Annotated in this window: 98 protein-coding genes and 2 pseudogenes (1 of these 100 running past the window's edge); 63 read left to right on the top strand and 37 right to left on the bottom strand. The window is 61.8% G+C overall.

What is annotated here, in order from left to right; all coding sequences use genetic code 11:
• The 4 genes in view from ACP15R_RS11080 to ACP15R_RS11065 are tightly spaced (at most 10 nt apart) and all read right to left on the bottom strand, a layout consistent with a single transcriptional unit that may run on beyond the window.
• Positions 1–566, bottom strand: partial view of a peptidase gene (locus tag ACP15R_RS11080; protein WP_424986467.1) — the 5' portion only. Its footprint begins 166 nt before the window's first position; only the first 566 of its 732 coding nucleotides appear in the window; its start codon is at positions 564–566; the stop codon falls past the left edge of the window.
• 10 nt (positions 567–576) lie between these two features.
• On the bottom strand, positions 577–1,377 hold the full coding sequence (locus ACP15R_RS11075; RefSeq protein WP_424986466.1) for a transglutaminase family protein: 801 nt from the start codon (positions 1,375–1,377) through the stop codon (positions 577–579).
• A gap of 3 nt (positions 1,378–1,380) precedes the next feature.
• Positions 1,381–2,322, bottom strand: a complete 942-nt coding sequence (locus ACP15R_RS11070) for an alpha-E domain-containing protein (RefSeq protein ID WP_424986465.1) — start codon at positions 2,320–2,322, stop codon at positions 1,381–1,383.
• Entirely contained in the window at positions 2,322–3,746 is a 1,425-nt protein-coding gene (locus ACP15R_RS11065; RefSeq protein WP_424986464.1) for a circularly permuted type 2 ATP-grasp protein, read from the bottom strand. The genes ACP15R_RS11070 and ACP15R_RS11065 overlap by 1 nt, the downstream gene beginning before the upstream one ends.
• Positions 3,747–3,983: 237 nt before the next feature.
• Here ACP15R_RS11065 and dctP point away from each other — a divergent pair, with 237 nt between their 5' ends.
• The 7 genes from dctP (at position 3,984) to choV (ending at position 10,318) form a co-directional block, all read left to right on the top strand.
• Positions 3,984–4,976, top strand: a complete 993-nt coding sequence (gene dctP / locus ACP15R_RS11060; RefSeq protein ID WP_424986463.1) for a TRAP transporter substrate-binding protein DctP — start codon at positions 3,984–3,986, stop codon at positions 4,974–4,976.
• 56 nt (positions 4,977–5,032) lie between these two features.
• On the top strand, positions 5,033–5,530 hold the full coding sequence (locus ACP15R_RS11055) for a TRAP transporter small permease (protein ID WP_424986462.1): 498 nt from the start codon (positions 5,033–5,035) through the stop codon (positions 5,528–5,530).
• Positions 5,527–6,801, top strand: coding sequence for a TRAP transporter large permease (locus ACP15R_RS11050; protein WP_424986461.1), 1,275 nt, complete (start codon positions 5,527–5,529; stop codon positions 6,799–6,801). The genes ACP15R_RS11055 and ACP15R_RS11050 overlap by 4 nt, the downstream gene beginning before the upstream one ends.
• Before the next feature lie 237 nt (positions 6,802–7,038).
• Positions 7,039–7,965 (top strand): choline ABC transporter substrate-binding protein, encoded by a 927-nt coding sequence (choX, locus tag ACP15R_RS11045; RefSeq protein ID WP_424986460.1) that lies wholly within the window; start codon positions 7,039–7,041, stop codon positions 7,963–7,965.
• Positions 7,966–8,002: 37 nt separating this feature from the next.
• Positions 8,003–8,833 carry a choline ABC transporter permease subunit gene (gene choW, locus ACP15R_RS11040; protein WP_424986459.1) on the top strand — a complete coding sequence of 277 codons (831 nt, stop codon included), beginning with the start codon at positions 8,003–8,005 and terminating at the stop codon, positions 8,831–8,833.
• 16 nt (positions 8,834–8,849) lie between these two features.
• Entirely contained in the window at positions 8,850–9,281 is a 432-nt protein-coding gene (locus ACP15R_RS11035; protein ID WP_424986458.1) for an HIRAN domain-containing protein, read from the top strand.
• A complete protein-coding gene (gene choV / locus ACP15R_RS11030) occupies positions 9,281–10,318 on the top strand; it encodes a choline ABC transporter ATP-binding protein (protein WP_424986457.1) in 1,038 nt (345 codons plus the stop codon). Before ACP15R_RS11035 ends, choV begins: the two co-directional genes overlap by 1 nt.
• A 30-nt stretch (positions 10,319–10,348) precedes the next feature.
• Here choV and arsJ read toward each other — a convergent pair whose 3' ends face one another.
• From arsJ to ACP15R_RS11010, 4 genes and pseudogenes are all read right to left on the bottom strand, one after another.
• Positions 10,349–11,617 carry an organoarsenical effux MFS transporter ArsJ gene (arsJ, locus tag ACP15R_RS11025; protein WP_424986456.1) on the bottom strand — a complete coding sequence of 423 codons (1,269 nt, stop codon included), beginning with the start codon at positions 11,615–11,617 and terminating at the stop codon, positions 10,349–10,351.
• Positions 11,614–12,612: an ArsJ-associated glyceraldehyde-3-phosphate dehydrogenase gene (locus ACP15R_RS11020; RefSeq protein WP_424986455.1), complete on the bottom strand. Its 999-nt coding sequence runs from the start codon at positions 12,610–12,612 to the stop codon at positions 11,614–11,616. Before ACP15R_RS11020 ends, arsJ begins: the two co-directional genes overlap by 4 nt.
• Complete coding sequence (locus ACP15R_RS11015) at positions 12,609–13,100, bottom strand: arsenate reductase ArsC (RefSeq protein WP_424986874.1); 492 nt, start codon at positions 13,098–13,100, stop codon at positions 12,609–12,611. The genes ACP15R_RS11020 and ACP15R_RS11015 overlap by 4 nt, the downstream gene beginning before the upstream one ends.
• A gap of 159 nt (positions 13,101–13,259) precedes the next feature.
• Positions 13,260–13,439: pseudogene (locus ACP15R_RS11010) on the bottom strand (ArsR/SmtB family transcription factor); the annotation flags it as partial.
• Positions 13,440–13,632: 193 nt separating this feature from the next.
• On the opposite strand from ACP15R_RS11010, the gene ACP15R_RS11005 reads away from it, so the two are divergent.
• From ACP15R_RS11005 to ACP15R_RS10965, 9 genes are all read left to right on the top strand, one after another.
• Complete coding sequence (locus tag ACP15R_RS11005) at positions 13,633–14,217, top strand: ANTAR domain-containing response regulator (protein ID WP_424986454.1); 585 nt, start codon at positions 13,633–13,635, stop codon at positions 14,215–14,217.
• Entirely contained in the window at positions 14,214–15,386 is a 1,173-nt protein-coding gene (locus ACP15R_RS11000; RefSeq protein ID WP_424986453.1) for an ABC transporter substrate-binding protein, read from the top strand. Before ACP15R_RS11005 ends, ACP15R_RS11000 begins: the two co-directional genes overlap by 4 nt.
• Before the next feature lie 268 nt (positions 15,387–15,654).
• A complete protein-coding gene (locus ACP15R_RS10995) occupies positions 15,655–17,016 on the top strand; it encodes a CmpA/NrtA family ABC transporter substrate-binding protein (protein WP_424986452.1) in 1,362 nt (453 codons plus the stop codon).
• A 176-nt stretch (positions 17,017–17,192) separates the two neighbouring features.
• A complete protein-coding gene (locus ACP15R_RS10990; protein ID WP_424986873.1) occupies positions 17,193–18,203 on the top strand; it encodes an ABC transporter permease in 1,011 nt (336 codons plus the stop codon).
• Between the two features lie 5 nt (positions 18,204–18,208).
• On the top strand, positions 18,209–19,903 hold the full coding sequence (locus tag ACP15R_RS10985; protein ID WP_424986451.1) for an ABC transporter ATP-binding protein: 1,695 nt from the start codon (positions 18,209–18,211) through the stop codon (positions 19,901–19,903).
• Positions 19,903–20,835 (top strand): GAF domain-containing protein, encoded by a 933-nt coding sequence (locus ACP15R_RS10980; RefSeq protein WP_424986450.1) that lies wholly within the window; start codon positions 19,903–19,905, stop codon positions 20,833–20,835. Before ACP15R_RS10985 ends, ACP15R_RS10980 begins: the two co-directional genes overlap by 1 nt.
• 10 nt (positions 20,836–20,845) lie before the next feature.
• A complete protein-coding gene (gene nirB, locus ACP15R_RS10975) occupies positions 20,846–23,278 on the top strand; it encodes a nitrite reductase large subunit NirB (protein ID WP_424986449.1) in 2,433 nt (810 codons plus the stop codon).
• Positions 23,275–23,610: a nitrite reductase small subunit NirD gene (gene nirD / locus ACP15R_RS10970; RefSeq protein WP_424986448.1), complete on the top strand. Its 336-nt coding sequence runs from the start codon at positions 23,275–23,277 to the stop codon at positions 23,608–23,610. Before nirB ends, nirD begins: the two co-directional genes overlap by 4 nt.
• Entirely contained in the window at positions 23,610–26,240 is a 2,631-nt protein-coding gene (locus tag ACP15R_RS10965; RefSeq protein ID WP_424986447.1) for a molybdopterin-dependent oxidoreductase, read from the top strand. The genes nirD and ACP15R_RS10965 overlap by 1 nt, the downstream gene beginning before the upstream one ends.
• A 10-nt stretch (positions 26,241–26,250) precedes the next feature.
• Here the strand turns inward: ACP15R_RS10965 and ACP15R_RS10960 are convergent, their stop codons facing one another.
• The 5 genes from ACP15R_RS10960 to ACP15R_RS10940 form a co-directional block, all read right to left on the bottom strand.
• Positions 26,251–27,534, bottom strand: coding sequence for a flavin-dependent oxidoreductase (locus tag ACP15R_RS10960; protein WP_424986446.1), 1,284 nt, complete (start codon positions 27,532–27,534; stop codon positions 26,251–26,253).
• 30 nt (positions 27,535–27,564) lie between these two features.
• Positions 27,565–29,235, bottom strand: a complete 1,671-nt coding sequence (locus tag ACP15R_RS10955) for an amidohydrolase (RefSeq protein WP_424986445.1) — start codon at positions 29,233–29,235, stop codon at positions 27,565–27,567.
• Positions 29,236–29,262: 27 nt separating this feature from the next.
• Complete coding sequence (locus ACP15R_RS10950) at positions 29,263–30,711, bottom strand: amidase (protein ID WP_424986444.1); 1,449 nt, start codon at positions 30,709–30,711, stop codon at positions 29,263–29,265.
• A 226-nt stretch (positions 30,712–30,937) separates the two neighbouring features.
• The gene (pqqA, locus tag ACP15R_RS10945; RefSeq protein ID WP_424986443.1) at positions 30,938–31,045 is read right to left on the bottom strand and encodes a pyrroloquinoline quinone precursor peptide PqqA; all 108 of its coding nucleotides are present in this window, start codon (positions 31,043–31,045) and stop codon (positions 30,938–30,940) included.
• A gap of 112 nt (positions 31,046–31,157) precedes the next feature.
• Positions 31,158–31,682, bottom strand: a complete 525-nt coding sequence (locus ACP15R_RS10940; protein WP_424986442.1) for a CoxG family protein — start codon at positions 31,680–31,682, stop codon at positions 31,158–31,160.
• Between the two features lie 260 nt (positions 31,683–31,942).
• On the opposite strand from ACP15R_RS10940, the gene ACP15R_RS10935 reads away from it, so the two are divergent.
• From ACP15R_RS10935 to ACP15R_RS10925, 3 genes are read left to right on the top strand one after another with little or no spacing between them, the layout of a single operon-like run.
• On the top strand, positions 31,943–32,632 hold the full coding sequence (locus ACP15R_RS10935) for a response regulator (protein WP_424986441.1): 690 nt from the start codon (positions 31,943–31,945) through the stop codon (positions 32,630–32,632).
• Positions 32,633–32,671: 39 nt separating this feature from the next.
• Positions 32,672–33,853: an FIST N-terminal domain-containing protein gene (locus tag ACP15R_RS10930; protein WP_424986440.1), complete on the top strand. Its 1,182-nt coding sequence runs from the start codon at positions 32,672–32,674 to the stop codon at positions 33,851–33,853.
• Positions 33,846–36,050 carry a PAS-domain containing protein gene (locus tag ACP15R_RS10925; protein WP_424986439.1) on the top strand — a complete coding sequence of 735 codons (2,205 nt, stop codon included), beginning with the start codon at positions 33,846–33,848 and terminating at the stop codon, positions 36,048–36,050. Before ACP15R_RS10930 ends, ACP15R_RS10925 begins: the two co-directional genes overlap by 8 nt.
• Positions 36,051–36,056: 6 nt before the next feature.
• Here ACP15R_RS10925 and ACP15R_RS10920 read toward each other — a convergent pair whose 3' ends face one another.
• The 3 genes from ACP15R_RS10920 to ACP15R_RS10910 form a co-directional block, all read right to left on the bottom strand.
• Positions 36,057–37,457 carry a TRAP transporter large permease gene (locus ACP15R_RS10920; RefSeq protein WP_424986438.1) on the bottom strand — a complete coding sequence of 467 codons (1,401 nt, stop codon included), beginning with the start codon at positions 37,455–37,457 and terminating at the stop codon, positions 36,057–36,059.
• The gene (locus ACP15R_RS10915; RefSeq protein ID WP_424986437.1) at positions 37,457–38,086 is read right to left on the bottom strand and encodes a TRAP transporter small permease subunit; all 630 of its coding nucleotides are present in this window, start codon (positions 38,084–38,086) and stop codon (positions 37,457–37,459) included. Before ACP15R_RS10915 ends, ACP15R_RS10920 begins: the two co-directional genes overlap by 1 nt.
• 70 nt (positions 38,087–38,156) lie before the next feature.
• Positions 38,157–39,173, bottom strand: a complete 1,017-nt coding sequence (locus ACP15R_RS10910) for a C4-dicarboxylate TRAP transporter substrate-binding protein (protein WP_424986436.1) — start codon at positions 39,171–39,173, stop codon at positions 38,157–38,159.
• A gap of 505 nt (positions 39,174–39,678) precedes the next feature.
• On the opposite strand from ACP15R_RS10910, the gene acs reads away from it, so the two are divergent.
• From acs to ACP15R_RS10875, 7 genes are all read left to right on the top strand, one after another.
• Positions 39,679–41,649 (top strand): acetate--CoA ligase, encoded by a 1,971-nt coding sequence (gene acs / locus ACP15R_RS10905; protein ID WP_424986435.1) that lies wholly within the window; start codon positions 39,679–39,681, stop codon positions 41,647–41,649.
• Positions 41,650–41,670: 21 nt separating this feature from the next.
• Positions 41,671–42,339: an adenylate kinase gene (locus tag ACP15R_RS10900; protein WP_424986434.1), complete on the top strand. Its 669-nt coding sequence runs from the start codon at positions 41,671–41,673 to the stop codon at positions 42,337–42,339.
• 66 nt (positions 42,340–42,405) lie between these two features.
• Positions 42,406–42,690, top strand: a complete 285-nt coding sequence (locus tag ACP15R_RS10895; RefSeq protein ID WP_424986433.1) for a DUF4212 domain-containing protein — start codon at positions 42,406–42,408, stop codon at positions 42,688–42,690.
• A gap of 12 nt (positions 42,691–42,702) precedes the next feature.
• Positions 42,703–44,490 (top strand): sodium:solute symporter family protein, encoded by a 1,788-nt coding sequence (locus ACP15R_RS10890; RefSeq protein ID WP_424986432.1) that lies wholly within the window; start codon positions 42,703–42,705, stop codon positions 44,488–44,490.
• Positions 44,491–44,595: 105 nt separating this feature from the next.
• A complete protein-coding gene (locus ACP15R_RS10885; RefSeq protein WP_424986431.1) occupies positions 44,596–46,419 on the top strand; it encodes a DUF294 nucleotidyltransferase-like domain-containing protein in 1,824 nt (607 codons plus the stop codon).
• A gap of 70 nt (positions 46,420–46,489) precedes the next feature.
• Positions 46,490–47,011: a hypothetical protein gene (locus tag ACP15R_RS10880; RefSeq protein ID WP_424986430.1), complete on the top strand. Its 522-nt coding sequence runs from the start codon at positions 46,490–46,492 to the stop codon at positions 47,009–47,011.
• Complete coding sequence (locus ACP15R_RS10875) at positions 47,011–48,423, top strand: 3'-5' exonuclease (protein WP_424986429.1); 1,413 nt, start codon at positions 47,011–47,013, stop codon at positions 48,421–48,423. Before ACP15R_RS10880 ends, ACP15R_RS10875 begins: the two co-directional genes overlap by 1 nt.
• A gap of 9 nt (positions 48,424–48,432) precedes the next feature.
• Here ACP15R_RS10875 and ACP15R_RS10870 read toward each other — a convergent pair whose 3' ends face one another.
• The 5 genes from ACP15R_RS10870 to cyoA are packed head-to-tail and all read right to left on the bottom strand — an operon-like array spanning position 48,433 to position 53,297.
• Positions 48,433–49,149, bottom strand: a complete 717-nt coding sequence (locus tag ACP15R_RS10870) for an SURF1 family protein (protein ID WP_424986428.1) — start codon at positions 49,147–49,149, stop codon at positions 48,433–48,435.
• Positions 49,146–49,502: a cytochrome o ubiquinol oxidase subunit IV gene (gene cyoD, locus ACP15R_RS10865; RefSeq protein ID WP_424986427.1), complete on the bottom strand. Its 357-nt coding sequence runs from the start codon at positions 49,500–49,502 to the stop codon at positions 49,146–49,148. The genes ACP15R_RS10870 and cyoD overlap by 4 nt, the downstream gene beginning before the upstream one ends.
• The gene (gene cyoC / locus ACP15R_RS10860) at positions 49,499–50,161 is read right to left on the bottom strand and encodes a cytochrome o ubiquinol oxidase subunit III (RefSeq protein WP_424986426.1); all 663 of its coding nucleotides are present in this window, start codon (positions 50,159–50,161) and stop codon (positions 49,499–49,501) included. The genes cyoD and cyoC overlap by 4 nt, the downstream gene beginning before the upstream one ends.
• Positions 50,161–52,194, bottom strand: coding sequence for a cytochrome o ubiquinol oxidase subunit I (gene cyoB, locus ACP15R_RS10855; RefSeq protein WP_424986425.1), 2,034 nt, complete (start codon positions 52,192–52,194; stop codon positions 50,161–50,163). Before cyoB ends, cyoC begins: the two co-directional genes overlap by 1 nt.
• Before the next feature lie 32 nt (positions 52,195–52,226).
• Positions 52,227–53,297 (bottom strand): ubiquinol oxidase subunit II, encoded by a 1,071-nt coding sequence (gene cyoA, locus ACP15R_RS10850; protein ID WP_424986424.1) that lies wholly within the window; start codon positions 53,295–53,297, stop codon positions 52,227–52,229.
• A 205-nt stretch (positions 53,298–53,502) separates the two neighbouring features.
• Here cyoA and ACP15R_RS10845 point away from each other — a divergent pair, with 205 nt between their 5' ends.
• Positions 53,503–54,762, top strand: coding sequence for an MFS transporter (locus ACP15R_RS10845; protein ID WP_424986423.1), 1,260 nt, complete (start codon positions 53,503–53,505; stop codon positions 54,760–54,762).
• Positions 54,763–54,789: 27 nt separating this feature from the next.
• On the opposite strand, the gene ACP15R_RS10840 is transcribed toward ACP15R_RS10845, so the two are convergent.
• The 4 genes from ACP15R_RS10840 to ACP15R_RS10825 all read right to left on the bottom strand — a co-directional run bounded on the left by ACP15R_RS10840 (position 54,790) and on the right by ACP15R_RS10825 (position 60,203).
• Complete coding sequence (locus ACP15R_RS10840; RefSeq protein ID WP_424986422.1) at positions 54,790–55,356, bottom strand: sarcosine oxidase subunit gamma; 567 nt, start codon at positions 55,354–55,356, stop codon at positions 54,790–54,792.
• On the bottom strand, positions 55,349–58,360 hold the full coding sequence (locus ACP15R_RS10835) for a sarcosine oxidase subunit alpha family protein (protein ID WP_424986421.1): 3,012 nt from the start codon (positions 58,358–58,360) through the stop codon (positions 55,349–55,351). Before ACP15R_RS10835 ends, ACP15R_RS10840 begins: the two co-directional genes overlap by 8 nt.
• A 43-nt stretch (positions 58,361–58,403) precedes the next feature.
• Positions 58,404–58,733: a sarcosine oxidase subunit delta gene (locus ACP15R_RS10830; RefSeq protein WP_424986420.1), complete on the bottom strand. Its 330-nt coding sequence runs from the start codon at positions 58,731–58,733 to the stop codon at positions 58,404–58,406.
• 225 nt (positions 58,734–58,958) lie between these two features.
• Positions 58,959–60,203, bottom strand: a complete 1,245-nt coding sequence (locus tag ACP15R_RS10825) for a sarcosine oxidase subunit beta family protein (RefSeq protein ID WP_424986419.1) — start codon at positions 60,201–60,203, stop codon at positions 58,959–58,961.
• 221 nt (positions 60,204–60,424) lie between these two features.
• Here ACP15R_RS10825 and ccmI point away from each other — a divergent pair, with 221 nt between their 5' ends.
• The 3 genes from ccmI to ACP15R_RS10810 are packed head-to-tail and all read left to right on the top strand — an operon-like array spanning position 60,425 to position 62,348.
• On the top strand, positions 60,425–61,642 hold the full coding sequence (gene ccmI / locus ACP15R_RS10820; protein WP_424986418.1) for a c-type cytochrome biogenesis protein CcmI: 1,218 nt from the start codon (positions 60,425–60,427) through the stop codon (positions 61,640–61,642).
• Positions 61,639–62,121: a Holliday junction resolvase RuvX gene (gene ruvX, locus ACP15R_RS10815; protein ID WP_424986417.1), complete on the top strand. Its 483-nt coding sequence runs from the start codon at positions 61,639–61,641 to the stop codon at positions 62,119–62,121. Before ccmI ends, ruvX begins: the two co-directional genes overlap by 4 nt.
• A complete protein-coding gene (locus ACP15R_RS10810) occupies positions 62,118–62,348 on the top strand; it encodes a DUF1289 domain-containing protein (RefSeq protein ID WP_424986416.1) in 231 nt (76 codons plus the stop codon). The genes ruvX and ACP15R_RS10810 overlap by 4 nt, the downstream gene beginning before the upstream one ends.
• On the opposite strand, the gene ACP15R_RS10805 is transcribed toward ACP15R_RS10810, so the two are convergent.
• Together ACP15R_RS10805 and dusA are read right to left on the bottom strand one after the other, a co-directional pair.
• The gene (locus ACP15R_RS10805; protein ID WP_424986415.1) at positions 62,339–63,148 is read right to left on the bottom strand and encodes a hypothetical protein; all 810 of its coding nucleotides are present in this window, start codon (positions 63,146–63,148) and stop codon (positions 62,339–62,341) included. The two genes, ACP15R_RS10810 and ACP15R_RS10805, sit on opposite strands and share 10 nt — an antisense overlap.
• A 3-nt stretch (positions 63,149–63,151) precedes the next feature.
• The gene (gene dusA, locus ACP15R_RS10800) at positions 63,152–64,150 is read right to left on the bottom strand and encodes a tRNA dihydrouridine(20/20a) synthase DusA (RefSeq protein ID WP_424986414.1); all 999 of its coding nucleotides are present in this window, start codon (positions 64,148–64,150) and stop codon (positions 63,152–63,154) included.
• A gap of 113 nt (positions 64,151–64,263) precedes the next feature.
• Between dusA and ACP15R_RS10795 the strand changes: the two genes are divergently transcribed.
• A complete protein-coding gene (locus ACP15R_RS10795; protein ID WP_424986413.1) occupies positions 64,264–65,352 on the top strand; it encodes a site-specific integrase in 1,089 nt (362 codons plus the stop codon).
• 89 nt (positions 65,353–65,441) lie between these two features.
• Positions 65,442–66,632: a DUF932 domain-containing protein gene (locus tag ACP15R_RS10790; RefSeq protein WP_424986412.1), complete on the top strand. Its 1,191-nt coding sequence runs from the start codon at positions 65,442–65,444 to the stop codon at positions 66,630–66,632.
• Positions 66,633–66,706: 74 nt separating this feature from the next.
• On the opposite strand, the gene ACP15R_RS10785 is transcribed toward ACP15R_RS10790, so the two are convergent.
• Positions 66,707–67,396, bottom strand: a complete 690-nt coding sequence (locus ACP15R_RS10785; RefSeq protein WP_424986411.1) for an RES family NAD+ phosphorylase — start codon at positions 67,394–67,396, stop codon at positions 66,707–66,709.
• Positions 67,393–67,782 (bottom strand): antitoxin Xre-like helix-turn-helix domain-containing protein, encoded by a 390-nt coding sequence (locus ACP15R_RS10780; RefSeq protein ID WP_424986410.1) that lies wholly within the window; start codon positions 67,780–67,782, stop codon positions 67,393–67,395. The genes ACP15R_RS10785 and ACP15R_RS10780 overlap by 4 nt, the downstream gene beginning before the upstream one ends.
• Before the next feature lie 170 nt (positions 67,783–67,952).
• Between ACP15R_RS10780 and ACP15R_RS10775 the strand changes: the two genes are divergently transcribed.
• The 6 genes from ACP15R_RS10775 (at position 67,953) to ACP15R_RS10750 (ending at position 74,719) form a co-directional block, all read left to right on the top strand.
• The gene (locus ACP15R_RS10775; protein ID WP_424986409.1) at positions 67,953–70,082 is read left to right on the top strand and encodes a ParB/RepB/Spo0J family partition protein; all 2,130 of its coding nucleotides are present in this window, start codon (positions 67,953–67,955) and stop codon (positions 70,080–70,082) included.
• 100 nt (positions 70,083–70,182) lie between these two features.
• Complete coding sequence (locus tag ACP15R_RS10770) at positions 70,183–71,223, top strand: DUF7146 domain-containing protein (protein ID WP_424986408.1); 1,041 nt, start codon at positions 70,183–70,185, stop codon at positions 71,221–71,223.
• Between the two features lie 251 nt (positions 71,224–71,474).
• On the top strand, positions 71,475–72,401 hold the full coding sequence (locus ACP15R_RS10765; protein WP_424986407.1) for a DUF2493 domain-containing protein: 927 nt from the start codon (positions 71,475–71,477) through the stop codon (positions 72,399–72,401).
• 118 nt (positions 72,402–72,519) lie between these two features.
• Positions 72,520–72,942, top strand: a complete 423-nt coding sequence (locus ACP15R_RS10760) for a hypothetical protein (RefSeq protein ID WP_424986406.1) — start codon at positions 72,520–72,522, stop codon at positions 72,940–72,942.
• 107 nt (positions 72,943–73,049) lie between these two features.
• Positions 73,050–73,907, top strand: coding sequence for a hypothetical protein (locus ACP15R_RS10755; protein WP_424986405.1), 858 nt, complete (start codon positions 73,050–73,052; stop codon positions 73,905–73,907).
• A gap of 473 nt (positions 73,908–74,380) precedes the next feature.
• On the top strand, positions 74,381–74,719 hold the full coding sequence (locus ACP15R_RS10750; RefSeq protein WP_021100681.1) for a DUF736 domain-containing protein: 339 nt from the start codon (positions 74,381–74,383) through the stop codon (positions 74,717–74,719).
• A gap of 171 nt (positions 74,720–74,890) precedes the next feature.
• Here ACP15R_RS10750 and ACP15R_RS10745 read toward each other — a convergent pair whose 3' ends face one another.
• The 3 genes from ACP15R_RS10745 to ACP15R_RS10735 are packed head-to-tail and all read right to left on the bottom strand — an operon-like array spanning position 74,891 to position 79,502.
• Positions 74,891–76,078: a patatin-like phospholipase family protein gene (locus tag ACP15R_RS10745; RefSeq protein WP_424986404.1), complete on the bottom strand. Its 1,188-nt coding sequence runs from the start codon at positions 76,076–76,078 to the stop codon at positions 74,891–74,893.
• Positions 76,078–78,375: a ThiF family adenylyltransferase gene (locus ACP15R_RS10740; protein WP_424986403.1), complete on the bottom strand. Its 2,298-nt coding sequence runs from the start codon at positions 78,373–78,375 to the stop codon at positions 76,078–76,080. The genes ACP15R_RS10745 and ACP15R_RS10740 overlap by 1 nt, the downstream gene beginning before the upstream one ends.
• On the bottom strand, positions 78,375–79,502 hold the full coding sequence (locus ACP15R_RS10735) for a hypothetical protein (RefSeq protein WP_424986402.1): 1,128 nt from the start codon (positions 79,500–79,502) through the stop codon (positions 78,375–78,377). Before ACP15R_RS10735 ends, ACP15R_RS10740 begins: the two co-directional genes overlap by 1 nt.
• A gap of 112 nt (positions 79,503–79,614) precedes the next feature.
• On the opposite strand from ACP15R_RS10735, the gene ACP15R_RS10730 reads away from it, so the two are divergent.
• Positions 79,615–80,493 (top strand): helix-turn-helix transcriptional regulator, encoded by an 879-nt coding sequence (locus ACP15R_RS10730; protein ID WP_424986401.1) that lies wholly within the window; start codon positions 79,615–79,617, stop codon positions 80,491–80,493.
• 178 nt (positions 80,494–80,671) lie between these two features.
• Here the strand turns inward: ACP15R_RS10730 and ACP15R_RS10725 are convergent, their stop codons facing one another.
• A complete protein-coding gene (locus tag ACP15R_RS10725) occupies positions 80,672–80,884 on the bottom strand; it encodes a helix-turn-helix domain-containing protein (protein ID WP_424986400.1) in 213 nt (70 codons plus the stop codon).
• Between the two features lie 140 nt (positions 80,885–81,024).
• Here ACP15R_RS10725 and ACP15R_RS10720 point away from each other — a divergent pair, with 140 nt between their 5' ends.
• The 18 genes from ACP15R_RS10720 (at position 81,025) to ACP15R_RS10635 (ending at position 99,780) form a co-directional block, all read left to right on the top strand.
• A complete protein-coding gene (locus ACP15R_RS10720; protein WP_203198786.1) occupies positions 81,025–81,297 on the top strand; it encodes a DNA -binding domain-containing protein in 273 nt (90 codons plus the stop codon).
• A gap of 131 nt (positions 81,298–81,428) precedes the next feature.
• Positions 81,429–81,599, top strand: coding sequence for a transcriptional regulator domain-containing protein (locus ACP15R_RS10715; protein WP_203198785.1), 171 nt, complete (start codon positions 81,429–81,431; stop codon positions 81,597–81,599).
• A gap of 28 nt (positions 81,600–81,627) precedes the next feature.
• Positions 81,628–82,173, top strand: coding sequence for a DUF2285 domain-containing protein (locus ACP15R_RS10710; RefSeq protein ID WP_203198784.1), 546 nt, complete (start codon positions 81,628–81,630; stop codon positions 82,171–82,173).
• Between the two features lie 178 nt (positions 82,174–82,351).
• Entirely contained in the window at positions 82,352–82,633 is a 282-nt protein-coding gene (locus ACP15R_RS10705; protein WP_424986399.1) for a helix-turn-helix transcriptional regulator, read from the top strand.
• A 4-nt stretch (positions 82,634–82,637) separates the two neighbouring features.
• Positions 82,638–83,096 carry a DUF2840 domain-containing protein gene (locus tag ACP15R_RS10700; RefSeq protein WP_424986398.1) on the top strand — a complete coding sequence of 153 codons (459 nt, stop codon included), beginning with the start codon at positions 82,638–82,640 and terminating at the stop codon, positions 83,094–83,096.
• Positions 83,093–83,620, top strand: coding sequence for a S26 family signal peptidase (locus tag ACP15R_RS10695; protein ID WP_424986397.1), 528 nt, complete (start codon positions 83,093–83,095; stop codon positions 83,618–83,620). Before ACP15R_RS10700 ends, ACP15R_RS10695 begins: the two co-directional genes overlap by 4 nt.
• Positions 83,607–84,311 (top strand): lytic transglycosylase domain-containing protein, encoded by a 705-nt coding sequence (locus tag ACP15R_RS10690; protein ID WP_424986396.1) that lies wholly within the window; start codon positions 83,607–83,609, stop codon positions 84,309–84,311. Before ACP15R_RS10695 ends, ACP15R_RS10690 begins: the two co-directional genes overlap by 14 nt.
• 247 nt (positions 84,312–84,558) lie before the next feature.
• Positions 84,559–86,316: a relaxase/mobilization nuclease domain-containing protein gene (locus ACP15R_RS10685; protein ID WP_424986395.1), complete on the top strand. Its 1,758-nt coding sequence runs from the start codon at positions 84,559–84,561 to the stop codon at positions 86,314–86,316.
• Positions 86,317–86,333: 17 nt separating this feature from the next.
• Positions 86,334–88,328, top strand: a complete 1,995-nt coding sequence (locus tag ACP15R_RS10680; protein WP_424986394.1) for a conjugal transfer protein TraG — start codon at positions 86,334–86,336, stop codon at positions 88,326–88,328.
• A 9-nt stretch (positions 88,329–88,337) separates the two neighbouring features.
• Positions 88,338–88,760, top strand: a complete 423-nt coding sequence (locus ACP15R_RS10675) for a ribbon-helix-helix protein, CopG family (protein ID WP_424986393.1) — start codon at positions 88,338–88,340, stop codon at positions 88,758–88,760.
• A 162-nt stretch (positions 88,761–88,922) separates the two neighbouring features.
• Positions 88,923–89,777, top strand: a complete 855-nt coding sequence (locus ACP15R_RS10670) for a WYL domain-containing protein (RefSeq protein ID WP_424986392.1) — start codon at positions 88,923–88,925, stop codon at positions 89,775–89,777.
• A complete protein-coding gene (locus ACP15R_RS10665; protein WP_424986391.1) occupies positions 89,774–93,190 on the top strand; it encodes a DEAD/DEAH box helicase family protein in 3,417 nt (1,138 codons plus the stop codon). The genes ACP15R_RS10670 and ACP15R_RS10665 overlap by 4 nt, the downstream gene beginning before the upstream one ends.
• Entirely contained in the window at positions 93,190–94,710 is a 1,521-nt protein-coding gene (locus ACP15R_RS10660) for a type I restriction-modification system subunit M (RefSeq protein ID WP_424986390.1), read from the top strand. Before ACP15R_RS10665 ends, ACP15R_RS10660 begins: the two co-directional genes overlap by 1 nt.
• Entirely contained in the window at positions 94,707–95,897 is a 1,191-nt protein-coding gene (locus ACP15R_RS10655; RefSeq protein WP_424986389.1) for a restriction endonuclease subunit S, read from the top strand. The genes ACP15R_RS10660 and ACP15R_RS10655 overlap by 4 nt, the downstream gene beginning before the upstream one ends.
• Positions 95,894–96,823, top strand: a complete 930-nt coding sequence (locus tag ACP15R_RS10650; protein WP_424986388.1) for a DUF5655 domain-containing protein — start codon at positions 95,894–95,896, stop codon at positions 96,821–96,823. Before ACP15R_RS10655 ends, ACP15R_RS10650 begins: the two co-directional genes overlap by 4 nt.
• A gap of 9 nt (positions 96,824–96,832) precedes the next feature.
• Entirely contained in the window at positions 96,833–97,348 is a 516-nt protein-coding gene (locus tag ACP15R_RS10645) for a hypothetical protein (protein ID WP_424986387.1), read from the top strand.
• On the top strand, positions 97,341–98,318 hold the full coding sequence (locus tag ACP15R_RS10640) for a GIY-YIG nuclease family protein (RefSeq protein ID WP_424986386.1): 978 nt from the start codon (positions 97,341–97,343) through the stop codon (positions 98,316–98,318). Before ACP15R_RS10645 ends, ACP15R_RS10640 begins: the two co-directional genes overlap by 8 nt.
• Positions 98,319–98,331: 13 nt before the next feature.
• Complete coding sequence (locus tag ACP15R_RS10635) at positions 98,332–99,780, top strand: AAA family ATPase (protein ID WP_424986385.1); 1,449 nt, start codon at positions 98,332–98,334, stop codon at positions 99,778–99,780.
• 66 nt (positions 99,781–99,846) lie between these two features.
• On the opposite strand, the gene istB is transcribed toward ACP15R_RS10635, so the two are convergent.
• Positions 99,847–100,638, bottom strand: a complete 792-nt coding sequence (gene istB / locus ACP15R_RS10630) for an IS21-like element helper ATPase IstB (protein ID WP_050687164.1) — start codon at positions 100,636–100,638, stop codon at positions 99,847–99,849.
• Positions 100,628–102,157, bottom strand: a complete 1,530-nt coding sequence (istA, locus tag ACP15R_RS10625) for an IS21 family transposase (protein WP_110732346.1) — start codon at positions 102,155–102,157, stop codon at positions 100,628–100,630. Before istA ends, istB begins: the two co-directional genes overlap by 11 nt.
• A gap of 112 nt (positions 102,158–102,269) precedes the next feature.
• Here istA and trbF point away from each other — a divergent pair.
• The 5 genes and pseudogenes from trbF to ACP15R_RS10600 form a co-directional block, all read left to right on the top strand.
• Positions 102,270–102,815 (top strand): annotated as a pseudogene (trbF, locus tag ACP15R_RS10620) (conjugal transfer protein TrbF); the annotation flags it as partial.
• Positions 102,812–103,792, top strand: coding sequence for a P-type conjugative transfer protein TrbG (gene trbG / locus ACP15R_RS10615; RefSeq protein WP_424986384.1), 981 nt, complete (start codon positions 102,812–102,814; stop codon positions 103,790–103,792). The pseudogene trbF and the gene trbG, both read left to right, overlap by 4 nt.
• On the top strand, positions 103,789–104,988 hold the full coding sequence (locus ACP15R_RS10610) for a TrbI/VirB10 family protein (RefSeq protein WP_424986383.1): 1,200 nt from the start codon (positions 103,789–103,791) through the stop codon (positions 104,986–104,988). The genes trbG and ACP15R_RS10610 overlap by 4 nt, the downstream gene beginning before the upstream one ends.
• Positions 104,985–105,260 (top strand): DUF2274 domain-containing protein, encoded by a 276-nt coding sequence (locus tag ACP15R_RS10605; protein ID WP_424986382.1) that lies wholly within the window; start codon positions 104,985–104,987, stop codon positions 105,258–105,260. The genes ACP15R_RS10610 and ACP15R_RS10605 overlap by 4 nt, the downstream gene beginning before the upstream one ends.
• A 629-nt stretch (positions 105,261–105,889) precedes the next feature.
• Positions 105,890–109,039, top strand: coding sequence for a toll/interleukin-1 receptor domain-containing protein (locus tag ACP15R_RS10600; protein WP_424986381.1), 3,150 nt, complete (start codon positions 105,890–105,892; stop codon positions 109,037–109,039).
• A 100-nt stretch (positions 109,040–109,139) separates the two neighbouring features.
• Here the strand turns inward: ACP15R_RS10600 and ACP15R_RS10595 are convergent, their stop codons facing one another.
• Entirely contained in the window at positions 109,140–112,457 is a 3,318-nt protein-coding gene (locus ACP15R_RS10595) for a hypothetical protein (RefSeq protein WP_424986380.1), read from the bottom strand.
• 180 nt (positions 112,458–112,637) lie between these two features.
• On the opposite strand from ACP15R_RS10595, the gene ACP15R_RS10590 reads away from it, so the two are divergent.
• The gene (locus ACP15R_RS10590) at positions 112,638–114,146 is read left to right on the top strand and encodes a DUF4062 domain-containing protein (RefSeq protein ID WP_424986379.1); all 1,509 of its coding nucleotides are present in this window, start codon (positions 112,638–112,640) and stop codon (positions 114,144–114,146) included.
• Between the two features lie 668 nt (positions 114,147–114,814).
• Here the strand turns inward: ACP15R_RS10590 and tnpA are convergent.
• Positions 114,815–115,216 (bottom strand): IS200/IS605 family transposase, encoded by a 402-nt coding sequence (gene tnpA / locus ACP15R_RS10585; protein WP_424985241.1) that lies wholly within the window; start codon positions 115,214–115,216, stop codon positions 114,815–114,817.
• Positions 115,217–115,343 lie beyond the last annotated feature (127 nt).

Genomic DNA, 115,343 nt, shown 5'->3' with positions numbered 1-115,343 from the left:
AAATTGGCCTTGAGCGTGGAATCGAAACTCACCAGCAACAGCTTCATCGCCTCTTCAAAGCTCATCGCGCTGTCATAGGCCCGCACCAGGATCGGACGACCGTATTTCATCTCGCCGATCTGGAAAAACGGCGTGTCGCTGCCGGTTTCGATGAAATTGCCCTCGGGATAGATCAAGAACATGCGCGGTTCTGACCCGGCGATCTGGCCACCAAGGATGATGGTGGCGTTGAACGCGCTGTCGGCGCGCTGTCCGCTCTGGGCGTGGTTGGCAATCACCTCGCGCAGGGTATCCGCCACCAGCCGCGCCGCCTGGAACATCGAGGGCACCGCCAGGATCGAGGGTTCACGATCTTCGGGGGCCTTGCTGCGTTCATCCAGCAGGCTCACCACGGCCTGGGTCGTGGCAAGGTTCCCTGCCGTCATCATGGTGATCACGCGATCCCCGGGTTTTTCCCATATCTGCATCTTGCGAAAGGTCGAGATATTGTCGAGCCCGGCATTGGTGCGGGTGTCGGACATGAAGACCATTCCGCAATCGAGCATCATTCCCACGCAATAGGTCATCGGGAACCTTCTATTGTTGCGCCACTTCTATGTGAACCGACAGGGCCTCGCCGTTTCCGCCGACTCTGCTGCCAGTTACAGGTGCCGCATCGCCATAGTCCAGCCCCGTCGCCACCCGTACATAGCGGTGATCGGGCGAGATTCCGTTGGACACGTCGAACCCGACCCAGCCCAGCCGGTCCACGTGAACCTCGATCCAGGCATGCATCGCCTCCTGCTCGACCGCGTCGTTCAGCATCAGATAGCCCGAAACGTATCGCGCCGCGAACCCCATCTCGCGGGTGCAGGCCAGCGCCACATGCGCATGGTCCTGGCACACGCCGCGCCCATGGGCGATCACTTCTTCGGCGTCCCATGACGGATCCGAGGCTCCGGTTTCATAGGCCACGTTTTTGCGGATCAGCGCCATCAACCCATGCAGCCGTTCAAGATCGGGCGCCCTGGGGTCGGTTTCATGCAGCAACGCGCGCGCCCCTGCCCCGGCCTTGGTGAACGCGGTGCCCCGCCGATAGAGCCACAGCGGCGCAGGCCCCGGATGCCGCCCGACGATGCCGTCGGTCTGGGTGATCTCGACCTCGCCCTCGCTGCTCACCACCAGCAACCCGGCATTCCTGTCGATGCTCAACAGCTCGACCGTATTGTGATGGTGATCCTCATAGGCCAGCTCCTTGCGTCCGCCCTCGACCTGGGTCGTCCAGTTCAGAACGGTCTGTCCATGACTCGATTTCGGGGTCTTGCGCAATTGTTGCAGCCCGTATCTCACCGGATCGCCGAACTGGTAACGCGTGACGTGGCGAATGCGTAGTTTCATGGCTCACTCATAGAATCGATAGTCGATCTCGATCTGCCCGCTCAGCCCCGAGATCTGGGTCAGAACCTTCTGGATGAATTCGTGCAGGCCGTATTCGAACACCCCGTCGATGGTCTGTGCCCGGTTCTTCTGTTCGTACCGCTCGATCCGTTCAAGCGACGGCATCCGCCCGCCATAATCCAGCGCCAGGTGGTCCAGATTGTCGCGCAGCTTGTGGGTGCAGAACGCGATGCTGCGCGGAAAGCGCCGGTCGAGCACGAGGAACTGCGCGATGTCACGCGGGTTCGGGTTGTTGCCATAGGCCAGCCGATAACCGCCATAGCCCGAAACCGACCGCAGGATGGTTTCCCATTGCACGTTGTCCACCGGGCTGCCGACAAAAGACACCGAAGGCAGCAGGACATAATATTTCACATCGAGAATCCGCGCCGTGTTGTCGGCACGTTCCAGAAAGGTGCCGATGCGGGCGAAATTGTAGATGTCGTTGCGCATCATCGTGCCATGGGTCGCGCCACGCACCAATGCCGTACAGCGCCGGATCGCGCCCAGCGTCTTGGGCAGATCACGTTCGGTCACCTTGCGCGACAGGATGCTGGTCGCGGTCATGTAGGCGCTGTTCACGCTTTCCCAGACCTCGTGGGTCAGGGCCGCGCGCACCATTCGTGCGTTGGTCCGCGCCGCGCCGATACAGGACAGGATCGAGGACGGGTTCGCCCTGGACCGCAACATCCAGTCGACCGCGGTATCCTTGGTGGCGGCCTCGTGCGTGGCGTCGAACCCCGCCGACACGCCGGCGGCCTCGACGATCGAGCGCCATTCGCTCTCGCGCCCGCCGGATTGCGACAACGCGATGCGCTGCCCGGTTTCGATCAGCCGCGCGGTATTCTCGGACCGTTCGAGATAGCGGTACATCCAGTAGAGGCCATTTGCAGTCTTTCCGAGCATCAGTCCTCCAGCACCCAGGTGTCCTTGGTGCCTCCGCCTTGCGAAGAATTTACCACCAGCGAGCCCTTTTTCATCGCCACCCGCGTCAGCCCGCCCGGCGTGATCTCGATGTTCTGCGGACTGACCAGAACGAAGGGGCGCAGGTCGACATGGCGCGGCGCAAGGCCGGCGCGGGTAAAGATCGGCACCGTCGACAGCGACAGGGTCGGCTGTGCAATGTAATTGCCCGGCCGCGCCTTGAGCTTTCGGCGAAACGCCGCGATTTCCTTTTTCGAGGCGGTGGGACCGATCAACATGCCATAGCCGCCCGACCCATGCACCTCCTTGACCACCAGGTCCCCGAGATTGTCGAGCACATAGGCCAGCGAGTCGGCATTCGAACAGCGCCAGGTCGGCACGTTTTCCAGAATCGGCCGCTCGCCGGTATAGAACTCCACGATCTCGGGCATGTAGCTGTAGATCGCCTTGTCATCGGCGATCCCGGTGCCCGGTGCATTGGCGATGGTGATCCCGCCCGCGCGATAGACATCGAGGATCCCCGGCACGCCCAGCTGGCTGTCGGGGCGGAAATTCAGCGGATCGAGAAATGCGTCATCCACCCGGCGGTAGAGCACGTCGATCGGCTTGTAACCCCGGGTCGTGCGCATCGCGACACGCCCGTCAACCACGCGCAGGTCATGCCCTTCGACCAGTTCGACCCCCATCTGGTCCGCCAGGAACGCATGTTCGAAATAGGCCGAATTGTAGATCCCCGGCGTCAGCACCGCGACCGTCGGCGTATCACCGGCACAGGCCGGTGCCGAGGCCGCGAGCGAGCGGCGCAGCGAGCGCGGGTAGTTCTGTACCGACTGTACCCGGTTCTGCGTGAACAGTTCCGGAAACATCTGGAACATGGTCTCGCGGTTTTCGAGCATGTAGCTGACCCCGGACGGGGTGCGGGCATTGTCCTCCAGAACATAGAATTCGTCATCCCCGGTCCGCACCAGGTCGATGCCGACGACATGGGTATAGACACCGCCCGGCGGATCGACCCCGATCATCTCGGGCAGAAACGCGTCGTTGCGGCTGATCATCTTTTCCGGCAGGCGGCCCGCGCGCACGATCTCCTGCCGATGATAGATGTCATACAGAAAGGCGTTGATCGCCCGCACCCGCTGTTCGATGCCGCGCGACAGTTTCTGCCACTCGCGGCCCGAAATGATGCGCGGGATGATGTCGAACGGGATAAGCCGCTCTTCCGCCTCGGCCCGGCCATAGACGTTGAAGGTGATCCCGGTCAGGCGAAACAGCTCTTCCGCCTCGCGCTGCTTGGCCCGCAGACGGCTGGGGTCCTCGGCATCGAACCAGTGTTTGAACTGCTGATAGGGAAACCGGGTTTCGTCGGTCCGCCCCCACATCTCATCGAATATCTGTTCTTCGCTCATGGCGAAAACGTTAAGTCACACCCTGTTGGCCGCGACGCAAATCTGTGCGGCACCCGCCACAATTGCGCAGTTTTCCAGCGCGCGCCCAAGATTTGCGCACACCGACCGGGCATATGCCCTGGTTCGGGCAGTTCGCAAGCGCCGGGTGCCCCGCGATGACCCGCCCAGATACCGGCAAAGCGCTTGTAATTCGCACGGCCTTCCGCAAGAAATATCGCACGACCTAGGGAGGAAACCATGAAAACACTTGTAACCGGGCTTGCCTCGGCGGCCCTGCTTGTGGCCGGTTCACTCGCGGTTCAGGCCGCCGAAACCACCATGCGCATCTCGTTGCAGCTGCCGCTCAAGAGCCATCTGGGACAGAACCTGCTGGCCTTCAAGCAAGAGGTCGAGGCCAGTTCGAACGGGGATATCACCGTCGAGATCTATGACAGCGCCCAACTCTACAAGGACAAGGAAGTGCCACAGGCGGTTGGCTCCGGTGCCATCGAGGCCGGGGTAGCGTCGCTGACCCGCTTTGTGGGCGACATCCCGATGGTGGACATATTCTATCAGCCCTTCCTATTTGACTCCGAGGACAAGGTCCGCAAGGCGGTCGCCCCCGACAGCCCGGTTCGCGGCCCGATCGACGCAGCGGTCAGGGAGACCGGTTCGACCATCCTGTGGTGGCAGGCCTATGGCGGCGCGATCATGCTGTCCAATGGCGGCCCCATCGCCACCCCGGCGGATATGCAAGGCAAAAAGGTTCGCGTCTTTGGCAAGACACTGGGCGATTTCACCGAGGCCGCGGGCGGAGCGCCGACCATCATCTCCGGATCCGAACAATATCTCGCCTATCAGCGTGGCACCGTCGATATCGGCATGACCGGCGTGTCGGGTGTGCAATCACGCTCGCTCTGGGAGGTGATGGACACGATCACCGTAACCAATCACGCCGATATCGAATTTGTTGTCGTGACCAATACCGACTGGTGGAATGGGTTGCCGCAGGACCATCGCGACATCATCTCGGCGGCGGCGGTCAATGCCGAGAACGCCGTGCGCGATGAAATGGCATCGATCGAGGCCCGCGCCTATGCCGCAGCCGAGGAAAACGGCATGACGATCTATACTCCGACAGCCGAGGAACTGGCGGCGTGGAAGGCGACCTCGCAACCGGTCTATGACATCTTTCTTGGCAAAACCGGCGAAGCCGGCAAGGCCATGCTGGACGCCGCCCAACAATTCTAACCCCCCGGTGCCTCGCGCTCTGCGCGGGGCGACAAGCCTTGCAGGGACCACTCACGATGCGCATCGTTGCGGCTATCGAGACCGCCATGGCCTGGTTGGCGGCTGGACTTCTGACATTGACGGGAGTCTTGCTGACCTACGAGGTGGTTGCCCGGTATTTCTTTAACGCCCCGACGATCTGGGCTGCCGAACTCAGCCAGCTCTGCCTGATCTGGGCCTGCCCTGTCGCGATGGGCTGGGCGCTGAGCCATGGCCGGCATATCCGGGTCACGGCGCTGACGGCCCAGATGCCGCGCCCATGGCAACGGACCGCCGAGGTGATCTCGCTGCTGGTGATCCTGTGCTTTTCGGTGGTTGTGCTGATCTATGGCTACGACATCTTTCTCGACAGCTTTGAACGTGGCCGCACCACGGGCACGATGCTCGACCTGCCCGCTTGGCTCCCCGAGGCCTCGGTGCCGGCCGGGTTCCTGCTGCTGATCCTGTCCTGCCTGACCTGTCTCTGGCGCATCCTGCGCGGCAACGACACGGCCCAGACCGAGGAAACGCAATGACCGTTGCCATCATTCTCGTCGCGCTTTTCGGGCTGCTGCTCATCGGGGTTCCGGTGGCCTTTGCGCTCGGCGCACTTGGTCTTGGCATGCTGGTGGTCGGGGGGTTCTCGCCGCTGATGGCGCCACAGGCGATCCTGTCGACGATGGATGGGTTCATCCTGCTGGCCGTGCCGCTGTTCCTGCTGATGTCCAACGTGCTGCTCAAGGGCGGTGTCGGGCGCGACCTCTTTGCGGCGGTACAGGCCTGGGTGGGGCATTGGCCGGGCGGGCTGGCGGTGGCCACGATCCTGTCCTGCGGCATCTTCGCGGCGATCTCGGGCAGCTCGGTCGCCACCGCCGCCACCATCGGCACCGTCGCCGCCCCCGAGATGATTTCGCGCGGCTATGACAAGCGCTTTGTCTATGGGCTGCTGGCCGCCGGCGGCACACTTGGCATCCTGATCCCGCCCTCCATACCGCTGATCATCTATGGCTTTGTCACCGAGGAATCGGTGATCGCGCTGTTCATGGCCGGGATCGGACCGGGGCTTGGACTGATCGCCCTGTTCATCGTCTATGCGATCCTGTCGGCACGTTTCCTGCAAGATTACACCTCCGTACCCGCCGCAAGCTGGCGCGAACGGCGCGACGCCAGCCTGCGCGCCCTGCCCTCGATCGCGCTGGCGGCTGTCATCCTGGGGGGTATCTATTCCGGGGCCTTCACCCCGACCGAGGCAGCGGCCATCGGCTTTGCCATGGCGCTGCTGATAACCGGCGTCATCCTGCGCTCGCTCAGCTGGGCCAGGTTGTGGGAAGCGATGCTGGCATCCATGGCGACCACGGTAGCGATCCTGCTGATCATCGCGGGCGCGAAAATCTTTGGCAAGGCCATCACCCTCTACCGTATCCCGCAGGACATTTCGCTGATGATTTCCGAAACCATCGCCTCGCCCGTGGGGCTGATCCTGCTGGTTTCGGTGGTGCTGCTTGTCATGGGGCTGGTGTTCGAGGCGCTGTCGATGGTGCTGATCATGACGCCGGTCTTGCTGCCTGCGGCGATGGGCATGGGGTTCGATCCGATCTGGTTCGGCATCTACATGGTGATCATGGTCGAATGCGCGCTGATCACCCCGCCGGTCGGGCTCAACCTCTATGTCATTCAATCGGTCACCCGGTCGAGCCTGGCGGACGTGTCGCGCGGCACCCTGCCGTTTCTGGCGCTGATGCTGCTGATGGTGATGCTGCTCTATCTCTGGCCCGATCTCGCCCTGTTCATCCCGTTCAAGTTGTGAGCCACGAGACGCCCCGACCTCCGTCCGATCCGCTGCACGCGCTGTCGGATGCGTTCCAGACCGTGACGCCGCCCCCCGGCAATGCACATGTTCTTTGACGCAAGAAGGGCGCGCAACGGGTTTGACGCCCGCTTCGAAGCAGACCACACGGTGCAAAACGCCACCAATCCGGGCACTCGGTTGCAATTTCATGCGCCAGGGCGCATCAATCGGAAAACCAAGGGGAGATATGACAAGATGACCAAGACATTTGTTTCCGCGCTGGCGCTGGCCGCCGCCGCAACCACCGCAACCGCCGATTGTGGTTCGGTGACCTTCTCGGATGTCGGCTGGACCGATATCACCGCCACGACCGCCGCGACCACCGTGGTGCTTGACGCGCTTGGCTATGACACCGACATCAAGGTCCTGTCCGTGCCGGTCACCTATACCTCGCTCGCTGCTGGCGATATCGACGTGTTCCTCGGCAATTGGATGCCCACAATGGAGGGCGACATCGCCGCCTATCGCGAAGCGGGCACCGTCGACACCGTGCGCGCCAATCTGGAGGGCGCGAAATACACGCTGGCAACCAACAAGGCGGGGGCCGATCTGGGCATCACCTCGTTTGACGCCATCGCGGCACAGGGCGAGGCACTGGACAACACGATCTATGGCATCGAACCGGGCAATGACGGCAACCGCCTGATCCTGGACATGATCGAACAGGGGGCCTTTGGCCTGAACGAATTCGATGTCAAGGAAAGCTCGGAACAGGGCATGCTGGCACAGGTGGCGCGTGCCGACCGCCGGGGCGAACCCGTCGTGTTCCTGGGCTGGGAGCCCCACCCGATGAACGCCAATTTCGAGCTGACCTACCTGACCGGCGGCGATGATTTCTTTGGGCCCAACCTGGGCGGTGCCACCGTCTTTACCAACACCCGTGCCGGCTATGTCGAAGATTGCCCGAATGTCGGCAAGCTGTTGATGAATCTCGAATTCACGCTGGCGATGGAGAACGAGATCATGGGCGCGATCCTGGATGACGGCACCGACCCGGCCGAGGCCGCCGCTGAATGGATCGCCGGGAACCCCGACGCGCTCAAGGCGTGGCTTGACGGTGTCAAGGATGCCAGCGGTGAAACCGACGCCTATGAAATGGCCAGCAAGGCCCTGCTGAACTGATCCGCCGCCCGGCCCCATTACCTGACACGGAGCATCCATGAACTGGTTGACCAACAGCAAACTCCCCGTCGGCGACGGGGCCGAGGCTTTCTTTCTCTGGCTACAGGACAATTTCGCCTGGTTCTTTGACGCCCTCTCGGTGCTGATGGAGGCGCTGATCGACGGCATCCTCTGGGTGCTGCAAACGCCGCACCCGCTGATCGTGATCGCGGTTTTTGTCGGGCTGACATGGCTGTTCCAGCGCAGCTGGAAGACCTGTGTTTTCGTTGCGGTCGGGTTCCTGTTCATTCTCAACCAGGGCTATTGGGAAGAAACCACCGAGAGCCTGACGTTGGTGCTGTCCGCCTGTGTTTTCTGCATGGCGCTCGGGGTGCCGCTGGGAATCGCGGCGGCACACCGGCCCCGGCTCTACCGCGCCATGCGCCCGGTGCTCGACCTGATGCAAACCCTGCCGACCTTTGTCTACCTGATCCCCGCCATCGTGTTCTTTGGCATCGGCATGGTGCCGGGGCTGATCGCAACGGTGATCTTTGTTCTGCCCGCGCCGATCCGGCTGACGCATCTGGGGGTCTCGTCAACGCCTCAGCCCTTGCTCGAAGCGGCGCAATCCTTCGGAGCCACCAACCGGCAGACCCTGGTCAAGGTCGAGCTGCCCTATGCGCTGCCGCAGATCATGGCGGGATTGAACCAGACCATCATGCTGTCGCTGTCGATGGTGGTTATCGCCGCCCTCGTCGGGGCCGACGGGCTGGGCGTGCCGGTCCTGCGGGCGATCAATACGGTGAACATCGCGCTTGGTTTCGAAAGCGGTTTCATCATCGTGGTGCTGGCGATCATGCTGGACCGGATGCTGCGGATGGAGCGCTGACTGAAGGTAGGATTCGATGAAACCCTTTGAAAAGTTTGTGTTTCGAGCCAATCGACCCAACGGAAACTGGATTAACTGGCGAATTGGAAGTGGTTGGTTTGCAGTTGCTGGGATTGATAACCGCATTGATGACGTCATCGCCTTTTTGAAGGCTGCCGCAAGTGCGTCCGATGAAAACAGATTGTTTGGTATTCGTTTAGTGCCGGAGCCGCACAATCCAAATGACGAAAATGCCATCAAGGTTATGGGGATTGCTGCTGCCAAGAGAGGAGAACTAAAGACTTGGCACATCGGATATGTTCCCCGTCAAATCGCGGAGAACGTCGCCGCCTTTTATGACCCTCGTGTTATCGCTGCGGAACTAAAACAAGCCAAGATCGGCGATCACAAGATCTACGTTTCAATTGCTGGGCTTATCGCCAAGGGTACTATCGAGAGGACGTCATAATGAAAATTGTTGAAGCCGTCGCCATCGACAACGTGTCCATCGTGTTCGGAGACCATCCGCAAGAGGCCCTGCCGTTGATGGATGCGATGCAGGACCGCGCCGAAATCCAGACCGCCACCGGACAGGTCCTGGGCGTGCATGATTGCAGCCTGACCGTGCAGCAGGGCGAAATCCTCGTCCTGATGGGCCTGTCGGGATCGGGCAAATCCACCTTGCTGCGCGCGATCAACGGGCTGAACCCGGTGGTGCGCGGCGCGGTCAGCGTGCATGACGGCTCGGGCATGGTCGATGTCACCAATGCCGATGCCCCGACCCTGCGGCGGGTTCGCCAGAACCATGTCGCCATGGTGTTCCAGCAATTTGGCCTGCTGCCCTGGCGCACCGTGCGCGAGAATGTCGGGCTTGGGCTCGAACTCTCCGGCCTGTCGCGCAGCGACCGGCGCGCACAGGTCAACCGGCAGCTTGATCTTGTCGGGCTGGCCGACTGGGCCGATCGCAAGGTCGGCGAACTGTCCGGCGGGATGCAGCAGCGCGTCGGCCTGGCCCGCGCCTTTGCCACCGAGGCCCCGATCCTGTTGATGGATGAGCCATTCTCGGCGCTCGATCCGCTGATCCGGACGCGGCTTCAGGATGAATTGCTGGACCTGCAAAAGGAACTGCGGCGCACCATCATCTTTGTCAGCCACGATCTGGACGAGGCCTTCAAGCTCGGCAACCGGATCGCGATCATGGAGGGCGGGCGCATCATGCAATGCGGCACCCCGCAACAGATTTTTTCGGCCCCCGCCAACGACTATGTCGCGGATTTCGTGGCACATATGAACCCGCTTGGCGTGCTCTGCGCGCGCGACGTGATGGAACCGGTGGGCGACACGCCCCCGGTGGATTGCGTCGCCCCCGACATGAGCATCCAGGACGTGATGACCCAGGTCATCGAAACCGGCCGCCCGGTCGGCGTGATCGCGGATGGCGAGATACTTGGCCAGATCAGCGGTGACAGCGTCCTGGCAAAACTGCTTGACCCGCGCGGCGGCTAGCGACCCCGAGAGGCGCACGGACAGGCATCGTCACAGGCGCAGGGTTTCGACGCTGTGCGGGCTGAGTTTTCCCGCGGCCAGCGCGCTGAGCGCAACCATCAGCGCCGCCGTCCCCAGGCACAGGGGCAAGCCGCCCGCCTGATAGGTCAGCCCCGACAGCAGGGTGCCGATCAGCCGCCCCGCCGCATTGGCCATGTAATAGAACCCTACATCCATGGTCACCCGCTCGGCGCGGGTAAAGGCCAGGATCAGGTAGGAATGCAGCGAGGAATTCACCGCGAACAGCGCGCCAAAAACCAGCAGCCCGACCACCAGCGCCAGCGTCAGCCAGATCGCCGGTTCGGGATGCACCGCAACCAGCCCCGCCAGAACCGCCGGCACCCCGCAGAGCATCAGCGCCCAGTGCCGCGCCGCCCCGATCAGCCCGGCCTCGCCCCGGTCATCGGCGCGCAGGATGCGCGGGGCTGCGGCCTGGATCGCGCCGTAGAGGATGATCCAGACCGCCATGAAGGTTCCGATCATGAAAAAGGCCGCCCGGTTGCCCGCGTCGCTGCCATCCGACAGCACCGCGTAGAAATAGATCGGGATGCCAACCACGAACCAGACATCACGCGCGCCAAAAAGGAAAACCCGCGCCGCCGACAGCCAGTTCACATTGCCCGACCGCGAGAACAGCTCGGAAAACTTAGCGCCCTTGCGCCCCGCGGGCAGCCCCGTCGGCATGCACGCCAGCACCGCCAGCAAGATCAGTGCGAGCGCGCCCGCCATGCCCAGCAGCGCCCCGTCAAAGCCGATGGTGGCCAGCAGGACAGCCCCAGTGAGAAACCCGACGCCCTTGACCGCGTTCTTGGACCCGGTCAACAGAGCAACCCAGCGGAACAGCCCGCCCCCCGCCGCCGGGGCCAGCAGCTTGACCGCCGATTTCGATGACATCTTGGCCAGGTCCTTGGCCACCCCCGACGCCCCCTGCACCAGCATCACAAAGGCCACCGACACGCCCACCGTCCAGCCCGGATCAAGCTGCGCAAGCGCGAACAGCGCGGCAACCTGAAGGGCGAGTCCGGCGTAAAGCGTGCTTGTCAATCCGAACCGCGCGGCGATCCAGCCCGCCGACAGGTTGGTCACAACCCCCGCGATTTCATAGAGCACAAAGAGATAGGCCAGTTGCACCGGCGAAAAGCCCAGCCCGTGAAAATGCAACAACACCAGCATCCGCAAGGCGCCATCGGTCAGCATGAAGGCCCAATAGGCGGCGGTGACCGCGATATAGGCCGACAGACCCTCGGCGCGCTGTGTCACAGCGATGCCCCGACCATCAGCGCCACGTCCGCCAGACGATGAGCATAGCCCATTTCATTGTCATACCACGCGTAGATCTTGAGCTGGGTTCCGTTGACCACCATGGTCGACGGCCCGTCCACGATCGCCGAGCGGATGTCATTGGTGTAATCCGCTGAGACCAGCGGGCGATCCTCATAGCCCAGAATACCCGCGAGCGGCCCCTGGGCGGCGCTCCTGAACAGGGCGTTGACCTCGTCGGCGCTTGTCTCGCGTTGCATCTCGAACACGCAATCGGTGAGCGAGGCATTCAGCAACGGCACACGGATGGCATGACCGTTCAACCGCCCCCTGAGTTCCGGATAGATCAGGGTGATAGCCGTGGCGCTGCCGGTCGTGGTGGGGATCAGCGAGTTCAGGGCCGAACGCGCGCGGCGCAGATCCTTGGCCGGCCTGTCAACGATGGTCTGGGTGTTGGTCACGTCATGCACCGTGGTGATCGAGCCGTGGCGAATGCCAATGGCCTCATGCACCACCTTGACCACCGGCGCGATGCAATTGGTGGTACAGCTGGCGGCGGTGACGATCCGGTGCGCCGCCGGATCATAGCTCATTTCGTTGACACCCATGACGATATTCGCCGTCGGTCCATCCTTGACCGGGGCCGAAACCACGACCTTCTTGACCCCGGCTGTGAAATACGGCGCCAGTTGGGCCTCGGTCTTGTGCCTGCCGGTGCAATCGATCAGCACATCGACACCGTCAAGCGGCAATGCCCCGGGATCCGCCGTTCCGACAAACCGCAGCCGCGTGCCGTCAATCGTCACGCTCTGGGCATCATGGCCAAAGGTGGCGGGCCAGCGGCCATGCACCGTATCGAATTCGAGCAGATGTGCGTGCATGGCCGGATCGCCCACCGCGTCATTGATCCAGGCGATGCTGGCCCCACGTTGCAAAAGCGGGCGCAGGGCAAGTTTTCCCATGCGGCCAAGACCGTTGATGGCATAGACTGTCACGACAAGATTTCCTCTCTGGGTGATCGGGCGAGATCATCGACCGCATGTTGCAGGGCCACCCGATCCAGCGATGCCAGCGGCAGGGCGGCAAACGCCATGATCCGACGCCGAAGCGCGCCGTAGGCCTGTTGGAAGGCGAGGCGCTTTTCCGCATCAGTGCCCTCGACCTTGACGGGATCGGGTATCCCCCAATGCGCACTGATCGGTTGTCCGGGCCAGGGTGGGCACGTTTCGTTCGCGGCCCTGTCACAGACCGTGAATACAAAATCGAACGGCCGCGCATCAGATTGCCGAAACTCGGTCAGGTTCTTGGCCCGCAGGGTCGACGTGTCATGCCCCTTCGATTTCAGCAGCTCAAGCGCGAACGGGTTGAGCTCCGGGTACGGGCGGGTTCCGGCCGAGTAAGACCTGAAGAGATCACCGCCCTCGTGGCGCAATATGGATTCCGCAAGGATCGAACGGGCCGAATTCCCGGTACAGAGGAACAGGACCCTGTAGCTCGCGCCCGGTTCGCGAGGCTGTGCCCGCGGCGGACAGAGTTCGGGGCGGCCCCCGCAACACTCCAGCAGCAGATGGTCGAACATCTGTTGCACACCCGTGATATTCGCCGCGTATAGCAGCGAGGTCGCAACCCGCGTCTGGGTCAGCAGCCCGGCCTGCACCAGCGTTGCAAGATAGGCGGAAAGCGTGCTGGCCCTGAGATCAAGCGCATTCGCCAGCTCGCCCGCCGGCACCCGGTCGGGATAGCGCCGCATCAGCAATCGAAACAGCGCCAGACGCTGTGGATGGGCCAGGGCCGAAAGACGGGGAAGAATCTCTATTTCCATAATTCACGAATAACAGAAATATAGATTCGCACAACCCTTGACCGTGCGGTTTCCCGGCCGGCTCCAACACGAAACTGCCAAAGTTTCGGGCACCCCGCCCAAAAACTCGACAGCGGCCAGCCGAATGGCGGCAGAGCGTCCTGTCCGGCGCGTGGCGGTTGCCTGATCTGCGGGTCTGGCCCAGACAGGGCACATGGCAGAACCCTTGACCATTGTTGTCGTCGAAGAAGACCGCGACCGTGCGATCGCGATTGTCGATGCGCTCAAGGAGTCGGGCGATTACGAGGTTTTCGTGATCGGTAACCCGTCGGGTCTGGCCCGCAAGATCAGCACCCATGCGCCGGACGTGGTGTTGATCGACATCGACAACCCCACCCGCGACATGCTCGAGGAACTCACCCTCGCCTCCGGGCCGCTGGACCGCCCCGTGGCGATGTTCGTTTCCCCCGCCGCCGGCGGGTTGGCCCGCGCGGCCATCGAGGCGGGGTTGTCCGCCTATGTGGCTGATGGGCTCAAACCGGACCGTCTCAAACCGATCATGGATGCCGCCATCACCCGGTTCCAGATCGCGCGGCAGATGCGCAGCGAACTGGCCGAGACCCGCCGCGCTCTGGAAGAGCGCAAGGTGATCGACCGTGCCAAGGGCCTGTTGATGAAGGCCAAGGGGATCGACGAGGGCCAAGCCTATTCGCTGCTGCGCCGTGCCGCGATGGACCAGGGCCGCCGGGTCGCCGATGTGGCGGAGGCGCTGGTGTCAACGGCGGGGCTGCTGTCGTGAAACGGGTCGCGCTCTCGGTCGCCTACATGCCGCTGGTCGATGCGGCGCCGCTTATCCTGGCAGAAGAGATGGGCTTTGCCGCCACCGAGGGCCTGTCGCTCGACCTGGTCCCTGCCCCGTCCTGGTCTTCGGTTCGCGACATGCTGGCCTTTGGTCGCGTAGACGCGGCGCATATGCTGTCGCCGATCCCGGTCGCCATGGCGCTCGGGCTGGGCGGCGTGGCCACCGCGCTGTCGGCGGTTTCGGTTCTCTCGATCAACGGCGAGGTCATCGGGGTCGGCAAGCGGCTGGAAGCGCGGCTGCGCGCAACCGGCTTTGCCTTTGACTTTCGCGATGCCCGCGCCGCCAGCGCGGCGCTGGCCTCGGCCCTCGAGGGCCGCCTGACAATCGGCGTGCCTTTTCCGTTCTCGATGCATGTTGAATTGCTGCGCTACTGGTTTGATGCCACCGGGCTGAACGGCGACCGGATCGACATCCGCACGGTGCCACCGCCGCTGATGGCCGACGCGCTGACGGCGGGCGAGATCGATGCCTTTTGCGTCGGCGAGCCATGGGGCTCGGCGGCGGTCGAGGCGGGCGTCGGCGCGCTGTTGCTGCCCGGCTCGGCGATCTGGTCCTTTGCCCCGGAAAAGGTACTGGCCACGCGCACCGGCTGGGCCGAGACCGAACCGCACCTGCTGGGGCGGCTGATGCGCGCGGCGTGGAAAGCCGGGCGCTGGCTGGCGACATCGTCGAGCCACACCACCGCCTCCGAGATCCTGTCGCGCAAACGCTATCTCGACCTGCCTTCCGAGGTGATCGACCGCGCCCTGAGTGGCCGGTTGACGATTTCCCAAAAGGGAGAGCAACGCACGGTCGAACGGTTTGCCGAATTCCACCACGGAGCCGCGAATTTCCCATGGCGCAGCCAGGCGCGGTGGATCGCCCATCGCATCGCCGCGCGCAGCGGGCTGGACCCGGCCACCGCCGCGGATCGGGCGGCGGATGTCTTTCGCACCGATCTCTACCGGCAGGCATTGCAACCGCTGGGGGCCGAGATGCCCGGCGCCTCGGAAAAGCTCGAAGGGGCGATCCAGCATCCAACCGCCGTGGCCTCAGCCTCTGGCGGCTTGATTCTACAGCCGGACGGTTTTTTCGATGGCCGCATTTTTGACCCCCACAACCGATAGCGCCCATTTTTTCGGCACCGCAGCAGCTCGCACGCTGCGACGCAGCAAAAATAACCGATCCCCTCGCCGCGTGGCTTGACCGGTTCGGTAGCTCTGGGCATCCTGAAACCACACAGAGGCAATGGCGTCTCCGTATCGAATTCTCCCACCGACAGGGATCGCTGAGCAAAGCCGCTCGACCCTCCGTCTTCGCGACGGGGTGCGTCAGCGGCTTTTCTTGTTTTCTTCCGGTCCGCGTGACCGACCGAACGCCTCAAAGGAACATCCCATGAGACACTTGCTCACCACCTTTGCCACTCTCACCGCCCTGCCCGGCACCCTGTTCGCGCAGGATCTCGAGATCGACGAACTGACCTTTGGCTTTATCAAGCTCACCGATATGGCACCGCTCGCCGTGGCTTATGAACAGGGTTATTTCCTTGATGAGGGGCTGTTCGTGACGCTCGAAGCCCAGGCCAACTGGAAAGTGCTGCTGGATGGCGTGATCGACGGCACCTTGCAGGGGGCGCATATGCTCGCCGGGCAACCGCTGGCCGCAACCATCGGTTTCGGCACTGAAGCGCATATCGTGACGCCGTTTTCCATGGATCTGAACGGCAACGGCATCACCGTGTCCAACGCAGTCTGGGAAGAGATGAAACCGAACATCCCCACGATGGATGACGGCCGCCCGCAACACCCGATCAGCGCGGCGGCGCTGGCCCCCGTGGTCGAGAAATACAAATCCGAGGGCAAGGCCTTTAACATGGGCATGGTGTTCCCGGTCTCGACCCACAATTACGAATTGCGCTACTGGCTGGCGGCCGGTGGGCTGCATCCGGGCTATTACAGCCCCGAGAACGTGACCGGCCAGATCAATGCCGATGTGTTCCTGTCCGTGACCCCGCCGCCGCAAATGCCCGCAACGCTCGAGGCCGGCACGATCTTTGGCTATTGCGTCGGCGAGCCGTGGAACCAGCAGGCGGTGTTCAAGGGTATCGGCGTTCCGGTCATCACCGATTACGAGCTGTGGAAGAACAACCCGGAAAAGGTGTTCGGCATCACCGCGGAATTCGCCGAAACCAACCCCAACACCACCCGCGCGATCACCAAGGCGCTGATCCGCGCGGCGATGTGGCTGGATGAGAACGACAATGCCAACCGCATGGAAGCGGTGCAGATGCTGTCGCAGCCGGAATATGTGGGTGCCGATGCCGAGGTGATCGCCAATTCGATGACCGGCACATTTGAATATGAAAAGGGTGACGTGCGCGACGTGCCGGATTTCAACGTGTTCTTCCGCTATAACGCCACCTACCCGTTCTATTCCGACGCCGTGTGGTACCTCACCCAGATGCGCCGCTGGGGACAGATCGCCGAGTTCAAGCCCGACAGCTGGTATGACGAGGTCGCCAAATCCGTCTATCGCCCCGACATCTATCTCGACGCCGCCCGCGCGCTGGTTGACGAGGGCCAGGCGGCAGAGGCCGATTTCCCCTGGGACAGCGACGGCTACAAGGCCCCGACCCCGGCCGCCGATATCATCGACGGGATCGTCTATGACGGGCGCGCGCCCAACGCCTATCTCGAAAGCCTGCCGATCGGGCTGAAGGGCGAGCAGATCATCAACGGATCCGACATCCAGGGGTAAGCCGTGTCTCCGCGCCCGGCCCCGCGGCGCGGAACGCTCCCCTCTCTCTGACACGCGACGCGCCCGCCGCGCGCCCCGCATAGCCAGGAAGGCAATCTACTATGATCGCAATCGACCATGACAGCCTGTCGACCGACGAGGCCCGAGAGGCCCGGCGCGAACGGCGCTTCAGCCGCATAACCTCAGCCGACAAATGGTTCCAGGTGCTTGGCCTGCCCTGGATGACGCCAATCCTGCGCGCCATCGCCGGGGACAATCCCCGCGCGCAAGTGTCGGAAATCTGGCAGCTGCTGGGCGTGCCCCTGGTGGCGATCATCGCCTTTCTCTCGCTCTGGGCGGCACTGGCCCCGACGGTGCAGACCTCGCTCGGCGCGATCCCCGGCCCGGCGCAGGTCTGGGAACAGGCGGTCAACCTGCACCACGATGCCCAGGCCAAGGCCGCGAAAGAGGCCAAGTTCAACGAACGGCTCGAGGCGCGCAACGCCAAGCTGATCGCCAGCGGGCAGGCCGACAAGGTCAAGAACATCGCCTATACCGGCGCGCCGAGCTATTACGACCAGATCTGGACCTCGATCAAGACCGTGTTCTTTGGCTTTCTGATCGCCTCTGCCGTGGCCATTCCAATCGGCGTCATGGCCGGGTTGTCGCCCACCGCAAATGCCGCGGTGAACCCGATCATCCAGATTTTCAAACCGGTGTCGCCGCTGGCCTGGCTGCCCATCGTCACCATGGTGGTCTCGGCGGTCTATGCCACCAATGACGGGCTGTTCTCCAAGTCGTTCCTCGTGTCGGCAATCACCGTGACCCTGTGCTCGCTCTGGCCGACCCTGATCAACACCTCGCTGGGCGTGGCCTCGATCGACAAGGATCTGGTGAACGTGTCCAAGGTGCTGAAAATGAACACCTGGACCAAGATCACCAAGCTGGTGCTGCCCTCGGCGCTGCCGCTGATCTTTACCGGTTTGCGCCTGTCGCTGGGGGTTGGCTGGATGGTGCTGATCGCCGCCGAGATGCTGGCGCAGAACCCGGGGCTTGGCAAATTTGTCTGGGATGAATTCCAGAACGGCTCGTCGCAATCGCTGGCCAAGATCATGGTGGCGGTCCTGACCATCGGCATCATCGGTTTCCTGCTGGACCGGCTGATGTATGCGATCCAGTCGATGTTTACCTTCTCGAACAACCGGTGAGCGCCATGGCTATCCTGCAATTCAAGAACGTTTCCAAGGGGTTCGGCAATGGTCCCGAACGCACCGAGGTTCTGAAGAACATATCGCTGGATGTCAAAGACGGCGAATTCCTTGCGATCCTCGGGTTTTCCGGCACCGGCAAATCGACCCTGATGAACCTCGTCGCCGGCCTGCAAACCCCCGACAAGGGCGAGGTGCTGTTCAAGGGCGCGCCCATCGATGGCCCCGGACCGGAACGCGGGCTGGTGTTTCAGAATTACAGCCTGATGCCGTGGCTGTCGGTGGGCGGCAATGTCGGGCTGGCGGTGGATGCGGTGTTTCCGAAATTGCCCAAGTCCGAACGCGCCGAAAAGATCGCCCATTATGTGAACATGGTCGGCCTGCCCCACGCGATCGACCGCAAACCGGCGGAACTGTCGGGCGGGATGCGTCAACGGGTGTCGGTGGCGCGGGCGCTGGCGATGGACCCCGAGATGCTACTGCTTGATGAGCCGCTCTCGGCGCTTGATGCCCTGACCCGCGCCAACTTGGCGGATGAGATCGAACGCATCTGGCAGGCCGACAAGAAGACCTGCATCCTGATCACCAACGATGTCGACGAGGCGATCCTGCTGGCCGACCGCATCGTGCCGCTGAACCCGGATGGCACGCTGGCCGAGCCGATCCCGGTGACCCTGGCCCGCCCACGCGATCGCGGCGACATGAACCATGATCCGGTGTTCAAGAAACTGCGCGCGCGGGTGACCGGATACCTGATGGATGTGGGCATCGAGGCCAATACCCGGGGCAACCGCCTGTTGCCCGATGTCACGCCGATCCACGGGGTGCCCGCCGCCGTGAAAGAGGCCCAGAGCGGGTTGATCGAAGAGCGTTTCCTAGATTTCAGCCAGCTGCACAAGATCTATCCGACCCCAAAGGGCCCGCTGACCGTGGTCGAGGATTTCAACCTCAAGGTCAACCGGGGCGAGTTCATCTCGCTGATCGGCCATTCCGGTTGTGGCAAGTCCACGGTGCTGACCATGGCGGCGGGTCTGAATTCGATCTCTAAGGGTGCGATCAAGCTGGATGGCCGTCACGTCGAAGGCGCCGATCCCGAACGCGCCGTGGTGTTCCAGTCGCCCTCGCTGTTCCCCTGGCTCACCGCGCGCGAGAACGTGTCGGTCGGGGTCGACAAGGTCTATCCCCGCGCCAGCCGCCAGGAGCGGCAGGACGTGGTCGAGTATTATCTCGAACGGGTCGGGCTGGCCGATGCGATGGACAAGCAGGCCGCCGACATGTCGGGCGGCATGCGCCAGCGCGTGGGCATTGCGCGCGCCTTTGCCCTGTCGCCCAAGCTGCTGTTGCTGGATGAACCCTTCGGGATGCTCGACAGCCTGACCCGCTGGGAGTTGCAGGACGTGTTGATGGAGGTCTGGTCGCGCACCAAGGTCACCGCGATCTGTGTCACCCATGACGTGGACGAGGCGATCCTGCTGGCGGATCGCGTGGTGATGATGACCAACGGGCCGCAAGCCACCATCGGCAAGATCACCGAGGTCGACCTGCCCCGCCCGCGCAGCCGCAAGGCGCTGCTCGAACATCCGGACTATTACAACTATCGCGAACAGGTCCTGAGCTTTCTCGAAGACTACGAACACGGCAAGGCGGGCGCGCCGAAAACCGAGCCCGCCGAACCGATTGCCGACAAGGATGCAGCCTGATGGAAACCGTTCTGGACGCGCCCCTGCGCACGTTTGTCGAAGTCGCCGAAGTCTGGGTTCCCGAGGGCGACAAGCTGGTGCTCGGGTCTGGCAGCTATGGCACGCTCGACGATTTCGCCGTGGCCTCGGGCAAGCAGAGCTTTGCCCGTGGCGAGGGCCTGCCCGGCAAGGCCTGGGCCGAAGAGCGCCCGGTTGTGCTCAAGCAGTTTGACGGCTCGTATTTCAAACGCACCGAGGCCGCCCGCGCCGCGGGGCTGACCGCCGCGGTTGCCATCCCGGTCTTTGACGGCAAGACCCTGCGCGCGGTGCTTGTCGTGCTGTGCGCCGATGATGACAGCCGCACCGGCGCGATCGAAGTCTGGTCGGAAGGCGACGGGGTTCTGACGCTGGACGATGGCTATTACGGGGCCGCCAGACATTTCGAATGGGTATCGCAACACACCCAGTTCCCGCGCGGCCAGGGGCTGCCCGGCGGGGTCTGGTCCGCCAGGACACCGATCCTGATGCGCGATCTCGGCTCGGGCTATCGGTTCATCCGCGCCGAAAGCGCGGGCAAGGCCGGGCTGACCACCGGTCTCGGGCTGCCGGTGCCGGTGCCCGGCGGCAAGGCCTATGTGCTGACTTTGCTCTCGGCGCTTGGCACCCCCATCGCCCGCCGTTTCGAAATCTGGGACGCGCGCAGCGCCAAGGTCGGCAAAGAGCCGGCGGCGGTGATGCTTGACGGCATCTGCGCCCGCGATGGGGCGCTCTGGAATGACGAAATCGCCCGGCGCGTCGAACCGTGGCAGGGGCTGATCGGCAAGGTTCTGGGCACTGGCCTGCCGGCGCTTGAAACCGGTCCCTCCCCGGCCACCGCCGGCTATGCGGGCGCGGTCGGCTTGCCGATCTATCGCGCCGGCGAACTCTCACACATCGTCGCTTGGTATTGCTGAGGATAGGAACATGGAAAAGCTTGTTGTCATAGGCGCCGGAATGGCCACCGGCCGGGCGCTGGAACATCTGTTTGAAACGGCGCCGGACGCCTATGAGGTCACGTTGTTCAACGGGGAGCCGCGCGGCAATTACAACCGGATCATGCTGTCGCCGGTGCTGTCGGGCGAGAAATCCTATGAGGAAATCGTCACCCATGACGCGGATTGGTATGCGCAGCACGGTGTCACCTGCCGCTTTGGCGAACAGGTCATCGGCATCGACCGCGACCGCAAGGTGGTGATCGGAGAGCATGGCGAGCTGCCCTATGACAAGCTGCTGATCGGCACCGGTTCCGCGCCGTTCATCATCCCGGTTCCGGGCAAGGACCTGCCCGGGGTGATCACCTATCGCGACCTTGACGACACCAACGCGATGATCGAGGCCTCGGGCAAGGGCGGACATGCGGTGGTGATCGGCGGCGGGCTGCTGGGGCTTGAGGCCGCGGCCGGTCTGCGCCTGCGCGGCATGGAGGTCACGGTGCTGCATCTCATGGGGCACCTGATGGAACGCCAGCTTGACGAGGCGGCGGGCTATCTTTTGCGCTCTGACCTTGAGCGGCGCGGCATCACCGTGAAAACCCAGGCCTCGACCAAGGCCATTCTCGGCGAGGACCGTGCCGAGGCGGTGCTGCTGGAAAGCGGCGAAACCCTGCCCGCCGACCTGGTGGTCATGGCGGTGGGCATCCGGCCGGAAACCCGGCTGGCCAATGACGCGCATCTGGATGTGGCGCGCGGCATCGAGGTCGACGCCCAGATGCGCACCTCGGATCCCGACATCTATGCGGTTGGCGAATGCGTGGAATTCGATGGCCAGCTGTTCGGCCTGGTGGCCCCGCTTTACGATCAGGCCAAGGTGGTCGCGGCATCCCTGCTCGGGCAGCCGGGCGCATTTGTCCCGCGGGAACTTTCGACCAAGCTCAAGGTCACCGGTTGCGATCTGTTCAGCGCCGGCGATTTCGCCGAGGGTCCGGGGCGCGAAGATATCGTGTTCCGCGATCCGGCGCGGGGCATCTACAAACGCCTCGTGCTGCAGGACGACCAGCTGATCGGCGCGGTGATGTATGGCGATACCGCCGACGGCAACTGGTTCTTTGGCCATATCAAGGACGGGGCCGATATCGCCGAGATGCGCGATACGCTGATCTTTGGTCCGGCCTACCAGGGAGGTGCCGCATCGGACCCTCTCTCAGCCGTTGCAGCCTTGCCGGATGATGCGGAAATCTGTGGCTGCAACGGCGTGTGCAAAGGCGATATCGTCACCGCGATATCGGGCGGCGCGGCCGAACTGGGCGCGGTGCGCGCCACGACCAAGGCCAGCGCCTCCTGCGGCACCTGCACCGGCCTTGTCGAACAACTGTTGCAGGTCACGCTGGGCGACGATTTCCAGATGCCCGCCGCACAGCCGGTATGTGGCTGTACCGACCTGTCGCACGAGGACGTTCGGCGACTGATCAAGTCGAAAGAGCTGAAATCGCAGGCCGCGGTGTGGCAGGAGCTTGGCTGGAACACCCCCAATGGCTGTCATGTCTGCCGCCCGGCGATCAATTTCTACCTGCTCGCCGACTGGCCGCTGGAGTATCAGGACGACCCGCAAAGCCGCTTTGTCAACGAACGCAAACACGCGAACATCCAGAAGGACGGCACCTTCAGCGTCGTGCCCCGCATGTGGGGCGGCATCACCAACCCGACGGAACTGCGCGCCATCGCCGATGCCGCCGAGAAATACGGTGTGCCCACCGTCAAGGTGACCGGCGGCCAGCGCATCGACCTGCTGGGCGTGCGCGGCGAAGACCTGCCGTCGATCTGGGCCGATCTCAACAATGCCGGGCTGGTATCGGGCCATGCCTATTCCAAGGGGCTGCGCACGGTCAAAACCTGTGTCGGCACCGATCATTGCCGCTTTGGCACCCAAGACAGCACCGGGCTTGGCATCAAGCTCGAAAAACTCCTCTGGGGTTCGTGGACACCGCACAAGGTCAAGCTCGCGGTTTCGGGCTGCCCGCGCAACTGCGCCGAGGCGACCTGCAAGGATGTCGGCATCATCTGTGTGGACAGCGGGTACCAGGTCAGCGTCGGCGGTGCCGCGGGCATGGATCTCAAGGAAACCGAACGGCTGGCCGATGCAGCGACCGAAGAAGAGGCCATCGAACTGACCGTCGCCTTTGTTCAGCTATACCGGGAGAACGCGAAATATCTCGACCGCGCCTATAAATGGGTGGCCAAGGTCGGGCTCGACTGGGTCAGGGAACGCGTCGTCGATGACCTGGCCGAGCGCAAGCGCCTGGTCGAGGCGTTCGAACTCTCGCAATCGATCTATCGCAAGGACCCCTGGGCCGAGCACGCCGCCGAACGCGCCGCAAGCTATGCCCCCCTCGCCAACCTGACATTGGAGGCCGCAGAATGAGCTGGATCGACATTGGACATATCGACGACATCCCCCTGCGCGGGGCACGTGTTCTGAAAACCCCCGTTGGCTGTGTCGCGGTGTTTCGCACCGCCGAGGCCGAGGTGTTCGCCGCCTCGGACCGGTGCCCGCACAAGGGCGGTCCGCTGAGCGATGGGATCGTGCATGGGCAGAACGTGACCTGCCCGCTGCACAACTGGGTGTTCGACCTGAACACCGGCACGGCGCAGGGCGCGGATGAGGGCCGCATCGAAACCTACCCGCTGCAATTGCAACAGGACGGCCGCATCCTGATCGACGGCGCCGCCATCGGTGCGCGGAGCGCCGCCTGATGAAGGACAGCCACGCACCCGCGATCCGCTCGACCTGCCCCTATTGCGGGGTCGGCTGTGGCGTATTGCTGCAACCGGATGGTCATGGCGGGCTTGATGTGCGGGGCGACCCCGAGCATCCCGCCAATCGTGGCCGGCTCTGCTCCAAGGGTTCGGCCCTGTGCGAAACCGTGGGGCTGGGGCAACGGTTGCTGGCGCCGCGCGTGGGCGGGGCGGACACCACCTGGGACGCGGCCCTTGACCTGGTCGCCACCCGGTTTTCCGACACCATTGCCCGACACGGCCCCGACAGCGTTGCCTTTTACGTCTCGGGCCAGCTCCTGAACGAAGATTACTATGTCGCCAACAAGCTGATGAAAGGGTTTATCGGCTCGGCCAATATCGACACCAATTCGCGGCTCTGCATGGCCTCGACCGTGGCCGGGCACAAACGCGCCTTTGGCACCGACACCGTGCCCGGCACCTATGACGACCTGGACGAGGCCGACCTGATCGTGCTGGTCGGTTCCAACCTCGCCTGGTGTCACCCGGTGCTGCATCAACGCGTCCTCGCCGCCCGCGAGGCGCGCGGCACCCGGCTGATCGTGATCGATCCGCGCCGCACGGCGAGTTGCGACGGGGCTGATCTGCATCTGCCGCTGGCACCGGGCAGCGACGTCGCCCTGTTCAACCATCTTTTCACGCAGATTTACGAGGGCGGCGCGCTGGACAAGGGCTTTCTTGCCCATACCGAGGGGTTCGACGCCACCCTGCGCGAAGCCTATGGCACCCGCGCCGCGATCACCGGTCTGACCGAGCAGGATATTGCCCGGTTCTGCAAGATGTGGATGAGCACCGAAAAGGTCGTCACCATCTTCAGCCAGGGCGTCAACCAATCCGCCAGCGGCACCGACAAGGTCAACGCGATCCTGAATTGCCACCTGGCCACCGGGCGCATCGGCAAACCCGGCTGCGGGCCGTTTTCGGTCACCGGACAACCCAACGCCATGGGCGGGCGCGAGGTCGGCGGGCTGGCCAACATGCTGGCCTGTCACATGGAGTTGGGCAACCCGGATCACCGCTCGGCGGTGCGCACCTTCTGGGAATCTCCGGCCGTGCCCGCCAATCCCGGTCTCAAGGCGGTGGACATGTTCCGCGCGGTGGCGGACGGCCGGATCAAGGCACTCTGGGTGATGCACACCAACCCTGCCGTTTCGATGCCCGACAGCGACCGGGTGCGGCAGGCGCTGGCCGATTGCCCGTTTACCGTGGTCAGCGACATCACCGCCGCCACCGATACGGCCCGGCTCGCCGACGTGTTGCTGCCCGCCGCCGCATGGGCGGAAAAGGATGGCACCGTCACCAATTCCGACCGCACCATCAGCCGCCAGCGCAGCGCCCTGCGCGCGCCCGGCCTTGCCCGGCCCGACTGGGCCCAGCTGGCCGAGGTGGGCCGGCGCATGGGATGGTCGCGGCAATTCGACTATCAGACCCCGGCCGAGATTTTCCGCGAACACGCGGCGCTGTCAGGGGTTGCCGCGCGGTTCGAGCTCGATTTCGACATATCGGCCTGCGCGGACATGAATGATGACGATTATGACGCGATGGGACCGACCCGTTGGCCGATCACCGCATCGCGCACCGGGGGACGCTTCTTTGCCGATGGCAAATTCCATCATGGCGATGGCAAGGCGCGGCTGGTTCCGGTGACGCACAGGCCGCCGGTTGCCCGCACCGGGCGGCGCTATCCGTTCCGCCTGAACACCGGGCGCATCCGCGACCAATGGCACACGATGACACGCAGCGGCCTGTCGGCCCGGCTGTCGTCGCACATGGCGGAACCGTTCCTTGACATGCACCCGTCCGACGCCGCCCGGCTCGACCTGTCGCCCGCCGATCTTGTGACCGTGACCAGCCCGGTCGGCAGCGTGATCCTGCGGCTGCGGATCACCCGCGACATGCAGCCGGGACAGGTCTTTGCCCCGATCCACTGGACCGGGGAAACCGCACCGTCCGCACGGATCGACGCGTTGCTGCCCGGCGTCACCGACCCGGTCTCGGGGCAGCCGGAAACCAAGGCCGGCGTCGTCAATGTCAGCCGTTTCAACGCGGCATGGTATGGCTTTGCGGTGGCGCGCCAGCCGATCCGCGCGCGCGCCGAGTATTGGGCGCTGGCGACCACCCAGGCCGGGTATCGTGCCGAACTGGCCGGGGCCGCGCCCGCGACCGACTGGGAAGCCCATGCGCGCGAGATGTTCGGTCTGACCGACAGCAATGCAAGTTCGATCATCGACGCCACACGCGGCACCGCGCGGATCGCCTTTGAGGACCAGGGACAATTGCTCGCCGCGCTGTTCGTGTCACCCGCGCCGGTGGCGGTGATGCGCGACTATCTCGCCGGGCTGCCGGGCCAGGCCGCTGGCAACGTGCTTGTCGGGCGCACCCCGGCGGATGTTCCCGATCCCGGCCCGATGCTTTGTGCCTGTTTCGGCGTCGGGGTGAACACCATCGTCGATGCGATCGAAACCGGCGGGTTGCTCTCGGTTGAGGCCGTGGGTCAGGCCTTGCAGGCGGGCACCAATTGCGGATCCTGCCGCCCCGAGATCGCCGAACTGCTCGCTGGCATGACACACAGGGAGGCCGCCGAATAACCGGCTGCAATCACCGCGTCACCTTGGCACCCTGCGGGATGGTGGGTGGCGCGGCGTTCAGTTGTTCGATGGAAAACCCCGCCGCCTGCTTGTACCCGGCAACAAAAGCCGCCCGTTCCGCAGGCGCGATCACCCGGTCGATATCATCGAACACGCCACCGCAGCGTTCGTGAACGAGGTTGAGCAACCCGAACGGCCCGGCCCCGCGATTGCGCAGCACCAGCTCTGAGACCGGCGCACAGAGCGCCCTGTCATAGGCCGCGAGCGCCGCCGGTGTGACCCCGTGATCGATCATCGATTTCCCCAGCACACGGGCGTCGACAATGGCCTGGCTCGCGCCGTTCGACCCGGTGGGATACATCGCATGTGCCGCATCCCCCATCAACGCCACCGCCCCGTCAACCCAGGTCGGGACTGGATCGCGGTCGATCATCGGGTTCTCATACGCGATATCCGACGCGCGCAGCATCGCCGGCACGTCCAGCCAATCATAGCGGAATCCGTCGAATTCATGCGCAAAGCTCTCGATCCCGACCGGGCGGAACCAGCCGCTCTTTTCCCAGCCATGCCCCGGATCCACGGTTTGTTCAGCGATCCAGTTGACAGTGCAGACGCCGTCCGGATCGGGATGTGAAATCGGATAGATCACCATGCGGTGCCGATATGTGCCCAGCCCGACAAAGGACGAACCGGTTCGGATCGGGCGCATCCGGGTCGTGCCCCGCCACATGAGAATGCCGCCCCAGCGGATCGGCGGTTGATCCGGATAAATCTGTGCACGAATGGTCGAGTGAATACCATCCGCACCGATCAGCAGGGTACCGTCGTGACGCGACACCGCCCCCCGCGCATTCTTACAGGTCACCGAGACACCGCCATCCGGGCGATGCTCATAGGCTGTCACGCGGCTGCCCAGGCGCAGGGCGTCCGCCCCCAGCCGGTCCACCGCCGTCTGAAACAGCAACATGTGAAACAGGCCCCGATGCATGGCGTATTGCGGCCAGGCATACCCGGCCTCAAGCCCGCGCGGCTCGACATGGATTTCCTTGCCGTTCAACCCGACAAGCGCCCATTCGCGGGCCGGGATCCCCACCCGGTCAAGCGCGTCGGTGCCGATGCCAAGCTCGATCAGTTCGCGCACCGCGTTGGGTTGCAAATTGATCCCCACCCCCAGCGGGCGCATGTCGCGCGCGGCTTCGAACACCGTGGCCCTGACCCCGATCTGGTGCAGCGTCAGCGCGAGCGACAGCCCGCCGATCCCGCCACCGGCAATCAGGACATGTGGTTCCGGCATGACCCCCTCCCCCTGTACGTCCAGATGAACCTAGCCCGCGTCATAGGTCACACGGCCCCCGCAAATCGTGACCTGAACCGCCAGCGAACCCAGCTCGTCCGGCGCGACCCGTTCGATGTCATCGGACAGGATCACCAGATCGGCAAACAATCCGGTCGCCAGGCGGCCTTTCCGGTCCTCGCTGAATTCGGCATAGGCCGCGGTCGCGGTATAGCTTGCCAGCGCGTCCTGCAGATCCTGCCGCTGGTCCGTCCAGTTGCCGCCAAGAGGTTTCGGCGCGACCGCCGCGCCGATGGAAGGCAGCACCTCGACCGGTACCACGGGCCAGTCGCTGGAAAAGATCATCGGCACCCCGGTTTCGCGGATGGTCTGACAGGCATAGGCCAGCGGTTTCTGATCCTCATGCAGGATCTGCCCCTCGTCCGAGGGCGCGAACAACCCGCCCCAGGGCGCGTGCAGCGGCTGCATCGAAGCCACCACCCCAAGCGCGCGCAGGCGGGGCAGATCGTCGGGATGCAACACCTCGATATGTTCGATCCGGTGCCGGCTGTCGCGCGCCCCGTTCGCCGCGCGGGCCGCAGCGTAACCATCCAGCGTGCCCCGCACCGCGGCATCCCCAATGGCATGAACGCTGATTTGCAGGCCCATCGCATCCGCCCGCACACAGATTTCATTGAATTGCTCCGGTGCAAACAACGGCGCGCCGGTGCTGTCGGGCCAGTTCGGATAGGGCCGCAGCATGGCGGCGGTGCCGGATTCCACCACGCCGTCATGAAACAGCTTGAGCCGCCCGGACCAGAGCCAGTCGCTGTCAAAGCGGCGGCGCATCTCCGCCGCTTCGGCGAGCCGGTCGATGGGGTCGAAATTCTTCAGGTGAAACGGGATCTGCCCCCGGCAGATCAAATCGCCCTCGGCCTCGATCTCGGACAGCAGTTCGAGCTGATAGAGGTTGCCGTCCATGTTGTGAAAACTTGTCACCCCGGTCTTTGCCAGATGCCGCAACCCGTCGCGCAGAACCGCCTTGTCCGCCGCGCGCTGCTGTGGGTTCGCCGGTGGCACCGGATCATTGCCGGTTGTCATCCCCAGAAGATCACGCCCGCCCGACGCGGTTCTGGCCAGCACATGTTCATAGGCGCCGGGTTCGAGCAATTCCCCGGTGGCCAGCCCGTCGGACCCCATCACGATCTCGCTGCCGTCCGAGACCGGCCCGCCATGCAGGATCCCGGCAAGCTCCAGCGCCCGCGTATTGGCCCAGACCGTATGATGGTCCGCCGCCATCACCGCAAACGGACGGTCGGGCATCACCCGGTCCAGCCCGTGACGGTCGATCTTGCGCCCCGCCCCCAGCAGGTCGTAATGCGCGCCAATGGCATAGAGCAGCGGCACATCCGGCTGTTCGGCCGAATAGGCCCGGACCCGGGCGGTGACGGTTTCGATGTCATGGCTGCGTGAAAGGTCGAGCAGGCCCAGCTCCAGACCGCCGGGGAACAGGTGGATATGACTTTCGATAAAGCCCGGAAGAACCGTGCATTGGCCCGCATCGATGATCCGCGTCTCTGGCCCGCGCAACGCGCGCATATCCGCGTTGCTGCCCACCGCCAGAATGCGCCCGTCCCCAAGGGCGACCGCCTCGGCCCGGCCCATGCGCGCGTCAATGGTGATCAGCCTGCCATTCTCGATGATGATCTCTGCAACCGTCATGACCCTGTTCCACCTTTCCTTGACGCGTCAGCCAAGCCGCGCAACCAGTTGCTGTTGCGTGTCCCACCAGGGCGCGGCGGCTTCGATCTGCGCCGCCAGCGACATCAAGGCTTCGTCCTCGCCAAAGGGCATCGCCAGGTGCACCCCCACCGGCAACTCCGCCGCGTTCCAATGCAGCGGCAGCGACACGGCAGGTTGCCCGCTGGCGTTGAACACCGCGGTAAAGGGCGAATATTCGAACACGCCACCCGGCCCGGTGCGGTAATCCATGAAATCCTCGTTCTCGGGCTTGTGCTGCCCGACCCGCGCCGGAGGAGCCGCCAGCGTGGGGGTGACCAGAACATCGCATTGGGTCAGCAAATGCGCCATGCGGCGGCCAAAGGCATGTATCTCGCCAATGGCCTGCAGGTAATCCGCGCCCGAGACCTGTTCGGCACAGGCAAGCGCGCCACGCGTCACCCCATCCAGAAGGTCGCGGTCAAGAGGCGTGCCGCCCAGCACCGAACGCACCGAAAGCGCCGTGCCGCAGGCGACGATCCGCGTCCAGGCGACCATCATCTCCTCGACCCCCAGATCGGCGGGCAGTTTCACCGGTTCCACAGCATGGCCCAGGCTCTCCAGCAAGAGGCCGGTCTTTTCGACCGCCTCGGCGCAATCCGCATGTACCGGCGTCCCGCTGAGCGTCATCGGGCACAGGGCCACGCGCAATTTGCGCGGCGGTGTGGCGAGCGCCTGTACGAAGGTGCCCCGCATCGGTGGCGGGAAATAGGGCGCGCCCAGATCCGGGCCATTCACCGCATCCAGCAGCGCCGCCGTATCGCGCAGGCTGCGGGTCAGAAAGCCGTCAATCGCCATGCCGCCCCAGCCCTCGCCGGCCCCCGGCCCTTCGGGCAGGCGCGCGCGCGTGGGTTTAAACCCGACCAGCCCGCAGGACGAGGCCGGGATCCGCACCGACCCGCCGCCATCGCTGCCATGGGCGGCGGGCACGATCCCCGCCGCGACCGCGGCCCCGGCCCCGCCGGACGAGCCGCCCGATGTGTAATCGGTGTTCCACGGATTGCGCGTCGGCCCGCCATAGACCTGTGCCTCGGTCACCGGGCCGATGCCAAGCTCGGGCGATGTGGTACGCCCGAAACTGACAAGCCCGGCGGCGCGCAGGCGCAGGTAAAGCTCGCTGTCATAGCGATGCACGCTGTCGCGCATCAGGGCGGACCCGTTGTTGGTGGGAAACGCGATGGCTTCGGCCCCGAGATCCTTCAGCAGGAACGGCACGCCGGTGAACGGCCCCCCGGGCAGCCCGGCGCGGATCGCCTCCCGTGCGACCCCTTCGCGCAGCATCACCACCGCGTTCAGCGCGGGGTTTATCGCGGCGACACGTTCGAGCGCGCAATCCAACAGGGCGTCTGGCGACACCTCGCCGCTTGCCACCAGCGCCGCCAGCCCGGTGGCGTCGTTCTCAAGGTAGATGTCCTGCATGATGTCCCTGCTGTCGTCGGTTCTGCGCCACGTTACACGCGCCATCGCAAAACACCAGAGGCCCGTCCGGGATCACCCCCGCACGACAAACCCGCGCCAGAGCGATCTGACGCGGGGTATTGTCGTATCGGTCCGCAGGAGCGGTGTTGTTGGTGCGTACCGCTGCTTGGCGGCGCCATATGCCATCAGGAATGTGGTGGCGGCGCCCGAAACGGCCCTGTGTCGATCAGAACAGGTCCGGCTCGTAGTCGCGGCTGTCATCCTCGGCTGGAGAGTACATGTTGATCTCCATGCCGCAGTTCACTTCCGTGAGTTTCGGTGTCTTCCAGGCCATTCGGTATCCTCCCAATAATTCTCCGTCGCCACAGCTTAGCCCTCGTACCGCATCACACAAATGATCCTTTGGTCGTAGTGCCGCACGGTGCCCGACCCGGCCTGTCGGTGGCTCAGTTCGAGATCATCCGCTTGATCCAGCCCTTCTTGGCGGGTTCCGCCCCGGTCTCTTCCGCCGTTTCGGCATCGCCGTCGGCGGGGCCCTGAACGACCTCCTGGAATCGGGTAAAGAACTGGGCCGCCATCTTCTTGGCGAATCCGTCGATGATGCGGCTGCCCAATTGGGCCAGCTTGCCGCCGACCTTGGCATCCACCTCGTAGCTCAGCAATGTGCCCTCGCCACTATCGGCCAGAGTCACCCTGGCGCCCCCCTTGGCAAAGCCCGCGGCACCGCCCTTGCCTTCACCGGTCAGGGTCAGGCTCTCGCCCTCGACCACGTCGGAAATCGTCACCCCGCCCTTGAACGTCGCCTTGACCGGGCCGACCTTCTGCACGACCGTCGCCTCCAGGCCCTCCTCTGCCGAGCCGCTCATCTCCTGGCAGCCGGGCACACAATCCTTCAGCACGTCGGGGCTGAGCAGCGCCTCCCAGACCACGGACCGCGGTGCGGCGATTTCAATGGAATCATTCATCTGCATGGCTTGGGTCCTTCGACTTGTCAGGTTCACATTATGGGCGGGCGAGCAAAACGGCAATGCGACCATGGGGTATGCGCACGCCTGCCGCCGGACCGGGATGGCGGCGGTCTTAACCGGCCCGTGCCGGGCGCGGTATTCGACCTTGGTTATAGACGGCTGGAGCGTGCCCTTGGCCCAGACACGGCGCCTACGACCTTTCGACAGGTGCGCCGCCTGCACCTCTTTGCTAGCTTTCGGGGACGCAAGGCGATAGATTTCCCATGAACATGATGACCAAACCAACCCCGCCCGCCAGCTTTCAGTCCGCCCTCGTGGTGGATGATCACCCGCTATTCTGCGACGCGCTCTCAATGACCTTGCAGACCGTGGCCGGGATCGGACGGATCGACAGCGCCGCCACCTTGCAGGAAGCAATGACATGGCTGCAGGACCATGATGCGCCCGACGTGATCGTGCTTGACCTGAACCTGCCCGATGTCAACGGAATCGAAGGCGTGATCCGCATGCACAAGGCGAGCGATACGCCGATTGTCGTGGTGTCGTCGATGGCGGACAATCGCGTGATCAGTTCGGTGATCCACGCAGGGGCCGCCGGTTTTGTTCCCAAGCACAGCCAACGCGCGGTGTTTCACGCGGCGTTCCGGACACTGGCGCAGGGGCAGGTCTTTGTGCCGCCGGGCTATGACCTGCTGGAAACGGACGAGACCGGACCGCGCAACGACGCGATCAAGCGCCTTGCCAGCCTGACCAATCAGCAGGCCCGCATCCTGAAACTGATCTGCGAAGGCAAGCTGAACAAGCAGATTGCCTACGACCTGTCGATCGCGGAAACCACGGTCAAGGCGCATGTCACCGCGATCATGCGCAAGCTGGGTGTGCAGAGCCGGACGCAGGCCGTGCTGATTGCCAAGGAAACCAGTTTCGGCAGCGTCTTGTCAGACCGTATCTGAACTGGATAGCATCGGCCAGCCAAACAGGGAGGATCGGCCATGCAGCGGACCAACGGTCTGTCCGGTGCGCTGTCGCGCATGTCGGGTATCGTGCGCTCGGCCTATGTCCGCCACGATGCCCCCGACGCCATTGGCGACCTGGCGCGGGCGCTGGACCCGTCCGAACTCTCTGCGGTCGTGCTGTTCGTCACGCCCCGGGCGGATGTCCCTGACACGATCCGGCGTGCCAAGGCAGTGTTTTCCCCGGCCCGCGTGATCGGATGCACCACCGCGGGCGAGATTTCCAGCCAGGGCTATGCCGAGGGCGAAATCCTGGCCATCGGGCTGCCGCGCAGCCATTTCATCACCCGGACATTGCTGGTCGACGATCTTGGAACCTACGAGGCGCAATCGGTGATCGACCGGATGATCCGCAACCGCAACGAGATGATCCGCGACGAGCCCGACTGGAGCTATGAGTTCACCTTCCTGATGATCGACGGGATGTCGATGCAGGAAGACACCTTTGTCTCGGACCTGTCCATCGGTCTGGGGCCGGTCCCGCTGTTTGGCGGTTCGGCCGGTGACGGCCAGGATTTCGGCGCAACCTTTGTGCTGGACGATGGGGTGGCCCATACCAACGCGGCAGCGATGCTCCAGGTTCGCACGCGCTGTCCGATCAAGGTATTCAAGACCGATCACCTGGTGCCCACCGATCAACGGATGGTGGTCACGAATGCCGATCCCGACCGGCGCATCGTCTATGAAATCAACGCCGAACCCGCCGCCCGCGAATATGCCCGGCTGCTGGGCAAGGACCCGGAACAGCTCACGACCTTTACCTTTGCCGCGCATCCGGTGGTGGTGCGTATCGACGGGCAGCACCATGTGCGGGCGATCCAGCAGCTGAACACCGATGGCAACCTGAATTTCTTTTCCGCGATCGACACCGGCCTCGTGCTGACACTGGCCGAACCCGAGAACATGGCCACCCACCTGGAGCGCGAGATCGGCGAGCTGTCCGCGAAACGCGAGCCGGACGCGATTCTGGCCTGTGACTGCATGTTGCGCCGCCTCGAAGCGCAGGAGAAGCAGATGACCGGGGCGCTGTCGGAGATCCTGTCACGCAACCGGGTGGTCGGGTTTTCCACCTATGGCGAACAGTTCAATTCGATGCATGTGAACCAGACTCTGACCGGGGTCGCGATCTATCCTCCTGACGAGACCGGGACCGATGGCTGACTCGCTGATCAACCCCAAGGATTCGATCGAACGGCAGAACGAAAAGCTCAAGATCATCGCCAGCGCGCTGATGCAGCGGGTCGAGCAGAGCGTCGATGCCGCCGGTGCCGCCTATGCCCAGTTCCAGCGGGCCGCGCTGCTTGAGGAAGAGGTCCGCGCGCGCACCCGCGACCTGGAACGCGCGCTTGACCTGCTCAATGAATCCAACGCCCGCCTTGCGGTCGCCAACAGCGAAACCGAGGCGGCGCGCTCGAACCTCGCCAACGCCATCGAGACGGTTCAGGAAGGGTTTGCCCTGTTCAACGCCGGGGATGAGCTGGTGATGTGCAACAGCCGCTTTGGCATGCACATGCCCGACATCCGCAACCTGTTGCGCCCGGGGCTGGGGTTCACCGAATATGTCCGCATCGTCAGCCAGAGCCGCAATCTCGCCCTGCCCGACCGCGAAACCCCTGACACCTGGGCGGCGCAGCGGCTGGTACGGCACAAGGATGCCAGCGTCATCTTCAACGTCCGCATGTCCCAGGACCGCTGGGTCCAGGTCAGCGAACACCGTACCCCCGACGGCGGCACCGTGATCCTGCAAACCGACGTCACCGACATCATGCGGCTGGAACGGCAAGAGCGCGACCGGATCCTGGACGACCAGGCCCTGCTGATCCGCGCAACGCTGGAGCATCTGCGCCAGGGGGTGTGCATCTTTGACCAGCTCGGCCGCCTTGTCGGGTGGAACCGACGGGTCGGCGAATTGCTGTCCATCCCGATCGGGCGCTTTACCATCGGCAGCAGCTTTCACACGATCTATGACCAGTTCCGCGCCGAGATCACGCTGGCCGACGATCTCGAATACGGTGCAATCGATGACTGGGTGCGGGGCAGCCGCCGCGACGAGTCGCTGTCATTCGAAATCGAGCACCGCGCCGGCCGCACCCTTGCCGTGCATATGCAGGAAATGCCCGATCGCGGCTTTGTCATCAGCTTTACCGACATGACCCCCGAGCGCACCGCCATCCGCGCCATTTCCGAAGCCAACGAGATGCTGGAACTGCGGGTCATGGAGCGCACGCTCGACCTTGAGGACGCCCTGTCCGAAGCCGAGCGCGCCAATGCCTCGAAATCCCGCTTTGTCGCCGCCGCCAGCCATGACCTGCTGCAACCGCTTTCGGCGGCCAAGCTTTATGTCGGCTCGCTGGATGGCGACGCGCTGGACCCGCAATCGCGCCAAAGCGCGGCCAAGGCCGCAAGCGCCCTGCAAAGCGTGGAGAACATCCTGTCGGCGTTGCTCGATATTTCCAAGCTCGACTCGGGGCAGGCAAACCTGCACCTGTCGACCATATCGCTCGACCGGATGCTGGCACAGCTGCGCGACGAACTGGGCCCGACCGCCACCGCCAAGGGGCTGGACCTGCGCATCCTGCGCACCGGCGCCGAGGTGCAGAGCGACGCGACCTATCTGCGCCGCATCCTTCAGAACCTGGTCAGCAACGCCATTCGCTATACCGACCGGGGGCGGATACTGGTGGGGGCGCGGCGGATGCGCAACGCCGTGCGCGTCGAGGTCTGGGACACCGGACCCGGCATCGCCGAAGAGCAACAGGACCTGGTCTTTGGCGAGTTCCAGCGGCTGAACGCCACCGCGAGCGCCGCCGACGGCATGGGGCTTGGCCTTGCCATTGTCGATCGCGCCTGTGCCCTGCTGAGCCACCCTCTGCACCTGCGTTCCCAGGTTGGGCGCGGCACGGTGTTCTCGGTCGAGCTGCCGCTTGCGCCGCGGGACCGGCCGCAGCCGGCGCTGGATGTCACCGCGCCAGAGCCCCGGCAGGACAGGTTGCAACATCGCATCGTGCTGTTGATCGAGAATGACGGGGAATTGCGCAACGCGCTGACCCTGACGATGGAAAACTGGGGGCTTGACGTGCTGCCCTGTCCCAACACCGCCGAGGCACAGGCCCTGTTGAGCGATATTGACATGGCCCCCGACGTGATCGTCGCCGACTATCAGCTGGATGACGACCATTCGGGCCTGGATGCCATTGCCGGGATCACCGGCATGTTCGGCCCGATCCCCGCCTGCATCATCTCGGCCAATCGCAGCGTCGAGCTCGAGCTGCGCTGCCGCGAGCGCGGGCTGCCCCTGTTGCACAAACCCATCGACACCGACCGGTTGCAGCGCTTTCTGTCCGGCACCGCGCCCTGACCCCGCCTAGCCGGCGAGGCTGGGCAGGTAGAGCACGATGGAGGGAAAGGCCACCAGCAACCCGATGGTCACCGCATCGGCCACAAAGAACGGCATCACGCCCTTGAACACGTCCTGCACCGTCAGGTCCTCGCGCACCCCGGCCACCACAAAACAGTTGAGACCGATGGGCGGGGTAATCAGGCAGAACTCGGCCATCTTGACGACGAGAATCCCGAACCAGATCGCGCACATCGTCCCCGACATGCCAAAGGCGCTCTCGGCCGCGGTCACGGTCTCGCCCCCGTTCAGCGCCATCACCGCCGGATAGACCACCGGCAGCGTCAGCAGCAGCATGCCGATCGCGTCCATGAACATGCCCAGCACCGCATAGGCCAGCAGGATACAGATCAGGATCAGCATCGGCGACATGTCCAGCGAGGTGATCCAGTCGGCAAAGGCGGCGGGCAATTCCGCAAAGCCAAGAAACCGCACATAGATCAACACGCCCCAGATGATGGTAAAGATCATGATGGTCAGCTTGGCGGTGTCCAGCAGGGCCGATTTCAGCTCGGACCAGCGCATCCCCCGGAACACCGCCATCAGGAACACGATAAAGGCCCCGATTGCGCCCCCCTCGGTCGGCGTGCCCCAGGCATCGCCAAACGGGTTGTAGACAAAGAAGATGATGATCACCACCACCGCCACGATGGGAAGCGCCGGGGGCAGCGCCCTGAACCGTTCGCCCCATGTAAACCCGCGCACCGGGGGGCCGACCGTCTTGAACACCATCGCGATGCCGATGATCAGCGCCGCGTAGACCACCGCCGAAAAGGCACCGGGAATGAACCCCGCCAGCAACAGCTTGCCCACGTCCTGCTCAACGATAATCGCATAGATCACCAGGATCGCCGAGGGCGGGATCAGGCTGGCCAGCGTGCCGCCGGCGGCCACGACCCCGGCGGCGAATTGCTTGTTGTAGCCGATCTTGAGCATCTCCGGAATCGCGATGCGGGCAAACACCGCCGCCGTTGCCACCGAGGCCCCGGACACCGCCGCGAACCCCGCCGTGGCAAATACCGTCGAAACCGCCAGCCCGCCCGGCACCCATGCAATCCAGCGTTTGGCGGCCTCGAACAGGGCCGTTGTCAGGTTGGCGTAATAGGCCATGTAGCCGATCATGATAAAGACCGGGATCAGGCTCAGAACCTGCGCGCTGACCTTGGAATGGGGCACCTGCCCCGCGGTCTTGATCGCCACGGTCAGCGCCCAGCCCAGATGCTCGCCGCCAAAATCGCGCTTGGCCCAGAAGATCAGCACCAGCCCGACCAGACCCGCCAGCGCCGCCGCAAAGGCCACGCGCATCCCCGCCAGCACCAGGACCAGCAGGCCCGCGCTGACCCACAATCCGATTTCAATGGGTTCCATCAGTCATGCCCCGCAAGCTGGCTGGCCTCGGCCCGGGCCTGTTCGGCCACGCTCAGGTTCAGCGGCACCGCCACCGGGTTTTCAAGCCCCAGCACAAGCGCGCGGCCATAGCCCACCGCTTGCAGCACCAGCCGCAGAACCAGCACCGCAAAGGCCACCGGCACCACGAGCTTGGAAGGCCAGGTGGGCAGGCCGATATCGATCGAGCTGTCGCGGCTGCACAGGGGGCGCGCGCAATCAAAGGACCGGTCGAAATGCTCCCATGCGCCCCAGGTCAGGGCGGTGATCAGCATCAGGATCAGGATGATCGACACCAGTTCGAAAAACCACAGCAGCCGGCCGCTGAGCGCGCCGACCAGCATGTCCATGCGGATATGGGTGCCGTCCCGCTGAACATAGGAAATGCCCATGATGGCGATGATCGGCATGGCGGCCTCGATGTAATCGACATACCCCAATAACGGCATGCCAAAGAACTTGCGCCCAATGACCGAATAGGCGGCGAGGAACATCAGCGAAAATATCGCCAGCCCGCTCAGCAGCGCGCAGAACCGTTCGACCGGCAGCAGCGCCCGGTCCAATCGGCTCAGCAGGCTGGAATCTTCCAGTACCGCGGCAGAACCCGCCATATGCTCATCCCCTTGTCCGATGCCGGGGCCGCACCCGTGGCACGGCCCCGCAACCTCGTTGGATTACCGGTCAGTTCGAGCCCTTGGCGCTTGCCAGGGTCGACGCCACCAGATCATAAAGCTCCTGGCCCGGCAGGCCCTGCCCTTCGATCTCGGCGATCCAGGCCGCACGGATCGGGTCGGCGGCGGTGGAACGGAACGCGTCAAGCTCGGCATCGCTGATCTCGACCTTGGTGACGCCCTTTTCCTCCAGAACCGCATCCCATTTCTTGAGCAACTCGCCATAGTTGGCGAGATAATGCGCGATGGCTTCGTCCACCGAACTGTCAAGTGCCGCACGCTCGTCATCGCTCAGGGCGTCGTAGGCGTCGATATTCACCACCACCGGGCAGTTCACCGTGCCGGGGTTCAGGTTCGCGGTCCACCAGTCGGCCTGGTTGATGGTGCCAAAGGACAGGTGCGCGTGCTGGGCAAAGGCCACGGTGTCGACAACACCGGATTCCATTGCCTGGTAGGCCTCGGTCGCGGTCACCGAGGTGGGCACCGCGCCAACCGCTTCAAAGGCCTTGCCCAGACCGCCGGTGGCCCGCACGCGCATCCCCTCGAACTCACCCAGCTCGTCGCGCGGCTCGCCGGTGCCGACGATGTTGTATTGCGGCATCGGGCTGGTCATCAGCAGCTTGGCGTTCCACTGCGCCATTTCCTCCTGCACCGCCGGATGGCCATAGACCGCGTGGCTGACCGCGACTTCCTCGTCGAGATTGGACACCCCGAGGAAGGGCAGCTCCAGCACCGTGATCAGGCGGTTCTTGTCCGGGTGATAGCCGGCGCAGAACTGTGCCATTTCAAACGCACCGATGGAAATGCCATCCAGGTTCTCGCGATTCTTGGACAGGCCGCCATAGCTGACATTCATGGTGAATTCGCCGCCGGTCTTTTCGCTGACAAGCTCGGCCAGCTTTTCCACATGCTCGGTAAAGGCGCGGCGCTTGCCCCAGACGGACACGTTCCATTCGGTGGCCGACGCCTCGGCAACAAAGGATACGGCAACCGCCGTGGCAACGGCCCCGGTCAACATCTTGTTCATAAGGTACTCTCCCATATTGCGGTCCAGTCGCCGGACCGCTTGGAGTGAACGCTAGCGCGCCCGCCCGACGAAGCCAAGCCCCCGACCGCCACGGTGCGGGCCTCCGGCCTGACGATTCGCCGAACCCATATCGCGCGCCACCCTGCGTGAGGCGGCAACACGTGGCGTCCCGCGCCCACTGGCCTCGGCAGAACAATATGTCACAGGGGCACGTATCCCCGGCTTACGTCACGACAGCAACACCCGCGCAAGGGCCGCGCGCGATTGTTAACCCTACGTTAACAGTCAATGCCTTGCGGCTGCACAAGAAATCGTGAACGATTGACAAAAATTTACACAAACCACAAGATGCGCGAAAATCCTTTACAAACTAATTGTTTTATTCCCGTAAGTTATTTCCAAATTTTCAGGTTCAGTTATTATTTGTCCCGAGGAGAGCCGGGGTCTATTTTGCCCGGACGGGCCTGTCAGAGCCCTGCAACAATGACAGAGGGAGGAGCCTCGTATGAGCACAACAGCACCATCGGATACAGCCACGCCGAAATCCTATGCCCCGTCCGCCGCGATCGTCGCAAACGCGCATGTCAACGCCGCGAAATATGACGAAATGTATGCCGCGTCGGTCAACGACCCGGACACGTTCTGGGGCGAGCAAGGCAAGCGGATCGACTGGATCAAGCCCTATTCCCAGGTCAAGGATATCGATTTCACCTTGGGAAGCGTCAAGATCAACTGGTTCACCGATGGTACGCTGAACGTCTCGGCCAATTGCATCGACCGCCATCTTGAAACCCGCGGCGACCAGACCGCGATCATTTTCGAGCCGGACGATCCCGACGAAGCGGCGCAGCACATCACCTATTCCGAACTGCACCGCCGCACCTGCCGGATGGCGAACATTCTCGAGACGATGGGCGTGCGCAAGGGCGACCGGGTCATCATCTATCTTCCGATGATCCCCGAAGCCGCCTATGCCATGCTGGCCTGTGCGCGGATCGGTGCAATCCACTCGATCGTGTTCGCGGGCTTTTCTCCCGACGCGCTGGCGGCGCGTGTCAACGGCTCGGATGCCAAGGTCATCATCACCGCCGACGAAGCACCGCGCGGCGGTCGCAAGACCCCGCTCAAGTCCAATGCCGACGCCGCCCTGCTGCATTGCAAGGACAGCGTGAAATGCCTCGTGGTCAAGCGCACCGGCGGACAGACCACGTGGATCGATGGCCGCGATTATGACTATAACGAAATGGCGCTGGAGGCGGACGACTATTGCAAGCCCGCCGAGATGAGCGCCGAGGACCCGCTGTTCATCCTGTATACGTCGGGCTCCACCGGCCAGCCCAAGGGCGTGGTTCACAGCACCGGCGGTTACCTGGTCTATGCCGCGCTGACCCATGAGGTGGTGTTCGATTACCATGACGGCGATGTCTATTGGTGTACCGCCGATGTGGGCTGGGTGACCGGGCACAGCTATATCGTCTATGGCCCGCTGGCCAACGGCGCCACCACGCTGATGTTCGAGGGCGTGCCGACCTATCCCGACGCCAGCCGGTTCTGGCAGGTCTGTGAAAAGCACAAGGTCAACCAGTTCTACACCGCCCCCACCGCGCTGCGCGCATTGATGGGGCAAGGCAACGACTGGGTCGAGAAATGCGATCTGTCCAGCCTGCGCATACTTGGCACCGTGGGTGAACCGATCAACCCCGAGGCGTGGAACTGGTACAACGACGTGGTCGGCAAGGGCAATTGCCCCATCGTCGACACCTGGTGGCAGACCGAGACCGGCGGCCACATGATGACCCCCCTGCCCGGTGCCCATGCGCTCAAGCCTGGCGCGGCGCAGAAACCGTTCTTTGGAGTGCATCCGGTTGTGCTCGACCCGCAGTCGGGCGAAGAGATCGACGGCAATGACGTCGAGGGCGTGCTGGCCATCAAGGACAGCTGGCCCGGCCAGATGCGCACCGTCTGGGGCGATCACGAGCGGTTCGAAAAGACCTATTTCTCGGACTACAAGGGCTATTACTTCTCGGGCGATGGCTGCCGTCGCGACGCGGACGGGGATTACTGGATCACCGGGCGTGTGGATGACGTGATCAACGTGTCAGGCCATCGGATGGGCACCGCCGAAGTCGAGAGCGCGCTGGTTGCGCATCCCAAGGTCGCCGAGGCCGCCGTGGTGGGCTATCCCCACGACATCAAGGGGCAAGGCATCTATTGCTATGTCACCCTGATGAACGGTGTCGAATCCAGCGACGAGCTGACCAAGGAGCTGCGCACATGGGTGCGCACCGAGATCGGCCCCATCGCAAGCCCCGACGTGATCCAGTGGGCCCCCGGCCTGCCCAAGACCCGCTCGGGCAAGATCATGCGCCGCATCCTGCGCAAGATCGCCGAGAACGACTATGGCTCGCTGGGCGATACCTCGACCCTGGCCGATCCGTCGGTTGTCGATGACCTGATTGCAAACCGGGCGGGGTAACAGACAATGGACGCAGCCACGATGACCAAAGCCGCCGTTCTGATCCTGCTTGGCCCCCCGGGGGCCGGCAAGGGCACGCAGGCACGGATGCTCGAGGAGAAATTCGGCCTCGTGCAGCTCTCGACCGGCGACCTCTTGCGCGCCGCCGTCGCCGCGGGCACCGAGGCCGGCAAGGCCGCCAAGGCGGTGATGGAGGCCGGTGAACTGGTCAGCGACGAGATCGTGATCAACATCCTGCGCGACCGTCTGGCCGAGCCGGATTGTGCCAGGGGCGTGATCCTTGACGGCTTTCCGCGCACCACGGTGCAGGCCGAGGCGCTTGATGCGTTGCTTGCCGAAACCGGTCAGGGCATCAACGCCGCGATCAGCCTCGAGGTTGACGACGCGGCGATGGTCACCCGCATTTCCGGGCGCTTCACCTGTGACACCTGCGGCGAGGGCTATCACGACACGTTCAAGGCCCCGGTGGTTGCCGGAACCTGCGACAAATGCGGCGGCACCAACATGAAGCGGCGCGCGGATGACAATGCCGAAACCGTCGCCAGCCGACTGGTGGCCTATCACGAACAGACCGCCCCGCTGATTGCCTATTACAAGCGCCGGGGCGTGCTGAAATCCATCGACGCGATGGGCGATATCGACACGATTGCCGCCGACCTTGCGGCGATCGTGAAACAGGCCACAGCCTGACAAGACCCGGCCATCGCGACGATAACGCGAGGGTCATCAACTTTGGAGGAAGAAGGAGGAACCGCCATGGCGGACCAAACAACTCATGCCTCGAGCACCGCTGAGTCCGACAAGGGCTATTGGGCGGCGAACGTGCGCATCATTCTGATCAGCCTCGTCATCTGGGCGCTGGTCTCATTCGGTTTCGGCATTCTGCTGCGTCCGATGCTGTCGGGTATTTCCATCGGCGGCACCGATCTCGGTTTCTGGTTCGCACAACAGGGTTCGATCCTGGTGTTCCTGGCCCTGATCTTTTTCTACGCGTTCCGCATGAACAAACTCGACGCCCAGTTCGGCGTTGACGAAGAATAAGAGGCCCGCAAAATGGACCAGTTTACCATCAACCTGATGTTTGTGGGCGCATCCTTTGCGCTCTACATCGGCATCGCGATCTGGGCCCGTGCGGGTTCCACATCCGAATTCTACGCCGCCGGTCGCGGCGTTCACCCGGTCACCAACGGGATGGCAACCGCCGCCGACTGGATGTCGGCCGCGTCCTTCATCTCGATGGCGGGCCTGATCGCCTTTACCGGCTATGACAACAGCTCGTACCTGATGGGCTGGACCGGTGGCTATGTGCTGCTGGCACTGCTGCTTGCGCCCTATCTGCGCAAATTCGGCAAGTTCACCGTGTCCGAATTCATCGGCGACCGCTTTTACAGCCCCACCGCCCGCCTGGTGGCGGTGATCTGCCTGATCGTGGCCTCGACCACCTACGTGATCGGACAGATGACCGGCGTTGGCGTGGCCTTTGGCCGCTTTCTCGAAATCAGCAACACCGCCGGTCTGCTGATCGGTGCCTGTGTTGTGTTCGCCTATGCGGTGTTTGGCGGCATGAAGGGCGTGACCTATACGCAGGTTGCACAATACTGCGTGCTGATCCTGGCCTATACCATCCCGGCGGTCTTCATCAGCCTGCAACTGACCGGCAACCCGATCCCGGCGCTTGGCCTGTTCGGTGAGCACGTCGCCTCGGGCGAACCGCTGCTGGCCAAGCTTGATGCCATTGTCACCGAGCTGGGCTTCAACGAATATACCGCCCATAACGGCGATACGTTCAACATGGTGCTGTTCACCCTGTCGCTGATGATCGGGACCGCCGGCCTGCCGCATGTGATCATGCGCTTTTTCACCGTGCCGCGCGTTGCCGATGCCCGCTGGTCCGCTGGCTGGACGCTGGTTTTCATCGCCCTGCTCTACCTGACCGCTCCCGCCGTGGGTGCCATGGCCCGCCTGAACATCACCGACATGTTCTGGCCCAATGGAACCAATGCCGAGGCCGTGTCGATCGAGCAGATCGAGTCCGATCCGCGTTACGACTGGATGGCCACATGGCAGAAAACCGGCCTGCTCGGCTGGGAAGACAAGAACGGCGACGGCAAGATCCAGTACTATAACGACAAGTCCGAGGCCATGCAGGCCAAGGCGGCGGAGAACGGCTGGGAAGGCAACGAGCTGACCAACTTCAACCGTGACATCCTGGTTCTGGCCAATCCCGAAATCGCCAACCTGCCCGGTTGGGTGATCGGCCTGGTGGCGGCGGGCGGTCTGGCGGCGGCGCTGTCGACTGCTGCGGGTCTGCTGCTGGCGATCTCTTCGGCTGTCAGCCACGACCTTATCAAGGGTCAGATCAACCCGTCGATCTCGGAAAAGGGCGAACTGCTCTCGGCGCGGATCGCCATGGCCGCCGCGATCGTGATCGCAACCTATCTGGGTCTCAACCCTCCGGGTTTTGCGGCACAGACGGTGGCACTGGCCTTTGGCCTCGCGGCGGCGTCGATCTTCCCGGCCCTGATGATGGGCATCTTCTCCAAGAAGGTGAACAACACCGGTGCCGTGGCTGGGATGCTTGCCGGTCTGATCGTGACGCTGGTCTACATCTTCCTGCACAAGGGTTGGCTATTCATCCCGGGCACCAACAGCTTCACGGATGCTGAGCCGATGCTGCTGTCGATCAAGTCCACCTCGTTTGGTGCGGTCGGCGCATTGATCAACTTTGCCGTGGCCTACCTGGTCACCGGCATGACCAAGCCGGTTCCGCAGGACATCGTCGACCTGGTCGAAAGCGTTCGCGTGCCGCGTGGCGCGGGTGTCGCGGCCGCAGATCACTAATCCAAGTGGCGCAGGCATGTTCCCCCGGACGTGCCCGCCCACCCCGGCCCCGCCCGCAAACCATCGGGCGGGGCCATTTCAATTCCAGGATGCCGGTGGTGACCCATGACTCTGCCCGTTGACATGATCCTGCATTTTCTCAGGTCGGTTCATCCCTATGACAGCCTTGCCGCCGAGACGCTGGCCGATCTCTGCGCGCGCTTTCAGGCGATCCCGATGGCCAAGGGCGATCCGATCTATGCCTTTGGCGAGCCGCTGAGCGGTCTCTACCTGCTCTATGACGGCGAGGTCGAAGTGCGCGACGCAACCGGCAGCCCGGTATCGCTGCTGGGGCCGCGCAATTCCTTTGGCGAACGCGGGCTGATCGGTGACGGCACGGCGCTGACCTCGGCCCGCGCCACCACAGATGGCACGCTGCTGTTGCTGCCCCGCGCGGATTTCGACAGCCTGATGGCCAGCGAGCCGGTTTTCGCAAAGTTCTTTGACCGCCGCCGCAACGACGCCCGCCGCGGCAGCGACCTGGCCACCAGTCGGGTCAAGACTTTTATGGCCGCCAACCCGGTGACATGCCCCCCCGACAGCACCGTGCAACAGGCCGCGCAAACGATGCATGACAAGCGTATCTCGTCGCTCTGTGTCACCGAGGCGGGCGGGCTGACCGGGATCGTCACCACCCGCGACCTGACCGGCAAGGTGCTGGCCGCCGGCCTGCCCTGTACAACGCCGGTCGCCGAGGTGATGACCCGCGACCCCCTGACCCTGTCCCCGGCCGCGATCGGGTCGGACGTGCTGCACGCGATGATGGAACATCGCATCGGCCATATTCCGATCCTTCAGGCCAGTCGGCTGGTGGGAATCGTCACCCAGACCGATCTCACCCGCTTTCAGGCGGTCAGCTCGGCCGAGCTGGTGCGCGCCATCGCCCATGCGGACAGCGCCGCAGAGATGGCGGGCGTGACCGCGGAAATTCCCCGGCTGCTGGTGCAGCTGGTAGCCGGCGGCAACCGCCACGAGATCGTCACCCGGCTGATCACCGATATCGCTGACACCGCGACCCGCCGCTTGCTGAAACTGGCCGAAACCACGCTCGGACCGCCCCCGGTGCCTTATCTGTGGCTGGCCTGCGGCTCGCAGGGGCGGCAGGAACAGACCGGCGTATCGGACCAGGACAATTGCCTGATCCTCGACGATGCCGTCACCCCGGAACAGATGCCCTATTTCGCTGAACTCGCCCGGTTCGTGTCTGACGGGCTCGACACTTGCGGCTATTACTATTGTCCGGGCGACATGATGGCGACCAATCCCCGCTGGTGCCAACCGCTGCGCGTCTGGCGACAGTATTTCGCGGGCTGGATCGCCAGGCCCGACCCCGAGGCCCAGATGCTGGCCAGCGTCATGTTCGACCTGCGCCCGATCGGAGGCGACCGCTCGCTATTCGCGGGGCTGCATCGCGACACCTTGCAGGCCGCGCGGCGCAACTCGATCTTTGTGGCGCATATGATTGCCAACTCGCTCAAGCATACGCCGCCGCTCGGCCTGTTACGCGGCTTTGCCACCATCCGCTCGGGCGAGCACCGCAACATGATCGACATGAAACTGAACGGCGTGGTGCCGGTGGTCGATCTCGGGCGCATCTATGCGCTGACCGGCGAGCTGACCGAGGTCAACACCCGTGCCCGCCTGCAAGCCGCCGAGGCGGCGGGGGCTCTCTCCGCGTCCGGCGCCCGCGACCTGATCGACGCCTATGACCTGATCGCGGAGACCCGGCTGGCGCACCAGCTGGCGCGGATCAATGCCGGGGACGCGCCGGACAATTTCATGCCGCCCACGGTGCTCTCGGATTTTGAGCGAAGTCATCTGCGCGACGCCTTTGTCGTGGTAAAGACAATGCAGTCGTCAGCGGGCCAGGGTCGTGGCATGCTGAGCTGAGCGGATGGCCACGGATCGGTCGACACAAGCGAAACGCGGTGCGGCGATGGCGGCCCGGAAAGGAAGATGAATGTTTCTTGAACTGATCGGAACGGTATTCGCCGGGGTCGCCGCGGCGGGGGTGGTGATGCTGCTGAACCGGATGAGCGGCGGGCGCCTGCCCCGCTGGGCGATCCCGGTCTTTGCCGGCCTTGCGATGATCTCGATGACCATCTCGATGGAATACAGCTGGTATGAGCGCACGCGCGACACCCTGCCCCCCGAAGTCGAGATCGCACAAACCGTCGAAAAGAAAAGCCTGTATCAGCCCTGGACCTACCTCGTGCCCTATGTGAACCGCTTTGTCGCCGTCGACGCCGCGTCACTCAAACAGCATCCGGGCCAGCCCGGGCAGCGTATCGTCGATCTCTATTTCTTTGGCCGCTGGTCGCCGTTGCGCAAGGTGCCGGTGGCCTTTGACTGCGCCGCGAACCGCAGCGCGGTGCTCGACGGCGATACGGAATTCGGCAGCGACGGCAATATCACCAACGCGAACTGGCAGCCGGCCGCCGCCGAGGCCGACGTGCTGGCAACCGCCTGCAAGCTGTCGTGATGTTCACGCGGCTGAGCCTGCGCCTGCGTGTCTTCCTGTTCTTCTGCCTGCTGGCCGGGGGGGGCGTTGCGATCACCGCGATCTCGCTGATGATCGGCTACCAGCGGGCGGGGAACGCGGATGCGCTGGATGGCTTTGTCTTTGCCGGGATGCTCTCGGTCTTCCTGATGGTGGCGCTTGTCGCGGGGATCTGGTTGCTGTTTGACGAACATCTTGCAAAACCCATCGAACGCATTGCCGCCAACATGCGCGCCCGGGCCCATGCCGGGGTCGCCGGGGCGATGGATGCCAACACCGCGCGTTACCTGGGCGACCTGGCCCCGGCCGCCGAGGCGGTGTCGGGCAAGCTGAGCGACCATGCCATGACAACGGCCGAGCAGATCGCCAGCGAAACCGCGCGGCTGACCACGGACAAGGAGTGGCTGACCGCGCTCCTGAACGAAATCCCGGTGGCAATGATCATCGTGAACCCCGAGCATCGCATCGTGCTGTATGACGGTCAGGCCGCCGCGGTTCTGGCACAGATCGCCCAACCGCGCCTTCAGGCATCGCTGTTTGACTATCTAGAACAGCGCCCGGTCGAGGCCGCCTATCGCACGCTTGCCAGGACCGGCAAGGAGGTTGGCTTTAGCGCTCAGAGCGTCACCGGGCAGCAAAGCTATGAACTGCGGATGAAGCCGCTGGGGCGGGGGCATGGCTATCTGCTGACGCTTGACACCAGCGCCGCGCGGATCGATCCGGATGACTCGCGGCCGCTGGTCTATGACTTTGATCTGCTGGACAAATCCGGGGACGGTGCCTTTGAAGACCGCCCCCTGGACGCGTTGTGCTTCGTGGTGTTCGACACCGAGACAACCGGCCTGCTGCCCCACAAGGACGAGATCGTGCAGATCGGCGCGGTGCGGGTGTTGCGCGGGCGCATTGTCGAGGGCGAAGTGCTGGATATGCTGGTCGATCCGGGGATGCCGATTCCTGCCGCCTCGACCCGGGTACACCGGATCAGCAACGCGATGGTGGCCGGTGCCCCCGACATCACCGAGGCCGGGCGCGCGTTCCACAAATTCGCCACCGATGCCGTGATCGTCGCCCATAACGCGCCCTTTGACATGGCGTTCCTGCGACGACACGCCACCGATATGGGGGTGGAATGGTCTCACCCGATCCTTGATACGGTGCTGCTCTCGGCTGTGGTTTTCGGGGCCTCCGAAACCCACACGCTGGATGCGTTGTGCGACCGGCTGGGTGTGACCATCCCGGAGGCGTTGCGCCATACCGCACTGGGCGACGCACGGGCCACGGCGGAAGTGCTCTGTGCCCTGCTCCCGATGCTGCAAGCGCGCGGGATGACCACCTTTGGCGACGTGATCGCCCAGACCCGCAGACATGGCCGCCTGCTCGAGGACCTGAACTAGGGGACGGGATCAGTCCGCTTCGTCCTTGCGGCGACTGCTCCGCAGCACATAGGCAAGCCCCAGGGCAAACAGCACCGCCATTGCGTACCAGGTCAGCGCATAGGACAGGTGCGAATTGCTGAAGCGCAGGATCGTCAATCCTCCACGCGGCCACGCGGCGGGCGCGCCCCGGTGATCGGCATCGATGAAATACGGCAAGGTTGCCCCAAGCCCCAGCGAGTCGGACAGGGCCACGGTATCGCGTGACACCCATCGCCCCGACTGCGGATCGTTGCGTTCAAGCAGGGTGCCGCCCTGCGCCGTCGGACGCAACAGCCCGGTCACCGGGCTTTGCGCGATGCTCCAGTTCGCCGGATCCCGTGCATCGGCGGGCACAAAGCCGCGATTGACCCAAAGGATGCCGCCCCCGGTCTGCATCGGCGACATCACCCAATAGCCCGGCCCCAGCTCGGTAACCGCCTTGACCAGCACCGCCTCGCGATCCAGCCAGCGGCCATCAACAGCGACCCGCAGATAGGCGTGGCGCCCGGCGTCGAAATGCTCGGGCAATGCAACCGCAGGCCCAAAGGCCCTTGTCTCGACCGCGGCGATCAGTTCCTGTTTCCAGGCCAGCCGCCGCACCTGCCAGTTGCCCAGCAGCACGAACACCACGATCATCAGGACCGACAGGGCCAGCAGCAGCGCCGTGACCCATAGGGGCCGGCCGGCTGCGGCCCGATCGCTCATGGCAGGTTGCGCACCCGCTCGATCTGTTCATGGGCCGGCATCATGTTTTCATCCAGGTTGAACATGACCCAGATCGACCCCGCCATCACGATCACCAGCAGCAGCACCGTCAGCCCCATCGACATGACCTGCCATCCCTCTTCGACCTTGAGGGTCACGTGCAGGAAATAGCGGATATGAACCAGCATCTGCATCGCCCCGAGGGCAAAGATGATCGCCACCGCCCAGCCGGTGCTGTCCAGCGCATCGCCGAGAACGATCCAGAACGGGATCACGGTCAGCACGACCGACAGCAGGAAACCGACCAGGTAGGACTTGAAGCTGCCATGCCCGCCTTGTGCTTGTTCGCTCATAGCAGAACCCCCGTGAGGTAAACCAAGGAAAAGACGCCGATCCAGATCAGATCGAGGAAGTGCCAGAACAGCGAAAGACACATGACACGGCGCTTGTTTTCATGGGTCAGGCCGCGCTGGCTTAGCTGTATCAGAAGCACGATCAACCAGATGCTGCCGCCCAGAACGTGCATCCCGTGCGTCCCCACCAGAAAGAAGAACGACGACAGGAAGGCGCTGGCCTGCGGGGTCGCGCCGATATGGATCAGGTGCGAAAATTCCGCGTATTCCAGGTACAGGAACCCGGCCCCGAACAGCCCGGTGACGATCAGCCACAAGAGCGTGCCGCGCAGATCCCCCATATCCATCCGCAGCACCGCGAACCCGTAGGTGATTGACGAGAACAGCAGCGCAAAGGTGGCCACCAGGATGGTCTCGATCTCGAACAGGTCCGACGGGGACGGACCCGCCGCATAGTTCTGACCCAGAACCGCGTAGGTGGCAAAGAGGATGCCAAAGATCAGGCAGTCGCTCATCAGGTAGATCCAGAACCCCAGCATGGTTCCGGTGTCATGGGGGTGATCCCCGTGATCGCCGTGATCGCCCCCATGATTGTCGCCGTGATGGGCGTCATCGATCACGAAGAACTCGTTCGCCGTTTCGCCGGATGTGCGCGTCATTATTCTGCGGCCCCCGCCAGCTGTTGTGTCCGTTGTCTTTCGATGGTTTCGACCTCGTCCGCCGGCACGTAATAGTCACGGTTATAGTTGAACGTATGGCCAATGCCGTAGATCAGCGTCGCCGCAAAGCTGGCGGCGGCGAGCCACCAGACATGCCAGATCATCGCAAAGCCCATCACCGTCAGCAGCGCCGCCATGACCACGCCGGTTGCGGTGTAACGCGGCATGTGGATGGGTGCGAACCCTTCGGTCGGGCGGACAAAGCCCTTGCGTTTCATCTGGTCGAAAGCGTCCAGTTCGTGCACCCGCGGGGTAAAGGCAAAGTTGTAATAGGGCGGCGGCGAAGACGTGGCCCATTCCAGCGTGCGGCCATTCCACGGGTCCCCGGTCACGTCGCGCAGCGCGTCGCGATTGCGGATCGACACATAGATCTGCCACAGGAAGGCGCCGATCCCCGCCGCGACGAACAACGCCCCAACCAGCGCGATCACGAAATAGATCGAATAGAACGTGTCCTCGAACTGGCTGAGACGGCGGGTGACCCCCATCAGGCCCAGCACGTAAAGCGGCATGAAGGCGAGATAGAAGCCGATCAGCCAGCACCAGAAGCTGACCTTGCCCCAGAACGGTTCGAGCTTGAAGCCAAAGGCCTTGGGCCACCAATACACGATGCCCGCGAATATCCCGAAGACAACGCCGCCGATGATCACGTTGTGGAAATGCGCGATCAGGAACAGCGAATTGTGCAGCACGTAATCCGCCGGCGGAACCGCCAGAAGCACGCCGGTCATCCCGCCGATCACAAAGGTCAGCATGAAGCCCATGACCCAGAGCATCGGCGTTTCGAACCGGATGCGCCCCTTGTACATGGTGAACAGCCAGTTGAAGATCTTGGCCCCCGTCGGGATCGAGATGATCATCGTGGTGATACCAAAGAACGCGTTCACGTTCGCGCCCGCCCCCATTGTGAAGAAGTGGTGCAGCCAGACGAGATAGCTCAGGATCATGATCACACAGGTGGCGTAGACCATCGAGGTATAGCCAAACAGCCGCTTGCCGGTAAAGGTCGGCACGATTTCCGAAAAGATGCCAAAGACCGGCAGGATCAGGATATAGACCTCCGGATGCCCCCAGATCCAGATGAGGTTCACATACATCATCGGATTGCCGCCCATGTCATTGGTAAAGAAATGGGTGCCCAGGTAGCGATCCGCGGTCAGCAGGGCCAGCGTTGCCGCCAGCACCGGAAAGGTCACGACGATCAGGATGTTGGTACACAGCGTGGTCCAGACAAAGACCGGCATTTTCATATAGCTCATCCCCGGCGCGCGCATCTTGACGATGGTCACCACCAGGTTGATCCCCGACAGGGTCGTGCCGATCCCGGCGATGTTCAGGGACCACAGGTAATAATCCATGCCGACGCTAGGACTGAACTCCAGCCCCGAGAACGGCGCATAGGCGAGCCAGCCCGCGGTCGAGAATTCGCCCACGAACAACGACATCATGATCAGCACCGCACCGGACACTGTCAGCCAGAAGCTGAGGTTGTTCAGGAACGGAAAGGCCACGTCTCGCGCGCCGATCTGCAGCGGCATCACGTAGTTCATGAATCCGGTCACGAAGGGCATCGCGACAAAGAAGATCATGATCACGCCATGGGCGGTGAAAATCTGGTCGTAGTGATGCGGGGTCAGATACCCATCGCCGCCGCTTGCGGCGATGGCCTGGTGCCCGCGCATCATCAGGGCGTCGGCAAACCCGCGCAGCAGCATGACCAGGCCCAGGATCATGTACATGATCCCGATCTTCTTGTGGTCGATGCTGGTGAACCACTGGGACCAGAGATAGCCCCAGAGCCGGTAATAGGTCAGCGCCGCAACCAGCGCCAGCCCGGCCAGCACCACCACGATGAAGGTGACCAGCACGATTGGCTCGTAAAAGGGAAATATGTCCCAGGACAGCTTGCCCCAGAATGGATCAACACCCGAAACAGGGGCGACCCCCTCGGTGGCTCCGTGAGATAGCGACATTGCGGTATCTTTCCGTTTGTTGGTGTTTCAGGTCAGTTCGCCGACGCCGGCGGGATCAGCGTCATCGCGGCGATAATCTCGTTCTCGCGGATGCGCATCTCGGGGCGCACCATTGCAATCAACGCCCCCGGATCGTCGGCAGAGCAGATGCCACGGAACATCTCGCGGTTCCACAGCCCTTCAAGCCCGCCGCCGCCCAACGCGTCAACCATCATCATGTCATTCAGGCACAGCGTATCGTCGCCGATGCACAGGTTCACGATCTTGTCCCAGAGGCCGGTTTCGACGGAATCGTAGTAGGTTACCGGGTGGGCGATACTTGGTTGATCAAGCTGTGCAAGCGTGTCGCGATCAAGTTCCGAGCCCTGTGCGCGCACCTGCTCGACCCAGGCATCGAACCCCTCCTGGTCCTTGCCATGGAACTTGAACCGCATATGCGAGAACCCCTCGCCGCTGTAATTCGCGGAAAAACCGTCATAGATGCCCGCTTCGTTGATCACCGCGTTCAGCTCGGTCTGCATGCCCGACATCGCGTAGATCTGCCCGGCCAGCGCCGGTACGAAGAACGAGTTCATCACCGTGGTCGAGGTGATCTCGAACCGGATCGGGCGGCCGACAACCGCCGCGACCTCGTTCACCGTGGCGACCCCTTCTTCGGGATAGATGAACAGCCATTTCCAATCCATTGCCGAGACTTGGATCACCATCGGCTCGACATCGGGATCGATCGGCTGCTCCGCGGATACCCGCCGCAGGGGTTCGAACGGGTCGAGCCGGTGCGTCGCCACATAGGTCAGCCCCGCCAGGCAGATGATGATCGCCAGCGGAACCGACCAGATGATGATTTCGAGGCTGGTCGAATGGTCCCAGTCGGGTTCATAGGTCGCGTTCTCGTTCGAGGCGCGGTACTTCCAGGCAAAGAACACGGTCAGCGCCATCACCGGCACGATGATGATCAGCATCAGAACCGTGGAATACAGAATCAGGTCGGCCTGTTGTGCCGCCACGTCGCCAGACGGGTTCAAAACAACCAGGTCGCAGCCGGTCAGTGCGATAAATGGCAGCAGCATGGCCAGGGAAACGGCGCGCTTCATCTTGATCATATTGTCGCGTCTCTCGGATTCGGTCTTGGGGGTAAGAATTTGTTCTGCTGGCAAGATTTCATTGGGAAACCTTTGCTTGCGGGTCAGGTTGTGCATTCTTTGGCGAATTCCAGCAATGCGACAAATCGTGACCCGCAAAATCACCTTTGGCTTGACCTTCCGGAAACGACGGGTAAGCCAGATTGCGACACACAGGAGTTTTCCCATGACATCCGCAGAAGCCACGCCGCGATACACCGCAACAATCGATGAAGTGATAACCACGGTCGTGATGGCGCGGGTGACTGATTTCTTTGGGTTCTTCGTTTACGCGATCGCTTCGGCGCTGGTGTTTCCACAGTTGTTCTTCCCGACGCTCGACCCGCTCGGCGGCACGCTGGCCTCGTTTGCGATCTTTTCGCTGGCTTTCCTGGCCCGCCCGGTCGCCAGCCTCGCCGGGCGCTCGCTGCAACACAAGATCGGGCGCGTGGGCAAGGTCAGCTTTGCGTTGATTCTGCTGGGAACGTCGACCGTTGCAATCGGCCTGCTGCCCGGGTTCGAGAAAATCGGCTGGTTTGCCCCTGTTCTACTGGCGTTTTTGCGGATTTTGCAGGGTTTGGGCCTTGGCGGGGCCTGGGACGGGCTGACCTTGCAGTTGCAAAATGTCGCACCCGACTCCCGCAAGGGTCTCTATGCCATGGTGCCGCAGCTGGGCGGGCCGATCGGGTTCGTTGTCGCCGCGTCGATCTTTTTTGTTCTCAAGGGCTTTCTGACCGAGGCCGAGTTCCTGCAATGGGGCTGGCGCTTTGCCTTCTTCGCGGTGATGGCGGTGAACGTGGTGTCGCTCTATGCCCGCGTCCGGCTGCTGAATTCGGAACTCGGTGTCGCCCCCGAGGTTATGCGCTCGGCACCCCTGCCGGAACTGGTCCGCAACGAGGGGAAGACCATCTTCCTTTCCGCCTGCCTGCCCTTGGCGAGCTATGCCCTGTTTCACATGGTAACGGTATTCCCATTGGCATTTGCCGCGATTTACGAACATTTCGAGATTGCCGATATCCTGATCGTGCAATTGATCGGCGGAGCATTGGCCATTCTGACCGTGATCGTGTCGGGCTTTCTCGCGGATCGCTACAACCGGCGTACCGTCATTCGCCTGAGCTCGATATTGATCGTGGTGCTCAGCCTGACGATCGGCACGCTGGCGCATTATCCGATGCTCTATATCCTGTTCGGGTTCATGGTGCTGGGGCTGGCCTATGGCCAGGCCAGCGCCATCGTACCGCACCGGTTCCCGGCGCAATACCGCTATTCCGGCTCGGCGATGGCCACCAACCTGTCGTGGATCCTCGGTGCCGCCTTTGCACCGCTGGTGGGGATCGGCCTGACCGCGGCGTTCGGCCTGTGGGCGGCAGGGCTCTACCTGCTGTCTGGCGCGCTGGTGACTTTCGCCGCGTTGCAGCTGCTGAACCGGCAAAGCCCGGCCTGACGCCGGGCCAGCCGGCACCCGTGGCAGTCAGAACATGCCGATCTGCGAGCCCGGCTGTGCCGCGACCTTCAGCAGCGAAAACACATAGCCCGCCACCGACCGGAAACAGATGATCTGAAAGGTCTGCTCGTTGCTCATCCAGAACGCGGCCGGAACCTGCGCCATGCGGCTGCGCCGGAACTGGCCCGGAGCAAAGGCCTGCGGAGAAAAATCGACCGGGCACAGCTTGGCCATGACCTCGCGCGCGGCGGGGCCGCTGAGGCGAAACAGGGCACGCGCATCCGAGACATTGACCGCCAGCCCATGCGCGCCCTGCATCCCCCGACGCAGGGTTTCGACATGCGCATCGGCCTCTGCATGCGGACACAGCAGCAGCAATTCGTCGGGCGACATCCAGCACACCCCGCCCGTCCGGTCGCCGATGATACACCCGGCTTGCGGCACCGCCACACCGGCAACCGCGCGCACGGAGGCTCCGACCGCCTCGGCCGAGAGATCGCCCCGCAGGATGATCATCCCCTGCAACCCGTCTTCCGCGATCCGGGCGATGCCGTCATGGCTGGCCCCGTTCAGGGCGCTGAGCGGTTCAGACATTTTGCTTCTCCCCGTCCTTGTCATAGAAAACCTGATCCACGATCCGGGCGATATGGGTCTGGCCATCCGCACAGTGGAAACTGATCTCCTCGCCCATCCGCTCGGGCCCGTTCAGCACCAGCCCCATGGCAATGCCGCGATCCAGCGTCGGCGAATAATAGGTCGAGGTCACCCGGCCCTGCGTCACCCGCTGACCATTGGCGTTGACCCCCTCGCCCACCGCAAGGGCCCCGTCGGGCAATACCGCACCGTCGGTGGTTTCAAGCCCGACGAGCTTCCACCGGTCCGGGTCTGTCATGTGGCTGCGGTCTTGTGCGCGTTTCCCCAGATAATCGTCCTTCTTCTTGGAAATCGCCCAGCCCATGCCAAGATCCTGCGGGATGACCGTGCCGTCGGTCTCGTCCCCGATCATGATAAAGCCCTTTTCGGCGCGCATCACGTGCAGTGCCTCGGTGCCATAGGGCATGATCCCGAACTCTTCGCCCGCCTCGATCAGCATTTCCCAGAATGCCAGCCCCTGCGACGCCGGAACCGCGATTTCATAGCTCAGCTCGCCCGAGAACGAAATCCGGTAGACGCGGGCGTCGATCCCGCCGATTTGTCCATCCGCCCAGGCCATGAACGGCAGCGCCTCGGCACTCAGATCCATGCCGCCGATCTTGGTCAACAGCTTGCGTGCCAGGGGGCCGACGACACCGATCTGGGCGTATTGCTCGGTGACATTGGCCACGTAGACCTGCCAGTCCCACCATTCGGTTTGCAGCCATTCTTCCATATGCGCATGGATATGCTCGGCCCCGCCGCTGGTGGTGTGGCACAGGAACGTATCTTCATCGATGCGTGCGACCACCCCATCATCCATGAGAAAGCCGTTCTCGTTGCACATCAGCCCGTAGCGACAGCGCCCCGGTTTGAGCGTCGACATCATGTTGGTATAGAGCATGTCGAGGAACCGCCCGGCATCCGGCCCCTTGACGATCAGCTTGCCAAGCGTCGACGCATCCAGCAGCCCCACCGCCTCGCGGGTATTGCGAACCTCACGGATCACCGCGTCAGGTGCCGTTTCGGTGCCACGCAGATAGGCATAGGGCCGCCGCCAATGCCCCACCGGCTCCCAATCCGCCCCATGGGCGTCGTGCCAGCCATGCATCGGCGTGCGGCGGATCGGCAGAAACACTTCGCCGCGCGCCTCGCCCGCGATCGCGCCCATCGAGATCGGCGTATAGGGCGGGCGGAACGTGGTGGTACCGGTTGCCGGGATCGGCTGGCCCAAAGCATCGGACAATATGGCAAGACCGTTGATATTGCTCAGTTTTCCCTGATCCGTCGCCATGCCCAAAGTGGTATAGCGCTTGGTGTGCTCAACGCTCTCGAACCCCTCGCGCGCGGCCAGTTGCACGTCCGACACCTTGACGTCGTTCTGAAAGTCCAGCCAGGATTTCGAACGCAGCCCCACATGCGCGGCGCGCGGCATCAGCCAGACCGCCTCGATGGGCATCTCGTCCTCGGTCTCGCCCACCGGCGCCCCGGTATCCCGGGGTTTGAACCCGGCTGCCGTGGCCGCGGCCCTGCCGGCTCCTGTGGCGTCGGTCAGCACATCCCCAAGCGCAAGCGCGCCGTTCGAGGCCCCGGCGGCCAGCACGAAACCACCGCCATCCGCGCCCAGCGGAGGCCGTTCGGGATCGGGCCGGAAATGCGCCTGCGCCTCGTCCCAGAGCAGCTTGCCCCCGCAATGCGACCACAGATGCACAACCGGCGACCAACCGCCCGACATCGCCACCGCATCGCATTTCACCTCTTCCAGCGCTCCGCCGATACCGTCCTGCGCACAGATCTGCACGGTTTTCACCCGCTTGCCGCCACCGACCTTGGCAATCGCGCGGCCCGGATCGATGCGAATGCCCAGGGCCCGCGCCGCGTCCATCAGGGCACCGCCGCCCGCACTCCTTGCATCCAGCACCCGGACCACGTTCACCCCCGCCTCCCGCAGGCAGATCGCGGTACGGTACCCGTCGTCGTTATTGGTCGCGACCACCACACGTTCGCCCGGAGACACCGCGTAATTGACCACGTAATCGCGCATCGCCGAGGCCAGCATGACACCGGGAATGTCATTGCCCGCAAATGACAGCGGGCGTTCGATGGCACCGGTCGCGGTGACGATCTGACTCGCGCGGATGCGCCAAAGCCGGTGCCGCGGCCCCTGCGCATATGGCAAATGGTCGGTCAGCCGCTCATAGCCCAGCACATAGCCGTGATCATAAACCCCCGCGCCCATGCAGCGCCGGCGCAGGGTGACATTCTCCATCTGCCCAAGCCGGGAAACCGTATCGTCGATGAATTGCGCCACGGGAACACCATCGACCATGCCGCCATCAACCGGCGCGCGACCACCCCAATGCGCGGTCTGCTCCAGAACCAGAACCTTGGCCCCCGCCTCGGCCGCGCCGAGCGCCGCCACAAGGCCGGCAACGCCGCCACCGATCACCAGAACATCGGCAAAGGCGTGGACATGTTCATATGTATCGGCGTCCGGCTCTGTCGGGGCCTGTCCCAGGCCGGCGGACTGCCGGATAAAGGGCTCGTAAACGCTCTTCCAGAAGGCGCGCGGATACATGAACATCTTGTAATAGAACCCCGCCGGCAACAGCCGGGACAGGTGTTTGTTAATGCCCCCGACGTCAAATTCCAGCGACGGCCAGTGGTTCTGGCTGCGCGTGGCGAGCCCGTCGAACAGCTCGGTCGTGGTGGCGCGCTGATTGGGTTCAAAGCGCTTGCCTTCGCCCAGGTTCATCAGGGCATTCGGCTCTTCAACCCCCGAGGCGACGATGCCACGCGGACGGTGGTACTTGAACGACCTGCCGACCATGACCTGATCATTGGCCAACAGGGCCGAGGCCAGCGTGTCCCCGGGATGCCCGGCCAGCGGTCTGCCGTTAAAGGAAAAGCCGATACGACGTGACCGGTCGATCAGACGACCCTGCGTGCTCAGTCTCTTGCTCATGGTCGCACCTCGATTGGCAAGCCGGATTGCGGAACGTGACAGCTCATTCGGACTCCTCCCAACTCCAGTCGGGATGCCGCGCGCGGATGGATGCAACCACGTGCTCCGGTGGCTCATGGCTCTGCGCGGGATAGGTCCCGAACACCTCGAGTGTCACCGTGTCCCTCGCCGCATGGAACCACTTGCCGCAGCCATGGGCATGCCGCCAACGCTCGAAATGCAGACCGCGCGGGTTCTTTCGGGAAAACAGGTATCCGTGGAACGCCTCATCCGACGCGCCCGGACCATGGCGCGTCAGATGCGCTTCGCCGCCGGGGGCCAGTTCGGTTTCATCGGCTTTGACACCGCAATAGGGACAGGTGAGGGTCAGCATCGTCTCATCCTCTTGCTGGCAGGCTGGCGACAATACCCAGCGAACATACGGTCAGGCAACGGGGAGCGTCCGCGCCAGAACCAACATCACGGCAGACACCTACGCCGCCCAAATACGCACTCTTGGCATGCACCATGGTCCCGACCGTGTGCATGGCACTCGCTCTCCCCCGGCGGGCCAAGAACTTTGCAAAGTTCTTGGCAAATTTCTTGCAAGAAATTTGCATCAGTGCGCCACTCCGGCGGCAACGCTTTCATCGATGAATCGGCCTTCCCGAAAGCGATTCAGCGAAAACGCCTCGGTCAGCGGCGAATGCCCGCGAGCCATCAGCTCCGCCATGCCCCAACCCGAACCCGGGATCGCCTTGAATCCACCGGTGCCCCAGCCACAGTTGATAAAACATCCCTCCAGGGGTGTGCTTGACAGGATCGGCGAACGGTCCCCCGTCATGTCAACGATCCCACCCCATTGGCGCAGCATCTTCAGGCGCGAGATCATCGGGAAGGTCTCAACCAGCGCCCGCACCGTTTCTTCGATATGATGAAAACTGCCCCGCTGGGTATAATTATTAAACCCGTCGGCCCCGCCCCCGATCACCATCTCGCCCTTGTCGGACTGGCTCATATAGCCATGCACCGTATTGGCCATCACCACCACGTCCATGCAGGGCTTGATCGGCTCGGACACCAGCGCCTGCAGGGCCACCGACTCGATCGGCAGCCGGAACCCGGCCATGTCGGCAAGCACACCGGAATGCCCGGCCACCACGATGCCCAGCTTGCGGCAATCGATCGACCCCCTGGTCGTCTCGACCCCGGCGACCTTGCCGTCTTTCTGACGGATGCCGGTGACCTCGCATTTCTGGATGATATCCATCCCCATGTCCGAACAGGCCCGCGCATAGCCCCAGGCCACCGCGTCATGGCGGGCGGTGCCGCCCCGCTCCTGCCAGAGGCCGCCCAGCACCGGATAACGTGGCCCGTCGAGATTGATGATCGGCACCAGGTCCTTGACCCGCTTGGGGCTGATGAACCGGGTTTTCACCCCCTGGAGCGCATTCGCCTCGGCGGTGCGCAAATAGCCGCGCACCTCGTGATGGGTTTGCGCCAGCATGAGCACGCCGCGGGGCGAGAACATCACGTTGTAGTTCAGCTCCTGGCTCAGGTTTTCATACAGGCCGCGCGCCTTTTCGTAGATCGCCGCCGACGGGTCCTGCAGATAATTCGACCGGATGATGGTGGTGTTGCGCCCGGTATTGCCGCCGCCAAGCCAGCCCTTTTCCAGGATCGCAACGTTGGTGATGCCGAAATTCTTGCCAAGGTAATAGGCCGTCGCCAACCCATGCCCCCCCGCCCCGACAATGATCACGTCATATTGCCGGCGCGGTTCAGCGGCCCGCCAGGCCCGATCCCACCCGCTATGGTTGCGCAGTGCCTCACGTGCAATTGCAAAGGCGGAATATCGTTTCATCGGGACCTCCGGAGCGCGCGGCAAACAGGGATTCGAACGGTTACCATCATACTAGTGCTTCTGCGGGAGGAGACAAAAGAGAGGACATTTGCGGGCGGCATTTTCCGACCAAATTGCGACATAGGTCGAATTTGCCGCGTCCGAACTGCGGCTTGCCCCGCTTTGTCCCCTTTTTTCCCGGCCGCCGGAAAGCTACATGAAAGAGCAGAACAGGAGGCCAAATGACGTTCTGGATCATCACATCTGCCCTGGCTCTCGTCATCGCGGCGACGCTGGCCCTGGTGCTGCTGCGCGCGCGGCAAACCGCCGGCCCCGCCGCCGCCTTTGACATGCAGGTCTACCGGGACCAGCTCAGGGATGTGGAACGTGACCTTGAGCGCGGCGTGATCGACTCTGCCGACGCCAAGCGGGTGCGCACCGAAATCTCCCGCCGCATCCTCGCCGCCGACAGCCAGATCCAGGCCTCTCGTGCCGGGGCCGGGCAATCCGCGCCCATCTCGCTGGCGATGGCCGTGCTGATGGGCGTCACGCTGATCGCTGGGTCACTGACCCTCTACCGCTCGCTGGGTGCGCCGGGATATGGCGATCTCGGGCTGGAACGGCGGATAGAGCTGGCCGAAACCATGCGCAAATCGCGCCCTGGCCAGGCCGAAGCCGAAGCCAGCCTCGACACCCCGGCCCCGCCCGCCGGGATCAGCCCGGAATATGCCACTCTCGTGGAGCGTCTGCGCGAAACGGTCAGCGAACGGCCCGACGATCTGCAAGGCCATGTGCTGCTTGCGCACAACGAAGCCGCGATAGGCAATTTCAAGGCCGCCGCCGCCGCCCAATCGGATGTGCTGCGCCTCATGGGCGATGCGGCCACATCCGGAGACATCGCCGAATACGCTTCGCTCATGGTGATGGCCGCGGGGGGCTATGTGTCCCCGGAGGCGGAGGCGGTTCTGGAGCGGGTTCTGTCCCAGGACCCCGACAATGGCACCGCGCGGTACTATTCCGGCCTCATGATGGCCCAGACCGGCCGACCCGACCTGGCTTTTCGCATCTGGAACGCGCTGTTGCGCGACAGCCCGCCCGATGCCCCCTGGATCCGCCCGATCCGGGCCCAGATCGAGGACATGGCACGGCGCGCGGGCGTCGAATTCATGCTGCCTTCGCTGCCCGGCCCCAGTGCCGCAGACATGGCCGCCGCCAGCGACATGAGCCAGGAAGACCGCACCGCGATGATCCGTGGCATGGTTCAGGGCCTGTCCGACCGTCTCGCCACCGAGGGGGGCACGCCACCGGAATGGGCACGGTTGATCGGGGCATTGGGTGTTCTCGGCGAAACCGATCAGGCCGCCGCCATCTATGCAAATGCCCAAGACGTCTTTGCCGGGGATGACTCGGCGCTGACCCTGATCCGGCAGGCCGCGACCCAGGCGGGGGTAGGCGAATGATCTGCGACGACTTTGGCGATTTCGCCGCCGCCTGCCCGCCGATGCGGGCGCTGATCGGGCTGGATCTCGGCGACAAGACCATCGGCGTCGCCCTGTCCGACCGGCTGGGCGCGACGGCGACCCCGGTCGAAACCATCAAGCGGCGCAAGTTCACGCTGGACGCGGAACGGCTGATGCAGATCATCGACGACCGCGAGGTGGGGGCCATCCTGCTCGGATTACCCCGCAACATGGACGGCAGCGAGGGGCCGCGCTGTCAATCGACCCGCGCCTTTGCCCGCAATCTTGGCCGCCTGACCGAACTGCCCATCGGGTTCTGGGACGAACGGCTGAGCACCGTGGCCGCGGAACGCGCGCTGCTCGAGGCGGATACGTCACGCAAACGTCGCGCCGAGGTGATCGATCACGTGGCGGCCAGCTATATCCTGCAAGGGGCGCTGGACCGGATGCGCCATATCAGGAACGAGGCCATGGGATGAGCGAGGACATCTGGAAACGGGACGAGGTCGAGTCGCCCTGCGTGCAGATTTGTGTCGTGCACCCCAAGGAGCGCCTCTGCGTCGGCTGCCTGCGCAGCATTGATGAAATCGCCCGCTGGTCACGGATGAGCGCGCAGGAACGCGCCGCGATCATCGACGAATTGCCTGCCCGGGCCCCGCGCCTGCAAAAGCGGCGCGGCGGGCGTGGCCGGCGCAATCAGGGCTGAGCCCCGAGCCATTGCGCGATGCCACCCGGCATCTCGGGCCGGAAATAGGCGATCATCCGCCCCTCGGGATCGGCTCGTGCCCCATCGTCCCATGGCGCGACCCCGTGCAGGGCCATGCGATGCAACAGCACCGCCTCGCCCGGCTGCACCGGCAGCGCCACGCGACGGCAGCGTTCAAACACCCGTTTTCGCGCGGCAACATAGATGTCGGTCACATCGATATCTGCACAGGCTTCGGGCGTTTGATCGGCAAAAACTCCGGTGAACGCGGCGCGCATGATATGGTGGCTGCCCTCCCATACGACCAACGGCGAAGCCTTGGGCGCGGCCCGGCTCAACGGCAGGCCAAGGATGAACCCGTGTGGCTCGCACAGATATCTTCGGCGGGGCTCTCCAATCGCGCGCAACCCGTCCACATGCGCGGCATCGCGCACCTGCCGATACCGCGCGGCCGGCTCGCTCTCTCCCCGGCGCGGGCGCGGATAGCCGGGATAGGTCACAGACACCTGTGCCGGATGAAGCGGCGGCAATGCCCCGTAGCAGCGCTCGATGAACCTGACTGCCGCGCCCGCAAGCGGCGGCGAACCGGCGACCCTGCCCCGGGGATCATTGGGCAACACGTCGACCCCGACGAACCATGTGCCGTCACAGTCCAGCCACCGTGCATGGGCCGGATCCGCAACTGCCGCGCGGGCGGCGGGACGCGCATGCACCCCCCAGTGCAACAGCGACGGATCGGGCGCAAACACCAGCCAGCCGTTTCGCTCGAATGCCAGCAGCTGTGCGTCATCGGGGCCCATGGGTTAGCCCGCCTGGCTGACCTGCCCGGGCGCCACCTGCGCCAGGGCCGCAAGCAACAGGTCCGGCCCCGCCCCGGGCCGATGCGCCCCCTCTGACAGCATCCGGCGCCAGGCCCGCGCCCCGGGGCGGCCGCTGAACAGCCCGAGCATGTGGCGACTGACCTGATGCAACTTGCCGCCCTGTACCAGATGCGCGTCGATATAGGGGATCATGCGCCGCACCACATCCGCCGGATCGCTGCGCGACCCGGTGCCAAATATCACCGGATCCGCATCGGCAAGAACCGACGCCGGATCATGGTAGGCCGCGCGCCCGATCATCACCCCATCCAGCCCCGCATCCAGCAAGCCACGCGCCTGCTCCAGAGTGGTGATCCCGCCATTGATCGAGATATGCATATCGGGAAACGCCCGCTTCATCCCAAGCACCAGATCGTAATCCAGTGGCGGGATGTCGCGGTTTTCCTTCGGGCTGAGCCCCTGCAGCCACGCCTTGCGCGCATGGATCGTGACCCGGCCACAGCCGGCGCCGCGAATATGCTCCAGAAACGCCGGCAGAGCCTCTTCAGGCACCTGCTCATCCACCCCGATCCGGCATTTCACCGTGACCTCGACATCAACGGCCTCGCGCATCGCGGCAACGCATTCCGCCACCAGGCCGGGCTGCAACATCAGAACCGCCCCGAACGCGCCCGACTGCACCCTGTCGGACGGGCAACCCACATTGAGGTTGATCTCGTCATACCCCGCCTGCGCCCCAAGCCGGGCGGCCTCGGCCAACTCACGCGGTTCGGACCCACCCAGCTGCAACGCCACCGGATGCTCCTGCGGGCTATGCGCCAATAAATGCAAAGCCCCGCCCCGCACCAACGCCGGAGCCGTGACCATCTCGGTATAAAGCAAAGCCTCACGGCTAAGCAGCCGGTGAAAGTACCGGCAATGGCGGTCTGTCCAATCCATCATAGGGGCACAGGATAGTCTAGCGTGTTGATTTATCTGCATTTTTTGTGTATCTTCAAACTGTTGGCGGCGGATGCTGCTACGCTGCAATACGCCCCAATATCCCCGAATTTGCCCCTCTACGACGACTCATTGCACACACAGCGCACACGAAAATGGCCTCCATCACCAAGCTCCCCTCCGGTGCCTACCGGGTCCAGATCAGACGAAAGGGCCGCTACGCGAGCGAGACGTTCCTCCGCCGCGACGACGCCCATCGCTGGGCCCGCCAGGCGGAGACCCGGGTCGATCAAGGGCTGGCGCCGAACAAGTCGTCCGTTTCCCGCCTCCAGACCTTTGGCGACCTCATCGATCTCCATATAGCCGATATGTGCGAGGTAGGGAAACCGCCGCGTCGCAGCAAGGCCGCCACGCTCACCACGTTGAAGCGCGATCTTGGGAAGGAGAAGATCGGACACCTCGACCGGCAAAAGCTGATCGACTACGGCAAGATGCGCGCCGAACAAGGTGCGGGCCCGGTCACTCTCGGGATCGACATCGGCGTGATCAAGATGATCATCACCCACGCGGCAGCCGTGCACGGGCTCGATATCTCTACGGAACCGGTTGATCTGGCGCGCGTCGCGCTCAAGCGTCTCGGCCTGATCGGCAAGGGCACCGAGCGGGATCGTCGCCCCACCACGTACGAGTTGAACCGCCTCTTCCGCTGCTTCGATGACAATGATCGCCTCACCCTGCCGATGACACGCATCGTGAAATTCGCGGTGGCCACTGCCATGCGGCTGGACGAGATCTGCCGGGTCGAATGGAACGATCTCGATGTCGACCGCCGGATGCTGATGATCCGCGACAGGAAGGACCCGCGCAACAAGACTGGGAACGACCAGCGGATCCCACTCTTCGCCGCCACGGGGTTCGATGCATGGGCGTTGGTCACCGAACAGGCCAAGGAACTCGGGCACGCAAGAGGCCGGATCTTTCCCTACAACTCGAGATCGGTCGGAACGGCCTTCCGGCGCGCCTGCGTCGAGGTCAGCGTGAAGGACCTGCATTTCCACGATTTGCGCCATGAGGGCACAAGCCGCCTGTTCGAGGCCGGATTCGCGATCGAACAGGTCTCACTGGTCACCGGCCATAAGGATTGGAAAATGCTGCGCCGCTACACGCATATCCGCCCGGAAACGCTGCACCGGCTTGCCGCGTCGCGTGCCCCTTCGCCACTCACGACCCGCGCAGCCGAGTGATCCGAGAGGTAGAGGGGTGCCGTCCCGGCCTGTGACGGGTTTAGAGGTCGAGAGAGAGGCTTTCGGCCGCCCGTCGCGGGAGAAAACCCATGAATACCGAGATTATCGATGCCGGGCGTGATATCAGCGGCGGCTACAAGGTGGATGTATCGCGCGGCACGAACGTGGACCGCGTATCTTCGGAGTGGTTCTCGCGGCCGGATGACGAGCGGTATCTGTCGCTCGACGATCTCTTTGCGTCCGTCAAAGGCCGGGCGGAGCGCAGCCGGACGCGCACGGTGGAGAGTGCGGCGATCCGGGTCGAGGCGCATCGCGACAACCCGGAGAAGCTGGGCCTCGTCCTGCCGGGTGCGGATGAACCCATCGCACCGACGCATTGGTCCTTCGGCCAACTCTCGAGCCTCGTTGGCGCGCCCGCGGCCTATCTGCGCCAGCTGCCCGCGCCGCTGGCGGGGATCAACCTGCAGTACGGGCTGACCAATCACCGTGCCGAGCAGATCAAGACCATGGAGGTCGCAAACGGACGCACGGAACTGCGGGCCGTGACCGGCCCCGACTACGGCCGCATCTACGACCATGAACTGGTCTCCGCCGTGCAGCGCATCGCTGGCAACGGCACCGGCGACACGCGCTGGAAGGTGCCGGGCGTGCTCGACTGGTCGACGGGCATCTATAACCCGCGCGTGGACGTGACGAAGGAGACGACGACGCTCTACGCCTCTGACCGCGACGTGTTTCTGTTCCTCGTCGATGACCTGAACCCCATCGAGGCGGGGCTGCTGCCCGACGGCTCGCCCGACCTCTATTTTCGGGGATTTTACTGCTGGAATTCCGAGGTCGGCGCCAAGACACTTGGCATCGCCAGCTTCTACCTGCGCGCGGTCTGCCAGAACCGCAACCTCTGGGGCGTCGAGGACTTCCAGGAGATCACGATCCGGCACTCGAAATACGCCGCCTCGCGCTTCGCCCACGAGGCCGCCCCGGCGCTCAACCGCTTTGGCGAGTCCTCGCCCGCACCCTTCATCGACGGCATCCGCGCTTCGCGAGAGAAGATCGTCGCACGGTCGGACGAGGACCGTCAGGACTTCCTCCGGAAGCGCGGGTTCTCGAAGGCGGAGACGGGGCGGATCGTCGAGACGGTAATGGCCGAGGAAGGCCGCCCGCCCGAGAGCGTCTTCGACTTCGTGCAGGGGATCACCGCGGTGGCTCGGTCGAAGCCGCAGCAGGATGCGCGGTTGGTTATGGAGGGGAAAGCGAAGGTATTGTTGGAGAAGGTATAAGTGCTTTTAATATCTACGCTTTTCAAAACTTTATCGAGATAATCTCAAACACTGAATGAAGATGTCGAGGGGCGCTATAGCCCCTCGACAGTAAACTCGGGCGCACCTTGCCAGACCAGCTTCCAGCTCGCGCCCGGGCGGACATTCTGGATGATGCCAGGATCGAAAGCGACGAAGCATCGCCCGCCCGGGTGACGCATGGATGGGTAAATCAGGCCACGATGCCCCTCTGCCCTCAAGTCGGCAGCGAGACGCTGGCCGACCGGATAGCCCCGCTCGGGGACCGGATCGAGCGCGGGATGCGCTTCCCCGTGCAGATCCGGGAAATCCCCGATGAAATCCGCCAGCAGTTCGACGTAGCGCGCCTCGTCCTCGTAGCGGCCGATGAAGCCCAATTCACGGGTCCGGTGAAACCCAACCTCCTGCGCGCTCGTCAATATGTCCCAAGCGCAATACCACGCGCCGCGGTCACCAGTATTGAAGCGGTTGCCCGAGGGTCTCGTGTACGTGAAGGCCGCGTTGATATGGCTCTGTCCATAGAGGGTCAGGTCATGAGACCGCCGCGCGAAAGCGAGTTCGCGGCGGTCGAGCGCGGGGCTGCCCTGCGCTTCGGCGATCAGGCGGGCGCTGGTCTCGCCTTCGATCTCGGCGAGAATCGCGGCCTCCTCGTCACTGTCGACCAGCCCCCGCAGCACTGGGGGCTTGTGATGGGTCTCGGAGATCAGCCGGACAAGGGCGCGATCGTTGACCGACGTGATCCTCAAACCCCGCCCCGCAGCGCATCGACATAGCCCCGCACGCGCAAAATCTTGGGCAATCCCCCTTCGATCATCGCGTCAACGGGTCGCGCGCCGTCGAACTCCGGACCCCGGTTTGGCAGCTTCGCCCAGTCCCGCGAGATCGGCTCGTTGAAATAGAGTTCGAGCGACTTGTAGAGGCCGATCAGCGCGCTCAATCGTAGCATCTGGTCCCGCGTCAAATCCCCCGCAAAATCGGGCTTCTTCGCCCGCTTCCAGGTCGACTCCGACATGTCCGCCAGTTCCGCAGCTTCCCGCAGGGTGAGCGACCAGGCGTCCGCGATCCGAGCGAAGGCCTTGAGAGCAACACCCTGCCGGTCCGGTGCAGGGCGCTCCAGAACTACGTTTTCCATGTGTTGGCGCTCCTTCCTAGCTTGACTGACAATATAAGTCCATATGGATTGCGTTGCAAGTCCACATGACCCGACTGGTGCTCCAAGAGTAAGAGGGGTGCCGGGTTTTCCGTGACGGGCTTGGAGGTCGGGAGAGAGGCTCCCGGCTGGCCCGTCGCGGAGATATCCCGATGACCAAGCAAGCGAAAATCACCCTCAGCGCCTCGCGCGACATCCCCTTCAACAAGCTGATGCTCAGCCAGTCGAACGTGCGCCACGTCAAGGCGGGCGTGTCGATCGAGGAGCTGGCCGAGGACATCGCGCGGCGGACGCTCTTGAGCTCCATCACCGTGCGGCCCGTGTTGGATGAGAGCGGCACCGAGACCGGCATGTACACGATCCCCGCGGGCGGGCGGCGGTTCCGGGCGCTCGAACTGCTCGTGAAACAGAAGCGCATGAACAAGACCGCGCTGATCCCCTGCATCGTGCGCACAGATGGGCTCGCCGAGGAAGACAGCCTCGCCGAGAACGTCCAGCGCGCGCCGTTGCACCCGCTCGACCAGTTCCGCGCCTTCAAGGCGATGCGCGAGAAAGGCCGCACCGAGGAGGAGATTGCAGCGGCCTTCTTCGTCTCGGCCAGCGTGGTCAAGCAGCGGCTGAAGCTCGCCGCGGTCGCGCCGTCACTGCTCGACGCCTATGCCGAGGAGGAGATGACGCTCGACCAGCTCATGGCCTTCACGGTGGGTCCCGATCACGCGCGGCAGGAGCAGGTCTGGGAGGCGCTGCAGCGGCACTATTCGCGGCAGCCCTACGAGATCCGCCGCATGCTGACCGAGGGTGCGGTGCGCGCCTCGGACAAGCGGGCGCAGTTCGTCGGGCTCGGCGATTACGTCGAGGCCGGGGGCGAGATCCTGCGCGACCTGTTCCAGCAGGACGACGGCGGCTGGCTGCAGGATGCCGCTCTGCTCGACGTCATGGTGCGCGAGAAACTGGCCGAAGAGGCCGAAGCGATCCGTGCCGAGGGCTGGAAATGGGTCGAGGTCGATACCGAGTTCCCCTATGGCCACACCTTCGGAATGCGCCGGGTCCATGGCGAGGCGGTGCCGATGAGCGACGAGGAAACTGCCAGCTATCAGGCGCTGAAGGCCGAACACGACGCGCTCGAGGCCGAGCATGCGGAGGCCGACGAGTTGCCCGACGACGTTGATACCCGGCTGGGCGAGATCGAGGAGGCGATGGAGGCACTCGAGGCGCGCCCGATCCGGTTCGAGACGGAAGACCTCGCGCTGGCCGGAGCCTTCGTCAGCATCGACAGCTCCGGGCGGCTGCGCGTCGAACGCGGCTACGTGCGGCCCGAGGATGAGCCGGTCGAGGAGGTGGAGGACACCGGCGAGGTCGCACCGCAAGAGGCGCCGGACCAGGACACCGAAGGCACCGTCGCGTCTATTGCGGACGAGGAGGAAGATGACGACGGTCTCAAGCCGCTCTCCGACCGCCTCGTCATGGAACTAACGGCCCATCGCACGCTGGCGCTGCGCAATTCGCTGGCCCAGGATCCGCAGGTCGCTTTCCTCGCGGCCCTCCACGCGTTGGTCTTGCGGCTTTTCTACCGCTACGCCGTCGACAGCTGCGTCGAGATCGAACCGCGCAACGCCGCCTTCGGATCGCAGGTGCCGGGCCTTGGCGATACGGCCTATGCGCAGGCCATCGACCAGCGCCATGAGACCTGGGCGCGGAACCTGCCGAAAGCGCCCGAGGAGCTCTGGGAGGCGTTGATCGAGTTCGACAGCTGCAGCCGCGAGGCGCTCTTCGCCCATTGCGTGGCGATGAGCGTGAATGCCGTCCACGACCCCTACCAGCGTCGCCCGCGCGCCATCGCGCATGCCGATGTGCTGGCCGGGACCGTCAGGCTCGACATGGCCAAGGCGGGCTGGACGGCCACGGGTGACAGCTACCTCGGTCGGGTCACCAAGGCGCGCATCCTCGAGGCCGTGCGCGAGGCGAAGGGCGAGGACGCCGCTGACCGGATCGCCGGGTTGAAGAAGGCCGAGATGGTGACCGCCGCGGAGGACTTCCTCGTCGGCACCGGCTGGCTGCCCGAACCGTTGCGCACGCCACCGCTGCCGGAGCAGGACGCGCCTGAGATCGAGTTGATCGACGACTCTGACACCGCCGACGGAGGACCTTCGGACGACGATCCCGATACCGGCGAAGCGCAAACGGCGGAAAGCGGCGGCGAACCGGCTATCGAAGACTCCGAGCCTTTGAGCGAAGATGATCCCGTCGCCGGTGACGCCTTCGCCCGAACTGCCGCCGAGTGACCTTCGAGCAGGTCGGAGCGCCTTCCCCCCGAGTTCCGGCAGCCGGGGTCCGCCAGAAATGGCGGGCCCCTTTTTCTATCCACGACAGGAGGCACAGAGCATGCACAGCCCCGCCGCCGACATCGCCCGCCGCCTTGCCCAGGATGCCGAGGCCGTCTGCCGACAGTACCTTTCAAACGGACGCAAGCAAGGCCGCTACTGGATCGTAGGCGACGTGCAGAACACGCCGGGCCGCAGTCTTTACGTTCGGCTATCGGGCCCGACCTCCGGACCCGGCGCGGCTGGCAAGTGGACTGATTCCGCAACCGGGCAGCACGGTGACCTGCTGGATCTGGTCGCCCTCAACATGGGTATCGTCACCCTGAAGGACACGCTTGAGGAGGCCCGCAGGTTTCTCAGCCTGCCGACGGACCTGCACCGCGCCGCCAAACCGCCAGCCTCTCGCGGCTCACCCAAGGCCGCGCGGCGGCTCTGGGCCATGGGCCAGCCGATTTCCGGCACCTTGGCAGAACGCTATCTCGCAAGGCGCGGCCTCACCGGGCTGGGCCAACTCGACAGTCTTCGGTTTCATCCGAACTGCTTCTACTGGCGCGAGGATCACGCACTGCCAGACCCGCCGGAGACTTGGCCTGCCCTGCTCGCCAAGGTGACGGACCTCAATGAACGGCTCACCGGCCTGCACCGAACCTGGCTTGACCCCGCCACTGCGGACAAGGCCCCGGTCAGTCCTCCGCGCAAGGCGATGGGCAATCTCCTCGGCCATGGTGTTCGCATCGGCAAACCGGTCAGCGTACTGGCCGCAGGCGAAGGACTGGAGACCATGCTCTCCCTGCATTTGGCCCTTCCGAAGCTTCCTGTCGTGGCGGCTTTGTCCGCCAACCATCTCGCAGCCCTGCAGCTGCCCGCCAATCTTCGCCGCCTCTACATCGCCGTCGATGCTGATCCGGCAGGCCTGTCCGCCGCAGGCCAACTCGCGCATCGGGCCATTGAAGCCGGGATCGACGCCGTCCACCTTTCCCCCCATCTCGGCGATTTCAATGACGATCTACGGGCCAATGGCTGCGACGAGTTGCGCGCGCATCTGCGTCCGCAACTGGCGCCCGAGGATGCCGTGATCTTCCTCGACCACGCCATCGATTGATCGGGATCGGCGCAGCCGACCTGCGCCTCCGCGATCAGAGCCACGCCTTCCGGCCTTCCGAGAGCGGGCAAAACGGAGCAGAGCCCGGACGCGCCCGCAACGGCCATGGCCGTCCTCCGCTGCGCTCCGGTTCCACCCCATCGCGCGAGCGCGACGGGGACCCCTGAGAATGCAGACCCGCCCGGCCCCCGCTTTTCCGTCGCCCGGGAAGGCCGCGAGAGGCGCGGTCTTCGACAACCGGAGACGACATCATGCCCGAGACCCACCTTCAAACCCGATCCTCCACCGCCGTCGTACTCGAGGAACTGCAAATCTACGGCTGGCGTCCCTTCACCGACGAACCCGATCCCCGCCCCTTGCCGGAACCTGACGCCATTCGCACCGCCGTCGCCGACATTTTCGACGCGCTCGTCTCGACGCTGTCCGACACGCGGCTGGAGCCTGACCTCGAAGATCTGCTGTGGTCCACCACGAACCTCTTCCACCGCATGGCGAGCCGAACCGGCCGCGAACTCGACAGCAACGAACAGGCGCAGAAACGTGCGCAGCGCGAGCAAGACGGATCCGAGGTCCGGTCCGTCGAACTCGAGACCCTGATCGCGGAGGGCCTCACGCTGATCGAACGGCGCAATGCCTTTGAGGCCATGCGCGACCTCGCCGCCGAGGGCTTCGAGGCCCATCTCGGCCAGACCTGGCACCCGCGCACGGGCAGCCACGTGAACCGGCGTACCTTAACCGCGTCCCTGATCGACAGCCGCGATCATCTCACTGCGAAGCGCCGGGCCGATCTGGAACCGCTCCTGCCCCAAGGCACAAAAATCGCCTTCACCGGCGGACTCGACTGCAACGATCACACGGCCATCTGGGCGACCCTCGACCGCGTCCACGCGAAACACGCCGACATGGTGCTGCTGCACGGCGGCGCACCACGCGGGGCCGAACGCATCGCTGCAGCCTGGGCCGACAACCGCAGCGTGACACAGATCGTCTTCAAGCCCGACTGGACGCGGAACGGCAAATCGGCCCCCTTCAAGCGCAACGACCAGTTGCTCGACACGCTGCCCATCGGCCTCATCGTCTTCCCGGGCTCGGGCATCACCGAAAATCTCGCCGACAAGGCCCGCGCGATGGGCATTCCCCTCTTCGACTTCCGGCCGAAAGCCGCCCCACCGGCATGACCGGATTTCCGCCGACGCCCGCCCCGGGCCCTCCCGGGGTGGGCCGTTTTCTGCTATGATCTGCCCGTGCCAATGGAGGAGGTGGCGGCACGATCCTTGTTCTCGAAAGGAGTGCCTTATGCCTGTATCCACCCTCTTCACGCTGTTCGGCCTCGGTGCCCTCTGCTGGATCCTGTTCAATCTGGCTGTATACGCCCTGCCCTTCGCCATCGGGCTGACATCCGGCATGTACCTGTATGAGACCGGCCAAGGCGTCTTCCTGTCGATCATTGCGGGCCTGTTCATCGGCGGTTTCATCGCCGCTCTTGGGGAATTCGCCTTCGATCACATCCGCTCCGTCCCTCTCAAACTCGGCATCGGCCTGATCTATGCGGTCCCCGCCGGGATCGCCGGGTTTCATGCGGCGAAGGGGTTCGCCGAGTTCGGCAGCGCCGGCTCCGTCACCATCACCATCCTGTCCTTGCTGGGCGCGGTAGCCGCCGGAGGCACAGCTTGGGCGCGGGTCTCAGGCTGGCCAGAGACGAACAGGTTCACATCATAGCATCTGGTAACCTCAGCAAAAATCCAATTTGCAGTAGCGGTCAAAACCGCCTTGGCGAGCCTACTATCGCTAGCTAAACTAAAGCATGCTTGTGGAGCCAGGCGATAATGTGGGATGCCGCCAAGTCCTTTTTTGAGAACGCCGCTGAAATCATCAGCGCAGCTTCCCAATCGCCTTTGGGCATCGCAGCACTTATAATTATTATTATTTCAATAATTTCTGTAATTTTCTTTTGGAAGGAACATCCTTACTATCGGGTATTTGCATTCGTTTGTCTTCTAGCTGGCGCGGCCGGAATCTTTCTTTCATCTAACACACCATCCCCCGACCCTAGTGACGATCCCATTGCTCCGTCGAGACACGACGTATCATTGATGAATATTTCTCTGGGCCAATCTGACCCAGCAGATATTGCAGCCGCTCTCGGTACTGAAGAAAGTAACTTTAGAGTCCGTGAACTTAATCTAACCGAAGCCGGTATTTCCGGTCGATTTCAAAGTTACTTTGGTTACAAATCTATTAATGATTTGCCCGGGAGAGTTGCAGTCCACGTGTACGCGCGCGACGGAAAGGCTTTCGCAGTCTCCCTTTGGTTCGACACATCCGATACTGGCGTCGAGAGTTCTGGAAGATATTGCAACGCATATCGCACGCACTTTGAAAATTGGTATCTCTCCAGAACTGGCAAAGCGCTTCCAAAGTTTCACAGAATAGAGACGGAGCCGGAAGAACGAGAGGTCCGAGATAACGGCGGGGTGAGGGGCACGCGATTTTCGGACTTATCAATCTGGGATATCTCGGATTCTTTCTCAAACGGCTACTACGCTTCTCTAAGAGTTATTTCTCTATACACCCTTTTGGAGTCGGTCCCGCTCAAAGACTGGCTGGACGACCAAAGCATTAGGAATATCGGCCAGAACTATTACGGCTGCAAAGTAAATTTTGTTTTAGCACTTCGACGTTAGTTGCGTTCTCACCTAGAAATCAGCTTTGAAGCGAAAACAATCGTTGTCGCGTTGTTACACACGATCCTGCGGTACTTTCTACACGTAGATGCACTGTTTCCGCCTGTACGCCGCAACCTGTTTTTGCACGACGTCCGCTGCCGGGGTCTTGCGCGGTCCAAAGGTAGCCTGTCATCCCGTCTTCCATGGCATGACGCCACGCGTCCCTTGCGGGCCTCTCAGCGGCTGATCTGACCGGGATCGGCTGACGCCTTGACCGCCTTGGCCGCAACGGCCTGTCCGGACTTTCTTCCCCTGGCGCCCCCGAAAAGTCTCGGGTCCGCCATTCCTCGCGGAACAAGAAAGACCGGCCTTTCCGTCCTCCGCTGGCGCTTCGGGCCACAGTGGCTGCGTCGGCGGATCGCCCCGGTCCTGACGATCGCCATCGAGGCCGCGATGGGCGCGGGCTCGGACAAGCCAAAAGGAGACATGACATGGCCACCATCGGAACCTTCAAGAAGACCGGCAGCGAATACGTCGGCGAAATCGTCACCCTCAGCGTTCAGGCGAAAGCCGTCCGCATCGTCCCCGAGGACAGCACCCCGAACGACAACGCCCCCTCCCACCGCGTCTTCGTCGGCCGCGCTGAGATCGGCGCCGCCTGGTCCAAGCGCTCGACCGAGGGCCGCGACTACCTGAGCCTCAAGCTCGACGACCCGAGCTTCACCCAGCCGATCTACGCCAACCTCTTCGACGACACGGTGATCGAAGGCGGCGAAGAGACCTTCAGCCTCATCTGGTCGCGCCCCAACACCCGCCGCAACGGCGACTGACAGCAAACCGCCCCTCCCGGGATCACCGGGCGGGGTATTTTTCTGGAACTGACTATAGATGGTCGACGGCTTTCGGAAAACGTACGACGCCGAAAATCGACCCAGAGCGATCGTTCATGGCAGTATTCAATGCTGCAACGCAGCCTCACCATACGGACGATTCACAAACCGTCACGGCTTGCCTATTAAGACATGAGGCCAGTGTTCCGCGACCAGCGCTTTGGTGACTTGCTCGCCTCGGCGGACTAGCCGGTCAATCCACTCCTGGGACATCCCCGAAAAGTCGGTCGGATAATTGTATGCCTCTTCTCGGGTCACGAGGTCATCCGGCGGGCACTTGAGGCGGCTATCGGCCTGACCCAGATACGGCATCAGAACGCCCTTCAATTTCCCGAGACTCAGAAGGTCAAACAGACGCTGTGTGGCCGCATTCTGCGCTCTATCATGTACGCAGTAGAAAACGCTCTTCATGCGCGCCGGAAGGAACTGAGTGGGCTGGTCGAACCGAAGCCCATATCCGGCCTTGCAGCAAATAATCGTATCGATGTCGGTTACATTCAAGCTAACTTTGGGATCACGATCCGGCCACAGCGGTGCCAGACCCAGATTGTCGTAGACGCCGCCATCGGTCAGATTCACACGCTCCTCGCGCCGGGTTCCGTCTTTCTTGTTGAAGGGTAGAACTTCGTCCAGCGCAGGCAGAAGCGCCGGATAAGCAGCCGAGGCGGTGACAGCATGAGCCAGGGTAATATTCCGGTCCGCCAGTTCACCGTAGCGCCAGGAGCCGGATTGCTTCTGCGTGAAGTAGAACGCGGAGCCTGTTCGCAAGTCGGAGGCGTTGACGACCAGCAAGGGACCGTCCGCAGGCAGGTCGCGCAACAGCGTTCCGCCAAAGAGCGTGTCGTCAAACACGCGCTCCAGGAGCGTGGTGCGGCTGGCAAAACGACGAAAGGGAGAATGCAACTTTTCGACGCGCCATTTCGCGCGCTGGTCGGGCGGGATCAGGAGCAGTAGCCACTGCGCGACGAACGCTATCAGGCTGATGATGATGTTTGTCGGTATAAGGACCGCAGCACAGAAAAAGGCGCGCAGGCCCTCGGTCGTGGTAAAGACCTTGCCGATTGCGGGCCGCACGAAGCCCGAGGTGAGATGATTGCGGACGCGCTCTTCAAAAGCCGGAAACGGATCGGTGTTGGCGGCGAATAGTGCGCCGATCACGCTGCCGCCAGAGACCGTGGAGATGACTTTCACGCGTTCAAGAATACCGAGCTCATCAAGAGCCCGGAGGCACCCAAGATGAAAAGCAATGGCACGGGAACCGCCGCCGGATAGGGCAAGGCCGATTTTCTCTTCCGCCATCAGCCCGTCGCCTCCCGCGATGCATCCGGCTCTTCTCCGCCTTCGACCGATTCCGCGTAGCGATTAGCCAGCATGATTCCGATTTCTCCTTCCCCGGCGATCAGCATCAGGGCGGGCAAAGTATCAATGTCGAAGACCGTGGAAAGCCAGTCGATCTGGACGAGGTCAGTCGCACTCGGACGCGCAGCCGCGCGCGGCGGATGAGAGTGCCACTCGCCGATGTAGCGAACCTGGCCGCGCGTCCGTTCAAATACACCATCAAGGTGCTCACGGACGCCCTCGGTGCCGCGAGTAAATCCGCCGGGGCTCTCCACGCTATCGGGCGGCGCGGGCGCGGCATCAACGATGTGTATCGTCTGCGCGGGGATATCGACGACGCCGGTCAGGACCCCTCCGGTTTCGTTCGGAAGGCGCGGATCTCGCATGGCGCGAACCCGTTCGATTAGCCCCGCGTCCACGACCACAGACCAGTCGTCGGCGGCAAAGCTGACGACTGGATCGGCGGGATAATCATAAGTGTCTACGTCGCCGTCACCCTTTAACGACCAGACCTTTGTGACAGCATCGTTCTGATCGGCTGCGCGGCCCAGAGCGCCCGCGATCAGCCCACTGAGAGCCATGACGTTGGACTCAGGCATACGGTTCGTGATGGCGCGGCACGCGCCCGTATAAGCGTAGCTGCCTCCGGCATCGGCGAGAAGACTTGCAAGGGGCGCCTCTCTGCCGACCAGCCCGAAAAACTGTGCTTCGAGATCACGGAGTGAAAGTGAACGATCCGCCGGTTCGGCCAAAAGGATGCCGGCGTTGCCGACCGGATTGAAAAAGGCGCTGACGCGCCGGGCCTCGGACGGGTGGTCGGATAGAAAGCGACCGGCCAGAACGGACGCTGTCGCATCTATGATCAGGTCTGCTTCATTGAGGGCGCGGTCGATCTCTTCGCGGTGGCCGTCATCGACCAGCACATTGGCAGTGATGGGGCGCCCGACAGGTTCGGTGCTGTCCAGCGTCTCAGACACAGCAGTAGCGACGAGCACGGCCTTTTCGTTGGTGACATTTCCGCGGCGGCCAATATGCCGCGCGAGATTGTGCGGTAACAGGCGATCATCATCGATGACCGTCCACTCAAACCGGCCTTCGCGGGAAAGGCACTCGGCCAGGTGTGAGCCGATAGTGCCCCCGCCGACCAAAACCACCTTGCGTGTATCGGGCGTGTCGCGCCCGGATAGTTGCGTAGCGAGATCGCGGTCGAATTCGTAATGAATCTCGGCTGACTGGGCGGGGATTGCGCGCACGGCCTCCGCATCGGGTGCGGATGGGGCCAGCCGTTTCACGAAGCCGACCTTACTGCCTTCACCCGGCGTCGCGGGCTCGGCAATACCCAGCGCGACCGCGATATCGCCGACCGACTTGTCCGTGACGAAGGCCCGCAAATCCGTGCCGTTTTGGACAGCGCCATCGGGCGCAATGATCGGCATCTCGACGACGACGACAAAGAGGCTATTGATCCGCCATGCGGGAGGCGGGGTCTCACCGAGCCAGCCTGAAAACTTTTCGCGCAAGTCGGCAAGGAGATCGATGCCACGACGCGCCAGCATATCAGCCAGACTACCAAGGTTTTCCGGTGCGAACGTCAGGCGCTGCATTTCCTCTGCGGCGACGCGATACGCGGCAAGACAAATAGGTCCCCGCGATCCGATGGAATCCCTCACATCCTTGAACTCATGAACGCGAAGTGTCAGGTCGTTTTTGAGCACGGCGACGAGGTCGGTATCGCCCGCCCTTTCGAGAATTCGTCGAGAGAGGATGAAGCTGAGATGGCTGCCGATCATGAGAGGATCGAGCGGTTGACGGGCGTCGTGAAGCTCGCCCCGTATCGCCCTGTCGAACCATGACAGGATACGATGGCCCAGCTCGGCAGGCGTCCAGGTTAGGCGCGCTTCCACCCATATCCGATCATCGATACAGATCGCGCGGGGGGCGCCCTCAGCGGTTAGCTGTTGGTGAAAAGTGTCGGGGAAATCGTCACGCAGCACGTAGACCAGCGGCATTCCGTCTTGCGGCGCGAACCGTATCGCCAGCCGCTCGGTGCGCTTGATCGGATAGAAGGGTTTCTGCGGACGTCCCGTCCGAAAATCCACTATGACCAGTTCGCCGAGCTCACCGCGCCGCGTCTCGACCACCGTCATCAGTTCAGAAGCATGGCGTTCGGCGAACGTCACGAGGGCCGTAGCCGCCGGAGATTCCAGATCACCGGCGGCAATCACTTCGAACCCGGAAAGCCACGCCTCGATGTCCATCAGCCTGCCTTCGGTGTCGAAGCCGCGGCGGAGCTACTGACCATGGGCGCGGCGACATCAAGGGCGATGCCGAGCGCCGTCACGTTGTAGGCGAAGGGTTTGGGATTGGTCTGGCTGGGGTGTTCCATCGTCACCCTGAATTCGCCATCATCAGCATTCGTGATGCGGCGGTGGTAATTCGCTGCCTGGCGATGCGGGGGCTGGACACCCTGATCCGCTTCCGAGCCCTTAGTGGGTATCGGGTTGGAAGGCGAAACGATGACGGCGCCTGCTTCACGCTGATCTTCGAACAGCCACTTCACGTCCGGTACGGGCTTTGTTTCCTCGGCACCGCGATCCGGCGCGAGCGCAAGATACGAGCAGTGATGGGGCAGCTTCATGATGTCCCAGAGCAGGCGGTCCTCGTTCCCGTGATGGCGGGTAACCTGGACGATCTCGGAAATGGTCTCGTAGTTGACATCCGAGGCCAGAAACAAACGGGATTCCTGCCCGCCTTCGACAAATGTCGCGTGCAGAACGATCGAGTCCTCGTTGCGCTCGATGACCGTGTTCTCGTTCTGCCGCCAACCGAACGGGCAGTGGACGAAAAACTCGACCTGTTCCGGTCCGGTCTTGTCGTAGCCGGGAACGGTCCGGCCCGCATCGACAATCAGGTGCTTGCGCGACTCGAAATCGATGCCTTCGTCCTGCATCCATTTTTTCAAGCGTTCGGGGCGGGAAAAGACCCGGATGCCCTTGCCGTCACGGAGCCTGTGCCGCGCCTCCGAACGCACGATCCGCGCGTCGTCAGTCAGGCCATCTTCAAGGATGGCTGCCGCGGGCACCCAGAGTTCATTGATCTTGATCCGGCCTTCCCCCTGATACTTCCCTGCATGCCGGAGCCAGAAGAAGTCTCCGAACCCTTTGCAGTGGTCAGTATCGGTGTGGGTGATGCACACCACATCGTAGTGGTCGCGCCCCGCGCGTTTCAGATCGCGGCGCAGCTCTTCCGGCAGATCGCAGCGCTTGTCCCCGATCTCACCGTTCCGCATCGCGGCGCAGTCGACGAGGACCTTCTGGCCGTCGGCGAGGTCGATCCGCAGTGTGTCGGCATTGCCGAGGGGATAAAAATTCAGCTTGGCAGCCATGACCGCCTCCTTTCAGCTTGACGTGATTCCTGCATATGAATAAAGTTAATATACGCATCGTGTTTTGATGTCAATATAGTTACTATACGTATGTGTGCAGGGAGGGAAGAGAATGGGCGAACCGGCACAGGGCTTAAGGTGGGGCGTGGAGCGACGGCTCGAATTCATCGAGTTTCGCTTGTACTGGGAAGGGGGAATAAACCGCGGGGAACTCACGAGTTTCTTTGGAGTTTCAGTCCCGCAAGCCTCGAAAGACCTGAGCCAGTATCAGGAAATCGCTCCTGGCAACATGGAGTACGACAAGAGCGAGAAGCGGTACTTCACCTCAGCTGGATTCAAGCCCCGCCTGATCGACCCGGACTCCGATCAGTACCTGTCACAGCTCAGGGCGGTGGCCGATGATGGCATGCGTCCAGAAGGCATATGGCTTTCGAACATGCCGGAGGCGGATCTCATGCCGATCCCGCACCGCCGCGTTGAACCGAGCGTCCTGCGCTCCATCCTCGCCGCCATTCGCGAAGGCAAGGCAACAGAGATCGTCTACCAGTCGATGAACCCTAAGCGTCCCGACCCAGAGACACGTGGTATCAGTCCTCATGCCTTCGGTCACGACGGCTTTCGCTGGCACGTCCGGGCCTTCTGCCATATCGACAAGAAGTTTAAAGATTTTCTGTTGTCGCGCTGCCTGCAATGCAAAGTCACAGGCTTAGCCGAAGCGACGCCGGATGATGACCGGCTTTGGCAGGAATTCATCGATCTACGGCTCAAGCCAAACCCAAAACTTTCGAAGGCACAGCAGCGCGTGATCGCTTCGGATTACCATATGGAAGACAACGAACTGAGGCTAAGTGTGCGAAAAGCCCTTCTCTACTACTTCAATAAACGTCTCCGACTGGATGTTGCCGAGGCGCTTGATCGACCACAAGAGGCGCCGATTGTTGTGGCTAACAAGGCTGCCTTTGAGAAGGCACTAAATTGTGCTCCATCCTGAGGCGTTGGCCCACCGTCCGCGCCAAAACATGATCGATGAGCTGCGCGAACTCTTTGCCTTTGCCCATTATGAAGAGACCATAAAGAGATGTGTGCAAACTGCGAAAATCTACTCCGCTGAAGTTAGCGATTGCGAGCTGCAGGTACCGCGAATGTAGACTTTCCGCCGAGACATACTGTCACTCAGACTTGGCAAGTAGCTGCGCTGGCTCGACACCCAATGCGTTCGCGACCTTCTGCAGAGTCACTATGGTAACGTTCTGCTCTTCCCTCTCCATCGCGCTGACATGCGCACGGTCGACGTCCATAGCCGCCGCTAAAGCGCCCTGCGTCAGCCCGCAGGCTTGGCGGTAATGCTTGAGATTCCTTGCGAAAACAACGCGGATGTCCATCCGCGAGTAAAGAACCTATCGCGTATTTTGGTGCGACGTATTATAATACTCATCTGCAGTTTGACTGACCGTGATCCGAGCTTGCACATGCAATCTGATGTGCTGTTATGGTCCTTAACGCCCAACGGCGAGGGGGAATCATGTCTGCCACCGGCACCACGCCGATCGCTGATCTCGCACCACAAAGCGATGAACTGACCGACTACGACCACGCGCATATGACGCTGTACTTGCGCCTGTTTGATGCCGCTGAAAGCGGTGCCAGCCTGCAGGAAGTCAGTGAGGTTCTTTTCGGGATAGATGCCGGCGAAGAACCAGAGCGTGCCAAAAAGATGTACGACAGCCACCTCGCCCGCGCCCGCTGGATGACGGAGCACGGCTATCGCAAGCTACTCGAGGGCCGAACTGGCTGAACTTCGCCCGATCCGTCCGACATCGGCAAACACCCGCGCAGGTTGCGAAGGGCAACCTTTCTTGCCGTCGTTTTGACGCGTCACCAGGCTATACTCAACGCCCATCGAAACAGCTGACGCGGAGCTTCGCCATGACCAAAGATTGGCAGGACGAAGCGGCTTACAAGCATTTCGACAGTCTAACCCTGTCCGGGCTGGCCTGGGAATGCTTGCGCCGCAATTCCGACTATCGCGCCAATTACCCGCAAATGCGGGATGGATTGAAATCACCGGCCGCATGGGGGTTGCGATTTCCCGGTTGATCCGGACATCGACGCGCCCAATGCACCCGTGTTCTGGAAGCCATCAATCGCCCCGGCAGCGGTCGGGTATGCTGTGCCGGTCCCCGGCGGCGACACAACGGCGACACGTATCGATACAGATGATCTGACGGTCATCGGAACGCAGAACGGTTTGATGTATGTGCGCCTGGAAACCGGCGCATTGCTTGTGCTGGATGCCAAAAGCATCCAACGCCCGATTGGGATTCTTGTGCCGCTGGACGAACATTGGGCGGCACGTGTCGACATACTCACAGCGCTCCGCGCGCAACTGTTGTACCGCAAACGATCCCCTTCGCCCCTGACGTCGCAGCAGCGACGGCGCATCCAGCTTGCACTGCGCACGCTCGACGCGCGCCGGGACCGTGCCAGCTACCAGACGATCGCGCGGCAGTTGTTCGGCGCGGAGGCTGTTTCTCACGAGCATTGGAAAACCAGCTCCCTTAAGGCCCAGATCATCCGACTGTCAGCCCATGGAACGCATCTGACCACTAAAGGCTACCGCTTTCTCCTTCTCGGCAAGGGACCAACAGGGCGCTCCAAGCCGCGCAAGTGATCACCGCGCGATCTCCAAAAATCGAACCCTCATCAGACCCCGATCCTGTTGGCGCTTGGGGGGGTTACGTTTTCGCGCCGCGATCTTCGTCATCCCTCCCCTAGTCCCTTCTCCGTTTTGATGACCTCCGACAGCCCGCGACGCGCCGTCGCTAGGCCTAGCAGCCGGAGATGCTCAAATGCCCGACCCCAACGAAGGACTACCACCCCGCTACCTCAGAACCCCGGAAGCCGCCCGATTTCTCGGCCTGTCTGGCCGTACGTTGGAAAAACACAGAACCTACGGGACAGGACCGCGGTACTCGAAAATCGGCGGGCGCGTCGTCTATGCAGTCGAAGATCTGCAGGCGTGGGTCACACGAGGCGAGAAAACCTCAACCTCGGACGAGACCGAAGACCGCGTTCTACCCGCCAAACGCCATGCCGCTGTTTCGCCGGCCTATCTGCGGCGGGGACGCTGAGGCGATGCAGACAATTGTCCACCTCACATGGATCGAAGGGCGCATCGAGCGCTGGATCCGTTTCGGCCGGATTACCGAGGCAACCATCCTGGCGCGTACGGAAAAACGCGTGGCCTTTGCCCCCGGCGCAATCTTCGCTCTCGTCCGCTGGTCGTCGAACGACCACGGCACTGTTGAAAGCCGGATTGACATTCTGCGCGCCGTCGGTGCTGGCGAGCCCTGCTCGACGGTGCCCTGCGTCACGCCGAGTGGCGAGCTTTTGCTGCACCTCTCCGGCTGGCCCAAGGTCGAGGCGGCACTTCGCTCTATCGACATCGTGGAAAGCTATGGCATCGCGCCGGAAGATGTCTGCCCCGATCATTGGCGGCACGTCCACAACCGCCTGACCGCGGCATTGGAGCCCCGGCCCTACACCCCTGCCCGGCACGCGGCCTGGCTCAAGCGTCGCATGGTGACGACATGAGCGCGGCGGTCCCTCCCCTCCTCGCGGCCGGCTTGTCGCTCGGCTTGCTTGCAGTCGCACAGATCGACCGCGCACCGCGTCTGGTCTGGAATGCCTCAGCAAGCGTGCCCGTCGGTCTTTACGTTGTTCGAGCGTCGAACCCGCCACCGCTGGGCAATCTCGTTGCCGTGCGCCTGCCGGATGACCTGTCATCCTGGGTGGTTGAGCGCGGCTATGTCGGTGCGGATACATTGTTGTTGAAGCGCGTCGCGGCCGTCTCAGGCATGACCGTCTGTCGCGACGGCGTTGATATCGCCATCGACGGTACCGTTGTTGCCCAGGCAGCATCGGCTGACCGGCACGGTCGCCCACTTCCCCGTTGGACAGGATGTATCACGCTAGGGTCAGACGAGGTTTTCTTGCTCGTCGCAGGTGTCGCGGACAGCCTCGATGGACGGTATTTCGGGCCCTTTTCAGCGGACACGATCCTCGGACGCGCCATCCCTCTTTGGACATATGGAGGGGCGGAAGATGCGTCGTCTTGAACGCCGTCACAGCCGTCGGCACGCGGGCGTTACTACCGCGCTTGCACTGATCCTCTGCATGCCCATTGCAGTGGTACCGTCCGCCGTGATCGCTCAAGACCACAGTGTTCCAGCATTTGAGCAGCAGCCCATCGACATCCATATCGCAGAAGCCGCGCGCAGGTTCGGCATCCCGCAGCCCTGGATCTGTGCCGTCATGGAGGTCGAGAGTGCGGGCAATCCGCGCGCGATCAGCCACGCAGGCGCTATGGGGCTCATGCAGATCATGCCCGGCACTTGGGCAGAGCTGCGCACAGCCCACCGGCTTGGCAATGACCCTTACGATCCACGCGACAACATCCTGGCCGGTACCGCCTATCTGCGGCAAATGTACGACCGGTTCGGGTCGCCGGGCTTTCTCGCAGCCTACAATGTGGGCCCTGCACGGTACCAGGAGCACCTTGATACCGGGCGCGCCTTGCCGCTTGAAACCCGCAATTACCTCGCCATCCTCGCGCCACTCATCACCGATGGAACCGACGTCGCGCGGGCAGTGAACAACCCGCAGAGGACGCAGGACTGGCGCGACGCCCCGCTCTTCACGGCAACGGCTGAGGCGGGTCAAACCCCGGATGATGACACCCAACGGATTACGTCAGACGCGTCTCAGTACGGCATCTTCGTGCCTCTCAGCCGGGGGCGAACGCCATGATCGGCGAAATCGCACCATGGCGAGGTCTGGAAAGCCCGGTCGCAGGAATGTGCCGGAGAGGGTCGACGCGCAGGGTCTCAACAGAAAGAGCGCAAGATAAAAGAGGTGCCGCAAGCGGACCTCAAGCTGTTGTTTCTCTGCGAGGATTTGCGCGGCACATCCAAGCTGCATGCCGCAGGACTTCATCTAAAGTACTGATTGTGCGATATTCTTTGTGCGGCAGCATGTTCTGCGAGCGTGCACAACCATGACCGGGCGCGACGACGATCTCCGTATCCGGCCCGGGCGAATCCGCGACGGCGGCAGGACCTCGAAGCAACCGACACGCTTTGTCAGTGAGGTAATGCGCGCTGCCCGCAAGTCCGGTCAGACGGGTTATCGTTTCGGAGCCAAGCAACCTCAATCGACTTCCAGATCTTTCGGACGTGGGCGCTTTCAGAGAGCAGCGCTGAAAATGTCGCGCACATCTCGGCGCGTCATAGTCAATGCACGCGTCGTGCGCCACCAGGGCAAGCGCTATCGCTCCGCGCCCATGGCCAAGCATCTCGGCTACCTGCAGCGCGATGGCGTCGGTCAGGACGGGCGCGACGCCGACTTGTTCGGGTCTGAACGCGATGATCTCGACCGGGGCGGATTTGCGGCGCGCTGCGAAGACGACCGGCATCATTTCCGGTTCATCATCTCGCCGGAAGACGCGGGCGATCTCGAGGATCTGCGCGCCTTTACCCGGGATCTGATGGCCCGAGCCGAACGGGATCTCGGCACAACACTCGACTGGGTCGCGGTCGATCACTGGAACACCGACAACCCACATGTCCACATCCTGTTGCGCGGAAAGGCCGACGATGGTCGCGATCTCGTCATCTCGCGTGACTACATAAGCCGGGGGTTTCGGGCGCGCGCGGAAGAGCTCGTGCAACTGGAACTGGGACCTCGCAGCGAGCGGGAGATTTCACAATCGCTGGAAACGCAGGTCACAGCGGAGCGCTGGACCGATCTCGACCGCGGCCTGCGATCCCTGGCGGACGATCACGCCGGCATCGCCGACCTGCGGCGCGGCACGCCGGAGCCCCGCGATCCGAAGCTCCGCCGCTTGATGATCGGCCGCGCCCAAACACTGCAGAGGCTCGGGCAGGCCGAACAAATCGCCCCTGCCGTTTGGGAGTTGAAACCGAATGCCGAAGAGACTTTGCGCGAGCTTGGGATGCGCGGCGACATCATCAAACGAATGCACCGAGCCATGGGCGCCGACCGTAATCGCGCAGCGGGCGATTTCGCCATCGAAGGCACGCCCACCGCGCCAATCCTCGGGCGGCTGGTGGAACGCGGCTTTCATGACGACCACGCCGGGACCGGCTACGCGATCATCGACGGTGTTGATGGGCGCGTTCATCACCTGCGCTTCCGGGATCTCGATGCGACCGGCGACACGTCGCAAGGTGGCATTGTCGAAACCCGGCTCTGGACAAGGAAGACAGACGGGATACCCCAACTGTCTCTTGTCGGTCGTTCCGATCTGTCGATTGCCGCCCAGATCGAGGCGGATGGCGCCACCTGGCTTGACCGCCTGCATCTTGCCCGGGACCGCGCACCGCTGAGCGGTGCCGGATTTGGCGCAGAGGTTCGCCAAGCATTGGAACGCCGCTCGGATCACCTTGTCGCCGAAGGCCTCGCCCGACGGCAAGGGCAGCGGGTCACCTTTGCCCGCGATCTGCTGGCCACCCTGCGCAACCGCGAACTGGACGCCATCGCTCAGGACCTCACCGAACAAACCGGGCTTCCCCACCACAAGCCGACCGAGGGCGAGCCCGTCGCAGGCACGTTTCGCCAACGCCTCGATCTCGCCTCGGGCCGCTTCGCCATGATCGACGATGGGCTCGGATTCTCGCTCGTCCCCTGGACCCCGCAACTCGAACGTCATCTCGGCCAGACCGTCACGGGCACGATGACACCCGGAGGCGGGATCGATTGGAGCTTCGGGCGCAAGCGCGGGCTGAGCCTCTGAGCGGAAAGGACATCACCATGAGCCGTCAGGACACATCATCGGCCACCAAGATCCTCTGGGGCCAGATCCTCATCGTCAGCATCGTAGCGCTGCTCTTCGTCTGGGCAGCGACGCAATGGGTCGCGTTTCGTCTGGGGTTCCAACCCCAGCTTGGCGCGCCCCTCACCGCCCTGTTCGGCCTGCCGATCTATCGCCCGTGGCAAGTCTTCACCTGGTGGTATTGGTATGATGCCTACGCACCCCGCGTCTTTATGGAAGGAGCTGCAATCGCCGGCGCAGGTGGGATAGCCGCGATTGCCGTCGCCATCTTGCTGTCCGTCTTGCGGGCGCGCGAGGCGAGCGACGTGACAACCTATGGCTCTGCCAGATGGGCAAGCCCCAAGGATATCACCGCCGCCGGGCTGTTCGCAGACGACGGGGTCGTGCTGGGCCGTCTCGACAAGCGCTACCTCCGGCATGATGGTTCGGAACACGTGCTTTGCTTCGCGCCCACCCGCTCCGGCAAGGGCGTCGGCCTGGTGATCCCGAGCCTGCTGACCTGGCCCGGCTCCGCGATTATCCACGACATCAAGGGCGAGAACTGGCAGCTCACGTCCGGATGGCGGGCGCGGTTCGGGCGCGTCCTGCTATTCGATCCGACCAACGCGGTCAGCGCCGCCTACAATCCGCTGCTCGAGGTTCGTCGCGGGGAGCGCGAGGTGCGGGACGTGCAAAACATCGCCGACATCCTCGTCGATCCCGAAGGCCAGCTCGAGCGACGGAACCATTGGGAGAAGACCAGCCACTCCCTTCTGGTCGGCGCGATCCTGCATGTTCTCTATGCCGAGAAGGACAAGACACTGGCAGGCGTCGCCGCCTTCCTGTCCGATCCGCGGCGTCCCATCGCCGCCATACTGACTGCAATGATGCGGACTGCCCATCTCGGAGATCGCCCGCATCCGGTGGTCGCCCAGGCCGCTCGCGAGCTGCTGAACAAATCCGAGAACGAACGCTCCGGCGTCCTGTCCACCGCCATGTCCTTCCTCAGTCTCTACCGCGACCCCGTGATCGCCGCCGTGACCCGGCGCTGCGACTGGCGGATCGATGATCTGGTCTCGGATGCGCGGCCGCTCACCCTCTACCTCGTGGTGCCGCCGTCGGACATTTCCCGCACGAAACCGCTGGTCCGGCTGATCCTGAACCAGATCGGCCGCCGCCTGACGGAAGAATTGCACAACACCAACCGCAAGCACCGCTTTCTGTTCATGCTCGACGAGTTCCCCGCCCTCGGCCGTCTCGACTTCTTCGAATCCCAGCTCGCCTTCATGGCGGGCTATGGCCTCAAGGCCTTCCTGATCGCCCAGTCGCTGAACCAGATCGAAAAGGCCTATGGCCAGAACAACGCCATCCTGGACAACTGCCATGTCCGCGTCGCCTTCGCGACCAATGACGAGCGCACGGCGAAGCGCCTGTCCGACGCACTCGGCACCACGACCGAACTGCGCGCGATGAAAAACTATGCTGGCCACCGCCTTTCACCCTGGCTCGGACATCTGATGGTCTCGCGCCAGGAAACCGCCCGCGCCTTGCTGACCCCCGGTGAGATCATGCAGCTACCGTCCGACGACGAAATCATCCTCGTGTCGGGCGCGGCCCCGATCCGGGCACAAAAAGTGCGGTACTTCCGCGATGCGCAACTGACGGCGAGAATCCAAAAGCCGCCTATCGTCGAAGCATCTGCACCCGTCAGCTCTGCGGGATCCGACGATTGGAGCTGTCTTCAGCCGATCCTGCCGCCTCCGGAAGCTGCCACGAACAAGCCCGCTGACGATGCAGATGGCGGCATCCGACGAGAACCTGAGATCCCCGAGCATGAAGATGTGGCGCCTGAATTGCCGTTTCCGCGCGAGGAATTCGCGGCCCTCGAAGACGAGCCCGACGACGAGGCCCAACGCGCCCGCGCCATGCAAACCCGCTTCCGCAACGTCGCGCGTCAAGCGGCCCTCGATCCCGACGACGGCATTGAACTGTGAGGTGACGCGATGAAGAAAGCCAAGATCACCGCCTATGTCGATGCCGCGCTCTTCGATGAAATCGACGAACTGGCCGCGCGGCGGCGCGTTCCCAAAACCCAGATAATCGAGGCGGCCTTGGCTTCGTTCCTCTCACCCGACAGCGCCGAACACAGCGAGGCCGCGATCGTCCGCAGGCTGGACCGCCTGACGAGGTCGTCGGAGCGTTTGGAACGTGACCAGGAGATCACGACTGAGGCGCTCGCGCTGTTCGTCCGCTTCTGGTTGACCACGACACCACCCCTGCCCGATGACACATACTTGGCGGCCAAGGCGAAAGGGAAAGAGCGGTATGGAGGCTTCGTTGAGACGCTGGCGCGGCGGCTGGGAAAAGGAACGACCTTGACAAGAGAGCTATCTCGGGAAGAGCCAAACCCCAAAGTCCAAGATTAGCAAGAGGAACAGAAAAAGTTATCAAAAACATGGAATTAATCAAAGTTCGTTGCTCAATTTGACGTTCTTCAAGGCGTCGATCCCGGCCTCAACAAAGTCGGTTGACCTTGGTTCGGATACTTTATATACGAATATTTATTATACCCAACTGCGAGTCGAGCGATGGCCGCCACCGAACTGAAATGGGCGACGGAACAAAGGTTCCAGTTTATCGAGTACCAAGCCTTCTGGCTTGGTAGCCTAAACCGTGTCGACCTCACATCGCATTTTGGCATCTCGGTACCTCAAGCTTCCAAGGATATAGCAGCCTACCAGTCTCTATACCCGCAAAACATAAAATACGATCACAGCGAGAAGCGGTACTTTGTGACGAAGGAGTTTGCGCCTCATTTCATAGAGCTGAAGCCAGATGTATTCCTCAATGGCCTGTTGAGAGAAGCAGATGATTGTCAAAATCCTGTACTGCTGCCGACTGAAGGTATCCCGATTCCGAAGCGACTGATTGACCCATTTGTGCTGCAATCCCTGACTGAGTGCATTGCGACCAATCAGTCGGTGGAAATTCTGTATCAGTCGATGAGCTCGAACAAACCCGATGCAATCTGGCGCCGTATAACACCCCACAGCTTTGCAACTGATGGGCTTCGTTGGCACACGAGGGCCTACTGTCACATCGATCAAAAATTCAAAGACTTCCTGATATCTAGGTGTCTTGGCTCCCGCGAGCCTGGAGCATCTGCCGCATCGGTTCATGACGATATCTATTGGAACAAGTCTTTCGAGATCCGCCTCGTGCCCAACCCCGCACTGTCCACTTCGCAGAAGAGGGTAGTGGCAACCGACTATGGCATGCGCGACGCAAGGCTTACCGTTTCCACGCGGATGGCCATGTTGTACTATTTTGAGAAGCGCTTGCGGTTAGACGTTGCGCATCTCATGGACGACCCAGGCGAATGCCCGGTGATTATTGAGAACAAATCGGCTTTCGACGCCGCCGTCGAGGAGGCGACAAAATGACCGCCTCCAATTTCGACTTTCTAAAGGACCACTGGCCCGAGGTTGCTGTTCTTGGCGCAAGGGCCGAGAGCTACGCGATGCTCGATGCCAGGAGTGCTATATTCAATCTCCGGCTTCTGGCAGAGAATCTGGTGAAGGACATCTATCACGCACTTCATCTGCCCAAACCGGTTAGACCGACTCAAATCGATCTTCTCACCAACAGCGCCTTTGTAGCCGTGGTGCCAAAAGTCGTACTGAACAAGCTGCATGCCATAAGGAAATTCGGAAATAAGGCGGCACACGGCGATGATGTTTCCCGGAATGACGCCCTGTGGTTGCTCAAGGAAGCTCATGACCTCAGTAAGTGGGCTATCATCAACTACTGTCAGGTAGACCACAAAACGCTACCGGCATTCGAGCAGCCAAAACTCGAAAGCGTGGGCAAGGAACAGCAACCGCTTACTCAGCAAGAGAAGCAGACCCTCCAAAAGCTAGCTGCTCAGGAAGAGCAAATCGTTGCGCTTTTGGCAGAGGTAGAAAAGTCCCGCGAGCAAGTTCAAGCCGCCGAGAAAAAGGCTGACGAACTAGCAGGCCTCGCAAAATCTGCTCAGCGGACCGCCGACGTCCTTGAGTTCAACGAGGCGACAACTCGGTCCCGCATCATTGACAACCTAATCGCAGCTGCCGGTTGGAATGTTGCGACGGGAGAAACATCGACGAATGAAGTCGTGAAAGAGATGGAGGTCGATGGCCAACCTACGCCGTCCGGAAAGGGCTTCGTCGACTATGTCCTGTTGGACGCAGACGGCTCGCCACTGGCGGTTATTGAGGCAAAGAAGACCTCCGTCGATCCGGAACTCGGTCGAAAGCAAGCGGTGCTGTACGCAGATGCACTAGAGAAGAAGTCTGGCCAGCGGCCGGTCATTTTCTACACCAACGGATACGATATCTGGATGTGGGACGATGCAGCCGGGTACCCGCCGCGAAAGGTGTTCGGCTACTACTCCATGGACAGTCTGCAGTATCTCGTCAAGTTCCAGCGGAAGAGCCGCAAGGATCTTAAGTCGCTGGTACCGCAAGAGCGGATCGTCAATCGCTTGTATCAGATCGAAGCGATCAAACGCGTGTCCGAGCGCTTTACCGACAAGCATCGAAAGGCGTTGATCGTCCAGGCAACAGGTACCGGCAAGACGCGTGTTGCGATCGCTCTTGCCGAATTGCTGATCCGCGCCGGATGGGCAAAGCGGGTGCTGTTTCTGTGCGACCGTAAGGAGCTCCGCAAACAGGCGAAAAACGCCTTCACTGACTTCCTCGATTCAGAGCCGATCCGGGTGGTCAACTCTCGTGTCAACGGTGCTGCCACGGAGCGCATATTCATTTCGACGTACCCAGCGATGCTCAAGGTGTATCAGTCATTCGATGTAGGGTTCTTCGATCTGATTATCGCTGACGAGTCGCACCGCAGCATCTACAACATCTATGGAGATCTCTTTCACTATTTCGACAGCCTCCAGGTCGGGTTGACGGCGACGCCGGTCAATTTCGTGACACGATCGACCTTTGGCCTTTTCAATTGCGAGGGCAAGCTGCCGACCTTCAGCTATGATCTGGAAGAGGCGGTGGGTGAGAGGCATCTCGTTCCCTTCGAGGTGATCGATCATACCACTCAGTTCCTTCGTGACGGCATCACGCTTGATGGGCTGACCCAAACGCAAATCGACGAACTGGAAGCCCAAGGCGAAGACCCAAACGACTACGACTACTCTTCAGAACAGATCGACAAGGCGATTTACAATCGCGACACCAACCGTGTGATCATTCGCAATCTAATGGAAAACGGCATCCGAGATGCGAACGGACAGACCATCGGCAAGACGATCATCTTTGCGCGCAATCACGAACACGCCATGCTGATGAGCCGGCTATTCGACGAGATGTATCCGCAATATGGCGGAAAATTCTGTCAGGTGATCGACAACTATGACCCACGCGCAGAAAGCCTGATTGACGATTTCAAGGGCACGGGCACCAACAGCGAGCTCACCATCGCTATTTCGGTGGATATGCTGGATACTGGTATCGATGTGCCTGAGATCGTGAACCTCGTTTTTGCCAAGCCTGTTCGCTCTCCGGTCAAGTTCTGGCAGATGGTGGGACGCGGCACACGGCTTTGCCCCGATCTGTTTGGCTCCGGCAAGGACAAGACCGTCTTCCGGATCTTCGATCACTGGGCCAACTTCAAACGCTTCGAAGAGGGCTACAAACCTGCCGAGCCGACGGTAACGAAATCACTGCTCCAACAGCTTTTCGAACAGCGCATCCAGCTTGCTGAAACGGCACTGCAGAACAGCGAGATTGCCGTCTTCGATCACGTGATCCAGTTGATCGCTGCGGACATCAATGCGCTCGATGAAAACACTGTCGCTGTGCGGGAGAAGTGGCGGGAGAAGCGCTCGACTGCTTCGATTGAGAACCTGAAACGGTTCGATCCCGGGACAGTATCGGTGCTACGCCAGACCATCGCCCCGCTGATGCAATGGCGCGATATCAGGGGCAAGGCCGAGGCGCATGCGTTCGATCTGCTTGTGTGCAAGGCCCAGATCGCGGTCCTGCAACAGTCTGCCGAAGTCACCGATCTCAAGATCGATTTCCTCGACCGGCTGGGCTCGCTCCAGATGCATCTCAACCCGGTTCGGGAACAGGCCGAGTTGATCAAAAAGGCCAAGTCCGATGCCTTCTGGAACGGCGTGACCGTGATGGACCTTGAGGCCGTGCGCGAGCCGTTGCGCAGCATCATGGTATACCGCGACCGACAGAAGATTGGCGGCAACGGCCCCAAGATCGTCGACATCACGGAAGACACCGGTCTCGTGCAGTCCTCGCGCCGCAGCGCTTCGCTCAAGACCGTGGATATGGCTGCCTATGAGCAGCTCGTCGAGGCGGAACTAAAGAAGCACTTCGAGACCAACGCGACGTTGAAGAAAATCCGCGCAGGCGAGGCGGTCACGCCCGAGGACCTCAACGCAATCATCTCGCTGGTCCTGACCCAGAACCCCGATGTCAGCCGCAACGCGCTGGAAGAGTTTTTTGCGTCCACGACGCTGCCGCTCGACATCACCATCCGCAAGATGGTCGGGCTCGAAGAACAGGCCGTGAAGGAAAAGTTCTCGGCTTTCGTGCTGGGCCATCCCGAACTGACCGCCAAGCAGACACGCTTCCTGGCGCTGCTGCAAAACCACATCATCAAGTTCGGTTTCATCACCATCGACCGCCTCTACGACCAGCCATTCACGGTTGTCGATGCCGATGGTCCCGAGGGCATTTTCGAAAAACCCGATGACATCAACCAGTTGATGAAGATCGTCAATCTCTTCGCTCCGGCGCCCAAAGGCGATGACGGAGCCGATACATCCCAAGGAAAGCTGCACTAATGGTAACCGGCGAATTGAAAAAGAAGATCGATGCCCTCTGGACCGAGTTCTGGACTGGCGGCATCACCAATCCGCTGACGGTGATCGAGCAGATCACCTTCCTGATCTTCGTGCGCCTGCTCGACGTGAACGAGGCCCGCGACGAAAACCGCCTGAAGCGCAGCGGCGTGGAGTTCAAGCGCCGGTTCAATGCTGATGAACAGGAACTCCGCTGGTCGCAGTTCCGCCATCTGGGTGCCGACGAGATGCTGCCGCTGGTGCGCGACCGCGTCTTCCCGCATTTCCGCAAGGCTTCCGTCGGCACCACCTTCGCCGAGTTCATGAAGGATGCGCAGCTGATGATCCAGAAGCCCAGCCTTCTGGTGAAAGCGGTCAACATGATCAACGATCTCCCGCTCACCGCTGGCGACACCAAGGGCGACCTTTACGAATACCTGCTTGGCAAGCTGACCACGGCAGGCATCAACGGCCAGTTCCGGACGCCGCGCCACATCATCCGCCTGATGGTGGACATGCTGGAGCCCAAGCCCACCGATGTGATTTCCGATCCGTCATGTGGCACCGGCGGCTTTCTGGTCGAGACGATGAACTACCTTCTCGAAAACCACACGTCGCCCGAGGCGGTGATGGAGGAAACGGATCCGGACACCGGCAAGACCGAGAAGACCTTCACCGGCGACCTGCTCGAGGATCATTGGACCCATATCCGCAACGACATGTTCCATGGCTTCGATTTCGACGCCACCATGCTGCGCATCGCGGCCATGAACATGATGCTGCACGGTGTCGACAATCCCGACATCCATTACCAGGACACGCTGAGCAACAGCTTTCCTGAGCGCTTCCCCAAATCCGCAAGCGAAGGCTTTGACATCGTCCTCGCCAATCCGCCCTTCAAGGGCTCGCTCGATTTCGAAGATGTGCATGCCGGGTTGCTGCGGCAGGTGAAGACGAAGAAGACGGAACTGCTGTTCCTCGTGCTGATCCTGCGCATGCTGAAAACCGGCGGGCGCTCGGCCACCATTGTGCCCGATGGCGTGCTCTTCGGCTCGTCCACCGCCCATGTGGCGCTGCGCAAGCTCTTGGTCGATCACAACCAGCTGGAGGCGGTGATCTCGCTGCCGTCCGGCGTGTTCAAGCCCTATGCGGGTGTGTCCACCGGCATCCTCGTCTTCACCAAGGGCGGGCGCACCGATGATGTCTTCTTCTACGATGTGGAGGCGGACGGTTACTCGCTGGACGATAAGCGCGACCAAATCGAGGCGAATGACCTGCCGGATTGCATCGCGGCCTGGCGGAACCGCGATCCGAAGCGCGACACGGACCGCAAGCAGAAGGCCTTCTTCGTTCCGGCCGATGACATCCGCGAGGCGAATTTCGACCTCTCGCTCTCCAAGTACAAGGAACGCATTTACACAGAGCAGGAATACGACCAGCCGAAGGATATCCTGGAGCGGATGAAAAAACTCAACACCGCCATAGCCAAGGACCTCGCCGAACTTGAGGGTATGTTGGGATGAGCTGGCAACAGGTTCAACTCGGTGAGGTTGCTGATATCATCAGCGGCGCGACCCCGAAATCCACCGTGCCAGACTTTTGGGGCGGCGAGATTGCATGGGCGACACCAACTGACTTGTCGAACCTCAAGGCCAAACACATCGCCTCAACTGAAAGGCGGATTACTGACGCAGGCTTGAAATCGTGTGCTGCACGGCTTTTGCCTCCGAATTCAGTCCTTTTCAGTTCCAGGGCACCTATAGGTCTGGTCGCGATCAACCAGACTCCGATGGCCACCAATCAAGGGTTCAAGAGTTTTGTACCATCAGAGGATTTGAATTCTGATTATCTCTATTGGTGGTTGGTCGCGAACAAGCAACAAATTCAAGATTTGGGGAACGGGGCCACGTTCAAGGAGGTTTCGAAAGCCATCGTTTCGAATGTCAAGATTCCGCTTCCGCCTGTCGGCGAACAACGCCGAATTGCAAAGATCCTCGACAAGGCCGATGCCATCCGCCGCAAACGCCAGCAGGCCCTCGCCCTCGCCGACGATTTTCTCAAGTCGGTGTTTCTGGAGATGTTTGGTGATCCGGTCCAAAATCCCAAGGCTTGGAACATAGGTACTGTGGACGACTGCCTTCTGGGGACAGTTGGCGGATGGAGTGCAAAAGGCGACGCTCGGCCTGCCTCCGACAATGAGGTGGGAGTGTTGAAGATAAGTGCCGTCACGTCCGGCCAGTATCTTCCCAGTGAAAATAAAACTGTCACTTCAATACCAGATGGTAAGCAATTGATAATCCCCAGGAAAGGAAATCTTCTCTTCAGTAGGGCAAACACACGTGAACTAGTCGCTGCAACTTGTATTGTGCACCGTGAAGCAGGTAACGTATTTCTTCCCGACAAGCTATGGCGATTGGACCCAAACGAAAAAAGGGCGCTCAATCCTTACCTTAAATTTGTCTTTTCGCATAAGAAATATCGAGAAATTCTTTGCGAGAAGGCAAGTGGAACGAGCGGCTCAATGTTGAATATCTCAAAGGCCAAATTAATGGCCCACTCCATTCCGATCCCTCCGCTTGACCTGCAACGAGACTTTTCATCGATCTACTGGCGAACGATTGCCTCAAATGAAGCAACCGCAGAAGCCGCAAACGAAAGCGAACGCCTTTTCGCTTCCCTATCGCAACGCGCATTCCGGGGGGAGCTATGAGCGATCTGAAACTCTTCCGGATTGGCGGCACGGATGTCTGCGAGGTGCATGGCACATCGCTGGCGCTGGAAAAATCCCTGCAGACGCTGATCGAGCAGAACTTGGAGACCTTTCTCGGTGTCCGCTTTCTGGCGTCGGAATTCTCTACCGGCCGCGACCATGGCGGACGGATGGACACGCTCGGCATCGATGAAAATTCCTGCCCTGTGATCATCGAATACAAACGTTCCTCCAACATGAACGTCATCAATCAGGGCCTGTTCTATCTCGATTGGTTGGTGACGCACCGCGGTGACTTCGAGATGCTGGTGCTGAAGAAGTTCGGCGAGAAGGCCGCGCAGTCCGTCGAGTGGTCGTCACCGCGCCTGATCTGCATTGCCGGCGACTTCTCCCGCTATGATGAGCACGCCATCAAGCAGATGAACCGCAATATCGAGCTTATCCGCTACATGAAGTTCGACGATGACCTGCTGCTGCTGGAACAGGTCAATGCGGCCTCTGCTCCGCTGAACGGCGTGATCGCGACTGATAAGGTTGATGGCGGCACAGACGGCGGGCAAAAGCAGAAATACACCACCGTCTCGCAATATCTCGACAAGGCGGACGCTGAACTGCGCGCCCTCTTTGATGCGGTGAAGGAACATCTCGAAGGGTTGGGCGATGATGTGCAGTTCAAGGTGCTGCGTTTCTATTTCGCCTTCAAGCGGATCAAGAATTTCGCCTGCGTCGAGATCAAGACCCAGGAGCGCAAGCTGATCGTCCACGTCAAGGTCGACCCCGACACGATCACGCTGGAAGACGGCTTTACCCGCGACGTGCGCAACATCGGCCATTTCGGCACCGGCGATCTGGAAATCACCATCCGCTCGATAGAGGACTTCGAGAAGGCCAAGCCGCTGTTCGAGCGCAGCTATGAGAATGCGTGAGGTCGGGTGATGGCGGAACTCCACACCCTCACCCTGCCCGGCCCGATGCTACAACGCGGGTTCTGGCTCTATGTCTGGCGGATCGACACGCCGAAGGGTGAGCGCCTGTATGTCGGTCGAACCGGTGACAACAGCAGCCCTTATGCGACCGCGCCGTACACGCGGATGGGGCAGCATCTGGGATTTCAGAAAGCATCAAACAGCCTTCGCCGCTTGCTAAGCGAACAGGGAATCGAACCGGAGCAATGCGCCCAATACGATCTGGTCTCCTACGGGCCGATTTTTCCGGAAATCGGGAAGACTGCCGAGCAGGATCATGGCGAGCAGATGGAGCTACACAAACCTGTTCGCGACCGGATGGCAGCACTGGAACGGGACCTGCGCGACGCATTAGCCGATGCTGGCTATTCGGTCCTCAATGTGGTGCGCAGCAAGGCTCAATCCGATCCGGAAAACTGGTCGGCAGTTCTCGCGGCGTTTTCGGAGAACTTTCCGAAGCTGACGACGGGGCGCGCCGATGGGTGAGCTCCTCCCCGAAAACCGCCAGATATGGGTGCGCGCATTCTACGGCTTCAACCCCGAGGAAGCAGGATACATCGGCTTCACCCATGAAGCGCAGCGCGAAGACATGCTGACCAAGATGAAGGACGGGGATCTTGTCCTCATCTACGGCGCCGTAGACTCTCTCACTGACGCCGATCTGCAGAGGCAGGCCCTTGGCTTCATGGAAGTCAAGTTGGAGCGATGCCATGATCTGGACCGGCAGACTGAGGAGTCGAGGAAGTGGAAGCTCGATCACGGTTTTCAGGACAGGTGGACCTACGGCCTGAAAGTTGTCCGAGCATGGCGCGTCACCAACCGGGTTCACATCAAGACCATTGCGCCGATTGCCTATGACAGCAAGAAGCGGTTCGAGAGAACGACCAAGGCTGTCCTGCTTGAGCCAGACGAAAAGCGCAGGGCGCTCAGCCACCATGTCCGGCAGGTGAACGTCTACGGTGAACCTCCCATCGCGGCGGATGAACTCGTCAGCGGCTATATGAACGACCTGCTCAAGCCGTCCAAGGGTATTCCTCCTAGTTTCGGGGACCGCACCTCAACGCATGAAGATGGAGAGAACCACCTCTACCTGATGAAGCTGTCAGCTGATGCTGAGGCGCTGCTTGGAAAAGCTGGCCCTCATGTCGGCAAAGCTCTGGTGAAGATCGGCAGATCGAATGATCCGAACCGCCGGTTGAAAGAAGTCAATGGCGGGTTCCCTGATCGCGCGGTTTGCAGGTGGGAACTCAAGCATAACCAGCCATTTGAAGACGGCGATACGGCTCACAACTACGAAACCGAATTGAAAGAGCTCTTTGCCAGAGAATTCACCTCACAAGCTGGAGAGTTCTACACCGGTGATTGGTCTGCGATTGAGCGGGCTTTCCAAACTTTTTGTTTTTCCAAGATACCCAAGATTCTCGCTGCGGCTGGCAAAGCCATGGGCGTGAAATAAAAATGAGATTGTCATGCGACTGAGCCGGATCGAAATCGAGAACTTCAAGGGCGTTGGCGCCAGACAGGTCATCGAGCTGCGCCCGATCACGCTGTTGTTTGGCCCGAACAGCGCAGGCAAGAGTACGATCCTTCAAGCGTTGCACTATGTCCGCGAGATTTTGGAGAGGAAGAACCCCGATCCTGATCAAACAATTGCGGGCGGCCTGATCGATCTCGGCGGCTTCAAGAACCTGATCCACAATCATGATCTCTCGAAGTCGATGACGGTCAAACTGGTCATCGATTTGTCGGATGATCAGGGTAACGAACGGCTTCCAATCAACAATGGGAACTCGCTAGACGACCCTGAACTTGAAAATCTGCGCATCCGGTACATCGTCGGTGAGAACACCGATCTGAAGGAATATGCCGTCGTCCAGGAGATCGGTGTCTCCCTGCAGATTCAATGGAGCGACCTGATCAATGCACCTTATGTGTCGGGTCTGATTGTCGACATGGATGGCGAAAACATCGCCACGATCAAATCCCCACCGCAACCCGGCCAGGCTCAGCTCACCGAGTTCAACTTCCAACATCCACTGTTGCAGGAGTATATGGACGCCGATGAAGAACCTTCTCAGGACACGGAAGAGAGCGACCCACTTGGCACCAAACTGGGTATCGAGATTTGGGAGCTTTCCCGTGACATGGCCAGATCCGCAGACTTGAAAGGTGCCAGCGAGTTTCGCGTCGCAGCCGCATCCGTGATTGGCGCTCTGCCGGATATCAACAAGCCGTGGAACCTGGAACTGCGCGATCCGGAACCGAAAAAGCTGGAATTGGAGGGCAACACGCCTCGCGTTCGCGGCCTGTCTGCATTGCTCGACGAGTTGCTGCTTGGGCCATTGCGCATTACACGCGACTACCTTTCGCAGATGACCTATATCGGTCCGCTAAGGGACATCCCGCCCAGGGCTTTCCGACCCCAGGTTTCACCCGATGAGGGACGCTGGGCACAGGGTCTGGCAGCATGGGACCTTATCTATTCGGACACCAAGGGCAAACTACTCAGCGAAGTGAATGCCTGGCTGAGTGGCGAGGAAGGTCTGGGGACCAATTACGAAATCTCCAAGTCGGAATATCTGGAAGTACCGGTCTCGAGCCGTATCGATCAACTGTTCAAACGCGGCATCAGCGAAGACGACATCGGAGAACTGCAGGAAGAGTTTCAGAAGCTGGGATCGCGTACCGAGGTTGTTTTGCGTGACGTGGTGAAAGGCATTGATGTTGCCCCAAGCGATGTGGGCGTCGGCATCTCTCAGATGATTCCTGTCATCGTTGCTTGCCTTCGCGACAGGGATGGCATTCTGGCAATCGAGCAGCCCGAACTTCACATACATCCGGCAATTCAGGTTGGGGTCGGTGACCTTTTCATTCATTCTGTAGTGCCCGGCGAGCGATCTTTCGGTTCAGGCTGTTGATTGTCACTGAGAACTGACCCGGTATTTTCACCGAGATTTGACCCACCCTCAGTTATGCGTCGTGGTTTATGACGCGGTCAATGTTTTGGCCTCCTTTCGTGTTTTTTTTGCAGCCTCAGCGCTGGCCTTGAAGCGGTAGCTGTCGTTTCCGGTTTCGAGGATGTGGCAGCGGTGAGTCAGCCTATCGAGGAGCGCGGTTGTCATCTTTGCATCCCCGAAGACCTGCGCCCATTCTGAGAAGCTGAGGTTTGTGGTGATGATGACGCTGGTGCGCTCGTAGAGCTTGCTGAGCAGATGGAAGAGCAGCGCCCCGCCAGATGAACTGAACGGCAGGTAGCCGAGTTCGTCCAAGATGACCAAGTCGACCTTCGTCAGCATCTCAGCCAGTTTCCCTGCCTTACCAAGCGCCTTCTCCTGCTCCAGCGCGTTGACCAATTCCACGGTCGAGAAGAAGCGCACCTTACGCCGGTGATGTTCGATGGCTTGGACGCCGATTGCTGTGGCTGTGTGGCTCTTGCCCGTTCCGGGACCGCCGATCAAAACGACATTCTCGGCCGCTTCGATAAACTCGCATCGGTGTAGCTGCCGCACTGTCGCTTCGTTGATCTCACTCGATGCAAAGTCGAAGCCCGTCAGATCCTTGTATGCGGGGAAGCGGGCGACCTTCGTGTGGTAGGCGATGGACCGTACCTCGCGTTCGGCGATCTCGGCCTTGAGCAGCTGTGACAGCATTGGTGTGGCAGCTTCGAACGCTGGCGCGCCCTGGGCGACCAAGTCTTCAATCGCATTTGCCATGCCATAGAGCTTAAGACTGCGCAGCATGATGACGATAGAGGCTCCTGCTGGGTCATGACGCATGGCGCTTCTCCTCAGTCTGTCGCAACCCGTCATAGCGACCGACGTTGGCCACTGGCGTTGTCTGCAATGCCAGTGCGTCCGGCGGATCGACCTCGGGGTGATCTGTCGGTCTGCGGTCGATCAATCGATGCAACAGGTTCAGGATGTGCGTCTTGGTGGGGACGCCTGCTTCAAGTGCCAGCTCCACTGCACACAAAACGTCCTCTTCGTTGTGCTGAAGGACCAAAGACAGAATGTCGACCATCTCTCGGTCACCGCCTTCTTTACGCAGCATGTGATCCTGCAATTGACGGAAGGCATCCGGCATCTCCGTGAACGGCGCACCATTCCGAAGTGCGCCCGGTTTGCGTTGGATAACAGCGAGATAGTGGCGCCAGTCATAGATGACCTTGCCGGGCTTGCGATGAGACCGCTCGATGATCCGCGCATGCTTGCAAACCGTTTGCCCTTCAGCGACCACGATCAGCCGTTCGGGATAGACATGCAAACTGACACGGCGGTTCGCAAAGCTGGCGGGAACGCTGTAGCGATTGCGTTCGAAAGTGATCAGGCATGTGGGTGACACACGCTTACTGTGTTCGATAAAGCCATCGAATGCCGGCGGCAGTGCCATCAGCGTAGGCTTCTCGGCCTCCCACACGTCAGCGATGGACCCCGGCAAAGCCTTGTGCGGCGTCTCTGTCCAAAGGGCGATACAGCGATCTTCAAGCCATTGGTTCAGCTCTGCCAGATCGGCGCAGACCGGCATGACCTGCCACATGCGGTTGCGCGCATCCTGCACGTTCTTCTCAACCTGGCCTTTCTCCCAACCGGCCGCCGGATTGCAGAACTCGGGCTCAAACACGTAGTGGCTGGCCATAGCCTTGAAGCGTGCATTGACGTCCCGCTGCTTGCCTTTGCCCACACGATCAACGGCGGTCTTCATATTGTCATAGATCCCGCGACCAGGCACACCGCCGAACACGCGGAATGCATGCCAGTGGGCGTCAAACAGCATCTCGTGCGTTTGCAGCGGGTAGGCCCGCACCAAGAAAGCGCGGCTGTGCGATAGCTTGATATGAGCGACCTGAAGTTTGACGCGCTCACCGCCGATGTTGGCCCAGTCCTCGCTCCAATCGAATTGGAAGGCTTCGCCGGGCGCGAACACCAAAGGCACGTAGGTGCCGCGCCCCGTCGTCTGTTCCGCTCGATGCCGATCTTCACGCCATGCCCGGGCGAAAGCTGCCACGCGTTCATAGGAACCATTATATCCCAGCTTCACAAGATCAGCATGCATTTGCTTCACTGTCCGCCGCTCTTTGCGTGACTTCCGCGTCTGGATTAAAAGCCAGGCTGACAGCCGATCCGCGTAGGGGTCCAGCTTGCTTGGACGCTTGGGCGTCTTGAACTGCGGTTCCACCGCACCTTCACGCAGATACTTCTTGATCGTGTTCCGAGACAAACCCGTCCGCCGGGCAATCTCCCTGATTGGCATTTTGTCACGCAATGCCCAGCGTCGAATGACACTCAAAAATCCCATGTCGATCACTCCTAATCCCCCCAACCAAAACCGTCGGGGAAGTGTGTTCACATGGGTCAATTCTCAGTGACAATTTATAGGGCTACCGGGTCAGTTCTCAGTGACAATCAACAGCCTCGCCCTCTCCGCCGGGCTCAGCGCGGTGCTGACCTGGCAATCGACGCGCAGCAGCGTCGTCCCCTACGTGGTCGAGGTCGACAGTCTCGGTGCGGCACAGGCCGTCGCCCCGGCGCTCGCCGAGTATCGCCCGACCGATCCGCAGATCGCCTGGCACCTCGCCCGCTTCGTCGAGCATGTCCGGCAGGTCCCGGCCGATCCGATCGTGCTGCGCCAGAACTGGCTTCGTGCTTACGATTTCGCTACGGATCGCGGCGCCGTCGCGCTGAATGACCATGCCCGTTTGAATGATCCCTTCGCCTTGGTCAGCGACACGCAGGTTGCCGTCGAGATCTCGAGCGTCATCCGTGCATCAGAGTCGAGCTTCCGTGTCGCCTGGATCGAGCGCCGCTATGAAAACGGTCAGCTCGCCACAACCGAACGCTGGACCGCCATCCTGACCGTCGTGATCCAGCCCCCGCGCGATGCAGAGCGCCTGCGGGCCAACCCGCTCGGCGTCTATGTCCATGCCATCAACTGGTCGAGGGAGAATGCCCAATGAGACGACTTCGCCCCATCCCCGTTCTTCTCCTAGCGGCCACGGCGCTGACCGCCTGCACGGGGCAACGCCCGCCCGAAATCGCCTATGACGACCACGTTCCGGCCCTCGCTCCGCCGCCGGCACCACCCCCGGCCGAGGGGCCGCCCCGCCTGGTTCACACGCCGCCAGCCTGGACGCCCTCCCGCGGCGGCAATCCGGAAGCGGACACGCCGGAAGCCCGCATCATCGCCGCCAATGCCGCCGCCCGCGTCGAACCCCGCCAGCAGGGCTACTACAACGCCATGCAGGTTTTTCCGTGGAGCGAAGGCGCGCTTTACCAGATCTACGCCGCCCCCGGGCAGATCACGAATATCGCGCTCGAACCCGGTGAACGCCTGACCGGTCCCGGTCCGATCGCGGCAGGCGACACCGCGCGCTGGATCATCGGTGATACAACCAGCGGCGCAGGCCGCACCGAGCGTGTCCATATCCTCGTGAAACCAACGCGCCCGGACATCGCCACCAACCTCGTCGTCAACACCGACAGGCGCACCTATCACATCGAGTTGCACGCCGACGAGGAAACTTGGATGCCCAGCGTTGCATGGGCTTATCCGGAGGTGCGCACCACGCCCCGCACACCGACTATCCGGCGTCCGGCGATCCCGCACGAGGCCGAGCGGCACTACCGTTACGGCTTGCAGGGCGACGCCCAGCCCTGGCGGCCGGTCTCGGTCTTCGACGATGGACGGCGTGTCTATGTCGTCTTCCCGCCCGGCATCGGCCAGGGCGAAATGCCCCCGCTCTTCGTGATCGGCGCGGATGGACGCGGCCAGATCGTCAACACCCGCGTTCTCGGCAACGTGCTGATCGTGGACCGCCTGTTCGGGGCCGCAGAACTGCGTCTCGGCGAAAGACGACAGCAGGTCGTGCGGATCGTGCGGACAGATGGCGATCAACGCCCGCCGCGCGCGCCCCAGCCAGAGGTGGAGCGATGACACAAAACCCTGATATCCAAGAGCCGACACGGACCGAGGAGGACATCGCCCAGGAGCTCCGTCTCAGGCCCGATCCGCCCCGTGTCATGCGCCTGTCCCGCCGGGCCATCGCCCTTGCCACCGCAATCGGCGGACTTGGCCTTGGCGCGATCCTGATCGTGGCGCTGCAGAACAACCGGCAGGACGGCAACCAGACCGAGCTCTTTTCCACCGAACGCATTCAGGCGGCTGAAGGGCTGTCCACACTGCCTCGGGATTACGCCGATGTCCCGCGTCTCGGCCCACCCTTGCCCGGTGAGTTGGGCCGCGCCATCCTTGGGGCGCAAGATCGCGGCCAGCCGGTCCCGGCACCGCCCCTTTCCGGTCCATTGGCCCCCACAGTCGATCCGGAAGAACAACGCCGCCTTCAGGAACTTGACGCCGCCCGGCTGAGCGCACTTTTCGCCGAGGCGCAAACCGTACCGCGCAGCGGAACACAGGCCACACCGACCTCCCCCGCGACCGGCGCGCTCTTCCCCTCCACATTGGGCAGCCCTACGGCAAGCGATCCGATTTCCGGCCGGGAGGCGTTCCTCACCAGTCCCGGAGACACGGACACCGTCAGTGCGCAACGCATAGTGCCGCCGCCCAGCCCCTACATCCTGCAGGCCGGCACGGTGATCCCGGCCGCCCTGATCACCGGCCTGCGCTCCGACCTTCCCGGCCAGATCTCGGCCCAGGTGACGTCGAATGTCTTTGATAGCCCCTCAGGGCGGTACTTGCTGATCCCGCAAGGCGCTCGGCTTCTGGGAGAATACGACAGCCGCATCGCATCCGGGCAAAGCCGTCTGCTTCTGGTCTGGACCCGCCTCATCCTTCCGGATGGTCGCTCCATTGTGCTGGAGCGCGCGCCCGGCACTGACGGAACAGGCGCGTCCGGCCTTCAGGACCGGGTCAACTATCATTGGGGTCGCGTCTTCCTTGCTGCTGGCCTCGCCACGATCCTGAACCTCGGCCTGGAAAGCGGGGCTGACGGCGAGGATGACGTCGCCCGTGCCATCCGCGAAGCCACACAGGACACGATCGGGCGGACCGGGGACGAGATCGTGCGACAGCAGCTTTCCGTCCCACCGACACTGACCATCCGCCCTGGCTTCCCCGTCCGCGTCATGGTTACCCGCGACCTGATCCTCGAGCCTTTGGGAGAAGTGAGATGACGAAGCTGAAGCTCGGCCCGATCCATGACGACAAGCCGGTCAAGCTGACCGTCGAGCTGCCCGCCGACGTGCACCGCGACCTCTGCGACTACGCGGCGGTTTTGGGCCACCAGACCGGCCAGGATCTGGAACCTGCGCGCCTCGTCGCCCCCATGCTTGCTCGCTTCATGTCAACCGACCGTGGGTTCGCCACAGCGCGCAAGGCGGGGTCACGGGCCAACCGCAAGAAGCCGCCGGAAGCGCAAGCACAACCCGATGGCGAGCAGGGTTAAGCATCTTTGGTCGCAGACCCTAAGGCGGATCGATTTGCACACGGATCGCACATCGGCGCGGCCTAGCCGCATCAGGTCGCTACGGAGTCGGTCCGATCCTCCACGAAACGAACAGCTAGTCCGTCACAAGCACACAGGTCACAAGGCCCCTTGGTCGCCAAGGACTTCGGCACTACAAACTGGGCCCAAACACTGACTCTGGCATATTCGAAGTCGGCTACAGCATGCCGAATGCTGCTGTCTTGAGTGCCAACCCTGACCCTCGCCAAACTGGTGGGCATAGCTTCGCAGGCAGCAACAATCGACCAGTGGGACCGCACTCGTCGCGTTACTGATGTGGCAGATTTCAAAGGAGCAACCAACAAGCTCCTTCGAGCTTAATCACCTTTGTGCTAAGGTCGTAGCGTGCCCAGATGATAGACATCTGAGTTTGACTGCTAGACCACGCGTAGTTTCCTGGATTGCGAATACCTAATGAATTTTGAACGACTTTTAATTGCGCCGATCCAGGCAACGACTATTTGTTCCAGATGTCTTGTATTGGGCAAACCATGGGCCTTCTTTATGCCCGTTAGAAAAGCAGGCGCGACAAAGTGTTCGCGAGAACTTACTAGCCTAGGCGCGGCAATATGAACAACAGTTCGCCGAATATCGAGAAATCTGAAACGCAAAAACACAACGATTTCGTGCCGCCCCTCAAGGCTTTCGTCTGCTACGCCAGAGAAGACCTGGACGTTGTCCTACACACGCTTCGTGAACTCGTCAGAAAAGATATTGAGTTCCTGCAAGATCTGAACGACATCCTTCCGTCGGAGCCGTGGGCGGAACGTGTGCGGTCGTTGATATCACAGAGCGACTTGTTGCTCTACTTCGCGTCGTCTTCATCAGCGACGTCAGATGCTTGTGAGGACGAGCTTGAATACGCCGCCTCACTAGGCAAGCGCATTTTTCCGATCGCATTAGAACGCAGCTTGGACGACCAAATGCCGGAGATCGTAAGCAGTATACAGTGGTTTTTTGCAGACGGTGATGGTGCGCTTGATATCGACGCATTGCACACTGCCATTGTAACCAACGCGGATTGGATACGCGAGCACACCCGCTATCTTGTTGCCGCACAAGACTGGCTAGCCTCGGGTCGCAGAGCGCGGCGATTGTTGCGGGGTCGCGACGTCGATAGCGCGAAAAAGTGGGTCACTAAGCAACCCCCAAAAGCACCAGAGGTACTCCCGCTTCACGCGCAGTTCATAGGCGCGAGTCGAAACCTGCGCCGGATCATTCGCACTTCGATGGTGGGCGTCACTGCGTTGGGCATTGCTGGGGCGTTTGTGCTCTACCAAATTTCTTTAGATAATCGTCGCAGCTATTCTGATATCCTGGCAAGGGATGCCGCTACAATGCTTGATAATGGCGTGGCGCCTGTGGAAATTGTTCGTACCGCGATCGCTTCCTGGCTCCTCGACCCCGACAAGTTCACCGAAGGCATGCCGCGGAGCCAATCGGTCGAGGTCATGGCGGAAGCATTCTCCCATCAACGGCTGCGCTCAGTACTGGAGGCCTCCCAATTGCCGAACGGGCTTGGTGATCATGCCTTCAGTAGTCACTTGATCCCCGGTGGTCGTTATCTTGTTATTCAATGGCAGGACCAACAATCGGTTGCTCCGGCATTTCCTGTGATAGTCGAAGACGATCAGGGCGCTGAGACAGATCTAGTTCCAGTGCCGACCGAAACTTTCCTCGACCCAGGCGACATCACTTGGCAAGCTAGGATTGTAGACTTGGGCAAAGAATTGACCATACCTGAGGCCCCTACGGTCTCAGATCCTCTGGCCGGGTTCGAAGACGCCGTCGGTTTTTTGGGGCCTGTAGTCGTATCGGGCGACGGCTCCACGCTAATTTGGACTATGAAAGATGGGGGGGTGTTCGTTTATCGTCCCGCGACAGGCGAAGCACTGAACTTATTGGCTGCCGGTAACGCATCTGGCTCCATCACTGCGCTCGATTATGACGGGCAAAGAGCTATCGCTCAGACCGATGATGGACCCGTTATCCGGGACTTGATTGGAAACGTTGACGCACCGGTCCGCCCCTCGAAACCCGATGAAGGACAGGTGGTGTCCGTGTCGCTTACTGGTTTTTCACCTGATGGGAAATTTCTGGCTGGGACAGTGCACTATGACATTGGTGGCCCTGCGGCATCCAGAGCCTGTGTTTTCGACGCCTCTTCAGGTGAGGAAGTCACTTGCAGCTTGCTCGATCCTTCCTTCGCAGGCGGCACGCCGTTTTACAATGAAACCATCGGACCGATGGCTTTCTCACCCGATAGCTTACAGCTGTCCTACACGGACTGGGGGAACTCTCTACGGACTCTGGATATCGAAAGCGGGACGGTTCAAGTCGTGGAAACTGGGGCCGGTGGTTTCATTAGGGATCTGGCATACTTCCCAAATGGTCGCTACATAGCGGTTTCTTCTGGCCATAATAATATGGTGGGCGGTCTCGACCATTCTCTAGTCATCTTTGACAGCGTGGGTCGTGCGTTCTACCGCAGCGGCGGCGTGGGGGAAATTGGCGAGATAGGAATCTCGTCCGACGGTCGCGTGCTCACGGCACAAGGTGGCGGTGGTTTTGTGACACGCTGGGATGTGGGCTTTGGGGCGATGCGCGAACAACTCGCACTTTCGGGACGCCTTGATTCTGGTTTGTCGGTGATTTCGGGAGGCTATTCCCCTCAGTTTGGCGACACCTTTGTGCTGCATGGTGATCGCTCCACATTTGACCCTGATTCCTGGGACTTTATCAATCCCTTCTACCCCGGTTACGAGAGGCATTTTGTCGTGTACGACTTGCCGAGCGGGAGAGAATTGCGTCGACTGTCAGTGCCGCAATCTACCATTCTCGAAGCCTCGGTTGCCGACGAACAAGACTTGCTCGCGGTCATTGTCAGGGATACGGACCGGGTGCAACTCTACCGCTATTCGTCCTTCGACGTATTGAATGAGGTCGTCGACATACCGACTGGCCCAACGGATGTGCACATCGCTCGCCGAGCAGAGATCATCGCAGTCGGAAACCGCGCCGGAGAGATCATGGTCATCGACGGAGACAGGCGGTTAGATTTTAGAGTCGAGGGTGAAGTGGCGCGAGTTGTCCTGTCGCCCGACGCCCGTTATCTCGCCGCACTTTTCAGTCAAGATGACGATAGTTCGTCCAAATTGGTGCGGGTATGGGATGTCGAAAGGCCGGATGAGCCCATACTAAATCTGTTTGGTGTTTTCGCGCTATCACGCTCTGCCTTCGCCGCCGAGTTGCCGCGATTTGCCGTTGCGGCGAGCCAGGGCGCGGCGGTTTATGATCTGCGTAGTGGTCTGCTTTACAGCCGCCTTTCAAGTGCGCGGGGCCTCAGCATCCTTGAAGCCGGGATTTCCAACTCTGGTTTTCATGTGGCAACACGCGAAGACACTGGCCCCGTTCTGCTTCACGATGTCGAAACCGAAGAGCCTGTCTTCGTTGTGGGAGGGCATGGGTTTGGGACCGGTAGCATTGAGTTCGACAGTCTCGGTCTAACGTTAACGACGATAGCTTCGTCATACGACGTACTTCGGCATTGGAACGTCGGCCTAAGTGATTACAATCTGTTTCGGCATGCGTGCCGTTCCCTTCCTGAGCACCATCGCACAGCCCCATTGGACATGGTGGAAGTTCGACTGACAGCTGGCGTTTTTTCGCCTCCCAAAGTCGATTGCGAATCTCTTGAGCTACCAGGGCCTCGGAGATGAGGCCGGATAAGGAATCTCAACCAGACTCACCTTCGGATAAATCCAACCAGAGGTGCATTTCAAGGTGACGGGTTACTCAAGCGCAATGCGCAGAAACAAGCTAGTTCTGACGCTGTTGCGGAATTATCCAATGCACGAGGTTAGATGCAAATGGGTGGTCGCGGTGCTTGCTCAGCCATATCTCCATGTCTTCCGAAATTTTGAGTGGTTCTGTCGCTATAAGCCATTCTAGCCACATTTCAGGATTCCGAAGTGCAATTCCACTAGATCGGAGAATCTTGTAGAACTCCGCATCTTCGGCGTTCGCCAAACTACCGAGATTTGGCTCCGTGAACTGAACCACCAGCCGCGACTCTTCCTCTGAACTAAGCCGGGCAAGACTGCCGCCAATTATTGTCAATCGGGACATGCGCTCAGCTTCCTCAACCGAACTCGGAAGAATGCCTCCGAGAATTCGCTGCCCGCTCACGCCTATTGCGGCAATCCGCCTTCCATCGGGACTGATAGAAAGTTCTAGAAGCGGACCGATACCCATCTCCTTGACCAACAGCTGCTCGAAAGAGGAAATATCAACATATCTGAGCGATCCATTCCAATCTGCGATAACCAATAGCCGTCCAGAGGGATCGACTGCGATGTCCTGCGGCTTGAACTCGGTATCTACGGAACCCTGGACTTCTTTCCATCCATCGCGGATTTCCCATCGATGCAGCTGAGAAGTACTCGCCGCAAACAACGTCCTTCCGTCCGGTGAAAACGACAGCTGTGCTGGCGCGTTTGCATACCGGCGATCCGCGTCGGCGCGCCAAATTTCTTGTCCATCCAGATCAAGGACTAAGATGGTCCGGAAGTCGTCACTTATGGCGATCATTCCATTTGGGCTTGAAACAGCCATGTCAAATATCAATTGCTCTTCTATGCTGACAATCAACTCCAGTGAATTCGAACTTACGTTCCAACACCACACATGGGAGCCGCGCTGCTCTTCGGGCGCGCCGACAGTTGCGATCAATGAAGCAATCACCGTTTCGTCGTCAAAGAATTCCAAAGGTCCGAATGCTCGGATCGGTGCCAGGGATAGTTCTCTTCTTTGAACAACTTCACCAGTTGTAAGGTCGACGAGGACAACCTCCGGGTTAACCAGCGAAGCTCCGTCCATATTCACCTTAGCGCTCAGAAACGCAGCCCGTTGGCCGCTTGGAGACAAAGAGACCGAGCCGACGAGGGTTGAGCCAGGCCGGTGATCAAATTGAACGGAAACGTAATCACCCTCTCGGCCGAAACTATCATCGACCCTCAGCGCCCTGATTGAATCCCCCTCTCGTTGACTCTCCGCGACTGCGTCCCAAACATTGACCGCCGCGGGTATGGATATTGGTGACTGCCCTTCTTTAACGAATCTCACAGGGTTCTCGACTCTTGCCGACAGTATTGCGCCGGAAGAGTCGAAGCCCACCGTCCACCAAGGCCTCTGCCATGTCGGATCTGGCTCCTCAGGTGCACGAAGCCGCCACACTCGCACAGTTCCGAAAAGCCATGCACCCGGGTCATCAACACCCCCTCGATTGAGCGGAACGGCCTCGCTCGTGGCCAGCCACACTCCATCCCGCGACAATGAGATGTCCATCACACCGGCACGTAAACCCTCATGCCCGACACTCAGTTCTTGAGCAGTCTGCGTTGAGCCAACGCCCATCACAGTGGCAACTGCATCCCATCCGCCAGTCGCAAGTCGACGGCCGTCTGGTGTCAGCGCGACACTCGTAACTGCTTGCTCATGAGGCATGGCCAAGACCATCGGATCTGCACCCGAGGTGAAATCCCAGCGGTGAACGGAGCCGTCGAAAGAGCCAAATACAAGGTCTGGGCCCGACTCTAGGAACACAAGATCAAACGGGTTGTAGGGAAAGGTGCCCTCTGGCCGTGGGACAAGCCACCGATCGATCAGCTGACGGTCTGCGACACGCCAAACCGTGATCGCACCTTGGATGGTTGACGCAGCGACAAAGTCGCCCATTGATGACGCAGCTAAAGAAACTGGACCATGTGGTCCCCCACGGCTATCTCCATTGTCAAGCTTTAGCCAAGCTTGGGCTTCATGATCCAGCAGCCAGACACCGTCGTCTGCACCTGCGAGAAGCACAGCAGAGTTCTGGCTTCTCGCGACGGAGAGCCAAGCTGCGCCGCTTGGAGGCGAGCCCAGGTCAACAGTATCACCTGAAGGCGAAATCCTCTCGAGACGGCTTGCGATTTCGCTATGACCAGATCTGTTCCACGCGGCATTCGCCGGTTTTCGCAGAACAACTAGAAGATCTCCGCTTGGTTCGAAGGCCAAATCGACAACGGGAATGCCATCAGATTGTCGGACTGTGACTTGCGTCATTTGCACCGGATCATACAGGACAACTTCGCCATCGAAGCCGCCCAAGGCGAGCTTTCCTTCCGACGAAAACGCCGTCCTCCAAGCCTGGAATTCCACGGTATGATCGAAAACTGCGAGTGGTTCCTCGAGCGACAAAGCAGCCGCCTGAGCGCGTGTCGTCCAGGCAAGTTTCTGAGCCTCCGCTAGCAATCGAATCGAGCCAAGGTAATCTCCGTCTCTCGCAGCGTTAGCAGCGGTGATGGTGTGCGCCTCCGATCCGCTGAGACTTGCCTCGGCTTGCGCGAAAATCGCTTCAAAGCTTGACCGCGTTGCTTCGACTTTCCAAATCATTGCGAAAAAAAGGATGAACGTCGCAACGATCGCGGAAGCAGACAGTGCAACCAGCCGATTCATCGCCGTCCGCTGTGCTTCTCGCCGCAGGGTGGCCATTTCGTCTGGCTCGATGTCCCTCAGCGTTGCGATCAGAGGCAAAAGCTCGCTCTCAATGCGCAGGCGTTTCGGTGGCCACCACCGCCACCAGCTTGTGAGTTCCTGAATGTCGATCCGCTCGATACGAGGCAACTCTTTATCCAGCCCGCCCGGTAAGGGCGCACCAAAATTTGCATCCAGCGTCGCAGCGACGATCTGATCACGACGTGGATTGCCATCATTTCGAAAGACGAGAAGTTCCCGAACCACCCAGTTGGGTGTACCGTCCTGAGCGGCCTTTGCTGCGTCTTTTGAGTTCACGACCAGGAAGAACCGTGATTGTCCGAGAGCCGGTACAATCTCTTGGAGGAAGTCGCTTTTTGCTCGAACATTGATCTCGTCGAGATATACCTCGAGGTTTCGTTTTCTTTCTTCCGTCTGAAGAGATCTGGGCAGCCGGTATCTCTTCAGCCATTTCCTTAGAGCGGCCGCGTGGGAAGCCGCATCAGACCGCTTGTAGCTTATAAAGAGATCGTACGCTGGATCAGCCACAAAAGTGTCCGCGGGGACAAGATTTCCCTCAATCCCTTGGGGCGATAGGTCACCACTTCGTTCGATATCGCTCATGCCTTCTCCTGGTCTCATCTCGGCGTGTTCGGCCTGCCCTGACCAGCCAAGGTTCGTCATAATCAAGAACAGTAGGACTGCGTTCCGAAGTGTGGATAAACGCCAATCACAAATTTGAACCTTGGCTTTGAAACTGTAGCATCAATTCGCATCGCCCAGGCAACTCTCGTAGGCTTTGACATGGATTCGCACCGGGTAACGATCCCAAACCCAGAAGGTAAAGGAACCATCTTTCTGTCGTCCAATTTCTTGGAGGATGAAGGTATTCTTGATGCACGCTATCCACTGCGGGAGGCGATACTCGACTTTGCCCCAAGCCTATCAGCGCCGTTGGTGACATGGGAGGCGTTGAAAGAGCGATTTCAGAAAGACGAAGACATCCTGACGCTGTGCCGTCAGGCCATCGAAACCTGTAGCTTGTTCGTGCTTCTGCTCGGCAAGCGCCACGGCAGCGGCGTGAGGCTCGATCAAGGTACCTCTTCGGCGAGCTATCTTGAGATGGAGATTTTCACTGCTGCGATCCTCAAGAAACCGATACTCGTTTTGCACGAAGCCGGTGTCGAGCCGAACGCGCTGCTCCGTGATCTTCTGACGCTCTTCAAAGATCGGTTTTCGTCGGTTGCATACCGAAGCGGCAGTGTAGTGGACCTATGCAAAAGTTTGGCTGAGGCCGCCAAGGTCCTGGGAGAAGCGGGCGACCTGAGGCGGGCTGGATCACTACGTGGCGTGCCCGACTTCCTTGCCGCCACGCGATTGCAGAACGACCTTGTTCGCGAAATGCGCGATCCGCGCCTTAGATTCCTCAATGGCTCGTCCGTCCCGCAAACACCTGGGGCTAGCGCTATAGAGATTGAGCGAACACTTGCAGCAATCGATGCGAGAAGCACCGCCGACGGCGAAGGCTTGGTTCCCGTCACACAAGGAGCTATGTTGTTTAGGGTATGGGCCGCCATGCGAGACCTGGCAGCATCTGATAATTTCATTGCGAGCAAACCAGAACGACCAGAAGCTTGGGATACCCTTTTAACGCACTGGCAGAAGGCCGCCTCTTGGTTCGGGCTTCACGGTTGCATCTATCTCAGTCCTTTGGCTGTCATTAACACACGACAGGCTCTTTGGGAGCAAAACTCAGAGAAATTCGGCAATCTAGAAGAACTGACAACCAGTCGCGCAAGTGCATACTACTCATTAGCTCAGAGAATGCATACGAGAGCACAAACAAGACGTGGTTTCCAACAGTCACGGGCTCTTGCAACACGCGCCTACGACCAGCTTGGCAACGCCGCAGTGGGCAGCTTGATGATCCGTTGTCACGCCAACATTCGGTTGGCCGGTCTCGGATCTCCGCTGCTCATTTCCGATGCCCTTGCCGATGCACGCAAGGCGCTAGAAATCTACGATATGGGCGTTGGAGATCTGACGGGACGCGGCGAAGCACTGGTAAGTCTTGGCTTCTGCAAGGCCATCACGGGCCGCCTTCGCACAGGAAAGGCCGATATGCGCCATGGTCTACACTTGCTTTCGCAAAATCCGACACCTAACGGTCGATCATTTTATGCAAAAGGCGGGAAAATGGTTGCACGAGCCGGCCGACTGCTCTTGGATACACGTCTTCGAATAGATGGCGAGGAAGCCCAGATCGCTGCGGCGACCGCCGTTGGCGCATTTGATCAACTTAGAAGAGGTTGATCAATAATTACAACGCAGAGGATATCCTCTCCTGTGCGAAAGCGGCTCTGCCCGATCCAACAATCGAAAGCTAATCCGGAGGTTTGCACGAATCAACGGATCCAATATTTGAATCGCCAAACGAGATGGCGGCTAAATGGGGAGCTTGGGCGGCGTGTAAGGATAGGGCCATTTTATTCTCAAAGCGCTTGAAGACCATTGGCGCAGCCATCTTGTAATGTCGCTTTCGCCCCCCTGCGTTGCTCGAGCCAGTTGCAAGTAATCTCCATGATCCGCTTGGCGTGTCATCGGATGAAACCAGCTACCGCAATCCTTCGACTGAATCCGTTGATCACGGACCCGACCGAACTCATATGGAACCCAACATGATTTCTGGCTAGTTTTAGTGTGAATCGCAATGAGATGCGAACTGTTCAACAATGCCATTTCAATAATGGCAGCAATCAACACCGGATACACCGCGCTGTTTCTAGGTATCATTTTGTTTGCATGAGTCAGGGTTGGATCGTGCACGTCCAGCCAGTAGCCAATCCCCTGCTGACAAGCCAGCCAAGCCGCACGCTCCGCGTAGGCTACGTCCTTGCTTTGGTGTGATATGAAAATCGTCGGCGCTACTTGCTGTGCGGAACTCGGTTCAGTGAACGACCCACCGGCTGACGCCGGTGGCATCATTTGGAGGAATGTAATTCCAGATACTGCAGGATGATATCGTCGGTGACATTCCCAGACGTGGTGGAGAAGTAGCCACGGGCCCAGAACCGCCTGCCCCAGTAGCGCTTGCGCAACTCTGGGAACTCTATCTGGATGCGGCGCGATGATCGGCCTTTGATGCGCTGCATGACACCAGACAGCGATAGCTTGGGCGGGATCGACAGAAACATATGCACGTGATCTCGCGCCAAAACGCCGCGCACAATATGTACCCCCATCTCATTGCAGGTCTGCATGATGATCTCCCGGATACGCGCGCGCATCCGTCCCCGTAGAACTTTGTACCTATACTTTGTGGCCCATACGACATGGAATCTGTGGTAAAATCGCGTGTGCGCGGATGCCGAGTAGCGCATGATCTCTCCTCCTGAAATTTGAAGCCTTACCGCCTCAGCGGGCTTCAAATTTCAGGAGGAGAGATCAGCAGAAGATTCGCTGAAGCGGACCGGCTGGAAGCCGGTGGCTTCGATCCGTTAGATGGAAAGT

This window comes from Microbulbifer sp. S227A (assembly GCF_049800935.1).
Note: the sequence above shows the minus strand (reverse complement) of the source record. Positions and strands in the feature narration are given on the sequence as shown.

Excerpts from the sequence above, each read along its gene's own strand:
- ACP15R_RS11075 (WP_424986466.1), bottom strand. The coding sequence starts at position 1,377 with ATGAAACTACGCATTCGCCACGTCACGCGTTACCAGTTCGGCGATCCG.
- ACP15R_RS11070 (WP_424986465.1), bottom strand. The coding sequence starts at position 2,322 with ATGCTCGGAAAGACTGCAAATGGCCTCTACTGGATGTACCGCTATCTC.
- ACP15R_RS11065 (WP_424986464.1), bottom strand. The coding sequence starts at position 3,746 with ATGAGCGAAGAACAGATATTCGATGAGATGTGGGGGCGGACCGACGAA.
- dctP (WP_424986463.1), top strand. The coding sequence starts at position 3,984 with ATGAAAACACTTGTAACCGGGCTTGCCTCGGCGGCCCTGCTTGTGGCC.
- ACP15R_RS11055 (WP_424986462.1), top strand. The coding sequence starts at position 5,033 with ATGCGCATCGTTGCGGCTATCGAGACCGCCATGGCCTGGTTGGCGGCT.
- ACP15R_RS11050 (WP_424986461.1), top strand. The coding sequence starts at position 5,527 with ATGACCGTTGCCATCATTCTCGTCGCGCTTTTCGGGCTGCTGCTCATC.
- choX (WP_424986460.1), top strand. The coding sequence starts at position 7,039 with ATGACCAAGACATTTGTTTCCGCGCTGGCGCTGGCCGCCGCCGCAACC.
- choW (WP_424986459.1), top strand. The coding sequence starts at position 8,003 with ATGAACTGGTTGACCAACAGCAAACTCCCCGTCGGCGACGGGGCCGAG.
- ACP15R_RS11035 (WP_424986458.1), top strand. The coding sequence starts at position 8,850 with ATGAAACCCTTTGAAAAGTTTGTGTTTCGAGCCAATCGACCCAACGGA.
- choV (WP_424986457.1), top strand. The coding sequence starts at position 9,281 with ATGAAAATTGTTGAAGCCGTCGCCATCGACAACGTGTCCATCGTGTTC.
- ACP15R_RS11005 (WP_424986454.1), top strand. The coding sequence starts at position 13,633 with ATGGCAGAACCCTTGACCATTGTTGTCGTCGAAGAAGACCGCGACCGT.
- ACP15R_RS10995 (WP_424986452.1), top strand. The coding sequence starts at position 15,655 with ATGAGACACTTGCTCACCACCTTTGCCACTCTCACCGCCCTGCCCGGC.
- ACP15R_RS10985 (WP_424986451.1), top strand. The coding sequence starts at position 18,209 with ATGGCTATCCTGCAATTCAAGAACGTTTCCAAGGGGTTCGGCAATGGT.
- ACP15R_RS10980 (WP_424986450.1), top strand. The coding sequence starts at position 19,903 with ATGGAAACCGTTCTGGACGCGCCCCTGCGCACGTTTGTCGAAGTCGCC.
- nirB (WP_424986449.1), top strand. The coding sequence starts at position 20,846 with ATGGAAAAGCTTGTTGTCATAGGCGCCGGAATGGCCACCGGCCGGGCG.
- nirD (WP_424986448.1), top strand. The coding sequence starts at position 23,275 with ATGAGCTGGATCGACATTGGACATATCGACGACATCCCCCTGCGCGGG.
- ACP15R_RS10965 (WP_424986447.1), top strand. The coding sequence starts at position 23,610 with ATGAAGGACAGCCACGCACCCGCGATCCGCTCGACCTGCCCCTATTGC.
- ACP15R_RS10960 (WP_424986446.1), bottom strand. The coding sequence starts at position 27,534 with ATGCCGGAACCACATGTCCTGATTGCCGGTGGCGGGATCGGCGGGCTG.
- ACP15R_RS10955 (WP_424986445.1), bottom strand. The coding sequence starts at position 29,235 with ATGACGGTTGCAGAGATCATCATCGAGAATGGCAGGCTGATCACCATT.
- ACP15R_RS10950 (WP_424986444.1), bottom strand. The coding sequence starts at position 30,711 with ATGCAGGACATCTACCTTGAGAACGACGCCACCGGGCTGGCGGCGCTG.
- pqqA (WP_424986443.1), bottom strand. The coding sequence starts at position 31,045 with ATGGCCTGGAAGACACCGAAACTCACGGAAGTGAACTGCGGCATGGAG.
- ACP15R_RS10940 (WP_424986442.1), bottom strand. The coding sequence starts at position 31,682 with ATGCAGATGAATGATTCCATTGAAATCGCCGCACCGCGGTCCGTGGTC.
- ACP15R_RS10935 (WP_424986441.1), top strand. The coding sequence starts at position 31,943 with ATGAACATGATGACCAAACCAACCCCGCCCGCCAGCTTTCAGTCCGCC.
- ACP15R_RS10930 (WP_424986440.1), top strand. The coding sequence starts at position 32,672 with ATGCAGCGGACCAACGGTCTGTCCGGTGCGCTGTCGCGCATGTCGGGT.
- ACP15R_RS10925 (WP_424986439.1), top strand. The coding sequence starts at position 33,846 with ATGGCTGACTCGCTGATCAACCCCAAGGATTCGATCGAACGGCAGAAC.
- ACP15R_RS10920 (WP_424986438.1), bottom strand. The coding sequence starts at position 37,457 with ATGGAACCCATTGAAATCGGATTGTGGGTCAGCGCGGGCCTGCTGGTC.
- ACP15R_RS10915 (WP_424986437.1), bottom strand. The coding sequence starts at position 38,086 with ATGGCGGGTTCTGCCGCGGTACTGGAAGATTCCAGCCTGCTGAGCCGA.
- ACP15R_RS10910 (WP_424986436.1), bottom strand. The coding sequence starts at position 39,173 with ATGAACAAGATGTTGACCGGGGCCGTTGCCACGGCGGTTGCCGTATCC.
- acs (WP_424986435.1), top strand. The coding sequence starts at position 39,679 with ATGAGCACAACAGCACCATCGGATACAGCCACGCCGAAATCCTATGCC.
- ACP15R_RS10900 (WP_424986434.1), top strand. The coding sequence starts at position 41,671 with ATGACCAAAGCCGCCGTTCTGATCCTGCTTGGCCCCCCGGGGGCCGGC.
- ACP15R_RS10895 (WP_424986433.1), top strand. The coding sequence starts at position 42,406 with ATGGCGGACCAAACAACTCATGCCTCGAGCACCGCTGAGTCCGACAAG.
- ACP15R_RS10890 (WP_424986432.1), top strand. The coding sequence starts at position 42,703 with ATGGACCAGTTTACCATCAACCTGATGTTTGTGGGCGCATCCTTTGCG.
- ACP15R_RS10885 (WP_424986431.1), top strand. The coding sequence starts at position 44,596 with ATGACTCTGCCCGTTGACATGATCCTGCATTTTCTCAGGTCGGTTCAT.
- ACP15R_RS10880 (WP_424986430.1), top strand. The coding sequence starts at position 46,490 with ATGTTTCTTGAACTGATCGGAACGGTATTCGCCGGGGTCGCCGCGGCG.
- ACP15R_RS10875 (WP_424986429.1), top strand. The coding sequence starts at position 47,011 with ATGTTCACGCGGCTGAGCCTGCGCCTGCGTGTCTTCCTGTTCTTCTGC.
- ACP15R_RS10870 (WP_424986428.1), bottom strand. The coding sequence starts at position 49,149 with ATGAGCGATCGGGCCGCAGCCGGCCGGCCCCTATGGGTCACGGCGCTG.
- cyoD (WP_424986427.1), bottom strand. The coding sequence starts at position 49,502 with ATGAGCGAACAAGCACAAGGCGGGCATGGCAGCTTCAAGTCCTACCTG.
- cyoC (WP_424986426.1), bottom strand. The coding sequence starts at position 50,161 with ATGACGCGCACATCCGGCGAAACGGCGAACGAGTTCTTCGTGATCGAT.
- cyoB (WP_424986425.1), bottom strand. The coding sequence starts at position 52,194 with ATGTCGCTATCTCACGGAGCCACCGAGGGGGTCGCCCCTGTTTCGGGT.
- cyoA (WP_424986424.1), bottom strand. The coding sequence starts at position 53,297 with ATGATCAAGATGAAGCGCGCCGTTTCCCTGGCCATGCTGCTGCCATTT.
- ACP15R_RS10845 (WP_424986423.1), top strand. The coding sequence starts at position 53,503 with ATGACATCCGCAGAAGCCACGCCGCGATACACCGCAACAATCGATGAA.
- ACP15R_RS10840 (WP_424986422.1), bottom strand. The coding sequence starts at position 55,356 with ATGTCTGAACCGCTCAGCGCCCTGAACGGGGCCAGCCATGACGGCATC.
- ACP15R_RS10835 (WP_424986421.1), bottom strand. The coding sequence starts at position 58,360 with ATGAGCAAGAGACTGAGCACGCAGGGTCGTCTGATCGACCGGTCACGT.
- ACP15R_RS10830 (WP_424986420.1), bottom strand. The coding sequence starts at position 58,733 with ATGCTGACCCTCACCTGTCCCTATTGCGGTGTCAAAGCCGATGAAACC.
- ACP15R_RS10825 (WP_424986419.1), bottom strand. The coding sequence starts at position 60,203 with ATGAAACGATATTCCGCCTTTGCAATTGCACGTGAGGCACTGCGCAAC.
- ccmI (WP_424986418.1), top strand. The coding sequence starts at position 60,425 with ATGACGTTCTGGATCATCACATCTGCCCTGGCTCTCGTCATCGCGGCG.
- ruvX (WP_424986417.1), top strand. The coding sequence starts at position 61,639 with ATGATCTGCGACGACTTTGGCGATTTCGCCGCCGCCTGCCCGCCGATG.
- ACP15R_RS10810 (WP_424986416.1), top strand. The coding sequence starts at position 62,118 with ATGAGCGAGGACATCTGGAAACGGGACGAGGTCGAGTCGCCCTGCGTG.
- ACP15R_RS10805 (WP_424986415.1), bottom strand. The coding sequence starts at position 63,148 with ATGGGCCCCGATGACGCACAGCTGCTGGCATTCGAGCGAAACGGCTGG.
- dusA (WP_424986414.1), bottom strand. The coding sequence starts at position 64,150 with ATGCAGATAAATCAACACGCTAGACTATCCTGTGCCCCTATGATGGAT.
- ACP15R_RS10795 (WP_424986413.1), top strand. The coding sequence starts at position 64,264 with ATGGCCTCCATCACCAAGCTCCCCTCCGGTGCCTACCGGGTCCAGATC.
- ACP15R_RS10790 (WP_424986412.1), top strand. The coding sequence starts at position 65,442 with ATGAATACCGAGATTATCGATGCCGGGCGTGATATCAGCGGCGGCTAC.
- ACP15R_RS10780 (WP_424986410.1), bottom strand. The coding sequence starts at position 67,782 with ATGGAAAACGTAGTTCTGGAGCGCCCTGCACCGGACCGGCAGGGTGTT.
- ACP15R_RS10775 (WP_424986409.1), top strand. The coding sequence starts at position 67,953 with ATGACCAAGCAAGCGAAAATCACCCTCAGCGCCTCGCGCGACATCCCC.
- ACP15R_RS10770 (WP_424986408.1), top strand. The coding sequence starts at position 70,183 with ATGCACAGCCCCGCCGCCGACATCGCCCGCCGCCTTGCCCAGGATGCC.
- ACP15R_RS10765 (WP_424986407.1), top strand. The coding sequence starts at position 71,475 with ATGCCCGAGACCCACCTTCAAACCCGATCCTCCACCGCCGTCGTACTC.
- ACP15R_RS10760 (WP_424986406.1), top strand. The coding sequence starts at position 72,520 with ATGCCTGTATCCACCCTCTTCACGCTGTTCGGCCTCGGTGCCCTCTGC.
- ACP15R_RS10755 (WP_424986405.1), top strand. The coding sequence starts at position 73,050 with ATGTGGGATGCCGCCAAGTCCTTTTTTGAGAACGCCGCTGAAATCATC.
- ACP15R_RS10750 (WP_021100681.1), top strand. The coding sequence starts at position 74,381 with ATGGCCACCATCGGAACCTTCAAGAAGACCGGCAGCGAATACGTCGGC.
- ACP15R_RS10745 (WP_424986404.1), bottom strand. The coding sequence starts at position 76,078 with ATGGCGGAAGAGAAAATCGGCCTTGCCCTATCCGGCGGCGGTTCCCGT.
- ACP15R_RS10740 (WP_424986403.1), bottom strand. The coding sequence starts at position 78,375 with ATGGACATCGAGGCGTGGCTTTCCGGGTTCGAAGTGATTGCCGCCGGT.
- ACP15R_RS10735 (WP_424986402.1), bottom strand. The coding sequence starts at position 79,502 with ATGGCTGCCAAGCTGAATTTTTATCCCCTCGGCAATGCCGACACACTG.
- ACP15R_RS10730 (WP_424986401.1), top strand. The coding sequence starts at position 79,615 with ATGGGCGAACCGGCACAGGGCTTAAGGTGGGGCGTGGAGCGACGGCTC.
- ACP15R_RS10725 (WP_424986400.1), bottom strand. The coding sequence starts at position 80,884 with ATGGACATCCGCGTTGTTTTCGCAAGGAATCTCAAGCATTACCGCCAA.
- ACP15R_RS10720 (WP_203198786.1), top strand. The coding sequence starts at position 81,025 with ATGTCTGCCACCGGCACCACGCCGATCGCTGATCTCGCACCACAAAGC.
- ACP15R_RS10715 (WP_203198785.1), top strand. The coding sequence starts at position 81,429 with ATGACCAAAGATTGGCAGGACGAAGCGGCTTACAAGCATTTCGACAGT.
- ACP15R_RS10705 (WP_424986399.1), top strand. The coding sequence starts at position 82,352 with ATGCCCGACCCCAACGAAGGACTACCACCCCGCTACCTCAGAACCCCG.
- ACP15R_RS10700 (WP_424986398.1), top strand. The coding sequence starts at position 82,638 with ATGCAGACAATTGTCCACCTCACATGGATCGAAGGGCGCATCGAGCGC.
- ACP15R_RS10695 (WP_424986397.1), top strand. The coding sequence starts at position 83,093 with ATGAGCGCGGCGGTCCCTCCCCTCCTCGCGGCCGGCTTGTCGCTCGGC.
- ACP15R_RS10690 (WP_424986396.1), top strand. The coding sequence starts at position 83,607 with ATGCGTCGTCTTGAACGCCGTCACAGCCGTCGGCACGCGGGCGTTACT.
- ACP15R_RS10685 (WP_424986395.1), top strand. The coding sequence starts at position 84,559 with ATGACCGGGCGCGACGACGATCTCCGTATCCGGCCCGGGCGAATCCGC.
- ACP15R_RS10680 (WP_424986394.1), top strand. The coding sequence starts at position 86,334 with ATGAGCCGTCAGGACACATCATCGGCCACCAAGATCCTCTGGGGCCAG.
- ACP15R_RS10675 (WP_424986393.1), top strand. The coding sequence starts at position 88,338 with ATGAAGAAAGCCAAGATCACCGCCTATGTCGATGCCGCGCTCTTCGAT.
- ACP15R_RS10670 (WP_424986392.1), top strand. The coding sequence starts at position 88,923 with ATGGCCGCCACCGAACTGAAATGGGCGACGGAACAAAGGTTCCAGTTT.
- ACP15R_RS10665 (WP_424986391.1), top strand. The coding sequence starts at position 89,774 with ATGACCGCCTCCAATTTCGACTTTCTAAAGGACCACTGGCCCGAGGTT.
- ACP15R_RS10660 (WP_424986390.1), top strand. The coding sequence starts at position 93,190 with ATGGTAACCGGCGAATTGAAAAAGAAGATCGATGCCCTCTGGACCGAG.
- ACP15R_RS10655 (WP_424986389.1), top strand. The coding sequence starts at position 94,707 with ATGAGCTGGCAACAGGTTCAACTCGGTGAGGTTGCTGATATCATCAGC.
- ACP15R_RS10650 (WP_424986388.1), top strand. The coding sequence starts at position 95,894 with ATGAGCGATCTGAAACTCTTCCGGATTGGCGGCACGGATGTCTGCGAG.
- ACP15R_RS10645 (WP_424986387.1), top strand. The coding sequence starts at position 96,833 with ATGGCGGAACTCCACACCCTCACCCTGCCCGGCCCGATGCTACAACGC.
- ACP15R_RS10640 (WP_424986386.1), top strand. The coding sequence starts at position 97,341 with ATGGGTGAGCTCCTCCCCGAAAACCGCCAGATATGGGTGCGCGCATTC.
- ACP15R_RS10635 (WP_424986385.1), top strand. The coding sequence starts at position 98,332 with ATGCGACTGAGCCGGATCGAAATCGAGAACTTCAAGGGCGTTGGCGCC.
- istB (WP_050687164.1), bottom strand. The coding sequence starts at position 100,638 with ATGCGTCATGACCCAGCAGGAGCCTCTATCGTCATCATGCTGCGCAGT.
- istA (WP_110732346.1), bottom strand. The coding sequence starts at position 102,157 with ATGGGATTTTTGAGTGTCATTCGACGCTGGGCATTGCGTGACAAAATG.
- trbG (WP_424986384.1), top strand. The coding sequence starts at position 102,812 with ATGAGACGACTTCGCCCCATCCCCGTTCTTCTCCTAGCGGCCACGGCG.
- ACP15R_RS10610 (WP_424986383.1), top strand. The coding sequence starts at position 103,789 with ATGACACAAAACCCTGATATCCAAGAGCCGACACGGACCGAGGAGGAC.
- ACP15R_RS10605 (WP_424986382.1), top strand. The coding sequence starts at position 104,985 with ATGACGAAGCTGAAGCTCGGCCCGATCCATGACGACAAGCCGGTCAAG.
- ACP15R_RS10600 (WP_424986381.1), top strand. The coding sequence starts at position 105,890 with ATGAACAACAGTTCGCCGAATATCGAGAAATCTGAAACGCAAAAACAC.
- ACP15R_RS10595 (WP_424986380.1), bottom strand. The coding sequence starts at position 112,457 with ATGAGCGATATCGAACGAAGTGGTGACCTATCGCCCCAAGGGATTGAG.
- ACP15R_RS10590 (WP_424986379.1), top strand. The coding sequence starts at position 112,638 with ATGGATTCGCACCGGGTAACGATCCCAAACCCAGAAGGTAAAGGAACC.